This is a genomic window from Vogesella indigofera, assembly GCF_003633895.1.
In the GTDB taxonomy this organism is placed as follows: domain Bacteria; phylum Pseudomonadota; class Gammaproteobacteria; order Burkholderiales; family Chromobacteriaceae; genus Vogesella; species Vogesella indigofera.
The window spans coordinates 1-106,023 of the sequence record NZ_RBID01000002.1 but is presented as its reverse complement, the minus strand read 5'-3'; the positions used below and the strand labels follow the sequence as shown (position 1 = coordinate 106,023).

Sequence of the window (106,023 nt, the reverse complement as noted above, 5' to 3'; positions counted from 1 at the left end):
TCAATTCCCCATCTCGCCCCGCCGCTGATCCAACGGGGTCGCCCGCGAGGTGCGTGGCCGCGGCCTGCACAACGCCGCTGCGGCCAACCTTGTGGCCCGCAGCTTCTATCCGATTGCCATTCCCCGTGATGCGCTTTATCTGGCTGCCAAGCCCTGCACGGCTTCCGCTTGGGGTGGTAGTTATTCGTCTGCACGGTGATCACCTGCTGTTAACGGGGTGTCACACCGCCGCGGCCGGCAGGGAGCCAGGCCGCGCTTGTCGGCCGCTATGGTTGCGGCTTGGTGAGCAGCAGCCTGTCCATCTCGTTCTCATTGAATACGCTAATGCCGTGCCCTTGCAGCAGGGCAGCCGTCACGCCGCTGCCGGGCTGTAACTGTTGGTCGAAGCGGCCGCTATGGATCTGCCGGTTGCCGCAGGACGGGCTATTGGCCTTGAGCAGTGCCTGCCGGCAGCCGTGGCGGATGGCGCTGTCGAGAGCCTGTCGCGCGCCGTCGATGAAGGCGCGGCTGACATCCTGCCCTGTCTGTGTGATAACGCGGGCGCGGCCGTCGAGTACGTCACCACCGTCACCACCGTCACCGCCACTGATTTCGGCCGCTGGACGTGGCGTCGGCAAGCCGCCCTGGCACTCCGGGCAGATGCTGAGCAGCTGATAGCGACGGGCCAATTCGAATAGCAGCGGTGATGGCATGGCCTTGCCGTGGCCGTCATACCGTACCGGTTGTCCCAGCAGGCAGGCGCTGACCAGAAGTGGCGGCTTGTTCATCATTTTTTCCCTTGTTCCTGAAGCAGGCTGGCCAGTACCTGTGTGCCATGCCGGATCGCCTGCTGGTCGACGCCGGCGTAGCCCAGTACCAGGCCTTGCTGCTGCGGCGTCGCCAGATAGTGGTGCGCCAGTGGCCGCAGCCAGACGCCCTGTGTCGCGGCAGCCTGACTCAGTGCCTGCTCCTGCACGCCGGCTGGCAGGCTGGCCACCAGGTGCATGCCGGCTTCGCCGGGCGACAAAGCCAGCCGCTCGGCAGCGGAGTCGGCCAGTGCCTGGCGCAGTAGCTGTTGCCTCTCACGATACAGTTCGCGCATGCGGCGCACGTGGCGGGCGAAGTGTCCGGCGGCGATAAAGTCGGCCAGCGCCGCCTGCACCGGATACTGCCCTTCCCGGTACAGGCGGGCATTGGCGCTGCGAAAGGCGTCGATCAACGCATCCGGCACCACCAGATAGCCAATGCGCAGGCTGGGGTACATTACCTTGCTGAAGGTGCCGACGTAGATCACCCGCTCGTCCGGTGCCATGCCCTGCAGCGCCGGCAGCGGTTGCGAGCGGTAGCGGAATTCGCTGTCGTAGTCGTCCTCTATGATCCAGGCCTGTGCCTGTTCGGCGTGCTGCAGCAGGGTCAGTCGCCGCGACAGGCTCATCACCACCCCGGACGGATACTGGTGCGACGGTGTGGTGTAGATCAGGCGTGGCGGGCGCGGATCGGCGACTAGCTGCGGCGCCAGACCTTCGGCGTCGACCGGTGCCGGCAGCAGCGTCAGGCCGGCGCCGCGGAACGCGGCATGGGCGCCAGCATAGCCGGGCTCTTCCACCCAGGCGATGTCGCCAGGGTCGGCCAGCATCCGGGCTGTCAGTTCCAGCCCTTGCTGCGCGCCGTGGGTGATCAGGATCTGTTCCGGCCGGCAGCGCACCGAACGCGACAGCTGCAGGTACTCCGCCAGTACCTCGCGCAGTGCCGGCAGGCCGCCGTCGGCGGTGTAGTTGAGCATGGCCGGATGAGCTTGCCGCTGGTGGCGCGACAGCAGCTGCTGCCAGCAGTGATGCGGGAACTGGCGGATCTCCGGCACCCCCGGGGCGAAGGCACCGCTCAGCCCCTGTGGCAGGCGGCAGCTGGCGAACAGGCTGGCGCCGCGCGCCGACAGTCCCAGGGGCAGGCGTCGTGCCGGCAGTGGCGTCTGCTGCCGCTGGCAGAACAGGTCGGTGACATAGGTGCCGGCCCCGTGGCGCGTGCTCAGGTAGCCTTCTGCCTGCAGCTGTTCATAGGCGTTCAGCACCGTGTTGCGGCCAACCTTGAGGCTGGCCGCCAGCTCGCGACTGGCCGGTAGCAGCGTGTCGCCGGCCAGGCGCCCGTCGCTGATCCACTGTCGCAGCAGCCGCATCAGCTGTCGTGACAGCCCTTCCTTGCTGTGCCGCTCCAGGCTGGCGGCCAGCGCCTCGCTGATCCATGCTGCTTGCAAAGTGGTTCCCCTTCGCCGTCATAAACTGGCCCTTGGACGGGGCCGTGAATGTTTTTACCATGAAGTGGTCGGGATACCAACGGAGCGGAAACAGAATGGATCAAATCGCGTTTTACCAGGCCAAACTGGCGTACGAGATCGACAGCTGGGATGTGGCGGAGCGGCAGAAGCAGGGCAAGGCGCTGCTGCTGGTGGATGGCCGCTCGCCGGCGGCCTATGCCGCCGAAACCCTGCCCGGCGCCATCAACCTGCCGCATCGCGGCATCACGGCAGAAAGCACCGCGCAGCTGCCGCGTGATGTGCTGCTGGTGACCTTCTGCGACGGCATCGGCTGCAATGCCTCCACCAAGACCGCGCTGAAGCTGGCCGAGCTGGGCTTTACGGTGAAGGAGTTGCAGGGCGGGCTGGACTGGTGGAAGCGTGACGGCTACCCCACGGTGGCTGGCGGTGCCAGCTGCGATATCAACACGGCCGCCGATTGCGGCTGCGGAGGTTGAACATGGACATGCAATACGATCAGTACGGCCGCGCGCTGGGCGTGACGGTGGACAACTGGCAGGGTGCCACCCCGCCGCAGCGCGTCACCCTGCAGGGGCGCAGTTGCCGCGTGGAGCCGTTCAGCCACCAGCAGCACGGTGCCGGGCTGCGCGCGGCGCTGGAGTTGGATGTGGACGGCCGCGACTGGGCCTACCTGATGCCGCGCCCGCAAAGCGATGCCGACTGGGGCAGCTGGTTCGGCATGATGGAAGACAGCCGCGACCCGCTGTTCTTCGCCATCGTCGATCAGGCCAGCGGCCAGGCGATCGGCAGCTGCAGCTACCTGCGCATCGACGCGGCGGGCGGGGTGATCGAAATCGGCTGGCTGCGTTACTCGCCGCTGCTGCAGCGTAGCGTGGCGGCCACCGAGGCGATGTACCTGCTGATGCGGCAGGCGTTCGACTGGGGCTACCGTCGCTACGAATGGAAGTGCAATACGCTGAACGCGCCGTCGATGCGCGCCGCGCCGCGGCTGGGCTTTACCTTCGAGGGCATCTTCCGTCAGGCGCGGGTGAACTGGGGGCTGAACCGCGACACCGCCTGGTTCAGCCTGCTGGACAGCGAGTGGCCGGCCAATCGTGCCGTGCTGGAAGCGTGGCTGGATGCGGCCAACTTCGACGCCGACGGCCGCCAGCGCCGCAGCCTGGACGAGTGCCGCCGCAGCCTGGCCGCGCAGACGCAGCAGGACGGCGTGCGGCTGGCCACGCTGGCCGATCTGCCGCAGCTGGCGGTGCTGTTCGACGGCTATCGCCAGTTCTACGGCCGTCACGACGATGCCGCCACCTCGCATGACTTCATCCGCCAGCGGCTGCTGCAGGGCGATACCACCATTCTGGTGTACCAGCGCGCCGGTGAATTGCTGGGCTTCACCCAGCTTTGTCCGCTGTTCAGTTCGGTTTCGGCGGCGCCGGTGTGGTTGCTGAACGACCTGTATGTGGCCGAGCACGCACGGCGCAGCGGCGCGGGGCGGGCGCTGTTGCAGGCGGCGGCCAGCGTGGCCGCGACGCAGGGCGTGGTCAGGCTGGATCTGGTGACCGCCGTCGACAATGCCGCGGCGCAGGCGCTGTACGCCAGCATGGGCTGGCAGCGCGATGTGGTGTTCCAGCGTTACCAGCTGGCACTAAATTAGCCTAACTGTTAGCTATGCTTCTGGCGTCGGAGTAAAATCGGCGGTTTTACAAGGCAGTATCGACGCCAGACGCATGAAATCCCATCCGCGCAATGTCCCGATCAAGGGCGATCCATTCATTCCCAGCCGTTTCATCTTTGGTGATGCCGTCGAAGAGAAGGGGCTGGAGCCTTACGAATACGTGATTCATACCCAGGAACCGGTGTTCGTCTGTCGTCTGGTGGGCATGGACCTGACGCCGTTTGACGGTCGCGACCAGGACGGCTTTCGCAGCGTGGTGCTGTACGACGAAAGCCATCACCTGACGCACTACGTCACCAACTCCGGTTTCCGCCTGTTCGATTTCAACTTCTGGGGCGAGATCCCGACCGCCGCGCAATTGCAGAAGATCTGCGACGAGGCGATGCAGGTCTACCAGCGACTGCAGAAAGCCTATATCGACCGCGAGGTGGCACCGAAGGAGCGTGATTTCCGCCTGGTGCCGACCGAGCCGCTGCCGCCGGCGGAGCGGCAGGCACGTATTGCCGAGCTGGTCGCTCTCAGCCGCGACGCGGTGCAGAACCCGGTGAAGCGCATCCAGCTGGCGGCGCTGGTACAGCAGGCGCTGTCCGGTGGCGACCAGGCGGTGTTTACCGAGTCGCAGCTGGCGCTGCAGACCGAGCCGCCGGCGCGCAAGCTGCTGCTGGATTGCGCCCACGACACCATCGCCTTTCCCGAGGTGATGCGGCCGGACGGCAATGTCGCCTCCTACGAGCTGTGGGCGTTCCCGGTGGTGTTCTCGCGGGCGCAGGGCGGGGTGTGGTGGCACTTCCCGTTGCTGGAGCAGGTGGAGCCGCAGCTGGCCGAGGCGCTGACGCTGGCGCCGGAAACCATCCTGTGGATGTCGCCGACCATCTTCACCGTCGACAGCCTGGCCGAGCGCAGCTGCCAGTCGCTGGTGCATCTGGCGCCGACCATGGACGCCGGTTGCGACCTGGCGCTGCACGACGTCGCCGCCTCGCGCGCCAGTTTCGAGGCCGCCTCCACCGTCAACGAGCCGCAGCTGGTGCTGGCGTGGCTGCCTTTCATCGTCGAGCGTGGCAAGTTGCCGCTGGCGCAGGTGCGTCGCCACGCGCGCGAGGCGCTGGACGCCACCATGCCGCTGGTGCAGCAGGCGCTATCGGCGGAAATGGTGTACGGCGAGGCCGAGCTGTTCATGCCGCTGCCGTGGTGGGAGGCGCTGGCCGCCGGTACCGCCGCCTACAACCGCAAGCGTTTCGCGCTGACCATGGCGGTGCTCTCCGGCAGTGAACTGCCTGACGGGCTGCACGCCGAGGCGGAATACCAGCCGGAACACCAGGCCTACGATGTGCGCCTGCTGGGCGGCTCGCAGCAGCTGCTGGCCCATACGCCGTGGCTGCTGACGCCGGACCTGAGCCCGGATCGCAGTCTGGTGTGGCAGGACCTGCAGTCCTGCCTGCAGCAGGCCGGGATTCCGGTCACCGAGCACGCGCCGAAGCTGCATTGAGCGGCACCGCCGCCTGTCATCGCCAACCGTTGCCGAGGGGTATCGAGCCGGGTCATGTTCAAGAGTGTGCTGTTGTCGACGCTGCGCCTGCGCCTGCTGGTGCTGGGCGGCCTGTTCCTGGCGCTGCTGCTGCTGCTGGCCGGCGGCAGCGCCTATGTGCAGAGCCGCAGCGCGCTACGCGAGGTGCAGGCGCGCAGCCTGGAAGCCTTGGCCGCAAGGTTGGCCGCCGATGTCGACGACCGCGTGCGCACGCGGCAGGTGCTGCTGGAGCAGGCTGCGGCCAACCTGCAGCTGGCGCCAGAGCAGTTCGAGCAGCAGGGCGCAGAGCTGATTGCCCGCTTCCGCTATCTGAAGGGCATGTTCAGCAGCGTGCTGCTGTACGACCGCAAGGGCAATGTCATCGCCGACTACCCGGGGTTGCCGGGACGGCTCGGTCTCAATGTCGCCGATCAGGACTACTTCCGCGCCACCCGCGACTCCCTGCGGCCGCAGGTATCGGAGCCGGTGCCGATGAGTGGCGGGCTGAAGCGCACCGTGATCGTGTTCACCGCGCCGGTGTTCAGCGCCGAGGGCCAGCTTGCCGGGGTGCTCGGCGGCAGCCTGGAATTGTATTCGCCGGAGTTCTTCGGCGAACTGAAAAACATCGCTATCGGGCAGGGCGGTTTCCTGACCATCCATAGTGTACGCAGCCAGCTCGCCATCCTGCACGCCGATGCCGGCGACAGCATGCCGGTGGCGACGGCCGACCCGTTGCTGCAGCGTGCCCTCGGCGGCGCCGCTGGCCAGGCCGCGGTGGGCGACAGCCATGGCGTGCCGGCGCTGCAGGTCTACCAGCGGCTGCGCAATGTGCCGTGGCTGCTCGGGGTGGTGCTGCCGCTGCACGAGGTAATGCAGCCGGCGCGCGTGCTGGGTGGCCACTACCTGTTGCTGCTGCTGGTCGCGCTGCTGCTGTCGTTGCCGCTGGCGTGGTGGGGCATGCGCCGCCTGCTGCGGCCGCTGGGCCGGTTGCAGAACCAGCTCACGGTGCTGCAGCGTGACCCCTACGCCACGACAGCGGCGCTGGGCTGCCGCGAGCTGCAGCGCATCGCGCACGAGGTCGCGGCCGCCTGCCGTCGCCGCGCCGACTGCGAGCAGCAGCTCGCCGCGCGCGACGCGCTGTTCAGCACCCTGAACGAGGTGTCGCCGATGGGGGTGCTGGTGGTGGATGCGCAGGCGCGCCTGCAATCGCTCAATCCGGCCAGCATGCGTGTCGCCGGCTTGCCGGCGGCGGAGATCGGCAACTGGCTCGGCCGTCACTGGCTGGACGAGATCCACCCCGACAGCCTGCCGCAGGTGGCCGGACAGTGGCAGCAATTGCTGGCCACCGGCAGCGGCTTCGAGTTGCTGTGCCGGCTGCGGCATCGCGACGGCTGCCGGGTGATGGTGGAGCTGCGCTTCAGCGAGCTGGCCGCCAGCGGCGGTGAACGCCGCTTCCTCGGCCTGGTCAGCGATGTCAGCGCCCGCGAGGAGGCGCGCGGCCACCTGCAGGCCGAGCGTGAGCGCAGCCTGCTGCTGCTGGGCTCGATCAGCGACGCGGTGGTGCTGACCAACCGCATGGACGAGGTGGAATACGCCAACCCGCCGGCGCTGGCGCTGTTCGGGGTGCCGGCCTCGGACGTGCTTGGCCGCCTGCTGGGCGTGTTCATGAATCTGGTCAGCCCGGAGACCGGACTGGCGGTGCCGCTGCGCGACATCGAGCGCGATGCCGCCGGCAAGACGCTGGCGCTGGATCTGCTCAGCCGCGACATGCGGGTGCAGCCGGTGCTGCTGACGCTGTCGGTGATGGCCGGCAGCGGCGCGCTGCAGGGCTACAAGGTGGTGGTGCTGCGCGACGACGGCGAACGGCAGCAGCGCATGCAGCAGCAGCGCTGGGAGGCCAGCCACGACGTGCTGACCGGATTGCGCAACCGTCGCGGTTTCCTTGCCGCGCTGGGCGAGGTGCTCGACGACAACCGCGTGCACTACCAGCCGCACGTGCTGGCGATGATCGATCTCGATCATTTCAAGGCGGTCAACGACAGCGCCGGCCAGCAGGGCGGCGACCTGCTGTTGCAGGATGTGGCGCGCATCATGCAGCAGCAGGTGCGCAGCAGCGACATCGTCGCCCGCCTCGGCGGCGACGAGTTCGCCATCCTGCTGTGCCACTGCGAGCTGGAAGTCGCCGAGCGCATGCTGCGCGAGCTGCTGCAGGCGATCGACGCCCACATCGTCTATCTGGGCGAGCGCGCGTTCCGCATCAGCGCCAGCATCGGCGTGACCATGATCCAGCCGCAGGACGAGCGGGCGCAGCCGGTACTGTCCCGTGCCGACGACGCCTGCTACCAGGCCAAGCAGCGTGGCCGCAACTGTCTGGTACTGCACGCCGGCAAGCTCTGACACCGGCGCCGCGGGTTTGCGGCGCACCAATGACAAAGCCGGTGTCATGGACACCGGCTTTGTTATGCACAAGGTTGGCCACAAGCGGCCAGCCCGTTTGCGTCTTACTGGTCGATACCGCCCAGCAGCACGTACTTGATCTCGAGGTAGTCTTCGATGCCGTACTTGGAGCCTTCGCGGCCGAGGCCGGACTGCTTCACACCGCCGAACGGTGCCGCCTCGTTGGACAGGATGCCGCTGTTGACGGCAACCATGCCGTATTCCAGGCCTTCGGACACGCGGAAGATGCGGCCGATGTCGCGGGCGTAGAAGTAGGACGCCAGGCCGAACTCGGTGTCGTTGGCCATCTGGATCGCCTCGGCTTCGGTCTTGAAGCGGAACACCGGTGCCAGCGGGCCGAAGGTCTCTTCCCTGGCGACCTTCATCGCCGGTGTCACGCCGGTGATCACTGTCGGTTCGAAGAAGCTGTGACCCAGCGCATGGCGCTTGCCGCCGGTCACCAGCGTGCCGCCCTTGGCCAGCGCGTCGGCGATGTGCTCTTCCACCTTGGTCACCGCGTTCTGGTCGATCATCGGGCCCTGGGTGATGCCGGCCTCCAGGCCGTTACCGACGTTGAGTTTGGCCACTGCGGCGGCGAATTTCTCGGCGAAGGCATCGTAGACACCGTCCTGGACCAGAATGCGGTTGGCGCAGACGCAGGTCTGGCCGGCATTGCGGTACTTGGAGATCATCGCGCCCTCGACGGCGGCGTCGAGATCGGCATCGTCAAACACGATGAACGGCGCGTTGCCGCCCAGTTCCATCGACACCTTTTTCACGGTCTCGGCACACTGGCTGATCAGCTTGCGGCCAACCTCGGTGGAGCCGGTGAAGGAGAATTTCTTCACCGTGTCGCTGCCGGTGAGCACGCCGCCGATTTCGGTGGAGCCGCCGGTCAGTACCGAGAACACGCCAGCCGGAATGCCGGCACGCTCGGCCAGCACGGCGATGGCCAGTGCCGACAGCGGGGTCTGGCTGGCCGGGCGTACCACCATCGGGCAGCCGGCGGCCAGTGCCGGGGCGGCCTTGCGGGTGATCATCGCATTGGGGAAGTTCCACGGGGTGATCGCGGCGGTAACGCCGATCGGCTCCTTGGTTACCAGGATGCGCTTGTCGGCGCCGGTGGACGGAATGGTGTCGCCGTAGATGCGCTTGGCTTCTTCGGCATACCACTCGATGTAGCTGGCGCCGTAGGCGATTTCGCCCTTGGCTTCCGCCAGCGGCTTGCCCTGTTCCGAGGTCAGGATCACCGCCAGGTCGTCCTGGTTGGCCATCATCAGGTCGAACCACTTGCGCAGGATGGTGGCGCGTTCCTTGGCCGATTTCTTCTTCCAGCTCTTGAAGGCTTCGGCGGCGCCGGCGACGGCACGTTCGGCTTCGGCACGGCCCATTTTCGGCACGTGGGCGATGGTCTCGCCGGTGGCCGGGTTGCTTACCGCGATGGTCTGGCCGTTGTCGGCATCCAGCCACTCGCCGTTGATGTAGCACTGCTGGCGCAGCAGCGATGGGTCTTTCAGGTTCAGCATGGTGTGGTGTCCTTGTAGGCGATGCGGCCAACGTTGCGTGTCGCAAGGTTGGCCGCAGGCTATTTCAACGAGTGCGATCAGGCCTTGATGGCGGCAACCAGTTTCTGCAGCGCTTCATCGAAGATAGCGTCTTCGATGGTCAGCGGGAACAGGAAGCGCACCACGTTACCGTATACGCCGCAAGTCAGCAGGATCAGGCCGGCTTCCAGTGCCTTGGTCTGTACCTTCTTGGTGAAGTCAGCATCCGGCTCGTGACTGCCAGCCTTGTTGAATTCCACCGCGATCATCGCGCCGAGGCCGCGTACATCGGCGATCTGCGGGATGTCGGCCTTCAGTCCGTTCAGCACTTCCTTCAGCTGGCTGCCCAGCTTGTTGGCGCGTTCCAGCAGTTTTTCTTCCTGGATGGCGTCGATCACCGCCTTGGCCGCGGCCAGGGCCAGCGGGCTGCCGGCGTAGGTGCCGCCGAGGCCGCCCGGTGCCGGTGCGTCCATGATCTCGGCCTTGCCGACCACGGCGGACAGCGGGAAGCCGCCAGCCAGCGATTTCGCCAGCGTGGTCAGATCCGGGGCGACGTCGTAGTGGTCCATGGCGAAAAACTTGCCGGTACGGGCAAAGCCGGCCTGCACTTCGTCGGCGATCATCAGGATGCCGTGCTGGTCACAGATGCGGCGGATTTCACGCACCCACTCGGCCGGCGCGGAATAGAAGCCGCCTTCGCCCTGTACCGGTTCGAAGATGATGGCCGCCACGCGGCTGGCTTCGATGTCGTACTTGAACAGTTTCTCGATGCTGGCGATGGAGTCGGCTACCGACACGCCGTGCAGTTCATTCGGGAACACGCCGTGGTACACGTCGGACGGGAACGGGCCGAAACCGATCTTGTACGGCGCGACCTTGCCGGTCAGTGCCATGCCCATCAGCGTACGGCCGTGGAAGCCGCCGCCGAAGGCGATGATGCCAGGACGGCCGGTGGCGGCGCGGGCAATCTTCACCGCGTTTTCCACTGCTTCGGCACCGGTGGTGTAGAACGCGGTTTTCTTGGCGTGGCTGCCAGGGGTCATCGCATTCAGTTTTTCTGCCAGCTCGATATACAGCTCGTAAGGCACCACCTGGTAGCAGGTGTGGCTGAACTTGTTCAGCTGTTCGGCAACGGCCGCTTGCACCTTGTCATGCAGGTGGCCGGTATTGAGTACGCCGATGCCGCCGGCGAAGTCGATGTAGCGCTTGCCTTCGGTGTCCCAGATCTCGGCGTTCTTCGCGCGCTCGGCAAAGAAGGAACACATTACCCCCACGCCGCGCGGGGTGGCATTGGCTTTACGCTGCATCAGTTCTTGCGGACTCATGAATTTCTCCTTTAGACGGCCCTGCCTTATCTGCTGGAGATGAGCTCGCCCAGCACTGGCTAGAGTATTGACTCATTCTAAGCTGGTGTTTAGTAAAAAGCTACGGGTGATCGATAAGTTAAACATGTGTCGTCGCAAAATTACCAATCGCGCCTGGCGGAAGGCGGAGTGACGCCGCGCGCCACATTGCGGCCAACTTGTTGCAATACCTCCTCCTGATTTTTAATGCCAATTAAAAATCATATGGCATTATTTGTTGAGGATTAGCCGAGGAGGGAACAGACATGTCGCGGGTTGATGGCTTTTCACTGTTGCAACTGTTGATGACGCTGCTGCTCGGCGGCATTGTGCTGTCGTTTGCCATCCCGGCGTGGAGCGGCATGGTGCGGGACCGGGTGCTGCAGGCTTATATCAGCCGCCTGAACGTGCTGCTGTTGCGCGCCAGGAACGATGCCCTGCTGCGGCAGCGGCCGGTGTATGTCTGTGCCGTCAACATGAAGCTGAATCAGGATCCGCAGGGCTGTTTTGCCAATCCGCCGCTTAGTGCCGGTGAGCGACACTGGAGTGAGGGCGTGCTGTTGTTCCAGGATCGGGCGGGTGGCCGGCTGGCGCTCTACGACTCCAAGGAGGCGTTGCAGGTGCTGCCGCTGAAAGCTACGCCGGTGGCGCCGCAGCTGCTGGTATCGGTGCCGATGCGCATCCGCGCGCTGCCATGCTAGCGCGGCGCGGCTTCACCCTGCTTGAGCTGCTGTTGGTGCTGGCATTGCTCGGCATCCTGTCGGCGGCAGCCTTGCCGGCGTATCAGGGCTATGTGCAGCGCAGCCAGCGGGCGCAGGCGATCGCCCTGCTGCAGGAAAATGCGATCTTTCTGGAAGAGTTTTACCATCGCCACGGCAGCTACAAGCTGACGCCGACACGCTGGCCGGCGTTGCCGGTCTCGCTTTCGCCACCCGGCGGGGTGGCGCAGTACCAGCTGGCATTCGGCTCCTTGCCACGCAACACCGACGACGGTTACTACGTGCTGCGTGCCACGCGCTTGCAAGTGGCGGACGAAACGGAGGTGATTTCCCTGACGCAAACCGGGATCATCAAGCGTTGCATTCGGCGGGACGGCGTGGAGCAGTGCGAGCTGGTGCACTAGGTCGCAACAAGTGGCTGTGGCTCGCTACCGGGTGGGGAGACGTGATGGTGAATCGGCGATGGGCGCCTGGCCACAGCTTGCGGCCATCGCGCGGCGGACAGGCTGGGACTGGATTGGCGGGATGTATAGGTGTTTGCCACCTGCTCTGTGCGTGCTACAGCAAGGCGGCTCAGTGGGTGTGCTGCTGGAACAGCGGATAGTCCGGCGCCAGGCTGCGGCCAACGTGGCAGATGTGCGCCCACTCCGGGCGATGCGCCAGTTTGGCCTGCAGTGTTGCGGCCAGCTGGCAGTAGTCGTGGCTGCTTTCCAGCAGGAAGTAGGTGTGCAGCAGCAGGATGTGCGCCGGCAGGTTGTCCGGCTCGGTCCGGATGGTGTGACGCAGCACTTGTCGTGCCCGTTTGTAGCGCTGGTAGGTGAGATACACCTCGGCTTCGCCGACCGGGTCGATGCCGCGCTGCCGTGGCGGCACGAAGCGCAACTGGTGCATCAGCTCGCCCGGATGGGCAATGTCGGCAACGGTATCAAAGGCTTTGGCGACATCGGCAAGTAGGCGCAGCATGGTGATCTCTCCTCATTGGAGCAACCATTTTGCAGTGCGCTACCGGCCGCGGCAATTCGTAGAAATGCGTAGTGGTATTTACGGGGCGCTGCCGACAAAACGGCTGTTCAGGGTCTGCTCCAGGATTGCGGCAGGCAGCTTTGCGACAACAGCATGGCCCAGCGACTGCAGTAGCACGAAACGGATCTCGCCGCCTTCCACTTTTTTGTCATGGCCCATCAGTTCGATCCAGCGCGCGGTGCCCAGTGCCGGTGCGATGGTCGGCAAGCCGGCCTGCTGCAGTACCGCCTCCACCCGCGAGACCTGCGCTTGATCCAGCCAGCCCAGTTGCCGTGACGCTTCAGCCGCCAGCAGCATGCCGGCACCGACGGCTTCACCGTGCAGCCAGGTACCGAAGCCAAGGCCGGCCTCGATGGCGTGGCCAAAGGTGTGGCCAAGGTTGAGCAGGGCGCGCATGCCCTGTTCTTTCTCGTCTTGCGCCACGATATCGGCCTTCATCTTGCAGGAGTGTTCCACCGCATAGGCCAGCGCCTGCTTGTTGCGCTTGCGTAGTGAGGACATGTTCTGTTCCAGCCAGCCCAGAAACTGCTCGTCGCCCAACAGACCGTATTTGATGATCTCGGCCAGGCCTGCCGACAGTTCGCGTTCCGGCAGCGTGTCCAGCAAGTCCATGTCGGCAATCACCGCTTGCGGTTGGTAGAACGCACCAATCATGTTCTTGCCTTGCGGATGATTGATCGCGGTCTTGCCGCCGACGGAAGAGTCGACCTGTGCCAGCAGGGTGGTCGGAATCTGGATGAAGGGTACGCCGCGCTGGTAACAGGCGGCAGCAAAACCGGTCATGTCGCCAATGACGCCGCCACCCAGTGCGATCAGCGTGGTGCTGCGCTCGCAGCGGTGCGACAGCAGTGCGTCAAAAATCTGGTTCAGGGTGTCCCAGGTCTTGAAGTCCTCCCCGTCCGGCAGCACCACCGGCAGGCAGCTGATGCCGGCCTGCTCCAGGCTGCGCAGCAGTGGCTCAAGATACAGCGCCGCCACTGTGGTGTTGGTGACGATGGCCACGCGTGCTTGCTTGAGGTGGGGGGTAATCAGCTCGACCTTGCCGAGTAGCTGCTGACCGATGTGAATGGGGTAACGGGTATCGGGAAGAACAAGATCGAGCGTTTTCATGGTCAGTTGGACTTTTGGCAGGTCAGAATCTCGGCCAACTGCTGTTCCAGGCGGGCAATCAGCACGTTAACGTTTTGATGGGAGGTGTCGATGGTCAGGTCGGCCACTTCTCGATACAGCGGGTCGCGCTGGGCAAACAGCTCTTCCAGCTTGGCGCGCGGATTGCCGGTCTGCAGTAGCGGGCGGCTCTTGTCGTGCAGGGTGCGGGCCAGAATGTCGTCGATCTGGGCGCGCAGATAGATCACGGTGCCGTGACTGCGCAGCGCCAGCCGGTTTTCCGGTGCCAGAATGGCGCCGCCACCGGTGGCCAGCACGATGTTGTCCATCGCGCACAGCTCGGCAATGGTGTCGCGTTCCCGTTCGCGAAAGCGCTGCTCACCCTCGATGTCGAAGATGGTGGTGATGCGAACACCGGTGCGTTTTTCGATTTCGTGATCCGAGTCGAAAAATTGTTTGCCGGTGTGGCGGGCAAGGGTGCGGCCAACCGTGGTTTTGCCGGCACCCATCAAGCCGACCAGAAAGATATTGCCTGCCAGTTTCATGCCCAGCATTGTAAAGGAAGTGTTGGCACGCTGTCGCCTGCCCTTAGCGGGCAATCAGTTCGTTTTCGACAATCCGCGGCGTGATGAAAATCAGTAGTTCGCGGCGGTTGTTGGTGACGGACTTATTGCGGAACAGAACGCCAAGCAACGGGATGTCGGCCAGTAACGGCACTTTGTTTTCGACATTGTTTTCTTCCTGTACATAAATGCCGCCAATCACGACGGTACCGCCATTTTCGACGCGCACCTGGGTGTCGACAGTCTTGTTGTCGATGGCCGGGCCGGCATCGAGCGACAGTTTGGTATTCGGTGTGTCCTTGGTGATGTTGAGTTCCATGATGATGTCGTCTTCCGGCGTGACCTGGGGCGTCACCGACAAGCTCAGGTTGGCTTTCTTGAAGGTAGTGGTCGACTTGCCATTGTCGTCGATGGACTGGTAGGGAATTTCGGTACCTTCGGTGATGGTCGCCTTGGTGCGGTCCGCGGTCAGGATGCGCGGGCTGGACACCACCTTGCCCTTGTCCTCGGCCTGCATTGCGGACAGTTCGAGGCCAATCAGGGTGCTGGCGTTCTTGAAAATGGCGCCGATGCTTGCGCCAGCAAGGCCGGCAGGCAGGTCAATGTTGGGGTTCCATACCGAGGGTGCTCCAAGCACACTGCCGGTGCCTGGAATGGGCATGCCTGAGCCTTCTTCTCCATTCCAGTTGCCGATGGCAGTGTCGCCACCGACTTTAGTGACGCCAAGGCGTACGCCCAGATCGCGCTGGAAGTTGTCCTTGGCCTCGACAATGCGCGCCTCGATCAATACCTGGCGTAGCGGCACGTCCAGAATCTCGATGACCTTGCGCACTTCCTCGATCATTGACACGCCGGCGCGGGCAATCAGGCGGTTGGAGCGGCTGTCTGCCATCAGCGTCAGGGCGTTGTTGACAGTGGTGGCGGAGCGGGAGTTGGCGCTAGTCTCGTTGTTGTTGCTTTCCCTTTCTGTTTCCGCCACTTGGCTAAACCGACCCAGATCCTTGATCGCTTCCTTGATTTCTTCGGCGGCACGATAGCGGATGGTGAAGGTCTCGGTGATGAACGGTTCCGATGTCTTCTTGATGCGGTTGGCTTCGGCGATCTGGCGTTCGATGCTGACCAGCTCGCTGCGCGGCGCGATGCGGATGACGTTGCCGACCTGGCGTTTTTCCAGGTTTTTCTGGGTCAGGATCAGGTCCAGTGCCTGGTCCCAGGGGACGTCATTGAGGCGCAGGCTGAGGCTGCCGGTCACGCTGTCGCTGGTGATGATGTTCAGGCCGGTGAACTCGGCGATGACCTGCAGCAGCGAGCGCACGTCGACGGTCTGGAAGTTGAGCGACAGGCGTTGCCCTTTGTAATTGGTCTTGCCCTGTGCCAGCAGGTTGGCCTCGGCCTCTTCCTGCGATACGGCACGAATCTCGACCACCAGCTGGCGTTCGGTCTGGTAGGAGGAGTATTCCCAGTTGCCGCCGGACTGGATGGCAATGCGGCTGCCGCTGTTCTGGTTGACGGCATCGACGCGGCTGCTCGGGGTGGCAAAGTCGGTGACATCCAGACGCCGCTCGAGGTGGCGCGGCAGCTTGATGCCGGCCAGGTCCACGATCAGGTTGTTGCCTTCGCGCTTGATGTCCACCGGGCTGTTGCTGGTCGGCAGGTCGACGATGATGCGCGCCTCGCCTTTGCTGCCGCGGCGGAAGTCGACATTGGCCACCTGGCGGGCCATGCCAAGGTTGGCCGCAGCGGGACTGGCAAGCGGGCTGCTGTCGGCGGCGAGCGGCTTGTCGGCGGCGTTGAAGCTCACCAGCAACTGCTTGCCGTCAATGCGGGTGCTGTGTGCGCTGCTCTTGTTGAGATTGAGCACCAGCCGCGTGCGGTCGCTGCTTTCGACGATGGTGGCGGCATTGAGCAGCTCGCTGTTGAAGGGCAGCAGGTTCTTGCCGGTCTGGTTCCTGGTGTCCTTGAAGTCGAAGGCGATGCGCGGCGGGTTGATGATGGAAAAGCTGGCCGGCGTGGTTGGCGCCGCGGCAAAACTGATGGCCAGCACCGGTTCGTTCTGGCTGTTGTTGACGAGGTCGATGGCGGTGATGGCATTGGCGGCGAGCAGGGCCGGGGAGAGGCCGGCCAGGAGCAGGCTGCTGGCCAGTGTTTTCAGGTAATGCTTGTTCATGGTTTTGCCCCTTGTTCCTGCTGTAGCAGGTACAACGTGTTTTCTTGTTGTACCCACTCCCCATTGATGTTTTCCACGGTTTCTTCCAGTACCACTTCGGTCTCGCTGACTTTGCGTACGATGCCAAAGTTGGGGCCGACAAAACTGCCGGGCCGCACGCGGTATATGCCGTTGTCGGGCGTCTGGATCAGGCCGAAATACTGTTTGTTGATGCGTAGGGTGCCGGTCAGCTTGAGCTGGCTCAGCTCGTAGTTTTCCAGTACCTCGCGTGGCCGGTTGTTGTTGAACAGCCCCTTGACCTTGTTGCGCGCCAGCTGCAGCCGTGCCGGATCAAACGGCGAGCCCAGCTGGGCGCTTTGAAACTGGTAAGGCTCATAGGGCTGCAGCGGTGGCAAGGGCTCGACCTTGCCATGCAGATCCTTGCCGGCGTGTTGCATCCATTGATCGATGCTTTCCGGCTCGGCGCCGCAGGCGCTCAGTAGCAGCAGGCAGGGCAGGATGATGACGAGACGTTGGCGGGCTGTTTTCATCATGGTTTACCGGCCTTGGCCGTCTGTTCGCTGGCCTCCAGGGCACGATAGGTTTTGGCGGTGGCCTGCAGCTGCAGGCGGTCTTCCTTGGCGCCGCCGTTCGGACTCAGGGTAATGTCGCCGATGGTCACGATGCGTGACAGCTGCGCCACGTCATTGACGAAGGTCGCCAGCTCGCCATAGCTGCCGCTGAGGCGAATCTGGATCGGCAGGGTGGCGATTTGTGCCGCCTTGGTTTCGCTGCCAGGGCGGAACAGCTCGAACAGCAGGCCGCGGCCAACCCCGGCCTGGTTGATTTCGGTGAGCAGGGCAGGCATTTCCGCCTTGGTTGGCAGCTGCTTGAGTAGGGCACCAAAAGACGATTCGATCTCCTTCAGCTGGTTTTCCAGTGCGGCCAAATTGGCAACCTGGCGCTTCTTGTCGAGGAAGCTTTCCTTCAGCTGGACTTCTTTGGCTTGCTGGCGCTCGATCTGGTCCTGCAGGTCGGCAAACACAAAGTAGTAGGCCAGCCCCAGGATGGCGGCAATCATGACGACCAGACTGCTGATCTGCGGTCCGAGTGGCAAATCCGGCAGGTTTTTGAGGTCGAGTTGACGGAATTCATCCATTGTCATGGCGTTGCCCCTGGTACGGCCTGCACGGGTTGGCTGGCACTGGTCGCCGGTGTCCGGAGAGAGAGACTGAGGCTGAAGTCATTGGCGCGCACATTGTCGACCAGCGTGGAACTGACCTCGATCAGGATCGGCGCGCTAAACACCTCGGACTGCTCCAGGTTGCGCATCAGGGCCGAAACGCGGGCGCTGGACAAGGAAGTGCCGCTCAGTGCGATGGTGGTGCCGGTCTGTTTGAAACTCTTGATGAATACCCCTTCCGGCAGGGTTTTGATCAAGTGGTCAAAAATCCGGGTGGCTTCGGTGCGGCTATTCTGCAGCTGTTCAACCAGTTCCTTGCGCGATAGCAGGGCCATGCGCTGCTGTCGCAGGTTTTCGATATTGCTCAACTGCTGGTCAAGCTGGGCAATGGCCTGCTCCAGCTGCTGGTTGCGGCGCTGCTGTTCGCTGAGGGTGCTGTCCAGCCAGCTGTAGCCGGCATAGGACAGCCCCAGCCCGGTGAGGAGCGCCGCGGCCAGCATGTTCTGGAAGCGCTTGCGGTGGGCCGCCTTTTTCAGTTCGCGGTGGGGGAGCAGGTTGATCCGGATCATGGTTCAGTCGAATCTCCGCAGGGCCAGTCCGCACGCGACCAGTAACGATGGCGCATCCAGCAGCAGGTTTTTCAGCTCGACATGCGAGGAATGCGTCATGGTGGTAAACGGGTTGGCGATCATGGTGCTGATCTGGGTACGGCCAAGCACGGCATCGTCCAGTCCGGCCAGCATGCTGGAGCCGCCGGCGAGCAGGATGTAGTCGACCCGCAGGTACTGGGAGACGCTGACGCTGGTGTAGAAAAACTGCAGTGCGCGCTGGATCTCCTGTGCCAGCGAGTCGACGAACGGTCGCAGCAGCTCGTTTTCGTAGCCTTCCGGCAGCATCATGGTGCGCTTGCCGTGTTCCGACTCTTCGTGGCTGTAGCCGTAGCGGCGCTGGATGTCGCGGGTGAGCTGGCTGCCGCCGAAGGCCTGTTCGCGGTAGTACAGCTGCTGGCCGTTGCGGATCACCGAGCAGTGGATGGCGGTGGCGCCGATGTCGAACAGGGCGAAGGTCTGGTTGATGCCCTGGTCCGGCAGCTGCTGCTGCAGCTGCTCGAAGGCGGTTAGCATGGCGAAGGCATCAATGTCGACCACATCGACCTTCAGTCCCGCCATTTCGGCCACCGCCACGCGTTCCTCGACTTTTTCCTTGCGCGCGGCGCAGATCATCACGTCGAGGTCATTGCCGCTGTTGGCGGACGGGCCGAGCACCTGGTAGTCGAGGTTGACCTCGTCCAGCGGGAACGGGATGTACTGGTTGGATTCGGTTTCCACCAGCATGGCCAGGTCGTCGGGGTTCTGCGCCGCCGGCACCAGGATTTTCTTGTAGATCGCCATCGCGGTGGGCAGGGCGATGGCCACCCGCTTGCAGGACGAGCCGAGATGGCGGCGGGCGTGGCGGATGGCCTCGGCGACGGCTTCCATGTTCTGGATATTGCCTTCCACCACCGCGTCCTTGGGCAGGTGCTCGACGACGTAGCGCTCCAGCTGCGGGCCGCGGCCTGCGCTACTGAGCTCGACCAGCTTGATGGCGCTGGAGCTGATGTCCATGCCGAGCAGACCGTGCTCGGTGGTGCTCAGCAGCGGCGCCAAGGCTTTTTTCAGTCTGGAAACATCCAGTGAGGGTTTCTTGTCAAACATCGTTTTCAAGCCGCGCCTGTCGTGACTGCTGACTGGGCGCGGCCAACCTCCGGTCTTGTGGCCATTGATCGGCTGGTGGTCATCCGCGGCGCGGCTGCGATGACCGGCTGAGGCGCCGTTACGTATCGTCGCTATCTGAAAAAGGTATAATGCGCCATCCTTCTGAAAGGCAAGAGCTTCACTACCCACTTATGTTGCCACGCATTCTTTCCGTGACCGCCGGCATTATTGCCGGCCTGACCATCCTGGTGCTGGGCCTGGCCGTGATCGCCATTCTGGTGACCTATCCGCGCCTGCCGAGCCTGGATGTCCTGACCGATTACCGTCCGAAAATCCCGTTGCGCGTCTATACCCAGGACAAGGTATTAATCGGTGAATTTGGCGAGGAACGGCGTTCTTTTACCAAAATCGGCGATGTGCCACAGTTGATGAAACAGGCGGTTTTGTCGGCGGAAGATGAGCGTTTCTACCAGCATGGCGGCATTGATTACATTGGCGTAATGCGTGCCGCAGTCGGCAACATAGTATCCGGTCGCACGCATTCCGGTGCAAGCACGATCACCATGCAGGTGGCCAAAAACTTCTTCCTGTCCAGCGAGAAAACCTTTACCCGCAAATTCAATGAAGCGCTGCTCGCGTTCAAGATTGAGCACACTTTATCGAAAGACCAGATTCTCGAGCTCTATTTCAATCAAATCTATCTGGGGCAGCGTGCCTATGGCTTCTCCGCCGCGGCGCAAACCTATTTCGGGCGCCCGCTGCAAAGCCTGAGCGTGGCGGAGATGGCGATGCTGGCCGGTCTGCCGAAGGCGCCGTCCAGCTACAATCCCGTTGTCAATCCAGAGCGGGCAAAATTACGCCAAGCCTATGTTTTACGTCGTATGCATGAGCTGCGCTACATCACCGCCGAGCAGTACGAGGCGGCCAGAAGCGAGCCGTTGCGCCTTGCCATTGCCAATCCGGACACCTCGCTGCCGGCACAGTACGTGGCGGAAATGGTGCGCCAGGCGATGTACGAGCGTTACAAGGACGGTGCCTACACCGAAGGGTTTCGCGTTTTTACCACAATCGACAGTCGCCACCAGCAGTGGGCATTTGACGCGCTGCGTGCCGGCCTGATGGACTACGACAGCCGCCAGCCGTACCGCGGCCCGGAGTCGTTTGTCGACCTCAGCAAGGTGGAAGACGCCGATGTTGAGGAAACGCTGGATGAAACGCTGGCCGCGGTGCGCGACAGCGGCAATATGCAGCCGGGCGTGGTGCTGTCGGCCTCGCCGTCGGCGGTGACCGCTTATCTGCGTGGCGGCCGCAAGCTGCAGATCCGCGGCCGTGGCCTGACCTTCGCCCGTAGTGCGCTGTCGGAACGGGTGACCCCGGTGCAGCGTATTCGCCGTGGCGCGGTGATCCGCATCGTGGAGCAGGGCAATAACGTCAGCATCGTGCAGATGCCGACGGTGGAGGGCGCCTTCGTGGCGATGGATCCGGCCAATGGCGCGATCCGCTCGCTGGTCGGTGGCTTCGATTTCAACCGCAGCAGCTTCAACCACGTGACCCAGGCCATGCGCCAGCCGGGCTCCACCTTCAAGCCCTTCGTCTACTCCGCCGCGCTCGACCGCGGTTTCACGCCGTCGACCATGATCAACGACGCGCCGATCACGGTCGATCCGCAGACCATCGGCGGCCAAAGCTGGGACCCGAAGAACGATGACGGCAAATATGCCGGCATGATCACGATGCGCCGTGCACTGGCGCTGTCGAAAAACCTGGTGTCGATCCGCATCCTGATGTCGATCGGCACCGACTTCGGCCAGCAGTACGTGCAGCGCTTCGGCTTCGAGTCGAAGAATATCCCGGCCTACCTGACCATGGCGCTGGGCGCCGGCCAGGCCTCGCCGCTGCAGATGGCGGAAGGCTACGCCGTGTTCGCCAACGGCGGCTACCGCACCCGCGCCTACTTCATCGACCGCATCGAGGATGCCGGCGGCCGCCTGCTGGCGCGCACCGAGCCGGCGGTGGCGGGGCGCAACGCGGCACAGGCGATCGATCCGCGCAATGCCTACATCGTCAGCAACATGCTGAAGGACGTGGTGCGCTACGGCACCGCCAACCGCGCCACCGCGCTGGGGCGCGGCGACATCTCCGGCAAGACCGGCACCACCAACAACTTCCGCGATGCCTGGTTTGCCGGTTTCACCCCGTCGCTGGTGGCGGTGACCTGGGTCGGCTTCGACCAGCCGCGCAGCCTGGGCCGTTACGGCTACGGCGGCACCGCGGCGCTGCCGATCTGGATCAACTACATGAACAATGCGCTGAAGGGCGTGCCGGACATCGAGCTGCCGCCGCCACCGGGCATCGTGGTGCGGCCGGGCGCCGCGCTGCGTGGCAACGACGAGTACTATATGGAAGAGTTCCAGCGTACCAATCCGCAGCTGAGCATCAACAACCGCGGCACGGTGCCGGGTAGCGGCAATGTGACGCCGGACGAGACGGCGCCGGCCGAGGAAGCGGCGCCGGCGGGCGACGCGGTGGAAAACGTGAAGGAACTGCTGTTCTGAACGTTGGCCGCAGCAGCAAGACAACAAGGCCAGCGTCTGCTGGCCTTGTCGTTTTGCGGGGCGGTGCCGTTACAGCAGCGACAGCACCTGTTCCGGCGGCCGGCCGATCACGGCGCGGTCGCCGAGCAGCGCGATCGGGCGCTCCAGCAGCTGCGGATGGGTGTGGATCGCCTGCAGCAGGTGCTTGTCTTCCAGTGACACGTCGTCCAGGTGCAGGCGGACGTAATCGTCCTCCTTGCTGCGCATCATCTGGCGTGGGCTGACGCCCAGCGCCTGGCACAGCTGCTGCAGCTCCTCGATGCCGGGCGGGGTCTTCAGGTATTCCACGATCTCGAGCGGGGCGGAGCGCTCCTGTAACAGTTTTAATGCTTCTCTGGATTTCGAGCAGCGCGGGTTGTGATAAAAACGGATCATGAGTCGCTACTTTCTGCTATGTCTTGGGAGTTCTTGAACACACTGTTGTTCGTCAGTGCCGCCGTGGCGTGCTACGGTGCCGATTATATTTCCTAGCCCGTTCTTTGCCGACTATGCCCGAATCCTCCCGCCAGCGCCACGCGGTGCTGGCCCTGCTGCTTGCCGCACTGGCCACCCTCGGCCCGTTCTCCATCGACACCTTCCTGCCGGCGATGGCCGACATCGGCGTGGCGCTGTCCGCCTCGCCGCTGCAGATGCAGCAGGCGCTGTCGGTGTACCTGTTCTGCTACGCGCTGATGATGCTGTGGCATGGCGCCATTTCCGACAGCGTCGGGCGGCGGCCGGTGATCCTGGTGTCGTGCCTGTGCTTTGCCATCGCCTCGGTCGGCTGCGCGATGGCCAGCGACCTGTCGACGCTGCTGCTGTTCCGCGGCATGCAGGGGCTGTGCGGCGGTGCCGGCTTGGTGGTCGGCCGCGCCATCATCCGCGACCGTTTCCACGGCCACGACGCGCAACGCATGATGTCGCAGGTGACGATGCTGTTCTCGGTGTCGCCGGCGATTGCGCCGGTGGTCGGCGGCCTGCTGTTCGGCAGTTTCGGCTGGCGCTCGATTTTCGTGTTCATGGCGCTGCTGGGGCTGCTGCTGTTTGCCGCCTGCTGGCGCAGCCTGCCGGAGACGCTGGCGCGCGAGGTGCGCCCGCCGTTCGCCTGGCGGCAGCTGGCACGCAACTATCTGGAGGTTGGCCGCAAGCGCGAATTCCAGCTGCTGGCGCTGGCGGTGTCGTTCAACTTCGCCGGCTTCTTCCTCTATATCCCGTCGGCGCCGGTGTTCGTGATGCAGCATCTGGGGCTGGGCCACGACCAGTTCATCTGGATGTTCGGCCCGGCGGTGGGGGGCATCATGCTCGGCGCCTTCCTGTCCGGGCGGCTGGCCGGGCGGCGCAATGCGCGGCAGCTGGTGTCGCTGGGCTACGGCCTGATGTTCGGCGCCGCGGCGCTCAACGTGCTGTCGGCGTGGCTGCTGCCGCCGTCGGTGTGGAGCAGTGTGCCGCCGCTGGCGCTGTATTCGACCGGGATGTCGCTGTCGGCGCCGTCGATCACCATCGTGCTGATGGACCAGTTCCCGCACCTGCGCGGCACGGTGTCGTCGATGCAGGGCTTCACCCAGACCATGTTCTCCAGCCTGATCGCCGGGGTGATCGCGCCGCTGGTGTGGACGTCGACGCTGTCGCTGGCGCTGACCATGAGCGGCCTGCTGCTGGTCGGCTTCCTGCTGCGCAGCGCCTACCGCCGTCGCGTCAGCTGCGCGGCGTAAGCAGCGCACCGCGAGCCGCTGCGCCGGCGTGATCCGGCGTGGGCATCGGTCAAAACGGGCGCATTGATATCAATAGCCACGGCGCGTTGTTGGCCAATGCCGGCTGCTCTGACGCTGGCGCGCGAGAGCGGGAGCCGCTCGCTCAGCTGGCGGCGGCCTGCACCAGCACCGGCTGCAGCACGCGGATCACCTCCTGTGGCGACAGGCCGAGCAGGAAGCCGCGCTTGCCGCCGTTGATGTAGATCTTGTCCAGCGCGGCGATGCTGGCTTCCATGTACACCGGCATGCTGGCGCGAGTGCCGAACGGGCTGGTGCCGCCGACCTGGTAGCCGCTGTGCTTGTCGGCGGTCTTGGCGTCGCAGGGGCTGATCTTCTTGACGCCGGCCTGCTTGGCCAGCATGCCGGTGCCGACCTCGCGGTCGCCGTGCATCAGCACGATCAGCGGCTTCTTGTGCTCGTCTTCCATGATCAGGGTCTTGATCACGCAGTGCTCGTCGACACCCAGCTCGCGCGCCGAGACGCGGGTGCCGCCTTTTTCCTCGTACTTGTACAGGTGTTCGCTGTAGCTGACCTGATGCTGGCGCAGCAGGCGGATGGCCTGGGTGACCGGGGCTTTCTCTTTCGACATGATGCGGAGTCCAGTGCAAGACGCCGGCTATTTTACCCGTGCGGCCAACGTTGGCCGCAAGTATCGCCATACTCGCCACAGCAGCAGCACGGCGAGAATGGCGGCATAGATCAGCGGCGACTGGAGGTCGCGCTTCACCAGCCACAGGTAGTGCAGCACCCCCAGCGGCGCGATGACGTAGACCAGGCGGTGCAGCTTGCCCCAGTTGCGCTTCAGGCGGCGGATCCAGCCGTCGCTGGAGGTGATCGCCAGCGGCAGCAGCAGCCCGAAGGCGAGCATGCCGACGGTGATGAACGGCCGCTTGACGATGTCGCGCACGATGGCGGCCCAGTCGAAGAACTGGTCCAGCCACAGATAGGTCAGCAGGTGCAGGCAGGCGTAGAAGAACGCGTACAGCCCCAGCATGCGGCGCAGGCGCAGCAGCCAGCCAGGGGCGCCCAGCGCGCGCAAGGGCGATACGCACAGCGTGAGCAGCAAGAAGCGCAGCGTCCAGGTGCCGAGGCCACGGGTCAGGTCCTCGATCGGGTTGACCGCCTGGCCTGCCAGCGTGTGCCACAGCAGCTGCGCCAGCGGCAGCAGGCAGACCAGGAACAGCAGCCCCTTGATGGCGGAGAACAGGCGCGGGCCGGGCTGTTGCCAGTGCAGGGCCAGCGGCTTGGCGAGGATGGTGCTGTCGGCCATGTCAGAAGTTCCGTCGCAGGTCCATGCCGCGGTACAGGCCGGCGACCTGCTCGCCGTAGCCGTTGAACGGCAGCGTCTTGCGCTTGAAGAATTCGCCGATGCGGCGCTCGGTCGCCTGGCTCCAGCGCGGGTGGTCCACCGCCGGATTGACGTTGGAGTAGAAGCCGTACTCGTTCGGCGCCGCCATGTTCCAGCTGGTCGGCGGCTGCTTTTCCAGCAGGTGGATGCGGCTGATCGACTTGATGCTCTTGAAGCCGTACTTCCACGGCACCACCAGCCGCACCGGCGCACCGTTCTGGTTCGGCAGCAGCTCGCCGTAGAGGCCGACGGCGAGGATGGTCAGCGGGTGCATCGCCTCGTCGATGCGCAGCCCCTCGCGGTACGGCCAGTCCAGCACCCGTCGCGCCACGCCCGGCATCTCGCCGGGGCGCAGTGCGGTTTCGAACGCCACGTACTTGGCGCGCGAGGTCGGCTGTACCTGTTTCAGCAAGTCGGCCAGCGGGAAGCCGATCCACGGGATCACCATGCTCCAGCCCTCGACGCAGCGCAGGCGGTAGATGCGCTCCTGCAGCTTCATCTTCAGCAGGCTGTCGATGTCAAACGTGCGCGGCTTGGTCACCTCGCCGTCCACCGTCACCGTCCACGGCCGTGTCTTCAGCCGCCGGGCGTACAGCGCCGGCTCGTCCTTGCCGGTGCCGAATTCGTAGTAGTTGTTGTAGCTGGTGATGTCGTCGCGGCTGTTCGGCTTCTCGCTGGTCGACAGCGGGCTTTTCGTCGCCGGCAACGCGGCGATGGCCGACACCGGCAGCAGCAGCCCGGCGCTGCCGGCCATGAACTGGCGGCGGTTGAGGTAGACCTCCTGCGGGGTGATGTCGGTGGAGGACAGGCGGTCGGTCAGGGTCTTGATGAGCATAGTGGTGATCTCGTGGGGGAACATGCCTTAGAACCTGTTCACGATCTGCTGCGCTTCGGCGATACCGCGTTAAAAACGGCTTCGGAATGCTCATTTACTACTTGTAAACTCCGCTTCCTCAGCCGTTTTCGCCTTGTCTCGCTCTAGCTCGCGAGATCGTAAACACGTTCCTTAGTCGTGGCATTCCGCCTGATCTGACAGCCGCCGGCAAAAACAGTTGCGCGCGGCGGTTTACCCCGCCATCCACGGGCGGCCGAGCGCGCTGCCCTGCGGCCCGCCGGCGGCCAGCGCGGCGGCAATCGCCTGCAGCGCCGGCCAGCGCGGGCCGCACCAGTCCGGGGCGATCAGCGTCGGCGCCTGCGCGGTGGCGGACACGCGGTGGTAGACCACCTCGGGCGGGGTGTGGCGGATCAGCTCGGCCGCCAGCGCGGCGTAGTGCGCTTGCGTCAGCGGGGCGATCTCGCCGCGGCGGTACTGTGCCGCCATGCGGCTACCGTGCACGATCATCAGCGGGTGCAGCTTGAGGCCTTCCACGCCGATGTCCAGCACCGTGGCCAGCGTCTGGCGTACCTGCTCGTCGCCCTCGCCGGGCAGGCCGGCGATCAGGTGGGTGCAGACCTTCAGCCCGCGCTGGTGTGCGCGCTGCACCGCGTCGCGGTAGTCGGCGAGGCCGTGGCCGCGCCGGATCAGCGCCTGGGTGGCGTCGTGGGCGGTCTGCAGACCCAGCTCCAGCCAGACTTCGTAGCCGCGCTGCTGGTAGCCGGCAAGCAGGTCGAGCGCGGCATCCGGCACGCAGTCGGGGCGGGTGCCGACGCACAGGCCGACCACATCGGTCTGTGCCGCCGCCTCGTCGTACAGCGTCTTGAGCGTGGCCACCTCGGCGTAGGTGCTGGTATAGGCCTGGAAGTAGGCCAGATAACGGCGGGCGCGGTCGGTCTTGTGCTTCTCGCGGACGATCTGCTCGGCGATGGACAGCGTACCGCCTTCGCGGCCGAAGCTTTTCACGTTGCAGAAGGTGCAGCCGCCGCGGTCCAGCGTGCCGTCGCGGTTGGGACAGGTGAAGTCGCCGGCCAGCGACAGCTTGTGCACCTTTTCCCCGAAACGGGTCTTCAGGTAGTGGCCGAAGGTATGAAGGTGGCGGGTCAGGTCCATGCGCAGCCAGGGCTCGTCGGCAGAAAAGCCGGCAGTCTAGCGCCTTGGCCGCCGAGGCGGAGTGAGCGGGATCAAGGCTGTCGACTACAGCCGCACGCCGGCCAGATTCAGCAGCAGGAACAGCAGCGAGCTGCCCAGCAGCGCGATGGCGAGGGTGCGGATGAACTCGCGGACGGTCTGGCGCTGTTCGCGGCTGAACAGCCAGCGGATCAGCAGGAAAGCGGCGACAAACAGCAGGGCAAGCCGGAACAGGCGACCGATCATGGCGAAAAACCGCGAAAATTTGCAGGGAATGATTATTGGCGGCGTTGGCAGGCCTGTGCAAGCGTGCGTCGGCAAGCTAAGCTCTGTCCTTGCTCAGGAGCAGCCTTGAACGGGGGCGGGCAGAGCCGAAAAGGCCGCCATTCCTGCCCCCGCCGCCGATTACAAGAGGCAGTTATGTCCAATCTTTCGTCATCCGTCGGCATCGTCACGCCGCAGCACGCGGATTTTGCCACGCCGCTGCCGCTCAACAGCGGCCATGTGCTGGCGTCGTATCGCCTGACTTTTGAAACCTACGGCACGCTGAATGCCGCGCGCAGCAATGGCATTCTGATCTGCCACGCGCTGTCCGGCCATCACCACGTTGCCGGCCGCTACAGCGCCGACGACAAGGCCGCCGGCTGGTGGGACAACATGGTCGGCCCCGGCAAGCCCATCGACACCAACCGCTTCTTCGTGGTCGGGGTCAACAACCTTGGCGGCTGCCACGGCAGCAGCGGCCCGTCCAGCATCGATCCTGATTGCGGCCAACCCTGGGGCTCGCGCTTTCCGGTGGTGACGGTGCCGGACTGGGTCACCGCGCAGGCGCGCCTCGCCGACCGCCTCGGCATCGACCGCTGGGCGGCGGTGATCGGCGGCAGCCTCGGCGGCATGCAGGCGCTGCAGTGGAGCATCGACTACCCGGAACGCATTGCCCACGCGCTGGTGATCGCCTCGGCGCCGAAGCTGTCGGCGCAGAACATCGCCTTCAACGACGTGGCGCGGCAGGCGATCATTACCGATCCCGATTTCCTCGGCGGCGATTTCTACGCCCACGGCACCATCCCGCGCCGCGGCCTGCGCCTGGCGCGCATGCTGGGCCACATCACTTACCTGTCCGATGACGGCATGGGCGAGAAATTCGGCCGCATGCTGCGCTCCGGCGAATACCAGTTCGGCTACGACGTCGAGTTCGAGATCGAGAGCTACCTGCGCTACCAGGGCGACAAGTTCTCCGACTACTTCGACGCCAACACCTATCTGCTGATGACCAAGGCGCTGGACTACTTCGACCCGGCCAAGGACTACGGCGGCGACCTGGTGGCGGCGCTGAAAAAGGCGACGGCCAGCTTCCTGGTGGCCAGCTTCACCAGCGACTGGCGCTTCTCGCCGGAACGCTCGCGCGAGACGGTGAAGGCGCTGATCGCCGCCGGCAAGCGCGTCTGCTACGGCGAGATCGAATCGGTGCACGGCCACGACGCCTTCCTGATGACCGACCAACCCTATGTCGACCTGATGCAGGCTTATCTGGATCGGGTAGCGGCGGAGGTGAACGCATGACGACACTGACAACATTGCGCCCAGACCTGCAGCTGATCGCCGACTGGGTGGCCCCGGCCAGCCGCGTACTGGACCTCGGTTGCGGCGAGGGCGAACTGCTGGCCTGGCTGCAGCAGCACAAGCAGGTCAACGGCTACGGCGTCGATTTCGACGTCAATAACGTGGTCAGCTGCGTCAAGGCCGGCGTCAACGCCATCCAGGGCGACCTCGAGGCCGGCCTCGCCGAATTCGAGGACCAGCGTTTCGAGCACGTGGTGCTGTCGCAGACCATCCAGGCGATGCAGCACACCGAAGAGATCCTGCTGGAGATGCTCAGGGTTGGCCGCGAGGCGATCGTCACCTTCCCCAACTTCGGCTACTGGCAGAACCGCTGGCAGATCATGCAGGGCCACATGCCGGTGTCCGACGACATGCCCTACCAGTGGTACAACACCCCCAACATCCACTGGTGCATGCTGGGCGACTTCGAGAACCTGTGCGCCAAGAACCACATCCGCGTGCTGGAGCGGGTGGTGATGGCGCACGGCCGGCGGGTGAGCTTCCTGCCCAATCTGCGCGGCAGCCTGGCGTTTTACCGGGTCGGCCGCGGCTGACGCAGTGCTGGCCGGGGCCCGGCCCCGGCGGCTTCAGGGCGCGTGATCCGCGCTCTTTTTATTTTGCAGGGACAGGAACGAGTAGATGGCTGATTTTCGCAAGAGCGGCGCGTGGCGCATGGTCATGATCGGGGTGCTGGGTTTTGCCAGTGGCCTGCCGCTGGCGCTGTCCGGCACCGCGATGCAGGCGTGGCTGACTGTGGACGGCCTCGACATCGCCACCATCGGCTTTCTGAGCCTGGTCGGGCTGCCGTACACCTTCAAGTTCCTGTGGGCACCGCTGATGGATCGCTTCGAGCCGCCGCTGCTGGGGCGCCGCCGCGGCTGGCTGGTGTTGTCGCAGCTGGGCATCGCCGCCACGCTGGCGCTGATGTCCCGGACCTCGCCGGCGCACGGCATCCAGGCGTTTGCGCTGCTGGCAGTGCTGCTGTCCTTTTTGTCGGCGTCGCAGGACGTGGTGATCGACGCCTACCGCACCGACGTGCTGGCGCCGCAGGAACGCGGCCTCGGCTCCTCGCTGGGGGTGTTCGGCTACCGGCTGGCGATGATCCTGTCCGGCGGCATCGCGATGGTGTGGGCCGATCCGGTCAGCGGCAGCGGCCTGAACTGGAACGGCATCTACCTGCTGATGGCGGGGCTGATGCTGGCGGCGGCGCTGGTGTCGCTCTTGCTGGTGCCGCCGGTGCCGGCCGGCAATGTCGCGCCGCACAGCAACGCGCGCAACGACCTGAAAGGCTTTGTCGCGGTGCTGCTGGCGGTGGTGGTCGGCTACCAGTTCACCACCCGCGTCGGCGCGCCGCTGGCCGACGCCGTGCTGTCGCCGCTGTTCGGCAACGCGGCGCCGGCTGCGGCCAACCTTGTGCCGCCGGTCAATCCGGAGCAGAAAAAATGGGTCGACCTGCTGACGCTGCTGATCGGCATGGCGGTGACCATTCCGCTGGCGTGGTGGGCGGCGCGGCGCGCGCGCTTCGAGACGCTGAACCGCTCGCTGGGCAACTATTTCAGCATGGAGGCGGCCGGCGCCTTCCTGGCGCTGATCATCCTCTACAAGCTGGGCGACGCCTTTGCCGGTGCGCTGACCACCACCTTTTTGCTCAAGGGCGTCGGCTTTGCCCAGGCCGAGATCGGCGTGGTCAACAAGGTGATCGGCATCTGGCTGACCATCGTCGGCGCGCTGGCCGGCGGCGCCCTGATGATGAAGCTGGGGCTGTTCCGCTCGCTGCTGCTGTTCGGCGTGCTGCAGCTGTTGTCCAACCTTGGCTTCTGGCTGGTGGCGGTGTCGGGCAAGGGCGCCTGGGGCGGCTTCTGGCTGCCGCCGTTCGACTGGGGGCTGGTGGCGCTGCACGAGGCCACCGCCGTCGACAATCTGCTGCTGTTCGCGGTCAGCATCGAGAACCTGACCGCCGGCATGGGCACCGCCGCCTTCGTCGCCTTCCTGATGGCGCTGTGCAACCAGAAATTCACCGCCACCCAGTTCGCGCTGCTGTCGGCGTTTTCCGCCATCGGCCGCGTCTGGGTCGGACCGATGTCCGGGGTGCTGGCCGAAAGCGTCGGCTGGCCGGTGTTCTTCCTGTTCTCGACGGTGATGGCGCTGCCGGGACTGATGATGCTGTGCTATCTGCGCGAGCGCATCCAGGCGCTGGACGTGCCGCGCGGCGCGCTGCCGGCGGACGATTGAGCCACACCGCAAACCGATTCAAGGAGTCCGAAACATGAAAGGCAAGACCATGGCACTGGCGCTGCTGCTGGCGGCGGCAACGCTGCAGGCGCAGACGGTGGATCAGCAACTGCTGGCGGCGCAGATGGCGTACCAGAGCGCCGACAGCCGCCTCGATGGCGCACGGCGGCAGAAACAGCAGGCGGAGGCGGAGCAAAGGTTGGCCGCACAGCGGCTGGAGCAGGCGCAGCAGCAGCTGGCGCAGGCCAATCTGCAGCTGCAGCACGCCGACAGCCAGTTGCTGGCGGCGGAGAGCGGCCTGCAGCAGGCGCAGCAGGTATTGAAGGACGCCTGGCAGCAGAAGGAAGCGGCGCAGCAGTAAGCGCCGCGCACGACACCGCTGATCCGGCATTGCGCCGCCTTGCCGTACGCCCGGTCCGGCCTGTGTCTATACGCCAGGGTTCGGCTACGCGGTGCGATGTGCTTGGCCGCGCCGGGCCGGTTTAGGGCGCGCTGGCGCCGAGCAGCTGGCGCAGGCGCTGGCTGTCCTGTTCCGCCTTCAGACGCAGCGCCTCGATCTCGCCGCTGCGCAATTGCAGCTGGGCGCTGGTGCCATCGAGCAGACGCTGCTGCACCGCGATCTGGCTGGGCAGCCCCTGCAGCGGCTTGCCGACCTGCTGCAGCCTGTTCGCCTCGGCCTGCAGGCTGGCCAGATGCTGGCGCTCGTGCTGTTGCTGGCGTTGCAGTTGCAGCAGACCCGGCTGCAGCCGTTGCAGCTCGGCGTCACGTTGCCGCTCGATGTCGCGCATGCTGTCGTAGCGCTCGCGCAGCAGCCGGTCTTGGCGCTGCTGCTCGCGGCGCAGCGCCTGCTGCTGTTTCTGTTGGGCGGCGGCGGCGAGGCGGGCCGCCTGCTGTGCCGCCGATTCGCCCGCTTCCAGCAGCACGCCCTGCGGATTCAGGCGGCTGACGCCGGCGGCCTGTTCCTGCGTTGGCCGCTGGTCACTGTAGTGCACCGCGCCGTGCTGGTCCTGCCACTTGTATAGCCCGCCGGCCGTGGCCGGCACGGTGACGAGACAGCAGAGCAGGACGGCGCGGCGGGCCATGTCAGGCGCTGACGCCGTACTGGGCGCGGTAGGCGCGTACCGCTTCAAGATTGTCGGCCAGCTCCGGGCTGCCTTCGAGGAAGCCGAGCAGGTCGTGCAGGTTGGCGATGGCCACCACCGGCAGGTTGAAGTCGCGGGCCACCTCCTGCACCGCCGACAGCTCGCCAGTGCCGCGTTCCATGCGGTCCAGCGCGATGGCGACACCGGCCGGTTCGGCGCCGGCGGCACGGATCAGCTGCACCGATTCGCGCACCGAGGTGCCGGCGGAGATCACGTCGTCGATGATCAGTACCTTACCCTTGAGCGGCGCGCCGACCAGGCTGCCGCCTTCGCCGTGGTCCTTGGCTTCCTTGCGGTTGTAGGCGAACGGCACGTTGCGGCCCTGTTCCGCCAGCGCCATCGACGCGGCGGCGGCGAGGATGATGCCCTTGTAGGCCGGCCCGAAAATCATGTCAAACTGCATACCGCTGCTGCTGATGGATTTTGCATAAAAACGCGACAGCTGCAGTACGCTGTCGCCATCATTGAACAGGCCGGCGTTGAAGAAGTACGGCGAGGTGCGTCCGGCTTTGGTGACGAATGCGCCAAAACGCAATACCTGCTTGCTCAGCGCAAAACGAATAAAATCCTGACGAAAATCGCTCATTCCCATATACCTCTTTATGATTAACACTTTGACGTGGCTGAAAAATTGCCGGCAAGGATACCACGGGAGACCCCATGCTTCGAATCGTTTCCGCCAACCTCAACGGCATCCGTTCTGCCGACAAGAAGGGTTTTTTTGACTGGCTGGCCGGGCATCACGCCGATTTTGTCTGCGTGCAGGAGCTGAAGGCGCAGGCCGGCGATCTGTCGCCGCGGATGCAGAATCCGGACGGCATGACCGGCTACTTTCATTACGCCGACAAGAAGGGCTACAGCGGCGTCGGCATCTACACCCGCCATCAGCCGGACGCGGTTACCATCGGCCTCGGCGTGGACTGGATCGACGCCGAAGGCCGCTATCTGCAGGTCGATGCCGGCAACCTGTCGGTGATCTCGCTGTACCTGCCGTCCGGCTCCAGCAGCGACGAGCGCCAGGATGTGAAATTCCGCTTCCTCGAGGTGTTCAAGCCGCACCTCGACCAGCTGCGCGCGCAGGGCCGCGACGTGGTGATCTGCGGCGACTGGAACATCGCCCACCAGGAGATCGACCTCAAGAACTGGAAGGGCAACGTCAAGAACTCCGGCTTCCTGCCGGAAGAGCGCGCGTGGATGACGCAGCTGCTCGGCGACGGCTGGTGCGACGTGTGGCGCCGCCTGTATCCGGAGGCGCCGGGCTATAGTTGGTGGAGCAACCGCGGCCAGGCCTACGCCAAGGATGTCGGCTGGCGCATCGATTACCACATCGTGACGCCGTCGCTGATGGCACAGGCGCGCACGGCCAGCGTCTATAAAGACGAGAAGTTCTCCGACCACGCACCGTTGACGGTGGACTACGACAGGAGTGAGTGATGCTGGACGATGACGACGTGTTCCTGATTACCGTCCCCGGCTGGGGCAACTCCGGCGCCAGTCACTGGCAGAGCTACTGGGAAGTGCTGTATCCGCTCGCGCGGCGGGTGGAGCAGGACGACTGGCTGTACCCGACGCGCGATGCCTGGGTGCAAAGGTTGGCCGCCACAGTGGCGGACTGCGAAGGCAAGGTGGTAATCGCCGCGCACAGTCTCGGCTGTCACGCCACGGTGGAGTGGCTGGGCCAGGCCAGCCTGCTGGAGCAGAAAAAGGTGAAGGGCGTGCTGCTGGTGGCACCGCCGGCGCTGCCGATCACGCCGCAGCGCGCCGCCGCCAGTGGCGAGCTGCCGCCGGGGGCGCCGCTGCCCGATTTTGCCGGCTTTGCCGCGCCGCGCGAACTGCGCTTGCCGGTGCCGGCGCGGCTGGTGGCCAGCCGCGACGACCTGTTCTGCGACTGGACGGAGGCGGAAGCGCTGGCGGCGTGCTGGCAGGTGCCGCTGCTCAGCGCCGGCAACAGCGGCCACATGGGCAGCAACAGCCGCCTTGGCGACTGGAAGGCCGGTCAGCGCCTGATCCAGCAGCTGATCCTCGACTGAGCACGGTCGCGCCTTGCGGCCAACCTCGCAATGAAAATCCCCGCCGCAGCGGGGATTTTTGTTGCCGTGCTCAGAATCTGTTCAAGGTCTCGCACGCTCACGCGAGACAAGGCGAAAACGGCTGGGGAAGCGGCGGTTAGCTGGATTTAAACCAGCATGCCAAAGCCGTTTTCAACGCGGCATCGCCCCATTTGCGATCAAGTCGCAGCAGACATGGAACAGGTGCTCAGGCGCCGGTAGCCACCGGCCGTGTCGGATCGCTGCACCATTCGCTCCACGAGCCGGCGTACAGCCGCGCACCGCTGAGGCCGGCGTATTCCAGCGCCAGCTTGTTGTGGCAGGCGGTGACGCCGCTGCCGCAGGACAGGATCACCTGTCCGGCCGGGGTGCCGTCCAGCAGCGCCAGCCATTCGCTGCGCAGCTGCGCGGCCGGCTTGAAGCGGCCGTCGCTGCCGAGGTTGTGCATGAAGAAGCGGTTCTTGGCGCCGGGGATGTGGCCGCCGACCGGGTCCAGCGTCTCGTTCTCGCCGGCAAAGCGGTCCGGCGCGCGGGCGTCGACCAGCTGGTACTGCGGCGTGCACAGGTTGGCCGCAATCTCGTCCAGCGTCACCGCGCTTTCCTGCGGCGTGCCCATGCTGAAGCGGGTGGCGTCGCGTTCCGGCGTGCCGGTGTCCAGCTCGCCGCCGGCCTGCTGCCACGCCTGGATGCCGCCATCGAGCACTGCCACCGCCTGGTGGCCCAGCCAGCGCAGCAGCCACCAGGCGCGGGCGGCATACATGCCGCCGGCGTCGTCGTAGGCCACCACCTGGGTGTCCGGGCTGATGCCCAGTGCGCCGAGGCTGACCGCCAGGCGCTGGCCGTCCGGCAGCGGGTGGCGGCCGTTGCTGCCGTTCTTGGGGCCGGACAGGTGGTAGTCCAGGTGCAGGTAGTGCGCGCCGGGCAGGTGGCCCTCGTCGTAGGCGGCGCGACCGAAATCGGGGTCATCAAGGCGGAAACGGCAGTCGAGCAGCACGGTGTGGCGGTTGCCCAGCTGTTGCAGTTCGCTGGCGGAAATCAGGGTAGTAAACATCAAACGCTCCTCGGTCAGTGGCTGACGGAGCCGCTTCAGAGCCGGTCTGGGCGGCGGGCAAGACCGGCTGGGAAGTGGTTCCTGTTTGAAATCTTAAACGCGGTTCACCTTACCACCCGCCTGCCATGGTGGCAATGCCGCCGCGGTATTCAGCCGGCCTGCAGCGCATGGCGCAGCTGTGCGGCCAACGTTGGCGAGCCGTGCGCCACGCCGTCGCGCATCACCACACCCCATAGCGGATTGGGAAAGTGCTTGTCGTCGGCAAAGCGCGGGATCACGTGCCAGTGCAGGTGCGGCACCATATTGCCAAAGCTGGCGAGGTTGATCTTGTCCGGATTCAGCACCTCGCGCAGCGCCTGCTCGGTACGTAGCACCCAGTCCAGCACGTGGGCGCGGTCGACGCGGTCCAGATCGGTCATTTCCTTGACGTGGGCGTGCCAGATCACGCGGCAGAACGCCGGGTAGTCGGCGTCGGCGACCAGGATCACCCGCAGCTTGTCGTCGCGGTACAGGATGTCGCCACCGTCCTGGTGGCACAGTTCGCATTGCATGTGTTGTTCCTTTGCTGGCCTAGCGTTTGCCGCGGCCTTCCCAGTTTTCGTAGTCGAAGCCGGCCAGGTTGATCAGGCCAAAATCGCGTGGCGGGCGATAACGACGTGACTTGCCATTGTCCGGATCGCTGGTATGAAAGCTCTCGGTATCCACTTCCACCAGTTGCCAGGTTTGATCCCGGCGTGACCAGGCAAAGCGGATGTCCAGGCGCCAGCGCCAGTTGCTGCCGCCGTAGTGCAGTAGGGTGAAGCCGCCTGCCTGAAAATTCATCCCCTCATACGGATCACCGAAAATGCCGCCGCATCTGCGACACAGGATGGCCTTGTCGTTGCGGCTGGCAAGTGTCAGTTTGCCTGCCGGTGTACGGCTGAACAGGAGCAGGCTGCGTGGACCTTCGTCGTTTGTCGTGTCGTCGGCCTCGACTACCAGAACGGTCTCTTTTCGACCATCCCGGTTGAGGTCTACCTCATCAAGGCTGAGTACGCTGTAACCTTTCTGGACAAAAGGGCGCAGTTCTGCTGGCAGTGTCTCAGCGGCGTAACTGCCTGTTGCCAACAGTAAGGCCAGCAGCGCCGCCATGCGGGACAAGGTTGGCCGCAACAGGCTCATACCCACTCCCGTACCGGCAGGAAGTCGCTGTACAGCGCCGCTTCCGGGCTGCCGGCTTCCGGCTGGTAGCCGTACTCCCAGCGCACCAGCGGCGGCATCGACATCAGGATCGATTCGGTGCGGCCGCCGGTCTGTAGCCCGAACAGCGTGCCACGGTCCCACACCAGGTTAAATTCGACGTAACGGCCACGGCGGTAGAGCTGGAACTGGCGCTCGCGCTCGCCCCACGGTGTGTCCTTGCGCCGCGCCAAGATCGGCAGGTAGGCATCAAGGAAGCCGTTGCCGACCGCCTGCATGAAGGCGAAGCTGGTGGCGAAATCCGGCTGGTTGAGGTCGTCGAAGAACAGGCCGCCGACGCCGCGTGCCTCGTCGCGGTGTTTAAGATAGAAGTACTCGTCGCACCATTTTTTGTACTTCGGGTAGCTGTCCTCGCCGAACGGCGCGCACAAGTCGCGTGCCACCGTGTGCCAGTGCACCACGTCGTCGACATTGCCGTAATAGGGGGTGAGGTCGAAGCCGCCGCCGAACCACCATACCGGCGCCTCGCCGTCTTTCTCTGCGATGAAGAAGCGCACATTGGCGTGGCTGGTCGGCACGTAGGGGTTTTCCGGGTGGATCACCAGCGACACGCCCATCGCCTCGAAGCGGCGGCCGGCCAGCTCCGGGCGGTGCGCGGTGGCGGAGGCCGGCAGCGCCGGGCCGGTGACGTGCGAGAAATTGACGCCGGCCTGCTCGAACACCGCGCCGCCGCTCAGCACGCGGCTGATGCCGCCCCCGCCGAGACCGGTGTCGCCGCGCTGCCAGCTGTCGGCGACGAAGCGGGCGCCACCGTCGGCGCCTTCCAGCCCGGCGCAGATGCGGTCTTGCAGCTCAAGCAGGAAAGCCTTCACTTGATTGGCGTGGGGGTGGCTCATCGCAGTATCCTGAATTCATCAACAAGCGCTGATTGTAGCAAAACCGCCTGACGGGGCTGGCAATGATCGATCTCAACAGCTGGGGTACGGCAAGCGGGTCGCCATCGCGCGGTATCCGTGGCGGCGCGCCACGAGTGGCATCCTGCCGACCTCGCGCTGTTGTCGCAGGTGCCGCGCTGGCTTGCCGAGGTCGGCGTACGCTTGTCCCATCGCACACGATAGCCGGCGGGCTGCCTTTTTGTGGCCGCTGCCGGCGCGTGGCAGCCGGTTGAGGCATGAATTTAATTCATGAAACGACCGGATAATTCATTTGCCGGCCACGGCGGCAGTTCTTAAGCTGAACTCACCATAACAAGCGCCGTGCCGTGTTTTCTGGCGGCCAACCCTGCTTGCCCCCTTACCGATGAGTGTCCGCCGATCATGAAAAAAATACTTGCCCTGAGCTGTCTGTTTGCCGCCTTTCATCTCCAGGCGCAGCCGCTGCGCATCGCCACCGATGTCAGCTACCCGCCGTTTTCCAAGCAGAACCCGGATGGCAGCATTGTCGGCTTCGATGCCGACATCGCCCGCGCACTGTGCGACAAGATGAAGGCGGAGTGCGAGCTGAGCGCGCACGACTTTGACGGCATTATCCCTGGCCTGCAGGCGAAGAAGTACGAGTTGGCAATTGCCTCGATGAACATCTCGCCGGACCGCGCCAAGGTGGTCAGCTTCAGCGACATGTACTTCAACATTCCGGGGCGGCTGATCGCCAAGGAAGGCACGCCGGTGAGCGGTGAGTGGTTCAAGGGCAAGCGCATCGGCGTGCTGCGCGGCGCGATCCAGATGAAGGAATCGTCGGAGAAGTGGGGCCGCAACGGCGCGCAGATCAAGGGCTACGGCAAGATCACCGACGCCTTCCTCGACCTGAAGGGTGGCCGCCTGGATTACGTCTACGTCGATGCCACCATCGGCGAGGCCGACTTCCTGAAGACGCCGTTCGGCAAGGGCTTCGCCTTCGTCGGCCCGGTGTTCAACGATCCGAAGTACTACATGGGCTCCGGCATCGCCATCCAGAAGGGCAACAAGGAGTTGCTGGCCAAGGTCAACGCCGCGCTGAAGGCGATCCTGGCCGACGGCACCTACCGCAGCATCGAGCGCCGCTACTTCAGCTACGACATCTACCCGCACAAGCACTGAGCCAGGATTACGGTTACGACCGGCCCCGCCGTGAGCGCGCGGGGTCGGTGGTCGTGTCGTGATTCCCCGTGTGTGCCAGGGTTGGCCGCGGCGCGCCACGGCTTGACTGGTGCGGCTGGCTGCCAGGCTGGGCTCCCTTGTCGCCGCTAGCGATGCTGGCGGCGACATAAAAAAACCCGCCATGAAGGCGGGCAAATGCACACGAGGACTATACAGAACAGCAGGAAATCAGAAGCGGTAACCCAGGCCGACTTTCAGCGCGCCGACCGGCGCGGTATCGGTGATGTCTTTGTGGCCGATATTGCCGATGCCTTCATATTCGACACGGGCGGACAGGTTCTTGTCGAGGTGGTAGGCGGCGCCCACGCCCAGCCCCATGCCGAAGCTGCTGTCCTTGCTGCTGGCCAGCGCGGCCGAGCCGCTGTTGAACTTGCTGCGGATGTGGTTGGCGGACACCTTGCCGTAGACTTCAAACTGCTGGGTTACCGGGATGATGCCAAGTGCAGCGACACGAAAAGTGTCGTAGTCCAGGCTGCCGGCACCGTTCAGGCCGGTGGCGTCGCCGTGGCGCAGATAGCTGCCCTCGACTGCGAAGTTGTCATTGATACGCTGGCCGACACCGATCTCGACCATGCCGGAGGTGGCATCGTCGTCGTTGACCTTGCGGTCGCTGACGCCGGCGCGGTTGGCGGCGCCGTCTTTCAGTGTCCACTGGTTGGCGGAGATGCCGACATTACCGAACACGTAGTTGCCGGTTTCTGCGGCGAAGGCGGTGCTGGCGGTAGCGGCAAACAGGGTAGCGACAAGCAGTTTCTTCATGATGGACTCCGTTTCACGGTGAGTGAGGTTGATGAGTCCATTCTGCGTGCCGCCGCCGCGCAACACTATGGCGCTTGCGTACGCCGACTGTGTGGCTGCTGTGCGTTTATGTGACGCTTTGTGACGGCGCGCCGCCGGCCGGGTGTAGTGGCAGCGTCAACCCGAAGCGGGCGCCGCCTTGCGGCGACTGGGCGATCCACGCCTTGCCGCCGTGGTGGTGGGCGATCAGGCGCACGAAGGACAGGCCGAGGCCGTAGCCGCCGGTGGCGCGGTCACGCGAGCGGTCGAGGCGCTGGAACGGATCGAAGATGCGCTCGCGCTCCTTTTCCGGGATGCCCGGCCCGTCGTCGTCGACGGTGATGACCAGCTGGCCGTGTTCGACCGCCACCGTCATGCACACCTGCTGCCGCGCGTACTTGAAGGCGTTCAGCAGCAGGTTGCGGGTGGCGACATACACCAGGCGGCGGTCGAAGGTGGCTTCGCCGCGTGCGCAGTCCAGCGTCAGCTGCAGCAAGGTTGGCCGCAACGGCTGCACCAGCTCGATCAGGTCCTCGAACCACTCTTCCAGGTCGATGGTGTCGTACTCCAGCGGCACTTCGCCGCGGTCGAGCTTGGAGTAGCTGAGGCTGACGTTGATCAGCTCGTCCAGCTCCTGCATGTCGCGCTCCATGCCGTCACGGTAGCCGCGGCGTTCGTCGTCGGATTCCGCCTCGTCCATCATGGTCAGCCCGAAGCGCAGCCGTGCCACCGGCGTGCGCAGCTCGTGGGCAATCGCGTGCGCCAGCGCCTGCCGCGTCTCCATCTGCGTTTCCAGCTTTTCCGCCATGCTGTTGAGCTGGCGCTGCAGCGGCGAGAACAGCGGGCTGCGCGCCGCCGGCGCCCGTGCGCCGAGATCGCCCTCCGCCAGCCGCAGCGAGGTGTCGCGCAGCGCGGCCAGATCGTGCCAGTGCGGGCGCAGGTTGAGGTAGATCAGCAGCGCCAGCGGCACGCCGAAGAAGGCGAACCACAGCACGAACAGGCCCAGCTCGCTGTGCAGCCAGCCGCCGCCGCTGCCCTGGCTGTCCAGCGGGCCGATCACCAGCAGCTGGCTGGTGCCGGGCAGCGGTGCGTACAGGTTCTGCTGGCTGCTGTCGAGCCAGCTCTGGCCGCTGGCCAGTCGCGCACGCGCCTCTTCGTCGAGGCTGGCTGGCGGCAGCCTGACCAGCGCCAGCGGATAGGCGAACAGCGGCTGCAGCTCGCGCAGGCTGGCGTCGCGCCGTGCCGGAGGCTGGCGCAGCAGCTCGCGCTGGATCAGGCGCACGGTGCCGTCCATCTGCTTCTGCAGCCGTTCGCGCTCGCTGTTGGCGGACAGCACGATCAGCAGCAGCACGAAGCCGAGCAGCAGCACGAACTGCAGCAGCATGGTCTGCGCGAAGTAGCGCGCGAACATGCGCGCCATGCTCAGCGGCGCTCTCACTCCCAGTCGCTCCGCGAGAACAGGTAGCCCTTGCCGCGCACGGTCTTGATGCGGGTCGGTGTTTCCGGGTTGTCGTCCAGCTTCTTGCGCAGGCGCGAGATGCGGGCGTCGATGGAGCGGTCGAGGCCATCGAAGCCGATGCCACGCAGCTGGTTCATGATGTCGTCGCGCGACAGGATTTCGCCGGCGTGGCTGGCCAGCAGCCACAGCAGGTCGAATTCGGCGGTGGTCAGCTCCAGCGACTGCGCGTTGAGCACCGCCTCGCGCGTGCTCTGACAGATGCTGAAACGGCCGAAGCCGAGCTTGTCCTGGTCGCCGTTGTCGTCACCGCCGCTGTCGCTGCGGCGCAGCAGGGCGCGGATGCGCGCCAGCAGGCGGCGCGGCTCTACCGGCTTGGCCAGATAGTCGTCGGCACCCAGCTCCAGGCCGAGGATCTCGTCGATCTCCTCGTCGCGGGCGGTCATCATCAGGATGCGTCCCGGGTAGCGGTGGCGCACCGCGCGGCAGACTTCAAAGCCGTCCTTGCCCGGCAGCATCACGTCGAGAATCACCAGGTCGGGCATGATCTCGATGATGCGTTCGGCAGCGCCGTCGCCGTGGGCATGGTGCTGGATGTCGTAGCCGTTCTTGCGCAGGTAGCTGCTGACGAGGTCGGCCAGGCGCTGATCGTCCTCGATCAGCAACAGACGTTGGTTCATGGCAGATCCTTGTGGGGTGACTGGCCGGTTATACCGCAATTCCGCCAGTAGGCAAAACAGCCCGCGGTGGGCGGGCTGTGCGGTGGCAGATGGCCGGCGCGGGCAGGGACGGCTGCCGGCACCGGCCTGGCGCGGCGCGCGTTACAGCCAGAAGTCCTGGCGGGTGCGGTGTGCTTCCAGCAGGCGCTGGAACACGCCGGGATCCTTGGTGTAGGTCATTTCGCCGCTGGCCGGACGGTAGAAGTCGAGCAGGCGCGACACCCAGAAACGCAGTGCCGCGGCGCGCAGCATCACCGGCCATGCCTTGCGTTCCTCTGCGGTCAGCGGCCGGATGCTCTGGTAGCCGGCAATGATGGCGCGCGCCAGCCCGGCATCGATCTCGCCCTGTGCATCGCGCGCCCAGTCGTTGAGCGCGATGGCGAGGTCGTACAGCAGGATGTCGTTGCAGGCGTAGTAGAAGTCGATGAAGCCGGCGATTTTGTCGCCATCCATCAGCACGTTGTCCTTGAACAGGTCGGCGTGGATCACCCCCTGCGGCAGGAAATCAAAGCGGTGGCTGTCCTGGAACGCGACTTCGCTGCGCAGGCTGGCGGCGTCCGCGGCCGGCAGCTGCGGATACAGCGAGGTGGCGGTGCGGCTCCACCATTCCGGGCCGCGCGGGTTGTGCATGCGGCGCGGGAAGGTGCTGCTGGCCTTGTGCATCTGCGCCAGCATCTCGCCGATGGCGTGGCACTGCGCCGCGTTCGGCTGCTCGATGTCGTGGCCGTCGAGGCAGCTGACCAGGCACGCCGGCTTGCCGGCCAGCAGCGAGGCAAACTGGTCGTTGTGGTCGGCAATCGGCGCCGGACAGGCAACACCGTGTCGCGCCAGGTGGCTCTTCAGCTCCAGGAAGTAGGGCAGCTCGTCCAGCTGCAGCACCTCGAACAGCGTCAGTACATAGCGGCCGTGGGTGGTGGTGACAAAGTAGTTGGTGTTGGTGACACCGGCCACAATGCCTTTCAGCTCGACCAGCTCGCCCAGCGCATAGCGCTGCAGCCACTGTGCCAGCTCTGCGGTCGAGACCGAGGTATAAACCGACATGCCCGCTCCTCAGAAGGTCAGCAGGACCCACTGCGGCACCACCAGGCGCTGCGACGGGTCGATGCGTTTCATCTGGCCGTTACCCTCGTCGTCACGCAGGTAGTACGGTGGCGCGTTTTTCGGCGTCACTTTCAGCAGGTAGAGGCGACCGTTGAGACGGTATTCCTCGATGCTGTTGTCGCCGTCCTGGATGATGCGGACTTCCGGCTCTGCCATGGCATCGGCGGCAATGGTCGGCGGTGGCGGCAGCACCGCGGCGGGGGTATCGGCCAGCGCCGGCAGGGCGATGGCGGCCAGCACGGCCAGAATCAGGCGGGACATGGTGTTTCCTTGGTTGTCGGCGCTGGCGGGCAGCGCCGGTCGGCAAATATTACAGATTGAGCAGCTGTTCGCGTTCTTCCGGCAGGGCCTCGAAGCCGCGGGTTTCGTAAAAGGTGAAGATGGTTTCCACGATCTGCTGCGGGTCGTCGATCAGCTGCAGCAGGTCGAGGTCATCGGCGTTGATCAGGCCGTCGCCGATCAGGCGCTGGCGCACCCAGTCGAGCAGGCCGCTCCAGAACTCGCCGCCACACAGGATGATCGGCATCTTGCGCGTCTTGCCGGTCTGGATCAGCGTCAGCGCCTCGAACATTTCGTCCAGTGTACCAAAGCCGCCGGGCATCACCACATAGGCCAGTGCATGTTTGACGAACATCACCTTGCGGCTGAAGAAGTGGTCGAACTTCAGGCTCAGGTCCTGGTACTCGTTGGGGCGCTGCTCGTGCGGCAGCACGATGTTGAGGCCGACCGACGGGCTGTTGCCGTAATAGGCGCCCTTGTTGGCCGCCTCCATGATGCCGGGGCCACCACCGGAAATCACCGCAAAGCCGGCGTCGGATAACAGGCGGGCAATGTCCTCGGTCAGCTTATAATAGCGATGATCGCGCGGCGTCCGTGCGCTGCCAAAAATACTTACAGCTGGACTGATCTGTTGCAGTTCTTCTGCCGATTCAACAAATTCCGACAGAATTTTCATCACATGCCAGGCTTCGCGCGAGCGGAAACGCTGCATCATCGCGTAGCGGTCGCTGGTTTGCGGTAATTTATCGGACAAGCTCATATCTGCCCCTTTTCTTATGAAAACCTTGTTATTGATTGACGGCTCTTCTTATTTGTACCGAGCCTTCCATGCGATGCCCGACTTGCGCTCACCCACCGGCGATCCGACCGGTGCCATCTACGGCATGGTCAACATGCTGCGCCGGCTGGAGAAGGAAGTGCAGTTCGATTATAGCGCCTGCATTTTCGATGCTAAAGGTAAGACTTTCCGCGACGAGCTGTACCCGGAGTACAAGGCCAACCGTCCGTCGATGCCGAGTGACCTCGCCGCGCAGGTCGTCACCGTGCACGAGGTGGTGCGTGCCAGCGGCTGGCCGCTGCTGATGGTGGACGGGGTGGAGGCCGACGACGTGATCGGCACCCTGGCCCGTACCGCGGAGGCCGCCGGCATGCGGGTGATCGTGTCCACCGGCGACAAGGACATGGCGCAGCTGGTGACGCCGGCGGTGACGCTGGTCAACACCATGACCAACGAGCTGCTGGACGAGGCCGGGGTGAAGGAGAAATTCGGCGTGCCGCCGAGCCTGATCATCGACTACCTGACGCTGATCGGCGACAAGGTCGACAACGTGCCCGGCGTCGACAAGTGCGGCCCGAAGACGGCGGTGAAATGGCTGGAAGAGTACGGCACGCTGGCCGGGGTCATCGCACAGGCGGACAAGGTCGGCGGCAAGGTCGGCGACAACCTGCGCGCGGCGCTGGCGTGGCTGCCCAAGGGGCGCGAGCTGATCACCATCAAGTGCGACGTGCCGCTGGCGGACGAGATGCCGCAGGGCATGGCCAGCCTGCTGCATGGCAGCAAGGACAATGCGCGGCTGGCGGAGCTGTTTGCCGCCTGCGGCTTCCGTACCTTCCTGCGCGAAGTCAGCGAGCCGGCGGCCGATACCGCCACGCCGGTAGCAACGCGGGCGCAGCCGGCGCTGCATACCAGCGGCGACCTGTTCGGCGACGACAGCGCGGCGGTGCCGGATGCCGTTGCCGCGAGCGAATCCGCTGCCGCCGCCATCGCACGCCACTACGACACCATTCTCAGTAGCGAGCAGCTGGACGAGTGGCTGCAAAGGTTGGCCGCGGCCGAGGTGGTGTCGCTGGATACCGAGACCACCAGTCTCGACCAGATGCAGGCGCGGCTGGTCGGCATCAGCTTCTCGGTGGCAGCGGGGCAGGCCGCCTACCTGCCGCTGGCGCACCGCGGCCCGGACGCGCCGCAGCAGCTGGACTTCGACGCCACGCTGGCCAAACTCAAGCCGTGGCTGGAGGACGCTAGCAAGAAAAAGCTGGGGCAGAACCTGAAGTACGACCGCCACGTGTTTGCCAACCACGGCATCACCCTGCGCGGCGTGGCCGACGACACGCTGCTGGCCTCCTACGTGATCGAGAGCCACGAACGCCACGGCATGGACGAGCTGGCGCGCCGTCACCTGAACGAAACCACGGTCAGCTACGAGGAAATCTGTGGCAAGGGCGCCAAGCAGATCGGCTTTGCCGAGGTGGCGGTGGAGGTTGCGGCCAACTACGCGGCCGAGGACGCCGACATCACCCTGCGCCTGGCGCAGCACTTCGCGCCGCTGCTGAGCGGCAAGCTGGCCGAGGTCTACCGCGACATCGAGCTGCCGGTGGCGGAGGTGTTGTTCGCGATGGAGCGCAACGGCGTGCTGATCGACCGCGAGCAGCTGGCGGCGCAGAGCCACCAGCTGGGCAGCGAGATGCTGCGCCTGGAGCAGGCCGCCTACGCGCAGGCCGGCCAGCCGTTCAACCTCAATTCGCCGAAGCAGCTGCAGGAAATCCTGTTCGGCAAGCTCGGCATCGCCACCAAGGGCGTGCGCAAGACGCCGAGCGGCGGCTTTTCCACCGACGAAGAAGTGCTGGAAAAACTGGCACTGGATCACCCGCTGCCGAAGCTGATCCTGCAGTACCGTGGCCTCGCCAAGCTGAAGTCCACCTACACCGACAAACTGCCGACGCTGATCAATCCACAGACCGGCCGCGTGCACACCACTTATGCACAGGCGGTGGCGATTACCGGGCGCCTCGCCAGCTCCGACCCCAACCTGCAGAACATCCCGGTGCGCACCGCCGAGGGCCGCCGCGTGCGCGAGGCCTTCATCGCCGCGCCCGGCCACGTGATCGTTTCAGCCGACTATTCGCAGATCGAGCTGCGCATCATGGCGCACCTGTCCGGCGACGCCGGCATGCTGGCGGCGTTTGCCAGCGGCGAGGACATCCACAAGGCCACCGCCGCCGAGGTGTTCAGCACCCCGCTGGCGGAGGTCAGCACTGAGCAGCGCCGCGCCGCCAAGGCCATCAACTTCGGCCTGATCTACGGCATGGGTGAATTCGGCCTTGCCTCGCAGCTGGACATCAGCCGCGACGCCGCCAAGCTGTATATCGACAGCTACTTCCGCAAATACCCCGGCGTCGCCGAGTACATGCAGCAGACGCGCGATGCGGCGCGCGAGCAGGGCTATGTCGAGACCGTGTTCGGCCGCCGCCTGTACCTGCCGGAGATCCGCGCCGCCAACCAGGCACGTCGCGCCGGTGCCGAGCGTGCCGCGATCAACGCGCCGATGCAGGGCACCGCCGCCGACCTGATCAAGCTGGCGATGATCGCGGTGCAGGACTGGCTGCTGGCCAAGCGGCTGCAGAGCAAACTGATCATGCAGGTGCACGATGAACTGGTGCTGGAAGTGGCGGAAAGCGAACTGGCGCTGGTGCGGGAAAAACTGCCGCAGCTGATGGCCGGCGTCGCCGCGCTGAAGGTGCCGCTGCTGGCGGAAGTCGGCGTCGGCAGCAGCTGGGAGAGCGCACACTAGACGCGCGCAGGTCTTCCCCGTATGGCAAAAGGTTGGCTGCAACAGCGCACGCTGTTGCGGCCAACCTTTTTTGCAATCGCGCCGCTTAGCGCGTGCTCACGAGCTCGCGCGAGACAAGGCGAAAACGGCTGGGGAAGCGGCGTTTATCCAGATATAAACAAGCATGCCGAAGCCGTTTTTAAGCCAGTATCGCCCCCGTAGAGATCAGTTGCAGCCGATCGTGAACAGGCGCTTACAGCGACTCGGCGACGCAGACGCGGTTGCGGCCCTTGGCCTTGGCCTGGTACAGCGCCTGGTCGGCGTGGCGGATCAGCTCGCTCAGCTCGCGGCAGGCCGGCGACAGCGAGGCGACGCCGATGCTGACCGTGATCGGGATGGTGTGGTCCTGATGCGCGATCGGCAGCGCGGCGATGGCGTTGCGCAGCCGTTTCGCCACCACCAGCGCCTCGCTGGCCGGGGTATCGGGCAGGATGGCGGCAAACTCCTCGCCGCCCATGCGGCACACCAGGTCGCTGGCGCGCAGCGTGCTCTTCACGCACTGGGCGAAGGCCTGTAGCACCACGTCGCCGCCCTCGTGGCCGTGGCCGTCGTTGACGCGCTTGAAGTGGTCGATGTCCATCATCAGCAGGCTGAACGGCTTGCCGAGGTAGCGCGCCTCCTTGAAACGCTGCGAGGCGAGGTCGAGGAAGTGGCGGCGGTTGGCAAGGCCGGTCAGACCGTCCTGCGTCGCCAGCCGGTACAGCGCGGTGGCGCGCTGCTCCTGCTGGATGGCAATCGCCATCAGGTGCGAGGTGCGGCGCACGATGTCCAGTGCTTGCGAATCCGGCGCGCAGGGGCGGTCGTGGTAGAGGCCGAAGGTGCCGAGCACCTTGCCGTCCTGCGCCAGGATGGGCAGCGACCAGCAGGCGTGCAGCCGGTGAGCGGCGGCCAGCTCGCGGTAGTCCTGCCACAGCGGATCGCTGGCGATGTCGCTGACGATCACCATCTCGCCGCGCTGCGCGGCGGTGCCGCAGGAGCCGATGCCTTCACCAATGCGCAGGCCGTCGATCGCCTCCTTGTATTCGCTGGCCAGCGATGGCGCCGCCGCCAGGTATAGCCGTTCGCCGGCTTCGTCCAGCAGCATGATGCTGCACATCGCGCCACTGAGCTGGTTCTCGATCATCTGGCAGGTCCAGCCCATCACTTCCTGCAGCGGCCGGTCGTTGGCAATCATCTCCAGCAGCCGGTTCTCGTCGGCTTCCCACAGCCGGGTGGCGTGCTGCTCGCTGATGTCGCGGTCGATGCTGAGCAGCGACTGCAGCTGGCCGGCGTCGTCGAACTCCGGCAGCAGCCTCGACTCGAACACGTAGAGCCGCTGCGGCAGGCTCAGCTCGCTGATGAAACGCTGCGGCTTGCCGCTGGCGATCACCTGCTGCGCATTGTGGCGGATGGCATCCTTCAGCTGCGCGGGCAGGCGCCGTTCTTCCAGCGTGCGGCCGATGTGTTCCGCTGCCGGTGTCGGCGAGAAGTTGCTCAGCGTGTTGTTGATGAAGCGGCAGCGCAGCTCGAGGTCGTAGCGGGTGATGATGTCCGGTGAATTGTCGACCAGAGTGCGGAAGGCATGACGGTCCTCGCGCACGCTGATCAGCCAGCCGTCGCGCAGCGGCGTGACCAGCCACTCCAGCAGCAGGCCGTGCGCCGGCAGCGTCAGTCCCTTGTTGTCGGGCTGATCAAGGCGCTGCTGCACCGCTTGCGGCAGCAGCGTGGCCGGCAGCGGGCTGCCGACGGTGGGCAGCGGGTTGCCGTGGCAGGCGATGCTGAAACGCTCGCTGACGAAGACGACCTGTCGCGACAGGTCAAGCAGCAGGTAACCGGCCGGCAGCGCGCTGAGGACGGTTTCGAGAGTGGCTTGGGCGAACACGTTGTGCTCCTGCGAGCCATGGCCGCGCGGCGGGCAATGGCAAATCCGGAATAATGTTTGAAGCATAGTACCTGAATGCCATGGCCGGTGATATCCGCTGCAGGGCGTAGTGCCGAGGGCGGGCATCGCCAACCGGCGCCGGCTGGAGTATTCTGCCATGGTCAGCTACAGGAGCATTCCGTGGAGTATTTTCCGATTTTCATGCGCCTTGCCGGCGAGCCGTGCCTGCTGGTCGGCGGCGGCGAGGTGGCGGTGCGCAAGGCGCGCCTGCTGCAATCGGCCGGCGCCCGGCTGACGGTGGTGGCGCCGCAGCTGGTGCCGGAGCTGGCCGCGATGGCGGCCGCCGGCGAGGTGTGCCATATCGACGCCTGTTTCCAGCCGGCACAGGTCTGCGGCCAGCGGCTGGTGGTGGCCGCCACCAACGAGCGCGAGGTCAACCGCCTGGTGTCGCAGACGGCGCAGGCGCTGGGCATTCCGGTCAATGTGGTGGATGACCCCGAGCTGTCCAGCTACATCACGCCGGCGATCGTCGACCGCTCGCCGCTGGTGATCGCGGTATCGACCGGCGGCGGCGTGCCGGTGCTGGCGCGGCTGATCCGCGCGCGACTGGAAAGCCTGATCCCGGCCGGTTTCGGCCGTCTGGCGCAGTTTGCCGCGCGTTTCCGCGACCAGGTCAAGGCGCGCTTCGGCAATGTCGAGGAGCGGCGGGCGTTCTGGGAGGCGGTGCTGGAAGGGCCGCTGGCGGAGCAGGTGATGAACGGCGACGAGCGCGCCGCCGAGGCCGACCTGCTGCAAAGGTTGGCCGCAGGCGATAGCACGCCGTCCGGCGCGGTGTACCTGGTCGGTGCCGGCCCCGGCAACCCCGACCTGCTCACCTTCCGCGCCCTGCGCCTGATGCAGCAGGCCGACGTGGTGCTGTACGACAATCTGGTGGCGCCGGAGCTGATGGAGCTGGTACGCCGCGATGCGGAACGCATCTTCGTCGGCAAGCAGCGCGCCAACCACACCATGCCGCAGGAAGAGATCAACACCCTGCTGGTGCGCCTAGCGCAAGAGGGCAAGCGCGTGCTGCGGCTGAAGGGCGGCGATCCGTTCACCTTCGGCCGTGGCGGCGAGGAAATCGAGCTGCTGGCCGAGCACCGCATCCCGTTCGAGGTGGTGCCCGGCATCACCTCGGCCAGTGGTGCCGCCGCCTACGCCGGCATCCCGCTGACCCACCGCGATCACGCGCAGGCGGTGGTGTTTGTTACAGGTCATAAAAAAGACGGTAGCATTCAGCTAGACTGGCCGGCACTGACGCGCCCGGATCAGACGGTGGTGGTATATATGGGGCTGGCGATGGCGGCCGAGATCTGCGACACCTTCATCGCGCACGGCAAGGCGGCGACCACGCCGGCGGCGGTGGTGCACCGTGCCACCACCGCGCAGCAGCGTACCGTGGTCGGCACGCTGGCCAGCCTGCCGGCCAAGATCGCGCAGAGCGGCATCGCCTCGCCGGCGCTGATCATCGTCGGCGACGTGGTGGCGCTGTCGTCGCGGCTGGGCTGGTTTCGTAGCGTCGAGGAAGTGGCGGTAACTCCCGACGCGCAGCAGTGAATCCAGGGCGGTGACGGCGCGGTACCGTCACCACGTCATAACGAGGACAATACCGGCTCGTCCGGAGCAAGACAATCATGGTAGGTGTACTGATCATTTCGCATGGCGAGCTGGGCTTGTGCCTGGCCGACTGTGCACGGCACGTGCTGGGGCGCGTGCCGGACAATCTGGCCATCCTCGGCGTCGAGAAACAAGACAATCCCGACGCACGGCTGCTGGACGCGCAGGCATTGATCGACAAGATCAATGACGGCAGTGGCGTGCTGGTGTTAAGCGACATGCTCGGCGGGACGCCTTGCAATATTGCCAGCCGCTTGCGTCAGCGCGGCGTGGTGGAGGTCGTTGCCGGCGTCAACCTGCCGATGCTGGTGCGCGCGCTGAGCTACAGCGCGCAGCCGCTGGAGGTGGTGGTCAGCAAGGCGATTACAGGGGGACTGGAAGGCGTGTACTACGTCATTCCCGAGGGAAAAGAATGAAAACACAGCAAATCGAGATCATCAACAAGCTGGGCCTGCACGCGCGCGCCTCCAGCAAGTTCACCCAGACCGCCAGCCGTTTCAAGGCCGAAGTCTGGATCGCGCGCAACGGCCGCCGCGTCAACGGTAAGAGCATCATGGGGGTGATGATGCTGGCGGCAGCGAAAGGCTCGCAAATCGAGCTGGAAACCAATGGCGAGGACGAGGATCTCGCGATGGCGGCCTTGGTCGAACTGATCAACAACCGCTTTGACGAGGCGGAATAACCGCCCGCAACAAGAACAGGTACCGGACAGGGGAGAGGGCGCAACATGAGCATCGTTTTGCACGGGGTACCGATCGGTGGCGGCATTGCCATCGGCCGTGCCCACTTGCTGTCGCAAAGCATGGATGACGTGGTGCATTACAGTATCGATGACCACGAAATCGCGGCAGAACAGCAGCGTTTCGACCAGGCGGTGCGGGCTACGCGCAAACAGCTGGAAATGCTGTGGGGCAGCATCCCGGAGAACGCCCCGGCCGAGCTGGGGGCGTTCCTGTCGCTGCACATCATGCTGCTGTCGGACGTGACCCTGACGCGCGACCCGCGCGAACTGATTGCCAGCCTGCGCTGCAACGCGGAGTGGGCGCTGAAACAGCAGTGCGACACCCTGATCGAGCAGTTCGACGCCATCGAGGAAGACTACCTGCGCGAACGCAAGCACGACGTGCTGCAGGTGGTGGAGCGGGTGTTCAAGAACCTCGGCGGTCACACCACCGAGCTGCAGCTGTCGGAAGGGCTGGACGGCGACGCCATCCTGGTGGCGCACGACCTGTCGCCGGCCGACATGGTCTACTTCAAGGATTCCAACGTCGCCGCCTTCGTTACCGATGTCGGCGGCGCCACCAGTCATACCGCCATTCTCGGCCGCAGCCTCGACCTGCCGTCGGTGATCGCGCTGCACCACGCGCGCGAGCTGGTGCGCGAGGACGAGCTGATCATCGTCGACGGCCAGCAGGGTGTGCTGCTGATCAACCCGGAACCGACGGTGCTGGCCGAGTACCGCCGCCGGCAGCGGGCCTGCGTCGAGGCGCGGCGCAAGCTGTCCAGCATCCGCAATACCGATGCCATCACCGAGGACGGCACCCCGATCGAGCTGCTGGCCAATATCGAGCTGCCGCAGGATGCGGCCAACGTGCTGCAAGCCGGCGCCGTCGGCGTCGGCCTGTTCCGCAGCGAATTCCTGTTCCTCGGCCGCGACAACCTGCCGTCGGAGGACGAGCAGTTCGACGCCTACCGCATGGTGGCGGAGCTGACCGGCGGCGCGCCGGTGACGGTGCGCACCATGGACCTCGGTGCCGACAAGAGTCCGCGCTGGCTCAATCACCAGCTGGCGGAAAACCCGGCGCTGGGGCTGACCGGCATCCGCCTGTGCCTGGCCGAGCCGCTGATGTTCCGCGCCCAGCTGCGCGCACTGCTGCGCGCCTCGGCCTTCGGCAAGATCCGCATCCTATTCCCGATGATCAACAGCCTGGGCGAGCTGAAGCAGTCGCTGACTCAGCTGGAGTACGCCAAGGCCGAGCTGCGCGCCGAAGGCATCGCCTTTGCCGAGGCGGTGGAAGTCGGCGCCATGATCGAGATCCCGTCGGCGGCGCTGGTGGTGGGCAGCTTCATCAAGCATGTCGACTTCCTCTCCATCGGCACCAACGACCTGATCCAGTACACGCTGGCGATCGACCGCAACGACGACACCGTCAGCCACCTGTACGATCCGATCCATCCGGCGGTGCTGAAGCTGATCTCCTACACCATCAAGACCGCCAGCAAGGCCGGGGTGCCGGTATCGGTGTGCGGCGAGATGGCCGGCGACGCGCGCCTGACCCGGTTGCTGCTGGGCATGGGCTTGCGCCGCTTCTCGATGCACCCGGCCAACCTGCTGGACGTGAAGCAGCAGGTACTGTCCAGCCACCTCGATGAAGTGGGACCGCACGTCGCGCGCATGCTTCGCAGCGAAGACCCTGATAGAATCGCCGATCTTCTGCAACAACTGAATGCCGGGCCGGACGCCTGATCCGGCTTTTTTCTTTTCTATGCTCAAAGACGCTATCGATCTGTCCGCCGTGCGCCGCGTGCTTGTCATCAAGCTGCGCCACCACGGCGACGTGCTGTTGTCGTCACCGGTGCTGTCGGTGCTGAAGACGCACGCGCCGCATGCCGAGATCGACGCGCTGGTGTATCACGACACCCGCGACATGCTGTCCGGCCATCCGGCGCTGTCGCAGCTGTTCACCATCGACCGGCAGTGGAAAAAGCTCGGTCTGCGTGGGCAGCTGGCCGCCGAGTGGCAGTTGCTAGCCGGGCTGAAAGCCCGCCACTACGATCTGGTGATCCAGCTGACCGAACACAAGCGTGGTGCCTGGCTGAGCCGCGTGCTGCGGCCGCGCTGGGCGGTGGCGCCGGGCGGCAATTTCGGCAAGTTCTTTGCCAACAGTTTCAGCCATCGTTACCCGGTGATCAGCGGCAATCGCCGCCATACCGTCGAAATCCACCTCGATGCCTTGCGCCGCCTCGGCATCTATCCGGCAGCCGACGAGCGCCGGCTGCGGCTGGTGGCGGGCGAAGCGGCCCAGCAGAGCGTGCGCCAGAAACTGGCGGCGCAGGGTGTCAGCGGCCGTTATCTGGTCATCCATCCGACCTCGCGCTGGCTGTTCAAAACCTGGCCTGCCGCGCGCATGGCGGCATTGATCGAGCAGTTGCGCGCGCAGGGCGAAACGGTGGTGCTGTCGGCGGCACCGGATCCGGCGGAGCTGGCACTGCTGGCCGATATCACCGGCCGGCTGTCGCAACCGGTGGCTTCGCTGGCCGGCCAGCTGAGCCTGAAGGAGCTGGCGGCGCTGATCGACGGCGCGCAGGCTTTCATCGGCATGGATTCGGTGCCGATGCACATCGCCGCGGCGATGCAGACGCCGTGCGTGGCGCTGTTCGGCCCCTCCGGCGACATCGAGTGGGGGCCGTGGCAGGTGGCGCACCGCCTGCTGCGCACCGAGCTGCCCTGCCGCCCGTGTGGCAAGGACGGTTGTGGCGGCGGCAAGCGTAGCGAATGCCTGGAGCTGATCACCGAAACACAGGTACTGGCAGCCTTCAACAGCCTGATGGCCGAGGTCGGCGCATGACGCGACTGGTGATCGTGCGGCAGAAATACAATCCGGCCGGCGGCGCCGAGCGTTTTGTCAGCCGTGCGCTGTCGGCGCTGTCGGCGCAGGGTGGACTGGAAGTGAACCTGATCGCGCGCAAGTGGGAATCGCTTTCCGGTGTGCGCGCCATTGCGGCCAACCCTTTCTATCTCGGCAGCGTCTGGCGCGACTGGGGCTTTGCCTGCGCCGCGCGCCGGATCTGGCAGCGCGAAGGCTTCGAGCTGGTGCAGTCGCACGAGCGCATCGCCGGCTGCGACATCTACCGCGCCGGCGACGGCGTGCACCGCCACTGGCTGCAACTGCGTCGCCGGGTGCTGTCGCGCTGGGGCCGCATTGCCTTGCAACTGAATCCCTACCACCACTACGTGCAGTGGATGGAGCGGCGCATGTTCCTGCATCCGCGCCTGAAAACGGTGATCTGCAATTCGCAGATGGTGAAGCGCGAGATCCAGCACTACTTCGGCTTGCCGGACGCGCGTTTTGCCGTGATTTACAATGGCGTCGATACCGCGGCTTTCCATCCGTCGCTGCGCGAACACCGTGCCACGATGCGTGCACAGTGGCAGATTCCGCCAGCGGCACCGTTGCTGCTGTACGTTGGCTCCGGTTTCGAGCGCAAGGGCGTGGCGCGTGCGCTGCAGGCCATCGTGCCGCACCCCGAGGTGCAGCTGCTGATTGTCGGCAAGGACAAGCACGCCGCGCAGTACCAAAGGTTGGCCGCAACGCTGGGCATCGCGTCGCGTGTACGTTTTGCCGGCGCGCAAAACGACGTCAAGCCGTTTTACGGTATGGCCGACGCCTTCATCCTGCCGACCTTGTATGACCCGTTTCCCAATGTCTGTGTCGAAGCGCTGGCCTGCGGTTTGCCGGTGTTCACCACGCAGCAGTGCGGTGCCGCCGAGCTGATCCGCGACGGCGACAACGGCTGGGTGGCCGATGCGCTGGACGGCGCCACCCTGCGCCAGCAGCTCGGCCAATGGCTGGCCAGCCGTGCCGAGTGGCCAAGCTTGGCCGCGGCGGCGCGGGCCAGTACCGCCGACCTCACGCTGGAGCAGATGGCCGGCCGTTTGCTGGCTTGCTACCGGCGCTTGCTGTGACAGGGCCCGGCTGGCGCCGGGCTGGTTTATAATCGTCTGTTTTATCGTTGGTTTTTCGCATGACAACTCCTTCTGCGGTCAGCAGTTTTGCGCTTTACAAGCGGGTGCTCGGCTACCTGAAGCCTTACTGGAAGGTGTTCATGGTGTCGCTGCTGTCGATGAGTATCGCCGCTGCCACCGAGCCGGCGTTTGCCCGGCTGATGAAACCGCTGATCGACGGCGGCTTCGTCAACAAGGACGGCTCGTCGCTGATCTGGGCACCGCTCGCCATTGTCGGCCTGTTCCTGGTGCGTGGGCTGACCAGCTACATCAACGAATACTCCACCAGCTGGCTGACCGGCCATCTGGTGCAGACGCTGCGCGAAGAGATGTTTGCCAAGCTGGTGCGCCTGCCGGTGAACTACTACGACGACCATCCGTCCGGACGGCTGCTGTCGCGCATCGCCTTTGACGTCAATCTGGTGACCGAAGCCGGTTTCAACGTGATCACAGTCACCGTCAAGGACGGCATCACCATCATCGGCCTGCTCGGCCTGCTGTTCTATACCGACTGGCAGCTGACGCTGATCTGCCTCGCGGTACTGCCGGTGGTGTCGCTGTGCGTGCGCCTGGTCAGCAAGCGCCTGCGCGGCCTGTCGCGGCAGAACCAGCAGAACATCGCGCAGCTGACCCAGGTGCTGGGCGAAACCATCGATTGCCACCGCGTGGTCAAGGTTTATGGCGGCGAAGGTTACGAGGCGCAGCGCTTCCAGCGCACGGCCGAAGCCATCCGTCACAACGGCGTCAAGCAAAGCGCCACCTCGTCGGCCAATACCGGCGTCACCCAGCTGTTCATCGCCTGCGCGCTGGCGGCGATCCTGTATTTCGCCGCGCTGCGTGCCCACAGCGGCAGTTTCACCGCCGGTGACTTCATGTCCTTCCTCACCGCGATGCTGATGCTGTTCGCACCGGTCAAGCGCATCACCAGTATTTCGCAGTCGCTGCAGAAAGGTCTTGCCGCCGCCGAAAGCGTGTTCGGCTTCCTCGACGAGCAGGGCGAACCGGACAACGGCACCCGCCGTCTGCAGGGCACGCGTGGCGAGCTGGCATTTGACAATGTGCAGTTCAGCTACCCCAATGCCGAGCGTCCGGCACTGCAGGACATCCGCTTTGCCATCAAGCCGGGTGAAACGGTGGCACTGGTCGGCTCCAGTGGTAGCGGCAAGACCACGCTGGTTAGCCTGATCCCGCGCTTTTACGAGCCGTCGGCAGGACAGATTACGCTGGACGGCATCCCTCTGACCGACATCGCCCTCGGCAGCCTGCGCCAGCACATCGCGCTGGTTAGCCAGGACGTGGTGCTGTTCAACGACAGCGTGGCGGCCAACATCGCCTATGGCCGCATCGGCGAAGTCAGCCGCGAACAGGTTGTCGACGCCGCCCGCGCCGCCAACGCGCTGGAATTCATCGAGGCGATGCCGCAGGGCTTTGACACCATCATCGGCGAAAACGGTGTGCGCCTGTCCGGCGGCCAGCGCCAGCGGCTGGCGATTGCCCGCGCATTGCTGAAAAACGCGCCGATCCTGATCCTGGACGAGGCAACCAGCGCGCTGGATACCCAGTCCGAGCGTCTGGTACAGGCGGCGTTGGAGAACCTGATGCAGAACCGCACCACACTGGTGATCGCCCACCGCCTGTCCACCATCGAGCACGCCGACCGCATCGTGGTGATGCACCAGGGGCGCATTGCCGAAGTCGGCAACCATGCCGCACTGATCGCGCAGGATGGCCTGTACGCCAACCTGCACCGCCTGCAGTTCAAGGAGCCCGCGCATGACTAAGCCGGTGCTGACCATCGTCCATACCGAATCATCGCTGGGCTGGGGCGGGCAGGAACACCGTACCTTCAAGGAGATGGTCGGCCTGCGCAAGCTGGGCCACCGCATGATCCTGCTGTGCCAGCCCAAGGCCAAGTTCGGCGCCCGTGCGTGCGAGGCCGGCTTCGAGGTATTTGAAGTCCGCATGCGCAACGGCATCGATCTGCCGGCGGCGTGGCGTATGGCGGCCATCATCCGTCGCGTGCAGGCCGATGTGGTCAACACTCACAGCGGCCGCGACAGCATTCTCGGCGGTCTGGCCGGTCTGCTGGCCGGCCGTCTGGTGGTGCGCACCCGCCATCTGGCGCTGCCGATCACCTCGCGTTTCACCTACACCACGCTGCCGCACCATGTCGTCAGTGTCAGCGAGCATGTGCGCCGCTACCTGATGAGCGAGGGCGTGCTGGAGTCGCGCGTGTCTACCGTGTATACCGGCATCGACCCACAGGTGATGCAACTGGATGGGCCGTCCACGCTGCGCGCCGAACTGGGGATTGCCGACAACGCCCGCGTGATCGGCACCGTGGCCATCCTGCGCATGAAAAAGGGGCACCGTTTCATTGTGGAGGCGGCCGACCGCATTCTGGCCGCGCATCCGGACACCCATTTCGTGTTTGCCGGCGACGGCGCGCAGATGGACAACCTCAAGACGCTGATTGCGGCCAAAGGCTTGGCCGCACGCATTCACCTGCTCGGCCTGCGCCGCGACATTGCCAACGTGCTGGCCGGCTGCGATCTGTTCCTGCTGCCGACCGAGCAGGAAGCGCTGGGCACCTCCTATATCGAGGCGATGGCGATGGGCCTGCCGGTGGTGGGCACCAATGTCGACGGCGTGCCGGAAGTGGTCCGCGACGGTCACAACGGCCTGCTGATCGCACCGGGTGATGCCGCCAGTCTGGCCGAAGCGGTCAACCGCCTGCTGGGCGACGACACGCTGCGCCAGCGCATGGCGGGGCGCAGCCGCGAGCTGGTGTCGTCGGTGTTCCACGTCGATACCATGTGCCAGTCGATGCTGGACCTGTATCGTCGCCTGCTGGCACAACGGGGGCAGGGATGAAACAGGCCAAAGCCATTCCGGTACTGATGTACCACCACGTCAGCCCCAGCCCCGGCCTGGTGACGGTCTCGCCGCAGACCTTCGAACACAATATGCGCTGGCTGGCGGAAAATGGCTGGACCACCATCCGTTGCGACGACCTTGCCGGTTTTCTGGCCGGCCGGCCGCTGCCCGACAAAAGTGTGCTGGTCACCTTTGACGACGGTTATCTCGACAACTGGGTCTACGCCCATCCCGTGCTGCAGCGCTACGGCCAGCAGGCCACGCTGTTCACCATTACCGGCTGGATCGGTGACGGTGCGGTGCGTCCGCACGACGGCTGTGGCCAACCCTTGCCGGCCACGCCTGATCACAATGGCTGCAAGCAGGCGGTGGCCGACGGCCGCCACGATGCGGTGATGATGCGCTGGAGCGAGATCGAGGCGGCGCGTGCCGCCGGCACCTTCGAGTTTCACAGTCATACCCACAGCCATGCCCGCTGGGACAAGCTGTGTGCCAGTCGCGAAGACAAGCGCGAACGGCTGGCCGCCGATCTGGCACAGTCGCGTGCCACGCTGCAGGCGCGGCTGGGTTCGGTCAACGATCACCTGTGCTGGCCGCAGGGCTATTTTGACGACGACTACCTGGCCGTGGCCGACGCCGCCGGTTTCCGTCACCTGTACACGGTGGACAAGACGCTCAACACCCGCACCACCTCGCCACGGCACATCGGCCGCATCGTGACCAAGGACCGCCGCGACAGCTGGTTTGGCCGCCGCCTCGGCCTGTATCGCAGCCCGCTACTGGGCCGCGCCTATCTGGCGTTGCGGGGCAAATAATGGGCACCCGCATCCGTGAAAACCTGCTGGCGTGGGGGCTGGGCTTGGCCCGCCGTTTCGACCGCCGCGCGCCGGACCCGGCCGAGCTGGGTACCGTGGCCATCCGCCGCATCCTGGTGATGTCCTGCACCGCCATCGGCGACACGCTGTTATCCACACCGGCCATCCGCAGCCTGCGCCAGCGCTACCCGCAGGCGCGCATCGTGCTGCTGGTCAACGCGCCGTATCACGGTCTGTTTGCCGATAATCCCGACATCGACGACCTGATCGACTACCACGGCGGCTATCGCCGTTTTGTGCGTCTGGCGCTGGCACTGCGCCGCGAGCGTTTCGATCTGGTGGCCATTCTGCATGCCAACGAGCCGCAGGCCACGCCGCTGGCGTATCTGAGCGGTGCCCGCTGGCGCTTCAAGCTGCCCAACAACAGCCGTTTCCGTTTTTTGCTCAGCAATCACCAGCAGGTCAGCAACTGGCGCGATTTCACCCACGGCATTGACCAGCGCCTGGCCGTGGCCGCGCTGGCCGGTGCAGACGGCAGCGACAAGCACATGATCCTGCCGGTATCGGCACAGAACCGCGATGCGGTGGCTGGCTGGCTGCAACAGCAATACGGCATCACCCCGCAGCAGCCGGTGATCGGTTTCCAGGTAGGCGCCTCGACCGCCAGCCGGCGCTGGCGGCCGGAGCGCTATGCCGAGCTGGCGCAGCGCCTGCTTGCGGCCAACCCAAGCTTACGCATCGTGGTGACCGGCTCGCCACAGGAGCGGGCGCTGGCCGATGCCGTTGCCGGCGCGGTCAACGACGCGCGGCTGGTGGTGACGGCAGGGCAGTTGCCGCTGACGCGGATGCCGGCGCTGGTACAGCGTTTTGCCTGTCTGGTGACGCCGGACACCGGCATCATGCACATGGCGATTGCGGTGGGCACGCCGATCGTCGGCCTGTTTGCCGCCGCGCACTGGCACGGCTCCGGCCCGACCACCGAGCTGCAACGCCATATCGTGATCCAGAAACACCGCACCTGCGAACCCTGCCTCGGCAAACGCTGCCGATATGCGGCGCCGCCGTGCATGGACAACATTACGGTTGACGAAGTGCTGGCCGCCTGTGAGCACCAGTTGTCGTTGCAACCGGAGAATTCTCAATGACAACCCGAACCAGAATCCTGTTGCTGGATACCGGCAATGAATGGGGCGGCGGGACCAATAGCCTGTTCGAGCTGCTCAAGCGCATCGATCGCGAGCGTTTTGACATCACCTGCCTGTTTTACCGCGATTACAGCAAGGGCCAGAGCACGCTGTCGCGCGAGCTGGCCGCTATCGGCATGCCGCTGCGGCTGTTACCGCAGCGCAAGCAGCCGCTGTGGGCCAAGCTGGCCAAGGAACTGGCGCGTGGCCTGCTAGCCTGGCATAAGCCCTGGCGCCAGGCCCTGGTCAAGCGCATCGAGCACGCCTGGCGCATTGCGCCCAATGCCGCCGCGATTGCGCGCCAGCTGCGTGACGAGCGCTTTGACCTGCTGTACATGAACAACCAGCCGCGTTCCAACCTGGAAGGCTATCTGGCGGCCGAACAGAGCGGCGTGCCGGTAGTGCAGCATTGCCGCATCGAGCCGCTGATGGATGCCGCCGATGCCGCCATCGTCAACCGGGTGGCCAGCAAGGTGATCGGTGTCTCCAACGGCGTGGTCGGGGCACTGGTTCGTCACGGCGTGCAGCCGGACAAGTGCGTGGCGGTGCTCAACGGCATCGACCCGGCGCAGACCTTGCCGGATGGCGCTGCAGTGCGGGGGACGTTGCTGGTAGGTCGCGAGCACGAAATCGTGCTGGGTGCGGTCGGGCAACTGGTGGAACGCAAGGGGCTGCGCTTCTTGCTGCAGGCGACGGCCGAACTGGTGCGGCGCCAGCTGCCGGTGCGCCTGCTGTTGGTCGGCGACGGCCCGCAGCGCGCCGAACTGGAAAGGTTGGCCGCAAGCCTCGGCATTGCCGGGCAGGTGGTGTTTGCCGGCTTCCAGCCGCAGCCGCTGGCCTATACCGCGGCGATGGACGTCTGCGTGCTGGTGTCGCAAAGCGAGGGCCTGCCGCGGGTGCTGCTGGAGGCGATGCTGCTGGCCAAGCCGGTAGTGGCCTCACGCGTGGTTGGCTCGCAGGAGCTGGTCGCCGATGGCGACAGCGGCCTGCTGGTACCGTATGGCGACAGCGCGGCGCTGGCCGAGGCGCTGGCTAAACTGGTGGCCGATGCCGGCCTGCGTCAGCGCATGGGGCAGGCCGGGGAGGTGCGGGTCAAGGCGCAGTACACCATCGCCCGCTACGTGGCCGGTACCGAGGCCATTCTGGCGGAGGCGGCGCGCAAACCATGATCTACGTGCTGCTGACCTATCTGCTGGCGCCGTGGTGGTGGCTGGCCAAGCGCTTGCAGCGCCGGGGCAAGATCGAGCGCATCCTGCTGGTGCAGACTGCCAAGATCGGCGACATGCTGTGTGCCACGCCGGTGATCCTGGCGCTGCGGCAGCACTATCCCGACGCGCAACTCACCGTGCTGCACGCGCCGGTCACCGGCAAGATCATTGCCGGCCTGAGCGAGGTCGACCACTGCATCGCCATCCGCTCCGACTCCTGGCGCGGCTGGGCGGGGAAATGGCGGCTGGCGCAGCTGATTGCTGGCGGGCGCTACGACCTGGCGGTCAACCTGTCACCGTCGCTACCGATACTGTGCGGGCTGATCTGGTCCGGTGTGCCGCGCACGCTGTCCATCATGCCGACCAAGGTTGGCCGCACGCTGGCCGCGCTGCGCCACTGTATCGACCTGACCGAACAGCATCGCCCGGGCGAACTGGTACTGGCTACCAAGCAGCGCCTGTTGCAGCAGCAGGGCATCGCCATGGGCCTGCGCAAGAAAATGGCCATCGCCGTCAGCGGCGAAACCGTGTGTGACCGGCTGGGTGTTACCCCTGACCATTCCGCCATCGGACTGGCGATCTCCAGCGCCAACAAACTGAAGGAGCTGGGCGAGGACTTGCTGGCGGCGCTGGTGACGCGGCTGTTGCAGGATTATCCGGGACAGGTGGTGCTGATCGGCGGCCCGGAAGACGGCCCCTGTGCTGCTGCCGTGGTGGGTCGCGTGAAGGGCGCCGAACGCGTGATCAATGCCGCCGGCGCCTTCCAGCTGGACGAGCTGCCGGCGCTGATGCAGCGCTTGAAGCTGTTCATCGGCGTCGACTCCGGTCTGACCTATCTGGCGGATACCTTCGACGTGCCTATGGTCGTGATCGTCGGGCCGGTGGATTTTCGCGAGCAGCGACCGCTGGGGCCGCAAGTACGTTTCGTGTCGAAACAGCCACCCTGCTATCCGTGTGCCTTTGTATTCAACGCCCCTTATACCTGCAAGACGGGTGATCGAGCCTGTATCCGCACTGTTGCGGTTGGGGACATCCTGGCGGCAGCGAAAGAAGCCCTGAATGACTGATACTCGCCCTTCTTCCTCTCTGGCGCGCTACGGGGCGCTGCTGGAGAAACCGCTGTTCTTCCTGATTGCTCTGTTCTGTTTTGCCTCGGCCTCGACTGCGCTGACCGGCCTCATGAATGTCTCTTTTTTCATGGCTGTCATCCTTTGGACTGGCTGGCTGCTGTGCGTGCGGCCAACTCTGCCGTGGCGTAGTGGGATATTCCGCCTGTTTATGCTGCTGGTACTGGTGTTTGTCGTCTCGCTGCTGCTCAATGGCGACTGGCTGGCCAACAACCTCAACGAGTTCAAGAAGGACCACCTGAAGCCGTTGCTGGTATTTCTGGTGGCGTGCAGCTTTATCCGTCGCGAGCAGCAGGTTCGCATCATTCTGCTGGGCTTTGTGCTGGGCTTTGCCCTGCGCTCGTTATTGGTGCTGGCTTATTACGGCCTTGATCTGGCTTGGCTGGCACCGTACCGGCGCGGCTATGCGATGGATGCGGTGTTCTATCTGTCATTGACTTCGGTGTTGTTGCTATATGGGCAGGACTGGCTGTCGCGCCGTTGGCGCGTGCTGCTGGTGGTGATGTGGGGTGTGGAAATGCTGAACCTGGTGTTGCACCAGAGCCGGACACCACTGTTGGTCATCGTCGCCAGCCTGCTGTTGTTGCTGCTGCTTAACGGCTCGTGGCGTAAGAGCCTGCTATTGCTGCTCGGGTGCGTGATCTCAGCGGCAGGGCTATTTGCTGCCAAGCCTGAACTGTGGCAGCGCTATGCTTCCACATTCCGTAGTGACACTTACCAACAGGATCCGGCTCTGCTGGAACGCCAGGGTATCTGGGTTGCGACCGACTTTCTGATCCGCCAGCAGCCGGTACTTGGTTATGGGCCCGGCTGGCGCAAGCTGGCACTGCTGGCACGGCATGAGCAGTTACTGAAGTATCTGCAGGCTGGAACTCACCCACGAAATCGTTCTGCCTATTTATATTTCACTGGACGAGCATATCCGTATGGCAAAGCCAACCCTCACAGTCTGTACTTTCAGGTGGCGCTGGAAACCGGCTTGTTGGGTTTGCTGGTGTACCTGTCATTCCTGTTGGCGATACTGTGGCTGGCATTTCGTCAAGTTTGGCGGCAGACGGTACGCCATCCGGTTGCCAGCAGTCTGTTGGTCATCATCCCGGCCTTCTTGCTGGTGGGGTTTGCCAATGGCATGTGGGCAAATGCGGTGTTACTGATGATGCTGGCAGGCATGCTGCTGTCGCAGGTGGTGCTCCGTTCCGGCTCTTCTTCGGGAAAACTGGCATGAAGATTTTGGTGATACGCCGTGACAATATTGGCGATCTGGTTTGTACCACGCCATTGATAGCAGCTCTGCGTGAAAAATATCCGCAAGCAGCAATCTATGCACTGGTCAATGACTACAACAAGGACGTGCTGGATGGGCACCCGCTGCTGGATGGCGTGTACTTCTATACCAAACTGAAGCACCGCGGAGCGGGGGATTCGGTTGTGCGGGTAATCTGGCGCAAGCTGATGACCTACCTTGCGTTGCGGCGCGAGCATTTTGATTACGCGATTGTGGCCGGCTCGGGTTATCCCAAGAATGCCGTACGTCTGGCAAAGGCCGCCAGACCGAAACATGTGATCAGTTTTGTGTCGGAGGGGACAGACTATGATGGCATCGTGGACTACCCGATCCCCTTCACGCGGGATCATGTATTCCGTCATGAAGTAGAGTGTCTTGCCGAACTTTTGTTACCGCTTGGTGTGACTCAAGCTCCTGGCAGGCTGAATTTGCCTGCTGTTGTGGTGCCTGATGTCTTGGCCCGACGTTTTTCCACCAGGCAGCGCCCGGTTATCGCCTTGCACATCAGTGCCCGCGAGAACAGCCGGGTCTGGGCAGTCGAGCATTTTTGCGAGGTGATCCGTACCTGCTTGTCGCGGGACGTGGATTTCCTGTTGTTGTGGGCGCCAGGCGCCGCCGATGATCCTCGTCATCCGGGGGATGATGAGAAAGCGGATTACATTCGCAGCCAGTTCCCGGAGCACGAGCGTTTGGTGTTTTATCCCACCCGGACGGTCAAGGAGTTGATGGCAGCATTTTCTTGTGCCGATCTGGCGGTGTGTTCGGATGGCGGCGGTCTGCATCTCGCGGCAGGGAGCGGGGCCAGCGTGGTTGGCTTGTTCGAGCATCTCGATAAAAAGACCAAGCATTGGTATCCGTGGCAGGTGCCGCACCGGGTGCTGACCTCCGGTTCCGAACAGGACTGGCAGGTTGCCCATATTCCTGTGCCGGCTGTTGTGGATGCAATCGATGACTTGCTGCCACAGGCGGCTGGGGAAGAGTAGCGACCGAGTCGTTTCTGAAAACGTTGAGTTGTTGTGATTGCGGCCAACCTTGTCCAAGGTTGGCCGCAATGTTTTTGATGCCTTGTCCGCTGCAAGCTGGGATCAGAAGAAACGGTTGACCTCGGCCACCACCTCGTCGTCCAGCGTGCCGGCGGCCTGTGCCAGCGCCAGTCGCGCCTGCAGGAAGTTGTAGCGTGCCTGCGCCAGCGCGCGGATGGCGTCCTGGTAGTCCTTTTCCGCGTTGAGCAGGTCGAGGTTGGTGCGCACGCCGACGTCCTTGCCGAGGCGGGTGGCGTCGAGCTTGCTCTTGGCGGAGACCAGCAGCTGTTCCTGCGCCTTGACCAGCGCCGCGCCGTTGCTGACGCCCAGCCAGCTGCGGCGCACGTTCTGTGCGTTCTGGCGGCGGGTGACTTCCAGGTCCTCGCGTGCCTTGTCGCGGTTGGCCGCGGCTTCAGTCACTTGCGAGTCGATGGCACCGCCGGCGTACAGCGGCAGTGTCAGGCTGAGGCCGAGGCTGCTGCCGCGCGTGGTGTCGCGGCCGCTGGCGACGCTGCTGGCGTCGGTGCTGCGGTTGTGGCTGTAGCCGGCGTTGAGGCTGACCGTGGGCAGGTGCTTGCCGCGCGCTTCGTCCAGGTTCTTTTCGGCCAGTGCCAGCTGCTGCTGTTGCAGCTGCAGCGCCAGGCTGTTCTGCTGCGCGCGTTGCGTCCATGTCTCCAGCGTGCCGAGGTCGGCGGCGCTCAGTTGTGGCTTGTCGCGCAGGCGGCGGATGCTTTCCGGGTTGAGGCCGGTCAGCTGCGCCAGCGCGTTGCGCTTGAGGTCGAGGTCGCTGAGGGCGGCGATTTCCTGGGCGGTGGCGGCGTCGTAGCCGGCCTGTGCCTCGTGGGTGTCGGTGATGGTGGCGGTGCCGACCTCGAACGCCTTGCGCGCCTGTGCCAGCTGACGCTCGTAGGCGCTCTTGGTGGCGCGGGTGACGTTGAGCACGTCCTCGGCCAGCAGCGCGTCGAAGTAGGCTTTTGCGACGTCGATCACCAGTTGCTGGCCGCTGGCGTCGAACTGCAGCTGCGCCACGGTGCTGGCGATCTTGCCCTTCTGGTAGCCGCTGTAGCTGGCGGTGTCGAACAGCGGTTGCGTCAGCTGCACGCCGAGGCTGTCGCTGCGGTAATTGCCGGCCGCCGGTTGCAGCGGCTTGGTCTGGGTGCTGGCGGCGCTCAGCCCGATGCTGGGCAGCAGCAGCGCGCGACCCTGGACCGCCTTTTCGGCACCGGCACGGTTGGCGGCGCTGGCGCTGGCGTAGCCGGCATCGTATTGGCGCGCGGCCTGCAGCGCCTGCAGCAGGTCGAAGGCGTGGGCCGGGGCGGCGAGGGCGCTGCCGAGCAGGGCGCCAAGGCCTAGGGTGCGGATGAGCTTCATAGTGGGCATTCCGGTTGCATCATGAAAGCGGTGAAGCCTCTACCTTACCCAATTCCGGTAGCGGCTTCACTCGGGATTGATTAATTTGTTTGCGGGCGCTTGACGCCGAACCACTGCGCGTACAGCGCCGGCAGGAACAGCAGCGTCAGCACGGTGGCCACCAGCAGGCCGCCCATGATCGCCACCGCCATCGGCCCCCAGAAGGTGCTGCGCGACAGCGGGATCATCGCCAGGATCGCCGCCAGCGCGGTGAGCATGATCGGGCGGAAGCGGCGCACGGTGGAGCCGACGATGGCCTCGAAGCGGTCGATGCCCTCGCCGATGTCGGTCTCGATCTGGTCGACCAGGATCACCGAGTTGCGCATGATCATGCCGAACAGCGCGATCACCCCCAGCATCGCGACAAAGCCGAACGGCGCGCCGAACAGGATCAGCGTCAGCGTGACGCCGATCAGTCCCAGCGGCGCGGTCAGCACCACCAGCAGCGTGCGCTGGAAGCTGCCGAGCTGGATCATCAGCAGCGTCAGCACCACCACCAGCATCAGCGGCGTCACCTTGGCGATCGCGCCCTGCGAGTTCTGGCTCGCTTCCAGCGAGCCGCCCAGCTCGATGTGGTAGCCCAGCGGCAGCGTCTTCTCCAGCTGCTGCAGCTTGGGCCACAGCGCCTTGGAGATGTCGGCGGCCTGCACGCCGTCGGCGGCATCGGCGCGCACCGTCACCGTCGGCAGCCGGTTGCGGCGCCAGATGATGCTTTCCTCCGGCTGGTAGCTGATGCTGCCCAGCTGCGCCACCGGCACGTACTTGCCGCTGGCGGTCTGCACCATCAGGCTGCCCAGCGCGTCCACCTGCTCGCGGCCGGCGTTGTCCAGCCGCGCCACGATGCCGATGCTGCGGTCGCCTTCACGCCATTCACTGACGGTGCTGCCGCTGATCAGCAACTGCAGCTGGCGGCTGAGCGACTGGCTGGAGACGCCCAGCACCCGCGCCTTGTCCTGGTCGATCTCCACCCGCAGCGCCTTCACCTGCTCGCCCCAGTCGATGTTGACGTGGCGGGCACCGGGATGGGCGCGCAACAGCGTTTCAACGTTGGCCGCAATGCTGCGCACCTTGGCGTGGTCCTCGCCCATCACGCGGAACTGCACCGCGTAGCCGACCGGCGGGCCGTTCTCCAGCCGCGTGACGCGGCCGCGCACCATCGGGAAGTCGCGCTCGAACAGCGTTTCCAGCTTGTGCTTGACGTCTTCGCGCACCTTTTCGTCGCGCGTCATCACCATCAGCTGCGCATAGTTCAGGTGCTGCTGCTGCTGGTCCAGCGGCAGGTAGAAGCGCGGGCTGCCGCCGCCGACGTAGGCGGTGGTGCTGACCACGTGCGGGTCGTCCTTGATCAGCGCCTCCAGCTTGCGTACTTCGGCCTCGGTGGCCTGGTAGCTGGCGCCCTGCGGCAGCCACATGTCCACCATCAGCTCGACGCGGTTGGAGGAGGGAAAGAACTGCTGCTGCACGAACAGCTTGAACGCCACCAGTGACAGCAGGAACGCGGCCGCGGTCAGCGCGATCACCGTCTTGCGGTGGTCGAGGCACCACTCCACCGTGGCGCGGAAGCGCAGGTAGAACGGCTTGTGGTAGACGTCCTCGTGCGCACTGCCGGCGTGGTGTTCCGGCAGCAGCTTGTAGCCGAGGTAGGGCACGAACACCACCGCCACGATCCACGACAGCAGCAGCGCGATGCTGACCACCGAGAACAGGCTGAACACGTACTCGCCGGCGTTGGAGCGGGCCATGCCCACCGGCAGGAAGGTGGCCGCGGTGAGCAGGGTGCCGGTCAGCATCGGGAAGGCGGTGCTGGTGTAGGCAAAGGTGGCGGCCTGGAACTTGTTCCAGCCCTGTTCCAGCTTCAGCGCCATCATTTCCACCGCGATGATGGCGTCGTCGACCAGCAGGCCCAGCGCGATGATCAGCGAGCCGAGCGAGATGCGCTGCAGGTCGATGCCGAGCAGGTACATGGCGAGGAAGGTCATCGCCAGCACCAGCGGGATGGACAGCGCCACCACGATGCCGTTGCGCACGCCCAGGCTGAGGAAGCACACCGCCAGCACGATCACCACCGCCTCGATCAGCACCTTCATGAATTCGCCGACCGCGTTCTTCACCACCTGCGGCTGGTCGGACACCGAGTGGATCTGCATGCCGACCGGCAGCTTGTTCTGTACTTCCTGCATCAGCAGCTGCAGGTTGTTACCCAGTTTCAGCACGTCGCCGCCCTGTTTCATGCTGATGGCGAGACCAAGCGCCGGCTTGCCGTCAAAACGCATGCCGAACGACGGCGGGGTGACGAACTGGCGCTCGACCGTGGCGATATCGCCCAGACGGAAACTCTTGCCACCGGCACTGAGCGGGGTGTCGGCAATGGCCGCCACCGAGCCGTAGCTGCCGGAGACGCGCACCCAGATGCGGTCGCTGGCGGTGTCGTAATTGCCGGCCGGCGTCATCGCGTTCTGCTCCGCCAGCGCGCTCCAGATGGTGCGCGCGTCCAGCTGCAGCGCCGCCAGCTTGGCGTTGGACAGCGTCACGTAGATGCGCTCTTCCTGTTCGCCGATCAGGTCCACCTTGCCGACGTCGGGCAGGCGCAGGATCTCCTGGCGCACACCGTCGACGTAGCGGCGCACCTCTTCGTAGCTGAAGCCGTCGCCGGTAAAGGCGTAGATGTTGCCGAAGGTGTCGCCGAACTCGTCGTTGAAGAACGGGCCGCGGATGTCGGTGGGCAGGGTGTGGCGGATGTCGCCGAGTTTCTTGCGCACCGTGTACCACAGTTGCTGCACGTTCTTGGGCGGCACATCCTCGCGGATCGACAGGATCAGCAGCGCTTCACCCGGCTTGGTGTAGCTCTTCACGTACTCCAGCTCGCCCATTTCCTGCAGCTTCTTCTCGATCTTGTCGGTGACCTGCTGCTCGGTCTCCAGCGCGGTGGCGCCGGGCCACAGCACGCGCACCATCATCGCCTTGAAGGTGAATTCCGGGTCTTCCTTCTGTCCCAGCTGGGTGTAGGCGAACAGTCCGGCCACCATCAGCACCACCATCAGGTACTGCACCAGCGAGCCGTTGCGCAGCGCCCATTCCGACAGGTTGATTTTTTTCATCATCGCCGTCCCTTATTGCTGCAGCAGGCTGACGCGCTGGCCGTCGCGCAGCAGGTGGACACCGGCGGTGACCACTTTCTCGCCGCCGGCAAGGCCGGACTGCAGTGTCACGCCCTGGCTGTCGAGGCGGGCGACCTGCACCGCCTTGCGGCCAACCTTGTTGCTGCCGTCGATCAGCCACACGTAGTGCTTGCCGTTCTCGTCGAGAATGGCGCTGTGCGGCAGGCGGATGGCGCGTTGGCCGCCGGCGGCCAGCGCGCTGATGCGCGCGGTCATGCCCAGCCGCACGCTGTCGTCGCTGGCCGCCAGCTGCAGCCGCGCGGCGTAGGTGCGGGTGGCCGGGTCGGCGTCGGCGGCCAGCTCGCGCAGGCTGGCATCCAGCTCGCGACCGTCGGCCCACAGCGCCACCTTGAAGCCGCTGGCGCGACGCACCCGTTCCAGCGCGTTTTCCGGCACCTGGAACAGCACCTCGCGTGCACCGTCGGCGGCGAGGCGGGCGACCACCTGGCCGGCGGCGACCACCATGCCCGGCTCGGCGCTGATCTCGCTGACCACGCCGTCACTGTCGGCCAGCAGCGAGGTGTAGCTGCCCTGGTTGCGGCTGGCGGCCAGTGCCGCCTGCGCCTGCTGCAGGCTGGCGCGCGCGCTGCTGACCGCCGCCTGCTGGCGGTCGACCTGCGACTGGCTGATGAAGGACTGGCCCAGCAACTCGCGGAAGCGCTGCAGGTCGGCCTGCTGCTGCTGCAGATTGGCCTGTGCCGCCGCCAGCTGTGCCGCCTTGGCCTGACTGTCGAGCTGGTAATCGCTGGCATCCAGTACCGCCAGCACCTGGCCGCGCCGCACGCGCTCGCCGCTGTTGACGCGCTTTGCCACCACCTTGCCGGCGACGCGGAAGGCGAGGCGGCTTTCCTGGCGGGCACGGACTTCGCCGCTGAATTGCTGGCTGCTGGCAGCGTCGCTGCTGCTGGCGGTGGTGTAGCGGACCGGGCGGATCTCCTCGACCGGTTTGACCTCGTCCTGGCAGGCGGACAGGGTCAGCAGCAGTGCGCTGGCCAGGGCCAGCCGGTGGTAGTGCGGTGCCATCGTGATTTCCTCGTTGCGTTTTATTGTTGTGGCTGACGGCCGGACATCAGGCCGTTAAGCATCAGGTCCAGCGACAGTTCCAGATACTGCAGTGGCGGCATGGAACGGTGCTGGCTGTCGGTGATCACCTTGCCGAAGGAGCAGCGCCAGGTCATGGTCAGCATCATCGGCGCCACCAGGGTGTCGACCACCGCGTGTGGGTTGATGTCGCGGAATTCGCCGCGGGCGACGCCGCGCTGCAGGATGCGCAGCAGCATGTTGTGGCTGGGCTCGATCACCTCGTGGTGGTAGAAGCGCGCCAGCTCCGGGAAGTTGGTGGCCTCGGCGAACATCAGCTTGCAGATGCCGGCCAGCGGCGATTCGCCGACTTCCATCCACCAGCGCCGCATCATCAGCCGCAGCAGCTCGGCGCTGCTGCCGTCGAATTGCTGCTCCAGCTCGGCAAAGCTGGCCAGCCGCGTCACCAGGTTCTCGCGCAGCACCGCCTTGAAGATGTCTTCCTTGTTCTCGAAGTACAAATAGGGCGTGCCCTTGGTGACGCCGGCGGCCTTGGCGATGTCTTCCATCTTGGTGGACTTGAAGCCGCGCTCGACAAACAGCGCCAGTGCCGCATCCAGGATCTCCGCCGGGCGGACTTCCTTGCGGCGGTGCCAGCGGGTGATCGGACAGCAGGATGGTTTGCTCATGGCGGTGTTCTCTGAATACTTGTTCATTAATCTGATGGCCGGACTTTAGTGCAAGAGCTCGGTATCGGCAATTAATAAATCGAAATTTATTTGCAAATGGCGTATTGGCGATGGCGGCCTGTTGCAGCGTTGCCAACAGCCGCTTAATCGCGGCCGGATGTGCACAAACGCCAGCCGAATCGGCCGTGCTTGGGTAGAATGCGGCGCAGCAATAGCTGTTTCTGATTCCGACTACCGTGGAGATGCCCCGTGAGCGTAGCCCCCATCGACAAGGCCGCGATTCTGGCCGAAGCGCTGCCATATATCCGCAGCTTCAACAACAAGACCATCGTGGTGAAATACGGTGGCAACGCGATGACCGACGACAAGCTGAAGGAAGACTTCGCCAAGGACATCGTGCTGCTGAAACTGGTCGGCCTCAACCCGGTGGTGGTGCACGGCGGCGGCCCGCAGATCAATGAGCTGCTGGAGCGCGTCGGCAAGGAAGGCCAGTTCATCCAGGGCATGCGCGTCACCGACAGCGAAACCATGGACGTGGTGGAAATGGTGCTCGGCGGTCTGGTGAACAAGGAAATCGTGTCGCTGCTGAACAAGCACGGCGGCAAGGCGGTCGGCATCACCGGCAAGGACGGCCACTTCATCCGCGCCAGCAAGCTGTACCTGAAATCGGAATCCGATGAAAACATCGACATCGGCCAGGTCGGCGACATCGAGCACATCGACCCGAGCCTGGTGGCGCTGCTGGACAGCCACGACTTCATCCCGGTGATCGCGCCGATCGGTGTCGGCAAGGACGGCGAGGCCTACAACATCAACGCCGACGTGGTCGCCGGCAAGCTGGCGGAAACGCTGAAGGCGGAAAAGCTGGTGCTGATGACCAACACCCCCGGCGTGCTGGACAAGCAGGGCAAGCTGCTGACCGGCCTGACCGCGGCCAAGGTCGACGAACTGTTTGCCGACGGCACCATCAGCGGCGGCATGCTGCCGAAGATCAGCTCGGCGCTTGACGCGGCCAAGAGCGGTGTCAACTCGGTGCACATCATCGACGGCCGCGTACCGCACGCGCTGCTGCTGGAAATCCTCACCGACGAAGGCGTCGGCACCATGATCAAGGCCGGCTGATTCCGCGCCTGTTCCCTGCCAAAGGCCGCTGTTGCGGCCTTTTTCTTTTGGTCCTGGCTGGCGGCTGTCTATATTGAACGCAATACGGTTCTACTCCGGCATATGCCGGGCGGTCATCAAGGGGGAGGGCGGCATGCAAACAGTGCGACAACTGCTGGAAAACAAGGCAATCAAGGAGCTGATCAGCGTCGGGCCGGAAATGACGGTGTTCCAGGCGCTGCAGGTGATGGCGGAACGCGACGTCGGTGCCATCCTGGTGATGGAGATGGGCGACGTGGTCGGCATTTTCTCCGAGCGCGACTATGCGCGGCGCATCGTGCTGCTGGGGCGCACCTCGGCCGGCACCAAGGTGCGCGACATCATGACCAGCAAGGTGATCTTCGTGAGTCCGGAGCAGAGCATCGGCGAGTGCATGGCACTGATGACCGAGCGCCGTATCCGCCACCTGCCGGTGATGGAGGACAATCGCGTGATCGGCCTGCTGTCGATCGGCGACCTGGTGCACGCCACCATCGCCGAGCAGCAGTTCGTGATCGAGCAGCTGGTGAAGTACATCCGTACCTGATACAGGCGGTGCCAGCCGCGCTGCAGCCGGGGCTGCAAAAACCACAAAAGGTTGGCCGCATACGTTGCGGCCAACCTTTTGTGTTTGTCGGGACGGTTGCCGGCTCAGGGCACGATCTGGCGCGCCAGCTGCATCAGCGCCGGCGCGATCTGGCGGCGCATGGTGTCGGCGTTGAAGGCGAAGGCCGGGCCGCTGGCATTGAGGCACACCACCGGCATGCCCGGTACCGGTGACGGCAGCGCGACGCCGACCGCCATCACGTCGCGCTCGAACTCGCCGAACGATTCGCTGTAGCCGTATTGCGCGTAGTGCTCGCCGCTGGCCTGCAGCCGCGCCGCGACGGCCGGCCAGTCGCCGCTGTAGCGCTGCGCCAGCTCCGGCGCCAGCGCGGCGCGCTCCGCCGGCGACAGGATGGCGTAACAGGCGCGGCCGATGGCGGTGCTGGCCAGCGGCACGCGCGAGCCGACGGTGAGCTGCACCGACACCCGCGCCTGGCTGCGGCAGGTTTCCAGATAGACGATGTCGGTGCCGTCGCGCATGCCGAGGCTGACCGAGATGGTGTGCTGCATCGCAAAGTCGCGCATCAGCGGCGAGGCGACGCGGCGGATGTCGTAGCTGCCGAGCACGGTGGAGCCCAGCGCCAGCACCGCCAGCCCCAGCCGGTAGTAACCGGTGTCGTGATCCTGGGACAGATAGCCGAGCTTGGTCAGGGTGTAGGTCAGCCGCGACACGGTGGATTTAGGCAGATCGGTCCGTTGCGCCAGTACCTGGTTGGACAGCGCGCCCTCGCCGGGCTGGAACGCCGCCAGCACGCGCAGGCCACGGGCCAGCGCTCCGACGAACAGGCGGTCTTTTTCCTCGTCTGCAACAGGGTTTGACGACATCGGCAATCGGCTCTCTTTCTGGATGAGTGGCAAGAATAGTGCACCGCCTTATATCGACCAAGAAAAAACTTTACAGCGTCTGGCCGAGTTGTTAGTCTATTTTGCATTGTAGAACGTAATTCCGCAATGCGGAATTACTTAAGGAGAGTCCACATGGCTGCAGCATCCAATCGCGCCCCTTTTCAGTGGGATGACGCACTGTTACTGAACGATCAGCTGACTGACGAAGAACGCATGGTGCGCGACAGCGCCTACGCCTACTGCCAGGAGCGCCTGCTACCGCGGGTGCTGACGGCCAACCGCGAAGAGCGCTTCGACCGCGAGATCATGAGCGAGATGGGCGAGCTGGGCCTGCTCGGCTGCACCATCGACACCCACGGCTGTGCCGGCCTGTCGCACGTGGCCTACGGCCTGGTGGCGCGTGAAGTGGAACGCGTGGACTCCGGCTACCGCTCGGCGATGTCGGTCCAGTCCAGCCTGGTGATGCACCCGATCTGGGCCTACGGCACCGACGCGCAAAAAGACAAGTACCTGCCGAAACTGGCGACCGGCGAATGGGTCGGCTGCTTCGGCCTGACCGAGCCGGATGCCGGCTCCGACCCGGCCGGCATGAAGACCCGCGCCCGCAAGGTGGACGGCGGCTACGTGCTCAACGGCAGCAAGATGTGGATCACCAACAGCCCGATCGCCGATGTGTTCATCGTGTGGGCCAAGGACGACGACGGCGAGATCCGCGGCTTCGTGCTGGAAAAAGGCATGAAAGGCCTGTCGGCGCCGAAGATCGAGGGCAAGTTCTCGCTGCGCGCGTCCATCACCGGCGAGATCGTGATGGACAACGTGGCAGTGGGCGAAGACGCGCTGCTGCCGCACGTGAAAGGCCTGAAAGGCCCGTTCGGCTGCCTGAACAAGGCGCGCTACGGCATCGCCTGGGGCGCGATGGGCGCCGCCGAGTTCTGCTGGCACGGTGCCCGCCAGTACACGCTGGACCGCAAGCAGTTCGGCCGTCCGCTGGCGGCCACCCAGCTGGTGCAGTTGAAGCTGGCCAATATGCAGACCGAAATCAGCCTGGCGCTGCAGGCCGCGCTGCGTGTCGGCCGCCTGATGGACGAAGGCCGTGCCGCGCCGGAAATGATCAGCCTGATCAAGCGCAACAACTGCGGCAAGGCGCTGGACATCGCCCGCGTTGCCCGCGACATGCACGGCGGTAACGGCATTTCCGACGAATTCCACATCATCCGTCACGTGATGAACCTGGAAGCCGTCAACACCTACGAGGGCACGCACGACGTGCACGCCCTGATTCTGGGCCGCGCCCAGACCGGTATTCAGGCGTTTGCCTGATCGCTTGCGGGTGCACCGGGCAAGGGTGTCCCGTGCGCCTGGAGTGTGATGTACCGCCGCCGGCCTCCACCAGCGGCGCGAGTTGGTTCCTGTCTGTCCTTAGGGCTCGGTGCAACCGAGCCATTTTTTTCGCGGCCAAGGTTGGCCGCAAAGGAGAAGCATCATGGCTGGCGCATTGTCGGGTATCAAGGTTCTGGATCTGAGTCGTGTCCTCGCCGGGCCGTGGACTGGGCAGCTGCTGGCCGATCTCGGCGCGAAAGTGATCAAGGTGGAGCGTCCCGGCAGCGGCGACGATACCCGCCACTGGTCGCCGCCCAGCCTGCCGGACGGTACCGCCGCCTATTATCTCGCCGCCAACCGCGGCAAGCAGTCGCTCACCGTCGACATCACCCAGCCGGCCGGGCAGCAGATCGTGCGCCAGCTGGCAGCCGAATGCGACGTGCTGCTGGAAAACTACAAGGTCGGCGGCCTGAAGAAGTACGGTCTCGACTACGACAGCCTGCAACAGCTGAACCCGCGGCTGGTGTACTGCTCGATCACCGGCTTTGGCCAGGATGGCCCCTACGCCGAGCTGCCCGGTTACGACTACATCGTGCAGGGCATGTCCGGGCTGATGAGCATCACCGGCCCCGCCGACGGCGAGCCGCACAAGGTCGGCGTCGCGGTCACCGACCTGTTCACCGGCCTGTACGCCGCCAATGCGGTACAGGCGGCACTGCTGTCGCGCCACCACACCGGCGTCGGCCAGTACATCGACATGGCGCTGTTCGACTGCGCGCTGGCGATGCTGTCCAACGTCAACATGAACTGGCTGGTCGGCGGCGAAGTGCCACCGCGGCTGGGCAATGCCCATCCCAATATCGTGCCCTACCAGGTCTTCAAGACCGGCGGCGACGGCCATTTCATCCTCGCCTGCGGCAACGACAAGCAGTTCCGCGCGGTGTGCGAGGTACTGCAACTGCCGCAACTGGCCGACGATGCGCGCTTTGCCAGCAACCCGAAGCGGGTGCAGCACCGTGCCACGCTGGTGCCGCTGCTGGCCGAGGCCTTCATGGCGCGCGGTCGCGACGAATGGCTGAAACTGCTCGATGCCGCCGGCGTGCCGTGCGGCCCGATCAATACCGTCGCCGAGGCATTTGCCGACCCGCAGATCCGTCATCGCGACATGGCGTTGCAGATGACCGACAGTAAAGGGCAGAACGTGCCCCAGGTGGCCTGCCCGATCAAGATGTCGGCCACCCCGCCGCAGTACCTGACGCCGCCACCGGCGCTGGGCGAACACACCGACGCGCTGCTGCAGCATCTGGGCTACGACGCGGTGGCAATTGCACAACTGCGCGCCGCCGGAACCGTTTAAACGCTTGTTTGATTTTGACGCGCAGCCACTTTCATTGGCATCATTGCGCTTATTGTCCCCTGCCAGCGCAAAGGAGAAGCGGTGGAACGCGAATACATGGAATACGACGTGGTGGTAGTCGGCGGCGGGCCTTCCGGCCTGTCTGCCGCCATCCGTCTCAAGCAGCTGGCTGCCGAAAAAGGTCAGGAACTCAGTGTCTGCCTGCTGGAAAAGGGCTCCGAAATCGGCGCACACATCCTGTCCGGCGCAGTGCTGGAACCACGCACGCTGAACGAGCTGATCCCGGACTGGCAGGCAAAGGGTGCACCGCTCAACACCCCGGCCAAGCAGGACAGCTTCCTGCTGCTGACCGAAACCGAGTCGATCAAGCTGCCGACCCCGCCGCAGATGAACAATCACGGCAACTACATCATCAGCCTCGGCAACTTCTGTCGCTGGCTGGGGCAGCAGGCGGAAGAGCTGGGCGTGGAGATCTATCCCGGCTTTGCCGCCGCCGAAGTGCTGTACCACGCCGACGGCTCGGTCAAGGGCGTGGCCACCGGCAACGTCGGCACCGGCAAGAACGGTGACGAGGAGGGCGAACCGGGTATCGAGCTGTGGGCGAAGCAGACCGTGTTCGCCGAAGGCTGTCGCGGCTCGCTGACCAAGGGCCTGTTCGAGCGCTTCCAGCTGCGCACCGGCGCCGATCCGCAAACCTACGGCATCGGCATCAAGGAATTGTGGGAAGTGAAGCCGGAGCTGCACGAAGCCGGCAAAATCACCCACACCGCCGGCTGGCCGATGGACCAGAAAACCTACGGTGGCTCCTTCCTCTACCATCTGGAAAACAACCAGGTGGTGGTCGGCTTCGTGGTCGGCCTCGATTACGAGAACCCGTACCTGTCGCCGTACGAGGAATTCCAGCGCTTCAAGACCCACCCGGCGATCAAGGGCGTGTTCGAAGGCGGCCGCCGCCTGTCCTACGGCGCGCGCGCGATTTCCGAGGGCGGCCTGCAGAGCATCCCGAAACTGACCTTCGCCGGTGGCGTGCTGGTCGGCGATACCGCTGGCTTCCTCAACGTGCCGAAGATCAAGGGTACCCACACCGCGATGAAGTCCGGCATGCTGGCGGCGGAAGCGGTGTTCGCGCTGTTTGCGGCCAACCCCGAGGCGCAGGGCGCGGAAGCGGTCGGCTATACCGCCGCCTTCAAGCAGAGCTGGCTGCACGACGAGCTGCACAGTGTGCGCAACATCCGTCCGGCGTTCCGCTGGGGGCTGTGGCCGGCGATGATCTACTCGGCGATCGACACCTATCTGTTCCGCGGCAAGGCGCCGTGGACGCTGCGCCACAAGCACGCCGACCACGAGTGCCTGAAGCCCAAGGACGAGTGCACGCCGATCAGCTATCCGAAGCCGGACGGGGTGCTGACCTTCGACCGCCTGTCGTCGGTGTTCATCTCCAACACCAACCACAGCGAAGAGCAGCCGCCGCACCTGCAGCTGAAGGACGCGTCGGTGCCGATCCGCATCAACCTGGAAAAGTACGACGCGCCGGAACAGCGCTACTGCCCGGCCGGGGTGTACGAGATCGTCGGTCGCGAAGAGGGCGAGCCACGGCTGCAGATCAACGCGCAGAACTGCGTGCACTGCAAGACCTGTGACATCAAGGACCCGACCCAGAACATCAACTGGGTGACACCGGAAGGTGGCGGCGGGCCGAATTACCCGAACATGTAAACGCCGCTATCGACAACGCCGCCAGCAGACCGCTGGCGGCGTTTTTCATTGCCGGTGCGGCGGTTGGGATGACGCACCGGCCGCGCCGCCATCTGCTCGCGATCAGGCGTTGGCGTGCCTGCTTTCGCCACCAGCGGATCACCGTGGTCCGGATTGCTGCCTGGCTTGCGGCCAACGTTGGCCGCAAGCTTCAGCCGCCGCTGCGTTTTACCGTCCAGCCCTGCTTTTGCAGCTCGGCCATCAGCAGCGCCACGTGTTCGCCCTGGATTTCGATCTGGCCATCCTTGACCGTGCCGCCGGTGCCGCAGCGCGCCTTCAGCTGCTTGCCCAGCGCCAGCAGTTCGCTGCCGGCCAGCGGCACGCCGCTGATCACCGTCACGCCCTTGCCCTTGCGGCCCTTGGTCTCGTGGCGCACGCGCACGATGCCGTCGCCGGCCGGTGTTGGCGCACGCTGGCAGACGCAGGCGTCCAGTGGCGCGCGGCAGGCGGGGCACATGCGGCCGTGTTCGGTGGAGTACACCAGTCCGCCGCTGGCATGCTTGTTCATGTTGCGTCCTTGTCCTGTTTGCGAAAAAACTGCATCGGCAGGCCTGCCGATGCAGGAATGACGCATTGTATTGCGCCATCGCGCGCAGCTCAAATGGCGACGCGGCTTGACAGCCGGCGCCGCGCGGGCGCATCATCGTCCGCTATGGCTACTGTTATCCGTTTCGTGTCCCACGCTTATTATTATGGTTACCGCACTTCTCCGGCGGCACCAGGACGCGTCACGGGCTGAATAAGCCTTACCCCCGAATCCCTGAATCAATGCCGCCGCACTCTGGCGGCATTGGTGTTTCTGGGCAGTTCCAATGTTTCCGGTTTGCGGCACCAAACGGAGTCCGAACATGGAAAACAATCGATGCTGGCAGCTGCCAGCGACAAACCACGGTATCAGCAGCGCGTTGTGCATCGTCAGCGATGTCGAGCACTGCTCGCATCAGCCCGGCAACCCGGTCGCCCGCCTGCAAGCCCTGCTTGCCGGGCAGTCGCAGCCGGCGGTGCTGGAGTCGCTGTTCCCCGAAGTGCGCAGCTTGGCCTACCTGTCGGCCGGCGGCCGCTCGCCGCAACGCGCCGACTGGCTGGCGGCGCGGGTGCTGGTGTTCGCGCTGAAGCATCTGGAGCTGGCCAGCCAAGAACTGGCGCTGATGGACGCGGTAAACCTGCGTTTGCAGCAGCTATCGCGTAAACTGGCACTGGATTGCCCGCTATTGCGCTCGTTTGCGCTGTTTTGTGGCGCACGGCCGTGGCGCACCCACGGTCATGGCGAGCAGCTGCTGAGCTTGGCCACATCGCCGGTGGTGCAATCGCTGGCACTGCGCCGCCAGTTGGCCGCACATCTGGCGCGTTTGCAACAGGCACTGGCGCAGCTGGCGTGATGCCGGCGCACACAAACAGCATGGCTAACAAAGCCTGGCGTGACGGCAGTGCCGCCGCGTAACGGTTTTGTTAGCCATGCTCGAACGGGAGAAGACATGGACGACGGTTATCTGCAACGCGTACCCCGCGCCGACGACACACTGAAAACCCTGACCCTGGTGGTGTATGCGCTGCAGGCGCTGAGCCTGTTTGTCGGGGTCACCGCCATCGTCGGCATCATCATCAACTACCTCAAGCGTGATGAAGCCGCCGGTACCGAGTGGCAAAGCCACTTTGCCTGGCAAATCCGCACCTTCTGGTGGGCGGTGATCGGCTTTGCCGTTTCCTGGCCGCTGATCCTGCTGCTGGGGCTGGGCTTCGTCACTGGTTTTGCGGTGTGGGTGTGGTACGTGTACCGCATCGTGCGCGGTTTTCTGGCGTTTAACGAGCGCCGCCCGCTGCCGCAGTGAATGCTTGCTGCGCATTGGCCACAGCTTTGGCACAATGCGCGGCTGATTTTTGAATGAACGCGATGAATCCCGAACATCTGCAACTGCTCGTCACCCGCGTGATGCCCTACGGCAAGTACAAGGGCCGCGTGATCGCGGACCTGCCCGGGCACTACCTGAACTGGTTTGCCCGCGAGGGCTTTCCGCCGGGCGAGATCGGCCGCCTGCTGGCGCTGATGCAGGAGCTGGATCACAACGGGCTGTCATCGCTGCTCGACCCACTACGAAAGCGATAATACATGGCCATCCAATGGTTCCCCGGACACATGAACAAAGCCAAGAAAGAGCTGCAAGAGCGTCTTGGCGGAATCGATGTGGTCATTGAAATGCTGGACGCGCGCCTGCCGGCCTCCAGCGCCAACCCGATGATCGCGCAGCTGGCCAAGCGCAAGCCGTCGATCAAGGTACTCAACAAGCAGGATCTGGCCGATCCGGCCGTCACCCAGCAGTGGCTGAACTGGTACCGCAAGCCGGGCACCATCGCCATCGGTCTCGACGCCTCGGAAAAATCGCCGGCGCAAAAGCTGATCGAGGCCTGCATGGACGTGGCGCCCAATCGCGGCACCATCGACAAGCCGCTGCGGGTGGTGATCTGCGGCATTCCCAACGTCGGCAAGTCGACGCTGATCAACAGCATCACCGGCCGCCGCATCGCCAAGACCGGCAATGAACCGGGCATCACCAAGGGCCAGCAGCGCATCATGCTGTGCGACGAGATCGAGCTGTTCGATACCCCCGGCATGCTGTGGCCGAAGATCGTGGTGCCGCAGGGCGGCTACAACCTCGCCGCCAGCGGCGCGGTGGGCCGCAACGCGATGGACGAGGAGGAAGTGGCGCTGGAGCTGCTAGCCTACCTGATCCGCTACTACGGCAAGGAGCTGGACGCGCGCTACAACATCGGCGACATCGCCGGCATGCAGGACTGGCAGGTGCTGGAGCAGATCGGCCGCAAGCGTGGCGGCATGCTGCCCGGCGGTCGCGTCAACATCCAGAAGGCATCGGAAATCGTGCTGTCCGACTTCCGCAGCGGCGCCATCGGGCGCATGACGCTGGAGCGGCCGGACGAATGGCGCGCGTGGGAAAAGGCGGCGAAGGAGGCCGCGGTACTGCGCGCCGCGGAGAAGGAAGTCGCGCGTTTGGAGCGCGAGGCCCGCGTCGCCAAGGCCGCCAAGCGCCGCTAAAGCATTGCGGCCAACGTTGGCCGCAAGCGCAAACAAAAAGCCCGCCTGCACATGCAGCGGGCTTTTTTTGCGCGAGGGGCAGTGCTCAGCCGAGGAGTTCGCCCGGCTCCTCGAACCACGCCATCACGATCGCCTGCGCCGCCACCTGGTCCAGCACCGGCTTCTGCTTGCGGCCGCGCACGCCGGCTTCCTCCAGCAGGCTCTCGGCGATCACCGAGGTCAGCCGCTCGTCCACCAGCCACACCGGCAGCCGGTAGCGGCCGTGCAGGCGCTGTGCGAACTTGCGGCACAGCGCGGTCAGCGCGTGGGCGTTGCCGTCCATGTGTGTCGGCAGGCCGACGACAAAACCGGTCGGCTGCCACTCCTCGATCAGCTTGCCGATGGCGGCAAAGCGCACCTCGTTGCTGTCGCTGCTGATGGTGGCCAGCGGCGTGGCGATGCCCAGCTCCGGCTCGCCCAGCGCCACGCCGATGCGCTGCTCGCCGAAGTCGAAGCCCAGCAGCGTGCCCTTATGCATGACCGGCATCCGTGCACAACAGTGCCGGGTCGAAGCCCAGTAGTTTGATGGCGCTGTCGAAGCGTGCCTCGCTCGGGGTGTCGAAGATCACCCAGTCGGCGGCGGCGACGGTCAGCCACTGGTTGGCGGCGATTTCTTCTTCCAGTTGGCCTTTTTCCCAGCCGGAATAGCCGAGGCTGACCAGCAGCTTGTCCGGGCCCTGCGCCTCCGATACCGCCTGCAGGATGTCCTTGGAGGTGGTCAGCGCCATGTCGTCGGTGATGGTCAGCGTCGATTGCCAGTTGCCGATCGGCGTGTGCAGCACGAAGCCGCGATCCGGCTGCACCGGGCCGCCGAAGTGCACCGGCACGGTATTGGCCTCGTCGTTGGCCAGCGGCAGGTCGATCTGCTCCAGCAGCTGTGCCAGCACCAGGCCGGAGGGCTTGTTGATGATCATGCCCATCGCCCCCTGTTCGCCGTGCTCGCAAATGTAGACGATGCTTTTGGCAAACAGCGGGTCGGTCATGCTGGGCATGGCGATCAGAAAATGATGTGCAAGGGTCAGCGTATCCATGCCTGCATTATGGCAACCATTGTCATGGCCGGCAAAGGACATCGCGCAAAAGCGCCACCGCGGCCGCGCGGCACGGCGGCCGGCCGACAAAGGTTGGCCGCAGCGGCGCGGTTGCTTGCTAAAATGGCAGACTGATTTCTCCTGAGCTGGATACCCCTTGCGCCTCACTCACATCAAACTGGCGGGCTTCAAGTCCTTCGTCGACCCTACCAGCATCGCCGTGCCCGGCCAGCTGGTGGCGGTGATCGGCCCCAACGGTTGCGGCAAGTCCAACGTCATCGACGCCGTGCGCTGGGTGCTGGGCGAATCGTCGGCCAAGCAGCTGCGCGGCGAGTCGATGCAGGACGTGATCTTCAACGGCTCCAGCACGCGCAAGCCGGTGTCGCGCGCCTCGGTGGAGCTGGTGTTCGACAACGGCGACGGCCAGCTCACCGGCCCGTGGGGCCAGTACGCCGAGGTATCGATCAAGCGCGTGCTGACGCGGCAGGGTGAATCCAGCTACTACATCAACAACCAGCAGGTGCGCCGCCGCGACATCACCGACCTGTTCCTCGGTACCGGCGTCGGCGCCCGCGGCTATGCCGTGATCGAGCAGGGCATGATCTCGCGCATCATCGAAGCGCGCCCGGAAGAACTGCGCGCCTATCTGGAAGAGGCCGCCGGCGTGTCGCGCTACAAGGAGCGCCGCCGCGAAACCGAAAGCCGCCTCGCCGACACCCGCGACAACCTTACTCGCATCGACGACCTCAAGCTGGAGCTGGAGCGCCAGGTCGAGCGCCTCACCGAGCAGGCGGAAGTGGCGGCCAACTATCAGGACATGCGCGGCGCGCTGACCTTCAAGCAGAACCTGCTGGCGCTGGCGCGGCGCGAGGAAGCGGCGTGCAGCGAGGCCGCCGCGCGCAGCGAACTGGCGCGCATCGAAACCGAAGAAACCGCGCTGGAAGCGGCGCACACACATCTGGAAACTGAACTGGAAACGGTGCGCGAGACGCACTACGCCGCCAGCGATGCGGTGCACGAGGCGCAGCAGGCGCTGTTCGAGGCCAATGCCACGCTGGCGCGGCTGGAAGAGCAGCAGCGCCACCGCCTGCAAAGCCGCGAGCGGCTGGAGCGCGATCTGGCCAGCGCCCGCAACGAACGCCAGCAGCTGGCGGAGCAGAAGACCCAGGTCGAGTACGAACTGGACGACTGGCTGCCGCGGCGCGAAGAGGCGCAAATGCGCATGGAAGAGGCGCAGATGGGGCTGGAAGACGGCGCCGACGGCCTGCCCGGCGCCGAGGCCGCGTTCCGCGTCGCCGACCAGCGCCTGGCGCAGATGACGGCGCAGATCGCCAACCTCACCCGTGAACGCGATCTGGCACGGCAGCAGGGCGAGCACCTGCGCCGCAGCATCGAGCAGTTGGCCGGGCGCGAAGACGCGCTGCGCCGCGAGTTGCACGATCTCAACCTGCCCGACAGCGGCGTGCTGGAAGCGGCCCATGCCGAGGTCGCGCGCGCGCAGGCGGCGCTGGACGCGGTGCGCGCAAGGTTGGCCGCAGACGAGGCCAAGCAGGCGGATCTCACCAGCGAACGCGAACAGCTGGACAAGACGCTGCACGAATTCAATAGCGACGCCGCCCGCGCCGAGGCCGAAGTCGCCGCGCTGGACGCGGTGCTGGCACGCGAAGCTGCCGGCGAGCAGCTGGCCGGCTGGCTGGCGGCGCAGCAGCTGGACGGTGCGCCGGCGCTGTGGCAAAGCCTGCAGGTGGACGAACAGTGGCGCAGCGCGGTGGAAGTGGTGCTGGGCGACAGCCTCGCCGCCCGTGCCGCCGCCTTGCCCGGCGCTCTGCCGCCGGCGCCGCTGGCACTGGTCGACTGCGCACCGGCGCCGGCCGTTGCGGCCAACCCTGGCCGCCAGCCGCTGCTGGCTGTGGTCAGCGCCGACGCGCCGTTTGCCGCCGCGCTGGCCGACTGGCTGGCCGGCGTCTACTGCGCCGATATGCTGGACGATGCCATCGCCCGCCGTGGCGAACTGGCCGCCGGCGAATGCTGGATCACGCCGGACGGCCACCGCGTCAGCGCGGTCAGCGTGCGCTTCAACGCCGCCCATAGCGGCGACGGCATGATGGCGCGCAAGGCGGCGCGCGACGCGGCGGCGGCAAGGTTGGCCGCGGTGCAGCCGCAGATCGACAGCGCCCAGCGCCGTCGCGACAGCGTGGCGTCGATGCTGGGCATGCTGGCCGAGGCGGTGCGTGCACAGAAGGGTGCGGTGTCGCGGCTGGAGGCGGAGCTGAACGCGGTGACGCTGGAACACGTGAAGCTGGATCAGGCGGCGCGACAGGGCGCCGCACGGCTGGCGGCGATCCACGCCGAACAGCAGCGTCTGCGCGAGGAGCGCGACACGGCGCAGGAAACCATTCTTGAAGCCGAACTGCTGGCCGAAGAAAACGCGATGCAGCTGGAAGAACTGGCCGAACAGCTGGAAGACGCGCGTCTGGCGCGGTTGAACGCCGAAACCGGGCTGGAGCTGGCGCGCAACAAGACGCGCGACGCCGAGCGCATGCTGCACGAGATCAAGCTGGCGCAGCACACCGCCGAGCAGAAGGTGGCGGAGCTGGCGCGCCGCACGCGCGAACTGGAAGACCGTGATCTGCAGCTGGCCGAGCGCCTGGAAACGCTGGCGATGGAAGCGGAAACGGTGGAAGAGGCAGCGCCGGACGAGGTGCTGCAGCAGGCACTGCTGCTGCGCGAAACGCGCGAGCAAACGTTGGCCGCAACGCGCGACCAGCTCAATGCGCTGACCGAGACCCTGCGCCAGTCCACGCAGCGGCAGCAGGAAATCAGCGCCGCGCTGCCGGCGCTGCGCGAGGCGCGTTCCGACTGGCTGTTGAAGCATCAGGAAGCGCGACTGAACGTGGAGCGCTTCGACGAGGAGCTGAAAACCGCCGAGGCGGACGAGGCGGCGCTGCTGCCGCACCTGTCCGAGGCGGTGAAGCCCAACGCGCTGGCGGCGGAAATCGCGCGCCTGGCGCGCGCCATCGACGGCCTTGGCGCGGTCAACCTCGCCGCGCTGCAGGAGCTGGAAGAGGCGCAGAAGCGCGGCGCTTACCTCGCCAGCCAGACCGACGACCTGCTGCAGGCGATGGCGACGCTGGAAGAGGCGATCGCCAGGATCGACGGCGAAACCCGCGACATGCTGCAGACCACCTACGACGCGGTCAACACCAAGATGAGCGAGTTTTTCCCGACGCTGTTCGGTGGTGGCCGCGCCGAACTGGTGCTGACCGGCGACGACCTGCTGTCGGCCGGTATCCAGATCATCGCCCAGCCGCCGGGCAAGAAGAACAGCACCATCCACCTGCTGTCCGGCGGCGAAAAGGCGCTGACCGCGATGAGCCTGGTGTTCTCGCTGTTTTCGCTCAACCCGGCACCGTTCTGCCTGCTGGACGAGGTCGATGCGCCGCTGGACGACGCCAATACCAGCCGCTTCTGCGATCTGGTGAAGCAGATGGCGGCGCACACGCAGTTCCTGTACATCAGCCACAACCGCCTGACCATGGAAATGGCCGAGCAGCTGGTGGGGGTGACCATGCAGGAGCAGGGTTGCAGCCGCATCGTGGCGGTGGACATCGTCGAAGCGCTGAAAATGCGCGAAACGGCCTGAACGATGCGCGCGGCGCTGTTATTGTCGCTGGCGCTGCACGCGCTGCTGCTGGCTGTGTTTGCCTGGCAGTTCCGCCCGCTGCCGGCGCTGACGCCGCCCTTGCAGGTACTGTTGCTGTCTGCACCCGCGCCCGCGGCGCTGACGGCACCGCGTGGTGACAGCCGTGCCGTTGCCGCGGCTGCCGCCCGGCTACCGGCCGTGACCAAGTCGCCGACACCGGCACCGGTCGCCCGCCACGCCACGCCGGCGGCATCCGCGCCAGCGCGGACTAGTGCCACGCCGCCCGCGACTGTCTTGGCAGCCGGCAAGGCCGCAGCGGCAACAGGTAGCGCGCCCGCCAGCACCAGTAGCACGGGCAGCAACGCTGCGGCCAACCTTGCCCCTGCCGCCGTCGGTGCGGCCTCGCCGCCGGCCGTTGCCAATGGCAGTACCGCCGCCGGCAGCGAAAAGACGGGCGAAAGCCGCGCGGTGCGGGTACGCTTTGCGCCGAAGCCACCCTATCCGGCGCTGTCGCGCGAGCTGGGCGAGGAAGGCGTGGTGTTGCTGCGCATCTCGGTCAGTGCCGGCGGAGAGTTCGAGCAGGTGCAGCTGTTGCGCTCCAGCGGCTTCATCCGCCTCGACCGCGCCGCGCGTGACGGCGTGCGCAGCTGGCGCTTTGACGCCGCGTGGCAGGGCGGACAGCCGGTGGCGGACAGTATCGACATCCCGGTGCGCTTCCGCCTCGACGAGTTGTAGCCGGCCGCGGCCTCCGCGCGCGGCGATGTCGTGCTGCCGCTGGCGGTTTTTTCGTGAAAATTACGCTTTTGGCTGGCAAAACCAAAAAATTGAGCCCGTTTTCGATAGAGAATGACCGATGACGCGAGGGTGGCCACCGTTTGCGTTGCGACGTTTGTTATAATACTGTCCTGAATAATGGCCACAGCAGTGGATAAGGCTCGATGAGCGACATACAAATAGGCTTGCTGATGCTGGGGGGGATCGTCATCGCCCTGGTGTTCGCCTTCAATACATACCAGGAATGGCGCTTTCGCAAGCGGACCCGCCAGGCCTTTTCACGTCATCACGCCGATGTGCTGCTGGACGTGCCCAAGAATCATGTTCGCGACGGCAAGCAGGAGCGGCTGGAGCCGGTGTTGCTGCAGGACGAGGACGATACCCCCGCCTACCTGAACGACACCCCGCCGCAGCACGCCTTTACGCCGCCGCCCGCCGTCAGCGAGCCGCTGCCGGAAGAGGAAGACGAAGTGGTGGCGATGGATGCCGCCGACCACCAGGCGCTGGTGGTGGCGCTGCTGGATCCGTCGCTGGATTTCATCGCCGAGGTGGTGTTCAGCCGGCCGCTGACGCTGTCGTCGCTGCCGCGCTTCAATGTCGCCAAGCGGGTGCAGGCCATCCTGCGCAGCGAGCGCGGGCTGTGGACGCCGGCCGAGCTGCTGCCGGGCACCCGTTACAAGCAGGTCAACTTCGGCTTGCAGCTGGTCGATCGCAGCGGCGCGGTCACCGAGCAGGAGCTGGCCAGCTTCTGCCAGCAGATCAACCATTACGCCGAGCAGTTCGATGCCCAGGTCAGCTTCCCGCAGCGCCAGCAGAAGCTGGTCGCCGCGCGCGAGCTGGACCGTTTCTGCGCCGATGTCGACGTGCTGATCGGCATCAATATCGTGCCGGTGGCGCCAATCTCCGGTGCGCGCCTGCGCAGCGTGGCCGAAGCCGCCGGCTTGCAGCTGGAGCCGGACGGCCAGTTCCACTATCTGGCCGATTCCGGCAACTCGCTGTATTCGCTGGCCTCGGCCGACCAGACGCCGTTCACGCTGCACAACCTGCTCGACAAGTCGTTCCCGGCGCTGACGCTGCTGTTCGACGTGCCGCGCGTGGCCGGCGGTGCCGCGGTGTTCGACCGCGCCATTGCCTTCGCGCTGCAGCTGACGCAGGAATTCGACGCGCGGCTGGTCGACGACAACCGCCGCGAGCTGAGCGAAGCCGGACTGCTGAAGATCCGCGAGCAGCTGGTGCGCATCTACGGCAATATGGACGACCGCGGCATCGCACCGGGCAGTGTCGCCGCCTTGCGCCTGTTTGCCTGATTCTTGCCGTTTCATTGTTTCCGCACGCCGGCCCTTGCCGGCGTGCTGCATTTGGGGCCTTCCATGACCAAACCTACTCCCGAGATCGAAGCCCGCGCCCGCGAGTTGGCCGCACTGCTGGAACGCTACAACCACGAGTACTACCTGCTGGATGCGCCGACGGTGCCAGATGCCGAGTACGACCGCCTGTTCCGCGAGCTGCAGCAGCTGGAAGCCGACTGCCCGGCGCTGGCCAGCGACAGCTCGCCGACGCGGCGCGTCGGTGGCGCGCCGCTGCCGGCCTTCGACAGCGTGGTGCACAGCGTGCCGATGCTGTCGCTGTCCAATGCCTTTTCCGACTTGCAGCAGGATGACTTCGCCAGCCGCCACGCCGAGCTGATCGCCTTCGACGAGCGGGTGGGCAAGGACCTGGCCGCGGCCAACGTCGAGTACGCCACCGAGCCCAAGTTCGACGGCCTGGCGGTGAGCCTGCTGTACCGCGACGGCGTGCTGGTGCAGGCCGCCACCCGTGGCGACGGCGCCAGTGGCGAGAATGTCACCGCCAATATCCGCACCGTGCGCTCGGTGCCGCTGCGGCTGCGTGCGGCCAACGTGCCCTCGCTGCTGGAAGTGCGCGGTGAGGTGCTGATGCTCAAGCGCGATTTCGAGCGCCTGAACGACGCGCAGCGCGCGCGCGGCGACAAGACCTTCGCCAACCCGCGCAACGCTGCCGCCGGCAGCCTGCGGCAGCTGGATTCGCGCATCACCGCGCAGCGGCGCTTGTCGTTCTTTGCCTACGCCATCGCCCAGGTGGAAGGCGACGACTGGCCGGACAGCCACGCCGGCGAGATGGACTGGCTGGCGGCACTGGGCTTCCCGGTGGTGGCCGCCGAGCTGCGGCCGGTGGTGCAAGGGGCGAAAGGTCTCGCCGCCTACTACGAAGGCGTGCTGGCGCAGCGCGCCACGCTGCCATTCGAGATCGACGGCGTGGTGTACAAGGTGAACAGCCGCGCACTGCAGCAGCGGCTGGGCTTCGTGTCGCGCGCGCCGCGCTGGGCGATTGCGCACAAGTTTCCGGCCGAAGAGGCGCTGACCCGGGTGGAGGCGATCGAGGAGCAGGTTGGCCGCACCGGCGCCATCACCCCGGTGGCGCGGCTGCAGCCGGTGTTCGTCGGCGGCGTCACCGTCACCAACGCCACGCTGCACAACGAGGACGAAGTGCGGCGCAAGGATGTGCGCGTCGGCGACACCGTGATCGTGCGCCGCGCTGGCGACGTGATTCCCGAAGTGGTGGCGGTAGTGCTGGACCAGCGCCCGCTGCGGCCAACCTTGGGTGGCGATCTGTTCAGCCAGGGCGAGGAGCCGATGTATCCGGCTTACCGCCTGCCGACCGTCTGTCCGGTATGCGGCAGTCACGTGGTGCGCGAGGAGGGCGAGGCCATCGCGCGCTGCTCCGGCGGGCTGGTGTGCAAGGCACAGCGCACACAGGCGATCCAGCATTTTGCCGGCCGCCGCATGATGGACATCGACGGCCTCGGCGAGCGTTACATCGACAAGCTGGTGGAGTTCGACTACGTGAAGAGCGTGGCCGACCTGTACCGGCTGACGCTGGATGACCTGCTGGAAATGAAGCGGAGCGCCGACGAGCAGGAGGGGATCACGCCGGAAACCGTCAAGGCGGGAAAAGTGGCCACCAAGTGGGCCGACAACCTGATCGAGGCGATCAGCGCCAGCAAGCGCCCGCCATTGGCGCGGCTGCTGTTCGCGCTGGGCATCCGCCACGTCGGCGAATCCACCGCCAAGACCCTGGCCGACTGGCTGGGTACGCTGGACAAGGTGCGCCGCGCGCCCCGCGCAGTGCTGGCGGCACTGCCGGACATCGGCGGCGTGGTGGCTGATGCCATTGCCGAATTCTTTGCCGAGGCGCAGAACGAACAGGTGATCGATGCCTTGCTGGCCGCCGGCGTGGCACCGGCCGACGAGCATGCGCCCAAGGCACAGCTGCGCGACAAACTGGCTGCGGCCAACCTTTACGCCCGGCTGAACGTGCCGCGGCTGACCGAGGTGCGCGCGCAGCAGCTGGCGACGCAGCAAGGCGAGTTGGCAACGTTGGCCGCAATGCCGCGGGTGGACATCATCAAACTCGACCTGCCGGCGGAGGTGGTCAATGCGTTGGCCGACTGGCTGGACGACGCGGCCAACCGCATGCAGCTGCAGGCCATCGCCGACTATTGCCGCGCGCTGCTGGTCGGGCTGCCGCAGACCGAAGCCGCACCACAGAACGAGGCGGTGGCCGGCAAGACCTTCGTGCTGACCGGTACGCTGCCGACCATGGGCCGCGATCAGGCCAAAGCCTTAATAGAGGAGGCCGGCGGCAAGGTGTCCGGCAGCGTGTCGAAGAAGACCCACTACGTGGTGGCTGGCGCCGAGGCCGGCAGCAAGCTGGACAAGGCGCTGGAGCTGGGGGTGACGGTGCTGGACGAGGCCGGCCTGCTGGCCTTGCTGGCGTCGTGACGGCAGGCAAAACTAGAGCGGTGGCGATAAAACGCCTACAATTGCCCGCTACTTAACATGTTGTCCGGATAAAAAGACTCATCATGCAAAAAGTTACCAAAGCGGTATTCCCGGTGGCCGGCATGGGCACCCGCTTCCTGCCCGCCACCAAGGCCAGCCCGAAAGAGATGCTGCCCATCGTCGACAAGCCGCTGATCCAGTACGCGGTGGAGGAGGCGGTAGCCGCCGGCATCACCGAGCTGATCTTCATCACCGGTCGCAACAAGCGCAGCATCGAGGACCATTTCGACAAGGCCTACGAGCTGGAAACCGAGCTGGAAAACCGCAACAAGAAAAAACTGCTGGAGACGGTGCAGCAGATCTTGCCGGCCAACGTCAGCTGCATCTACATCCGCCAGGCGGAGGCGCTGGGGCTGGGCCACGCGGTGCTGTGCGCCAAGCCGGTGGTCGGCAACGAGCCGTTCGCGGTGATCCTGGCCGACGACCTGATCGACGGCGAGCCGGGGGCGATGGAGCAGATGGTGCGCGTGTTCAACGAGACGCACAGCTCGGTACTGGGCGTGGAAACGGTGGCGCGCGAGGAGACCGGTTCCTACGGCATCGTCGAGGTCGCCACCGATGGCAACGGCCGGCAGCAGGTGTCCAGCATCGTGGAGAAACCGCATCCCGACGTGGCACCATCCAACTTGGCGGTGGTCGGCCGTTACATCCTGACGCCGCGCATCTTCGACAAGCTGCTCAATACCGTGCCTGGCGCCGGTGGCGAAATCCAGCTCACCGACGGCATCGCCGCGTTGCTGAAGGACGAACCGGTACTGGCCTATCCGTTTACCGGCAAGCGCTACGATTGCGGCTCGAAACTGGGCTATCTTAAAGCCACGGTGGAATACGGCCTCAAGCATCACGAAGTCGGCAGCGAGTTTGCCGCCTTCCTGGCCAGCCTGCCGCGCGCCTGAGCGCAAAACTATCCATCACGCCGCCTGCCGCGTCAGGCGGCGTGTCGTTTTCTTGAATAAGGACTCATCATCATGGCTAATGTTGCCGAAGCCCGTGGCATTCTGAATAGCTCGGACATCCTGTTTTCTGCCGAAGAGGTCAATGCCGCGGTCGACCGCATGGCCGCCGACATCACCGCCGAGCTGGGGGAAAGCTACCCGCTGGTGTTGTCGGTGATGGGCGGTGCGGTGGTGTTCACCGGCCAGCTGCTGCCACGCCTGATCTTCCCGCTCGATTTCGACTACGTGCACGTGTCCCGCTACGGCGACAAGACCCAGGGCGGCGAGCTGGTGTGGAAAACCGCACCGAAGGAAGACGTGCGCGACCGCGTGGTGCTGGTGCTGGACGACATCCTGGACGAAGGCCACACCATGGCGGCGATCCGCGACAAGGTGCTGGCGATGGGTGCCAAGGCCTTCTACAGCGGCGTGTTCGCCAACAAGCTGATCAGCAAGGACAAGCCGATCAAGGCCGACTTCGTCGGCATCGACGTGCCGGATCGTTACGTGTTCGGCTACGGCATGGACGTGCGCGGCGCCTGGCGCAACCTGCCGGCCATCCACGCGCTGAAGTAAGCCTGGCGATACACCCCGGCCAGCCCGCAACCGTAAATGTTGCGGGCTTTTTTCATGCCTGCGGATTAGAATTCGGCACAGAGCAGCCATAACAAGGAGAACGTCATGCTCGCCATCATCGGAGGCAGTAGCCTCGCCAAATTGCCCATTCTCGAAGTAACCCATCGCCAGGTTGTGCGTACCCCGTATGGCGACCCGTCCTGCGCGCTGACCTTCGGCCGCATCGGCATGCAGAACGTGGTGTTCATTGCCCGCCACGGCTACGGCAACTCCATCGCCCCGCACGAGATCAACTACCGCGCCAATATCTGGGCCTTGCACAGTGTCGGCGTTAAGGGCGTGATTGCCATCGGCAGCGTCGGCGGCATTCGCCCGGACATGGTGCCGGGCAGCCTGGTGATTCCCGACAATATTGTCGACTACAGCTGGGGCCGCAAGCACACCTTCTTCGAGGGACCGGAAAAGCCGGTAGTGCACGTCGACTTCACCTGGCCGTTTGACCGCGAGCTACGCGCCCGTCTGGTGCAGACCGGTCGCGAGGCCGGCTTGAGTGTGATCGACGGCGCGGTCTATGCCTGCACCCAGGGGCCGAGGCTGGAAAGCGCGGCGGAAATCCGCCGTGTCGAGCAGGACGGCGCCGACATGGTCGGCATGACCGGTATGCCGGAGGCGGCATTGGCGCGCGAACTGGCGCTGCCTTACGCCAATCTCAGCCTGGTGGTGAACTGGGCGGCCGGCAAGGGCAACAGTAGCGAGACGGTTGCCCTGCCGGAGACGGTGTTCGAGCACGGGGTTAGCAAGATCCTGGCCGTGCTGACGCAACTGGCAAAATGAGCAACCACCGGCATTCAGGAAAGAGACGATGGCCGAAACCCAATTGAAAAGCATGATCGCCCCTGCGTATCTGGCGCAGTTTTCCTGTCTTGGTCCGGCGTGCCCCGACACCTGCTGTTATGGCTGGCGAGTACCTGTCGAGCATGAGGCATACCTTCGACTGAAGAACCTTCCCGATAAAGAGCTAAAACCGCTGCTAAAGAAAGCGTTGCATCGCGGTTCCGGCAAGAGCGGCAGCAGGGATTTCGGTTTTCTATCGATTAGTCACGCGGAGCATGCGCGTTGTGAGTTGTTGGGGGAGGATGGCCTGTGTCAGCTTCACAAAAAGTGTGGCGAACAGATATTGCCCGATGTCTGTGCTACCTATCCCCGTGCCACCAAGTCGGTTGCTGGCGTGCTGGAGCAGTTTGCATCGCCGTCCTGCCCGGAAATCGCGCGTCTGATCATTGAAAACGAGCACGCCTTGCAGCTGCAGCAGCTGCAACTGCCTGTCCGTGCCAGCACGATTGCCAGTATCCCGGCGGCGATTGCCAGCCCGGAAATGGAGCAGGTGCGGGCATTCTTCCTGGCCATTCTGGCGGCTGCGGAAGTGCCGTTATGGCAAAGGCTGGCCTTGCAACTGCTGATCGCGGAGTCATTGCAGCAGACGGTGGACCAGTTCGATGCCACTTCCGGGGCGGTATTGCTGGATGACATCACGGCGCTGCTACTCGACTGGCAACAACAGCTTCAGAACGGGCAGGCGCTTGCCGCACTGCAAGGCTGGCAGCGCCACGAACAGTTGCACATCAAAACGTTGGCCGCAGCCAGCCGGGTGCGGGCCGATCTGCACTTCAATCGTCCGCGTTACCTGGAGCTGATTACCGAGGCCTTGCAAGCGCTGGGGGCGGGGCAGCCGGAGGCAGAGGTAGATGAGGCGGTACTGTGCCGCACCTTCGCCGCGACGGCGCTGTCTGCCGAGGTGGAGCAATGGCTGGGCCGTATCCTGCTCAATCATGCCCATACCGGCTACTTTCCGCTGCAAGGGCAGGTCGTGCAGGATGTGCAGCAGCTGTGCATGGAGTACCTGCTATTGCGTTTCTGGCTGGTGGGCCTGACCGCAGCAAGGCAGCGTCAGCTTGCGGCCAAGGAGGTCATTGAGCTGGTGTACCTGTTTTATAGAACCAGCATTCATCAGGAAAACTACCTGCCTTCCTGCATGGCTGGCTTCCAGCAGGCGGGTCTGGTGAAACCGGAGCACTGGCTGCTATTGCTGCCTGATTAAAAATTTTCACCGGATGGCTAAAGCTTTCCGGTGAGGATCCGATAAAGCTAGGGAAGGCGGTAGCAGCGGCACGGGGCCGGCTGGTACAACGCCCAGATTGATGATTCCAAGGAGCAACCATGCTGACCATCAACACTAACGTGGCTTCGCTGAACTCGCAGCGTAATATGTCCGGTTCCCAAAGCGCCTTGTCCACCTCGCTGCAGCGCCTGTCGTCCGGTCTGCGCATCAACAGCGCCAAAGACGATGCCGCCGGTCTGGCCATCTCCGAGCGCATGGGCGGTCAGGTTCGCGGTATGGATCAGGCTCGTCGCAACGCCAACGATGGCGTGTCGATGGCGCAGACTGCTGAAGGCGCACTGTCTTCCGCTGGTAACATCCTGCAGCGTGTTCGTGAACTGGCGGTACAGTCGTCCAACTCCAGCAACTCGGCTTCCGACCGTCAGGCTTTGCAGTCCGAAGTGACCCAGCTGACCTCCGAACTGGACCGTATTTCCCAGACTACCGAATTCAACGGCCAGAAGCTGCTGGATGGTTCGTCCGGCACCCTGACCTTCCAGGTCGGCGCCAACGCCAACCAGACCATCCAGGCAACCGGTTCCAACTTCCGCACCAGCAACTACGGCAACAACAACGTCACTGTGGCGGGTACTGCTAGTAAGAACGCGACCAACGTGGTTGCAGCTAAAGACATTACCGTTGCCGGTTCGTTGGGCTCGGCCAAGTACACTACTGTGGCAACCGACAGCGCCAAGACCATTGCGGCCAACGTTAACAAGCTGACCTCGCAGACTGGTGTTACTGCCTCCGCCAAAACCGAGTCGAACCTGACCTTGGCCGCCAGCGGCACGTTTGCGGTGAACATTACTTCCGACAACGCTACTGCGGTGACCGTTTCGTTCCGTACCGGCGCATCGGTGAGTAGCGCCGATGACTACTCCGAAGCGATCAATGCCATCAACGCCGCCAGCGGCAAAACCGGTGTGACTGCAGAGTTTGATTCGTCGCTGGGCGGTATCAAACTGACCAACGCTACCGGTTCGGATATCCAGCTTGCCAACCAGGCAGGTTCTGGCAACATCACAATGGCGACTTACAACAACACTGGCACTACACCGGCGCTGGTTGCTGCTCCGGGTGCTACTGCTGCTGGTGCCACCACCATCGCCAACGGTACCGTGGTGTTCGACTCTGACAAGAGCTTCTCGGTGACTGACGCTGGTTCCGGCCTGGTGCTGGGTGGTTCGTCGACCCTGAAGACCGTGGCTTCGTTGGACGTGACTTCGTTCGCCAACTCGCAGAATGCGATCAAGATCGTTGACTCCGCATTGCAAGCGATCAACGGCCAGCGTGCCCAGTTCGGTGCCTTGCAGTCCCGCTTCGAGAACACCATCTCCAACCTGCAGTCTTCGTCGGAGAACCTGAGTGCCTCGCGTAGCCGTATTCAGGATACCGACTTTGCCGCAGAAACAGCTAAACTGAGCCGTAATCAGGTGCTGCAACAGGCTGGTACCGCCATGCTGGCGCAGGCCAACCAGTTGCCACAGCAAGTACTGTCGCTGCTGCGTTAATCAAGGTGGGTGAGGGCATGGCCCTCCTGTAACCCAGCGTGCCTGGCGTGGCCCCCACGCCAGGCTTTTCGTCTTGGAGGTGTACTATGTCGTCATTATCACCACTGTTGCCGGTTGCCACACCTGTTACCACCGCCTTGTCTGACAGTGGAGGTCGCTCTGCGCCGTTGCCAGCTCAGCAAGCCAGCGCCCCGACGGTGCCGGTTTCTGCTGGTGCGGTGCAAGCGCTGTCCAGTGCCGCTGCCGGTGGTCAGGGCAAGAACGTGCTGGACAAGGAAGAGCTGGCGCAGGCTACGGAAAAGATCAGCAAGCTGGTCGCCACCTTTGCCAGCGAGCTGAACTTCTCCATCGATGAAGATCTGGGCGTGCCGATTGTGAAGGTGATCGACAAGCAGACCGACAAGGTGATCCGCCAGATCCCGACCGAAGAAGTGCTGGAACTGTCCAAGAACCTGGACAAGTTGGTCGGTGTTTTGTATCAGAGCAAGGCGTAATTTTGGTAGCAGCAAGCGTAGTGCCGACAGGCCCTACGACTGAATAATGGCGGGAGAAATATCATGGCATTGAGTTCGAGCGGTCTTGGTTCCGGGATGGATATTGACAGCCTGGTTTCCAAGCTGATGAATATTGAAACCCGCCCATTATTGAAGCTGCAGCAGAAGCAGCAGGTTTTTGAAAGCAAGATCTCGGCGGTCGGCCAGGTCAAGAATGGCCTGGCGTCGTTCCAGGCCGCGCTGAAGGCACTGCAGGATCCGGCAAAATACCAGACGCTGTCGTCGACTTCCTCTGACAAGGATGTGGCCGAGATCAGTGCCGGCGCCAAGGCACCAGTGGGTGGTTTCAGCCTGAAGGTGGAAACGCTGGCCGCAGCACAGAAGCTGTCGTCGAGTATTTTCACCAGCAGCAAGACCGCCATCAATGGCGCGGCCGAGGAAACTCTCAGTTTTTCCTTTGGCACCACCTCCGGCGCCACCTTCACCCCGCTGTCCGGTTCGACCCAGAAGGATGTCAAGATCCCGGCCAATGCCACTCTTGAGCAGGTACGGGATGCGGTCAACAAGGCCAATATCGGTGTCAGCGCCAGTATCGTCAATGACGGTAGCGGTTACCGGCTGATCTACTCCTCCGGCAAGACCGGTACCGAGAGCACGCTGAAAGTAACGGCTGCTGGTGGCGCCACTTCGCCGCTGGCGAACCTGACTCATGATCCGGCGGGCACGACCATGACGGTGTTGCAGCCGGCCAAGGATGCCGTTTTTTACGTCGATGGCCTGAAAATCACCAAGCAGTCCAACACCGTCACCGACGCCATCGATGGCGTGACACTGACGCTGAAGAAAGAGCAGGAAGCGGGTGATGCAGCGCTGAAGATGAATGTCAGCCGCGATACTGCTGGCATCAAGAAAACACTGGAAGACTTTGTAAAGTCGTACAACGACTTTACCAAGGTGTTGAAGGAGACGACGGCGGCGACGCCCGGTACCGCGCCCGGCGAGGCCGGCTCCTCGTCACCGTTGAGCGGTGTGACGGCGATTCGCGGTATTGAAACGCAATTGCGTGCCGCTTTTGGCGCCGCCACCAAGAATAGCGGTAGCTACCAGGTTGCCAGCCAGCTGGGGCTGGCTTTTGCCAAGGATGGCAGCCTGAGCCTGGATTCGAGCAAGCTGAGCAAGGCGATCGAAGCCTCGCCTGATGATGTGGCCAAGTTTTTTGCCACCGGTGCCCAGATCGATGGCAAGGGCATGTCCTATGTGTCGAGTACCGCCAAGACCGTGGCTGGTAGCTACGAAGTCTCCGTCAGTGCCTTGACCAACGGTTACAATCAGGCTGGTAGCGTGCCGACGCTGCCGGTCTCCGGCACCAACGCGTTTTCGGTCATGATCGACAATACCACTGTCAACGCCCAGGTTACCGGTACCTATAACAGTGCCACCGAATTAGCCAAGGCGCTGGAAACCGCCATCAATGGAGATGCCGGCCTGACTGCCGCCAAAGGAAAGGTTTCAGTCAGTGTCGATGAAGATAGCGGCAAATTGCTGATTTCTTCGGTCAAGACCGGGGCTGACTCCAAGGTCAACGTGCTGAGTGGTCTGGATTTTGCCGGTTTTGCCGCCGCTAGCGGTGTCGCCGGCTCTGCGAGTGTGGCCGGTACCATCGGTGGTTACGCGGCACGTGGTGACGGTAGCAAGCTGATCGGGGCGATCGGCACCCCGGTGGAAGGCCTGACCATCGACATCAGCGGTGGTACCATCGGTGACCGAGGCTCGCTGACCTACACGCAGGGTTTCTCCTTCAATCTGGACAAGACGCTGGAGGGGATGCTCAGTACCAATGGCACACTGGACTCGTTTAACAAGGGCCTGAACGCGTCGCTGAAAGACTTGCAGAAACAGCAGGACACCATGGCCAAGCGCCTGGAGACAACCGAGGCCCGCTACAAGGCCCAGTTCAATGCGATGGACCGCCTGCTGGCGCAACTGAACGCCAGCAGCTCGTTCCTGACCCAGCAAATCAGCAGCATGCAAAAGAGTTCCTGAACTGGATAACATCGATTAAGGCTTCATCATGGCACTTTCTAGGCATATGCAGGCCGCTTACGGTCGCTCCGCACTTGAGACCGAGGTATTGGTAGCGACCCCTCATAAACTGGTGCTCATGTTGCTGGATGGTGCACTGCAGGCGATCCGGCGCGCAAAGATCGCGATGGAAGCCGGGCAGGTTGCGGACAAGGGTATGCTGATCGGCAAGGCGATCTCGATCGTGGACGAGGGGCTGCGCCTGGCGCTCGATCACGAAAAAGGCGGCGACATTGCCAGCAACCTTGACCAGCTCTACGAATACTGCACCCGCCAGTTGTTTCAGGCCAACATCAGCAACGATCCCGCGTTGCTGGACCAGGTGTGTGCACTGTTGAATGAAATCCGCGATGCCTGGGTACAGATCGGGGTGCCGGCCAACGCGCAGGGCAGTGCGCCGGGTGACGCAGGAAAAGTCTATGGCGCAGCCTGAGCTGGCGGAAGACTGGCGCGCCTGGCTGTCACTGGCGCAAGAGCTGTCAGCTGCGGTCGAGGCCCTGGACTGGGAGCGGGCGGTCGTGCTGGCCGAGCAACTGGTGGCGGCACAGGCGACGCTGTCGCCATTGTCGGCGCTTTCTGCCGCCGCTCGTGACGGGGTATTGGCCGAGCTGCTCGGCGCGCAGCGTTTGCTGCAAGCCCTGACTCAGCAGGTCACTGCCAGCAAAGGCCAGTTACAGCCGGAACTGGCGCTGCTGAAGACGCGGCAAAACCTGCTTTCTACCTATAAAGACAGCCTCTAGCCGGCACTGTTTTTCGGTGTGGAGCGGGGCTTTTGCCATTGCGGCCAACCTGCAAACGACGCTGTTATCCTGCCGATTGCGTGCCATAGTAAAAGCAGTGTTGCCGTGCCGCACCGTGTTGTCGGGATGGCCCGCGGCGAGTCGGCATCGCTGCCGCTCGTTGCTCTGCCTGCGTCAAAGCGCATCAGGACGGCCACCTTCGCCTGAGCCGAGGTGGTGTCCGTGTTACCGGAGTCGTGATCATGACCATTTATCTGGTGTTGCTGATTGGCCTGATGATCGCGCAGGCCGTCGCAGTCTTCTATCTGTGGCAACGGCTGTTGCGCATTGAGTCCGAGCGCGCGGTCGAGGCGGTCAGCCATGAGCAGCTGCAGAAGCAGCTGGCGGCCGCACAGCGCAATATCCAGGACATTGCGCTGATGGCACAGCAGAAAGTGGTCGAACACGAGCCGCGCCAGCAGTTGCCGGCCGCCAGCAGCGAGGGCATCAGCCCCTACAATCAGGCGGTGGAAATGTTCAAGCGCGGCCTGGGCAGTGCCGATGTTGCCGAGCGCTGCGGCATTTCCCGTAGCGAGGCCGAGCTGATCCTGTCGCTGTACCGCAATAGTCCCACTCCATGATTTCCCTGCCCCCGATTCTTGCGCCGGGCAAACAGTCGACCGGCGCGGCCGAAGCGTCGACGATTGTTGCCAATCGTCCCGGTCGCGAGACGTCGCGCAGCCCGGTCGAGGTTGCCTCGTCGCCCGCGCGCTTGCCGGCATTGCAGTCCGGCGAGACCGTCACCGCCCACATCACCGAACGCCTGCCAGATGGCAAGCTGGCCGCCTCCATCAAGGGCGAGGCCTTCGTGCTAAGCCTGCCCAAGGGCATGACCGCCGATGGCAATGCGCTGTCGCTGCGCGTGACCGCCGGGCCGCCGCTGTCGTTCAATCTGCTGGACGTGCTGCAGGACCCGGCGACGGCGCTGCGCAGCAGCGAGCTGGCGCGGGCGGTTTCGGCGGCACTGCAGGACGACAACAGCACCGCGTTGCAGACCCTGTCCCAGCCGGGGCGGCTGCCCGATCTCGCCCGTGGCGAGGTGGTCACCGGCCGGCTGGCAGAGCGCCTGGCGGACGGCAGTGCGATGGTGCTGATCAAGAATGCGGTATTCAACCTGAAGGCGCCGGCGGACGGTCTGCTGACCAAGGAGCCGATGCTGTTGCGGGTGGGGGCGAGCTCGCCACTGTTGCAGTTCGACCTGCTGCGTCTGAATGCGCTGCCGGACGAAAAATCGGTGCCGGTGGCCTTTACCTCGGGCGGGCGCTACCTGAACGGCTTGCTGGATGCGGCAACGCAGTCGGCGGCGCGCGGCAGCCTGACCCTGCTGTCCGATCCGGCGGCGCCGGGTGCCGGCGAGCAGCTGCGGCAGTCGGTGGAAAAAAGCGGCGTCTTTTACGAGTCGCACCAGCGGGCGTGGGTCGATGGCCGCCTTTCGCTGGAAGAGCTGAAGCTGGAGCCGCAGGCCAAGCTGCTGCACGAGGGTCGGGCCGGGCTGTCGCCGGAACTGGGGCAGCTGGTGCAGAAGCAGCTGGAGGTGCACGAGCAGAAAGTGCTGGTGTTCCAGGGGCAGGCATGGCCGGGACAGGCGGTGGACTGGGAAATCCAGCGCGAGGAAGTCGCCGAGCGCGAAGCGGATGGCGAGCTGGAGCTGCCGGTGTGGCAAACGCGGCTGAATCTGGAGCTGCCGGCACTGGGCGGCGTCGGGGCGCGGCTGCGCATGGTGGGCAAGCAGGTGCAGGTGGTGTTCGATGCCGATGATGGGCAGACCGCACAGCTGATCGAGCAGTATCGCAGCCGTCTTGGCTCGGCACTGGAAGGCGCCGGTCTGGCGCTGGCCAGCCTGCTGGTCAAGCACGAGGCCGGCGATGAAGCCTGAGCATCGCCGTTCGGCGGTCGCGCTGCGCTACAGCGAGGACAGCGCGGCGCCAAAAGTGGTGGCCAAGGGCTATGGCCGCATGGCCGAGCGCATCATCGAGCAGGCGAAGGAAGCCGGCGTCTTCGTGCACGACTCGCCGGAGCTGGTCAACCTGCTGATGCAGGTGGACATGGACAATCACATCCCGCCGGAGCTGTATCGTGCGGTCGCCGAGATCCTCGCCTTCCTGTATTTCCTCGAACACCAGGCTACCGGCAAGGACATGAATTTCGAACAGTGGCTGGCACAGCGCCAGCCGCCTCCATCCTGAGTCGGCGAGTGGCCGGCTTGCATTTTTCTGCTTAGGAACATGATGAAAGTTGCGTATATCGGTCTGGGGATCATGGGGCGCCCGTGCGTGGAAAACCTGCTCAAGGCCGGACATGAAGTCTGGGTCTGGGCTCGGCGGCGCGAGAGCGCCGAACCGCTGCTGGCGCAGGGCGCCCATTGGGCGGACTGCCCGCAGGCGCTGGCGGCCAACGTCGAGGTGCTGGTGACCAATGTCTCCGATACCGCCGACGTCGAGGCCGTGCTGCTGGGCGAGAACGGCGTGGTGCACGGTGCGCGGCCGGGGCTGGTGTGTGTCGACATGAGCACCATTTCCCCGATCGGCGCGCGCGAGATCGCCGCCAAACTGGCTGCCAGCGGCATCGACTTCCTCGATTGTCCGGTGTCCGGTGGTGAAGTCGGCGCCATCAACGGCACGCTGACCATCATGGTCGGCGGCAAGGCGACGGCGCTGGCCACCGCGCGGCCGGTACTGCAGGCGATGGGCAAGACCATCACCCATATCGGCGACAGCGGGGCCGGGCAGGTGGCCAAGGCCTGCAACCAGATCGCAGTCGGCGTCGGCGTGGCGGCGGTGGCGGAAGTGATGAAGCTGGCCAAGGCTTGCGGTGTAGACCCGGCGCCGGTGCGCGAGGCGCTGCTGGGCGGCTTTGCCAGCAGCCGGGTGCTGGACGTGCACGGTCAGCGCATGATCGACGACAACTACGCGCCGGGCTTCAAGGCCAAGCTGCACCAGAAGGACATGGGCATCGTGCTGGACACCGCGGCGTCGCTGGGCATCAAGCTGCCAGAGGCCGCGCGTGTTGCCGGCCTGATCGACCAGCTGGTGGCCAATGGCGAGGGCGAGCTGGATTCCTCCGCCATCGCACGGCTGATCTGGCAGGACAACGACTGAGCCGCGCTAAAAAATTGCGGCCAACCTTGCTGCAAGGTTGGCCGCAATGACGTCAGCGTTTCAGTGGTTAACGTTTACTCGACGTTCTGGATCTGCTCGCGCATCTGCTCGATCAGTACCTTCAGCTCCACCGAGGCCTGCGTGGTTTCAGTGGCGACCGACTTGGAGCCGAGGGTGTTGGCTTCGCGGTTGAGCTCCTGCATCAGGAAGTCCAGCCGCTTGCCGACCTGGCCGCCGGTCTTCAGGATGCGGCGGATCTCGCTGAGGTGGGTGCTCAGGCGCTCCAGCTCCTCGTCGACGTCGATCTTCTGCGCAAACAGCGCGAATTCCTGCTTGATGCGGTCGTCGTCGACATTGCCCAGCGCCTCCTGCAGCCGTGCCGACAGCTTGGCACGATAGGCGTCCAGGATCAGCGGCAGGCGCGGCTTGATGTCGCTGATGATCTGCGCCATCGACTCCAGCCGGTCGCGCAGCACCTGCGCCAGTTTTTCACCTTCGCGGCCGCGGGTGGCGCGGAAGTCTTCCAGCACCACCTTCAGGCCGTCGAGGCACAGCTGTTGCAGCACTTCCGGCGGCAGCGGATTGGATTTCAGCACCCCCGGCCAGCGCAACAGCTCGCCCATGCCCAGCTCGCGCATTTGCGGCGCGATGGCCTTGACCTGGTTGCTGATCGCCAGCAGGCGCTGCACCATGTCCGGGTTCAGTTCCAGCTGCTGGTTGTCGTTGTCGTTCTGGCTGATGCCGACGCGGCATTCCACCTTGCCGCGGGTGACGCGGCCGGCGATCAGCTCGCGCATTTGCGCCTCGATCACGCGCAGCTCTTCCGGCAGCCGCATCTGCACATCGAGGTAGCGGTGGTTCACCGCGCGCAGTTCAATGGATAATAGGCCGCCCGGGAAGTCGCGGGTGGCGGAGGCAAAGCCTGTCATACTCAGGATCATGGGAGCTCCGGCTGTCATGGTTTTCAGGAAGACATGCCCCGAATAGCTAGGGTTCCGATTCAGGGGCCGCTACACTATAACAATGCACATGACGCAATCCAAGCAAAGCGCACTGCCCGCCGGCTTCCGGCTGGATGACTACACCATCGTCCGCGAGCTCAGCTCCGGCGGTTTCAGTCAGGTCTACCTGGCGCTGGATCACTACGACCGCAAGTTCGCGATCAAGGAATACCTGCCGCTGGACATGACCAGCCGCCAGCCCGGCGGCGAGGTCACCATCATCGACGAGCTGGACCGCGAGGCGTTCCGCGTCGGCCTGAAGTGCTTCTTCGAGGAGGCGCGGGTGCTGGCCGGCATCCAGCATCCCAATATCGTGCGGGTGGTGAACTTCTTCCGGGCCAACAACACGGTGTACATGGTGATGGAGTACACCGAGGGCCGGCCACTGAGCAAGGAGCTGACGCTGGCCGCCGGCCGCCTGCCGGAGGCGCGGCTGCGCAAGCTGTTTGCCGAGCTGATCGGCGGCCTGCGCGAGGTGCACCAGCAGCAGTTGCTGCATCTCGACATCAAGCCGGCCAACATCTACCTGCGCCGCAACGGCTCGCCGGTGCTGCTCGATTTCGGTGCCGCGCGCCAGGCCTTGCGGCGGCCGGGGCAGGTGCTGACCGCGATGTTCACCCCCGGCTATGCCGCACCGGAACAGTACGACGCCAAGGCCAAGCTCGGGCCGAGGACCGATATCTACGGCCTTGGTGCCAGCCTGTACGCGATGTTGGGCGGTGGCCGCCTGCCGTCGGCGGACGAGCGCCTGCGCAGCGATACGCTGCAACCGGCCAGCAAGCTGTTCGCACGCCACTATTCGCCGCAGTTGCTGGCGCTGGTCGATGCCTGCCTGCAGCTGGAGCCGCAGCGGCGGCCGGATAGCCTGGCGCAGATGCAGCAGAGTCTGCTGGCCCATGACTATGTCACGCCGCAGCCGCCGCGCTCGCTGTGGCAGAAGGCCGGCGCCTGGCTGACGGGGAGCAAACGATGAAGTTTGCGCTGGCAGTCGATTCCCGCATCGGCGGACGCGGCAATAACGAAGACCGGCTGGCGGTGACCTGTTCCAGCGAGTGCGTGTTGCTGGTGGTGGCCGACGGCATGGGCGGCCATATCGACGGCGAAGTGGCGGCACGGATCGCCACCGAGGTGCTGGTGCAGCAGTTCCGCTGCCAGGCCACGCCGCGGTTGCTGCAGCCGGGCGACTTCCTGCGCTGGGCGCTGGGCGAGGCGCACCAAGCCATCATCGACCACGCCATCGCCCACCACCTGCGCGAGATCCCCAGCACCACGGTGGTGGTGGCCATCGTGCAGGACGACTCCGTGTATTGCGCCTACGCCGGCGATTCGCGGCTGTATCTGCTGGAGCAGGGCGCGGTGCGCTTTCGCAGCCGCGACCACTCCCACGTGCAGCGCCTGATCGACAGCGGCCAGCTGACCGAGGCCGAGGCCGCGGTGCACCCGGCGCGCAACCGCATCTACAACTGCCTGGGTGCGATGGGCGAGCCGGAAGTCAGCGTTCTCCATCCGCTGCCGCTGCAGGCCGGCAGCAGCGTGCTGCTGTGCAGTGACGGGCTGTGGAGCATGGTGCCGGACGCGGAGCTGGCGCGCGTGTTCCACGGGCGGGTGGCGCCGGCGGTGCTGCCGGCGCTGATGACGGTGGCGGAAAAACGCGGCGGCGAGCGCGGCGACAACCTGTCGGCGGTGGCGTTCACCCTGCTGCCGGCGGATGCGGCGCTGGACGGCCGCAGCGGCTACATCGACAGCGGCACGCTGACCGGCTTCCTGCCCGATGACGCGATCCCCGGCCTGCTGATGGAGCATGAACTGGCCGCCGAACTGCTGCCCCGGCAGCCGCACTGAGCGGCAAGCCGCCGCGCGCGGCAGGGCGATCGGGTAGAATCACGCTGTTATTCCTACCCGAGAGCCGCGCCATGCGTTCATCCCAACGACTTGCCGACGCGCTGCGCAGCGTCCGCATTACCCGCAATTACACCCGCCACGCCGAAGGATCGGTACTGATCGAGTTTGGCGACACCAAGGTGATCTGCACCGCCAGCGTCGACGAGACGGTGCCCGGCTTCCTGAAGGGCAAGGGCCAGGGCTGGGTCACCGCCGAATACGGCATGCTGCCGCGTTCGACCCACAGTCGCATGCGCCGCGAGGCCGCCAGCGGCAAGCAATCCGGCCGCACCCAGGAAATCCAGCGCCTGATCGGGCGCAGCCTGCGCGCGGTGGTGGACCTGACCAAGCTTGGCGAACGCCAGATCCAGATCGACTGCGACGTGATCCAGGCCGACGGTGGCACCCGCACCGCCAGCATCACCGGTGCCTACATCGCGCTGGCCGATGCCATCAACGGCCTGCTGGCCGCCGGCAAGCTCAGCGAGAACCCGCTGCGCCAGCACGTGGCGGCGATTTCGGTCGGCATCGTCGACGGCGTGCCGCTGCTGGATCTCGACTATGAGGAAGACTCCGGCTGCGAAACCGACATGAACGTGGTGATGACCGGCGACGGCCACTTTGTCGAGGTGCAGGGCACTGCGGAAGGGGTACCGTTCAGCCGCGCGGAAATGGATGCCTTGCTGCAACTGGCGGAAAAGGGCATCGCCGAGCTGGTTGCGCTGCAGCGCGAGGCGCTGGCGAAGTAACCGGCGCGAAAGCGATCGTGCCATCCGCTGCGATGGCGCCATAAACAAACAGGGTTGGCCGCATGCGGCCAACCCTGTTTGCCTTGATGCTGCCGTGTGTGTGGGCACGGCGGATAGGCTTTGTTGCACAAATCCGTGCTTGCCAAGGCTTGGTAAGCTAGCTGCATAACCAAGCCCGCTCCGAAACAATACCGAACGACCAACTGGAAAGCCTACAACCAAGCTCTGATCCTGCGTGGCTCTTTGTCCATCTGGCTGGACACAAACATGGCATGGCAGGCAAAACCGCGGGGGAAGCGTGGTCGAGCGCAGACCTACAGCGATGCGGCCATTCAATTCTGTTTGACCATCAAGAATGTGCTCGGGCTGGCGTTGCGGCAGACCATCGGTTTCATTCAAAGCCTGCTCAAGCTGGCGGGCCTGGGCTGGGGCGTCCCGGACTACAGCACCTTGTCTCGGCGTCAGCAAACACTGCAAGTCAGCATTCCCTATCAAAAGTGTTCAGGCGCGTTGCATCTGCTGGTCGATAACACGGGCATCAAAATGCTGGGCGAAGCTGAGTGGAAAACCAAGAAACACGGCGCGGAATATCGCCGGCAATGGCGCAAGGTGCATCTGAGCATCGACGCGGAAACCCTGCAAATCCATGCTATTGAGGTAACGGACAATCGCCAGAGCTATGCGCAAATGTTGCCTTCGCTATTGGCGCAAATCCCGTCCAATGAACCGATAGCCTGCGTGAGCGGCGATGGTGCTTTTGATACCAAGGCGTGTCATGAGGCGATTGCAGCGCGGGGGTGCAATGGGGTGAATCCCGACGCGCAAGAATGCTCGGCCGTGGAAAGGAAGCTCACTGGGCGTGCAGGCCTGGAACGAGATTCTCCGGGCCACTAAGCGACGAGGTAGGGCGATCTGGAAGCGCTGGAGTGGCTACCATCGCCGTAGCTTGGTCGAAACTAAGATGCATTGCTTCAAACTGCTGTGATCTGCCCCCGCCAGCCATACCAGCGATAAGGAAAGAAGTCCTAGGTTTGCATGGTAGTGGTACTGCTTGATAGTTCGGTGGCCCGCTGCTGGCGGTAGCGTGCCGCAAACACTGCTGGCGGTATCCGG

General features: G+C 64.9%; 99 protein-coding genes and 1 pseudogene. 60 read left to right on the top strand and 40 right to left on the bottom strand.

Annotation, left to right across the window (positions count from 1 at the left end; all coding sequences use genetic code 11):
• Nucleotides 1–266: 266 nt before the first annotated feature.
• Complete coding sequence (locus C8E02_RS01280; protein ID WP_245961030.1) at nucleotides 267–770, bottom strand: 2-thiouracil desulfurase family protein; 504 nt, start codon at nucleotides 768–770, stop codon at nucleotides 267–269.
• A complete protein-coding gene (gene pdxR, locus C8E02_RS01275) occupies nucleotides 767–2,230 on the bottom strand; it encodes a MocR-like pyridoxine biosynthesis transcription factor PdxR (RefSeq protein ID WP_120809356.1) in 1,464 nt (487 codons plus the stop codon). The genes C8E02_RS01280 and pdxR overlap by 4 nt, the downstream gene beginning before the upstream one ends.
• A 95-nt stretch (nucleotides 2,231–2,325) precedes the next feature.
• On the opposite strand from pdxR, the gene C8E02_RS01270 reads away from it, so the two are divergent.
• From C8E02_RS01270 to C8E02_RS01255, 4 genes are all read left to right on the top strand, one after another.
• Nucleotides 2,326–2,727 (top strand): rhodanese-like domain-containing protein, encoded by a 402-nt coding sequence (locus C8E02_RS01270; protein WP_120809355.1) that lies wholly within the window; start codon nucleotides 2,326–2,328, stop codon nucleotides 2,725–2,727.
• Nucleotides 2,728–2,729: 2 nt separating this feature from the next.
• Nucleotides 2,730–3,896: a GNAT family N-acetyltransferase gene (locus C8E02_RS17560; protein WP_120809354.1), complete on the top strand. Its 1,167-nt coding sequence runs from the start codon at nucleotides 2,730–2,732 to the stop codon at nucleotides 3,894–3,896.
• Between the two features lie 73 nt (nucleotides 3,897–3,969).
• The gene (locus C8E02_RS01260) at nucleotides 3,970–5,403 is read left to right on the top strand and encodes a hypothetical protein (RefSeq protein ID WP_120809353.1); all 1,434 of its coding nucleotides are present in this window, start codon (nucleotides 3,970–3,972) and stop codon (nucleotides 5,401–5,403) included.
• A 54-nt stretch (nucleotides 5,404–5,457) separates the two neighbouring features.
• Nucleotides 5,458–7,818 carry a diguanylate cyclase domain-containing protein gene (locus C8E02_RS01255; protein WP_120809352.1) on the top strand — a complete coding sequence of 787 codons (2,361 nt, stop codon included), beginning with the start codon at nucleotides 5,458–5,460 and terminating at the stop codon, nucleotides 7,816–7,818.
• Nucleotides 7,819–7,922: 104 nt separating this feature from the next.
• Here the strand turns inward: C8E02_RS01255 and gabD are convergent, their stop codons facing one another.
• The gene (gabD, locus tag C8E02_RS01250) at nucleotides 7,923–9,383 is read right to left on the bottom strand and encodes an NADP-dependent succinate-semialdehyde dehydrogenase (RefSeq protein ID WP_120809351.1); all 1,461 of its coding nucleotides are present in this window, start codon (nucleotides 9,381–9,383) and stop codon (nucleotides 7,923–7,925) included.
• A gap of 77 nt (nucleotides 9,384–9,460) precedes the next feature.
• Nucleotides 9,461–10,726, bottom strand: coding sequence for a 4-aminobutyrate--2-oxoglutarate transaminase (gabT, locus tag C8E02_RS01245; protein WP_120809350.1), 1,266 nt, complete (start codon nucleotides 10,724–10,726; stop codon nucleotides 9,461–9,463).
• Between the two features lie 284 nt (nucleotides 10,727–11,010).
• On the opposite strand from gabT, the gene C8E02_RS01240 reads away from it, so the two are divergent.
• A complete protein-coding gene (locus tag C8E02_RS01240; RefSeq protein ID WP_147424406.1) occupies nucleotides 11,011–11,445 on the top strand; it encodes a pilus assembly FimT family protein in 435 nt (144 codons plus the stop codon).
• Nucleotides 11,439–11,867: a type IV pilin protein gene (locus C8E02_RS01235; protein ID WP_120809348.1), complete on the top strand. Its 429-nt coding sequence runs from the start codon at nucleotides 11,439–11,441 to the stop codon at nucleotides 11,865–11,867. Before C8E02_RS01240 ends, C8E02_RS01235 begins: the two co-directional genes overlap by 7 nt.
• Nucleotides 11,868–12,036: 169 nt before the next feature.
• On the opposite strand, the gene C8E02_RS01230 is transcribed toward C8E02_RS01235, so the two are convergent.
• From C8E02_RS01230 to C8E02_RS01195, 8 genes are all read right to left on the bottom strand, one after another.
• The gene (locus tag C8E02_RS01230) at nucleotides 12,037–12,426 is read right to left on the bottom strand and encodes a type IV pilus assembly protein FimV (RefSeq protein ID WP_120809347.1); all 390 of its coding nucleotides are present in this window, start codon (nucleotides 12,424–12,426) and stop codon (nucleotides 12,037–12,039) included.
• Nucleotides 12,427–12,504: 78 nt separating this feature from the next.
• On the bottom strand, nucleotides 12,505–13,596 hold the full coding sequence (aroB, locus tag C8E02_RS01225) for a 3-dehydroquinate synthase (RefSeq protein ID WP_120809346.1): 1,092 nt from the start codon (nucleotides 13,594–13,596) through the stop codon (nucleotides 12,505–12,507).
• Nucleotides 13,597–13,598: 2 nt separating this feature from the next.
• Nucleotides 13,599–14,147, bottom strand: a complete 549-nt coding sequence (gene aroK / locus C8E02_RS01220; protein WP_082133827.1) for a shikimate kinase AroK — start codon at nucleotides 14,145–14,147, stop codon at nucleotides 13,599–13,601.
• Nucleotides 14,148–14,181: 34 nt separating this feature from the next.
• Nucleotides 14,182–16,323, bottom strand: a complete 2,142-nt coding sequence (locus tag C8E02_RS01215; RefSeq protein WP_120809345.1) for a type IV pilus secretin PilQ — start codon at nucleotides 16,321–16,323, stop codon at nucleotides 14,182–14,184.
• Nucleotides 16,320–16,856 carry a pilus assembly protein PilP gene (locus tag C8E02_RS01210; RefSeq protein WP_245961029.1) on the bottom strand — a complete coding sequence of 179 codons (537 nt, stop codon included), beginning with the start codon at nucleotides 16,854–16,856 and terminating at the stop codon, nucleotides 16,320–16,322. The genes C8E02_RS01215 and C8E02_RS01210 overlap by 4 nt, the downstream gene beginning before the upstream one ends.
• Nucleotides 16,853–17,467: a type IV pilus inner membrane component PilO gene (locus C8E02_RS01205; protein ID WP_120809344.1), complete on the bottom strand. Its 615-nt coding sequence runs from the start codon at nucleotides 17,465–17,467 to the stop codon at nucleotides 16,853–16,855. The genes C8E02_RS01210 and C8E02_RS01205 overlap by 4 nt, the downstream gene beginning before the upstream one ends.
• Nucleotides 17,464–18,054 (bottom strand): PilN domain-containing protein, encoded by a 591-nt coding sequence (locus C8E02_RS01200; RefSeq protein ID WP_120809343.1) that lies wholly within the window; start codon nucleotides 18,052–18,054, stop codon nucleotides 17,464–17,466. The genes C8E02_RS01205 and C8E02_RS01200 overlap by 4 nt, the downstream gene beginning before the upstream one ends.
• Nucleotides 18,055–18,057: 3 nt before the next feature.
• A complete protein-coding gene (locus C8E02_RS01195) occupies nucleotides 18,058–19,179 on the bottom strand; it encodes a pilus assembly protein PilM (RefSeq protein ID WP_120809342.1) in 1,122 nt (373 codons plus the stop codon).
• 212 nt (nucleotides 19,180–19,391) lie between these two features.
• On the opposite strand from C8E02_RS01195, the gene C8E02_RS01190 reads away from it, so the two are divergent.
• A complete protein-coding gene (locus C8E02_RS01190; protein ID WP_238377366.1) occupies nucleotides 19,392–21,734 on the top strand; it encodes a penicillin-binding protein 1A in 2,343 nt (780 codons plus the stop codon).
• A 69-nt stretch (nucleotides 21,735–21,803) separates the two neighbouring features.
• Here the strand turns inward: C8E02_RS01190 and arsC are convergent, their stop codons facing one another.
• Entirely contained in the window at nucleotides 21,804–22,148 is a 345-nt protein-coding gene (gene arsC / locus C8E02_RS01185; RefSeq protein ID WP_120809341.1) for an arsenate reductase (glutaredoxin), read from the bottom strand.
• Nucleotides 22,149–22,261: 113 nt separating this feature from the next.
• Between arsC and C8E02_RS01180 the strand changes: the two genes are divergently transcribed.
• Nucleotides 22,262–23,464, top strand: a complete 1,203-nt coding sequence (locus tag C8E02_RS01180; protein WP_120809340.1) for a multidrug effflux MFS transporter — start codon at nucleotides 22,262–22,264, stop codon at nucleotides 23,462–23,464.
• A gap of 142 nt (nucleotides 23,465–23,606) precedes the next feature.
• Here the strand turns inward: C8E02_RS01180 and ybaK are convergent, their stop codons facing one another.
• The 5 genes from ybaK to C8E02_RS01155 all read right to left on the bottom strand — a co-directional run bounded on the left by ybaK (nucleotide 23,607) and on the right by C8E02_RS01155 (nucleotide 27,102).
• Entirely contained in the window at nucleotides 23,607–24,092 is a 486-nt protein-coding gene (gene ybaK / locus C8E02_RS01175; RefSeq protein WP_120809339.1) for a Cys-tRNA(Pro) deacylase, read from the bottom strand.
• 27 nt (nucleotides 24,093–24,119) lie between these two features.
• Nucleotides 24,120–24,773 carry a protein-methionine-sulfoxide reductase heme-binding subunit MsrQ gene (locus tag C8E02_RS01170; RefSeq protein WP_120809338.1) on the bottom strand — a complete coding sequence of 218 codons (654 nt, stop codon included), beginning with the start codon at nucleotides 24,771–24,773 and terminating at the stop codon, nucleotides 24,120–24,122.
• Between the two features lies 1 nt (nucleotide 24,774).
• Nucleotides 24,775–25,686: a protein-methionine-sulfoxide reductase catalytic subunit MsrP gene (gene msrP / locus C8E02_RS01165; RefSeq protein ID WP_120809337.1), complete on the bottom strand. Its 912-nt coding sequence runs from the start codon at nucleotides 25,684–25,686 to the stop codon at nucleotides 24,775–24,777.
• A gap of 231 nt (nucleotides 25,687–25,917) precedes the next feature.
• Nucleotides 25,918–26,838: a tRNA modification radical SAM protein MnmL/YtqA gene (gene mnmL / locus C8E02_RS01160; protein WP_120809336.1), complete on the bottom strand. Its 921-nt coding sequence runs from the start codon at nucleotides 26,836–26,838 to the stop codon at nucleotides 25,918–25,920.
• A gap of 84 nt (nucleotides 26,839–26,922) precedes the next feature.
• The gene (locus C8E02_RS01155; protein ID WP_120809335.1) at nucleotides 26,923–27,102 is read right to left on the bottom strand and encodes a protein MIGRI; all 180 of its coding nucleotides are present in this window, start codon (nucleotides 27,100–27,102) and stop codon (nucleotides 26,923–26,925) included.
• A 174-nt stretch (nucleotides 27,103–27,276) separates the two neighbouring features.
• On the opposite strand from C8E02_RS01155, the gene metX reads away from it, so the two are divergent.
• The 4 genes from metX (at nucleotide 27,277) to C8E02_RS01135 (ending at nucleotide 31,051) form a co-directional block, all read left to right on the top strand.
• Nucleotides 27,277–28,419 carry a homoserine O-succinyltransferase MetX gene (gene metX / locus C8E02_RS01150; protein WP_120809334.1) on the top strand — a complete coding sequence of 381 codons (1,143 nt, stop codon included), beginning with the start codon at nucleotides 27,277–27,279 and terminating at the stop codon, nucleotides 28,417–28,419.
• Nucleotides 28,416–29,012 carry a methionine biosynthesis protein MetW gene (metW, locus tag C8E02_RS01145; protein ID WP_047967935.1) on the top strand — a complete coding sequence of 199 codons (597 nt, stop codon included), beginning with the start codon at nucleotides 28,416–28,418 and terminating at the stop codon, nucleotides 29,010–29,012. The genes metX and metW overlap by 4 nt, the downstream gene beginning before the upstream one ends.
• 85 nt (nucleotides 29,013–29,097) lie before the next feature.
• Nucleotides 29,098–30,690, top strand: a complete 1,593-nt coding sequence (locus C8E02_RS01140) for an AmpG family muropeptide MFS transporter (RefSeq protein WP_120809333.1) — start codon at nucleotides 29,098–29,100, stop codon at nucleotides 30,688–30,690.
• Between the two features lie 34 nt (nucleotides 30,691–30,724).
• Complete coding sequence (locus tag C8E02_RS01135; RefSeq protein WP_047967933.1) at nucleotides 30,725–31,051, top strand: hypothetical protein; 327 nt, start codon at nucleotides 30,725–30,727, stop codon at nucleotides 31,049–31,051.
• Nucleotides 31,052–31,172: 121 nt separating this feature from the next.
• Here the strand turns inward: C8E02_RS01135 and C8E02_RS01130 are convergent, their stop codons facing one another.
• Together C8E02_RS01130 and pyrE are read right to left on the bottom strand one after the other, a co-directional pair.
• A complete protein-coding gene (locus C8E02_RS01130; protein WP_120809332.1) occupies nucleotides 31,173–31,772 on the bottom strand; it encodes a DUF4124 domain-containing protein in 600 nt (199 codons plus the stop codon).
• Between the two features lies 1 nt (nucleotide 31,773).
• Nucleotides 31,774–32,418 (bottom strand): orotate phosphoribosyltransferase, encoded by a 645-nt coding sequence (gene pyrE / locus C8E02_RS01125; protein ID WP_120809360.1) that lies wholly within the window; start codon nucleotides 32,416–32,418, stop codon nucleotides 31,774–31,776.
• A 74-nt stretch (nucleotides 32,419–32,492) separates the two neighbouring features.
• On the opposite strand from pyrE, the gene C8E02_RS01120 reads away from it, so the two are divergent.
• Both C8E02_RS01120 and C8E02_RS01115 read left to right on the top strand, forming a co-directional pair.
• Nucleotides 32,493–33,266, top strand: coding sequence for an exodeoxyribonuclease III (locus tag C8E02_RS01120; protein WP_120809331.1), 774 nt, complete (start codon nucleotides 32,493–32,495; stop codon nucleotides 33,264–33,266).
• Nucleotides 33,266–33,862: an RBBP9/YdeN family alpha/beta hydrolase gene (locus C8E02_RS01115; protein ID WP_120809330.1), complete on the top strand. Its 597-nt coding sequence runs from the start codon at nucleotides 33,266–33,268 to the stop codon at nucleotides 33,860–33,862. The genes C8E02_RS01120 and C8E02_RS01115 overlap by 1 nt, the downstream gene beginning before the upstream one ends.
• Before the next feature lie 226 nt (nucleotides 33,863–34,088).
• On the opposite strand, the gene C8E02_RS01110 is transcribed toward C8E02_RS01115, so the two are convergent.
• From C8E02_RS01110 to hemF, 4 genes are all read right to left on the bottom strand, one after another.
• Nucleotides 34,089–34,931, bottom strand: coding sequence for a sulfurtransferase (locus C8E02_RS01110; protein ID WP_120809329.1), 843 nt, complete (start codon nucleotides 34,929–34,931; stop codon nucleotides 34,089–34,091).
• 149 nt (nucleotides 34,932–35,080) lie between these two features.
• Nucleotides 35,081–35,482 (bottom strand): HIT family protein, encoded by a 402-nt coding sequence (locus tag C8E02_RS01105; protein WP_120809328.1) that lies wholly within the window; start codon nucleotides 35,480–35,482, stop codon nucleotides 35,081–35,083.
• A gap of 19 nt (nucleotides 35,483–35,501) precedes the next feature.
• Nucleotides 35,502–36,092 carry a hypothetical protein gene (locus C8E02_RS01100; RefSeq protein ID WP_147424405.1) on the bottom strand — a complete coding sequence of 197 codons (591 nt, stop codon included), beginning with the start codon at nucleotides 36,090–36,092 and terminating at the stop codon, nucleotides 35,502–35,504.
• On the bottom strand, nucleotides 36,089–37,006 hold the full coding sequence (gene hemF / locus C8E02_RS01095) for an oxygen-dependent coproporphyrinogen oxidase (protein WP_120809326.1): 918 nt from the start codon (nucleotides 37,004–37,006) through the stop codon (nucleotides 36,089–36,091). The genes C8E02_RS01100 and hemF overlap by 4 nt, the downstream gene beginning before the upstream one ends.
• A 420-nt stretch (nucleotides 37,007–37,426) precedes the next feature.
• On the opposite strand from hemF, the gene C8E02_RS01090 reads away from it, so the two are divergent.
• A complete protein-coding gene (locus C8E02_RS01090; RefSeq protein WP_120809325.1) occupies nucleotides 37,427–38,185 on the top strand; it encodes a transporter substrate-binding domain-containing protein in 759 nt (252 codons plus the stop codon).
• Nucleotides 38,186–38,413: 228 nt separating this feature from the next.
• On the opposite strand, the gene C8E02_RS01085 is transcribed toward C8E02_RS01090, so the two are convergent.
• The 6 genes from C8E02_RS01085 to C8E02_RS01060 form a co-directional block, all read right to left on the bottom strand.
• Nucleotides 38,414–39,004: a porin family protein gene (locus C8E02_RS01085; protein WP_147424404.1), complete on the bottom strand. Its 591-nt coding sequence runs from the start codon at nucleotides 39,002–39,004 to the stop codon at nucleotides 38,414–38,416.
• 106 nt (nucleotides 39,005–39,110) lie between these two features.
• Nucleotides 39,111–40,460, bottom strand: coding sequence for an ATP-binding protein (locus C8E02_RS01080; protein WP_120809323.1), 1,350 nt, complete (start codon nucleotides 40,458–40,460; stop codon nucleotides 39,111–39,113).
• Nucleotides 40,457–41,158: a winged helix-turn-helix domain-containing protein gene (locus C8E02_RS01075; RefSeq protein ID WP_047967922.1), complete on the bottom strand. Its 702-nt coding sequence runs from the start codon at nucleotides 41,156–41,158 to the stop codon at nucleotides 40,457–40,459. Before C8E02_RS01075 ends, C8E02_RS01080 begins: the two co-directional genes overlap by 4 nt.
• 141 nt (nucleotides 41,159–41,299) lie before the next feature.
• The gene (gene thrB / locus C8E02_RS01070) at nucleotides 41,300–42,238 is read right to left on the bottom strand and encodes a homoserine kinase (protein ID WP_120809322.1); all 939 of its coding nucleotides are present in this window, start codon (nucleotides 42,236–42,238) and stop codon (nucleotides 41,300–41,302) included.
• Nucleotides 42,239–42,247: 9 nt separating this feature from the next.
• Nucleotides 42,248–42,559 (bottom strand): DUF2782 domain-containing protein, encoded by a 312-nt coding sequence (locus C8E02_RS01065; RefSeq protein WP_120809321.1) that lies wholly within the window; start codon nucleotides 42,557–42,559, stop codon nucleotides 42,248–42,250.
• A gap of 49 nt (nucleotides 42,560–42,608) precedes the next feature.
• Nucleotides 42,609–43,337: an LOG family protein gene (locus tag C8E02_RS01060; RefSeq protein ID WP_120809320.1), complete on the bottom strand. Its 729-nt coding sequence runs from the start codon at nucleotides 43,335–43,337 to the stop codon at nucleotides 42,609–42,611.
• Between the two features lie 16 nt (nucleotides 43,338–43,353).
• On the opposite strand from C8E02_RS01060, the gene polA reads away from it, so the two are divergent.
• Nucleotides 43,354–46,149, top strand: a complete 2,796-nt coding sequence (polA, locus tag C8E02_RS01055) for a DNA polymerase I (protein WP_120809319.1) — start codon at nucleotides 43,354–43,356, stop codon at nucleotides 46,147–46,149.
• 232 nt (nucleotides 46,150–46,381) lie between these two features.
• Here the strand turns inward: polA and C8E02_RS01050 are convergent, their stop codons facing one another.
• Nucleotides 46,382–48,049 carry a sensor domain-containing diguanylate cyclase gene (locus tag C8E02_RS01050; RefSeq protein ID WP_170152073.1) on the bottom strand — a complete coding sequence of 556 codons (1,668 nt, stop codon included), beginning with the start codon at nucleotides 48,047–48,049 and terminating at the stop codon, nucleotides 46,382–46,384.
• 180 nt (nucleotides 48,050–48,229) lie between these two features.
• Between C8E02_RS01050 and cysG the strand changes: the two genes are divergently transcribed.
• The 14 genes from cysG to C8E02_RS00980 all read left to right on the top strand — a co-directional run bounded on the left by cysG (nucleotide 48,230) and on the right by C8E02_RS00980 (nucleotide 63,910).
• Nucleotides 48,230–49,645, top strand: coding sequence for a siroheme synthase CysG (gene cysG, locus C8E02_RS01045; RefSeq protein ID WP_120809317.1), 1,416 nt, complete (start codon nucleotides 48,230–48,232; stop codon nucleotides 49,643–49,645).
• Nucleotides 49,646–49,722: 77 nt separating this feature from the next.
• The gene (locus C8E02_RS01040) at nucleotides 49,723–50,121 is read left to right on the top strand and encodes a PTS sugar transporter subunit IIA (RefSeq protein ID WP_047967916.1); all 399 of its coding nucleotides are present in this window, start codon (nucleotides 49,723–49,725) and stop codon (nucleotides 50,119–50,121) included.
• A complete protein-coding gene (locus C8E02_RS01035; protein ID WP_047967915.1) occupies nucleotides 50,118–50,387 on the top strand; it encodes an HPr family phosphocarrier protein in 270 nt (89 codons plus the stop codon). Before C8E02_RS01040 ends, C8E02_RS01035 begins: the two co-directional genes overlap by 4 nt.
• 45 nt (nucleotides 50,388–50,432) lie before the next feature.
• Nucleotides 50,433–52,172: a phosphoenolpyruvate--protein phosphotransferase gene (gene ptsP / locus C8E02_RS01030; RefSeq protein ID WP_047967914.1), complete on the top strand. Its 1,740-nt coding sequence runs from the start codon at nucleotides 50,433–50,435 to the stop codon at nucleotides 52,170–52,172.
• A 19-nt stretch (nucleotides 52,173–52,191) separates the two neighbouring features.
• Nucleotides 52,192–53,274 (top strand): putative lipopolysaccharide heptosyltransferase III, encoded by a 1,083-nt coding sequence (gene rfaQ / locus C8E02_RS01025; protein ID WP_120809316.1) that lies wholly within the window; start codon nucleotides 52,192–52,194, stop codon nucleotides 53,272–53,274.
• A complete protein-coding gene (locus C8E02_RS01020) occupies nucleotides 53,271–54,392 on the top strand; it encodes a glycosyltransferase family 4 protein (RefSeq protein ID WP_120809315.1) in 1,122 nt (373 codons plus the stop codon). Before rfaQ ends, C8E02_RS01020 begins: the two co-directional genes overlap by 4 nt.
• 59 nt (nucleotides 54,393–54,451) lie before the next feature.
• Nucleotides 54,452–56,212 carry a lipid A export permease/ATP-binding protein MsbA gene (gene msbA / locus C8E02_RS01015; RefSeq protein ID WP_047967911.1) on the top strand — a complete coding sequence of 587 codons (1,761 nt, stop codon included), beginning with the start codon at nucleotides 54,452–54,454 and terminating at the stop codon, nucleotides 56,210–56,212.
• Nucleotides 56,205–57,305 (top strand): glycosyltransferase family 4 protein, encoded by a 1,101-nt coding sequence (locus C8E02_RS01010; protein ID WP_120809314.1) that lies wholly within the window; start codon nucleotides 56,205–56,207, stop codon nucleotides 57,303–57,305. Before msbA ends, C8E02_RS01010 begins: the two co-directional genes overlap by 8 nt.
• Nucleotides 57,302–58,123 (top strand): polysaccharide deacetylase family protein, encoded by an 822-nt coding sequence (locus tag C8E02_RS01005; protein ID WP_120809313.1) that lies wholly within the window; start codon nucleotides 57,302–57,304, stop codon nucleotides 58,121–58,123. Before C8E02_RS01010 ends, C8E02_RS01005 begins: the two co-directional genes overlap by 4 nt.
• Complete coding sequence (locus C8E02_RS01000; protein ID WP_120809312.1) at nucleotides 58,123–59,268, top strand: glycosyltransferase family 9 protein; 1,146 nt, start codon at nucleotides 58,123–58,125, stop codon at nucleotides 59,266–59,268. Before C8E02_RS01005 ends, C8E02_RS01000 begins: the two co-directional genes overlap by 1 nt.
• Nucleotides 59,265–60,476, top strand: coding sequence for a glycosyltransferase (locus C8E02_RS00995; RefSeq protein ID WP_120809311.1), 1,212 nt, complete (start codon nucleotides 59,265–59,267; stop codon nucleotides 60,474–60,476). The genes C8E02_RS01000 and C8E02_RS00995 overlap by 4 nt, the downstream gene beginning before the upstream one ends.
• Complete coding sequence (locus tag C8E02_RS00990; protein WP_120809310.1) at nucleotides 60,473–61,582, top strand: glycosyltransferase family 9 protein; 1,110 nt, start codon at nucleotides 60,473–60,475, stop codon at nucleotides 61,580–61,582. The genes C8E02_RS00995 and C8E02_RS00990 overlap by 4 nt, the downstream gene beginning before the upstream one ends.
• Nucleotides 61,575–62,867: an O-antigen ligase family protein gene (locus tag C8E02_RS00985; RefSeq protein WP_120809309.1), complete on the top strand. Its 1,293-nt coding sequence runs from the start codon at nucleotides 61,575–61,577 to the stop codon at nucleotides 62,865–62,867. Before C8E02_RS00990 ends, C8E02_RS00985 begins: the two co-directional genes overlap by 8 nt.
• Nucleotides 62,864–63,910, top strand: coding sequence for a glycosyltransferase family 9 protein (locus C8E02_RS00980; protein WP_120809308.1), 1,047 nt, complete (start codon nucleotides 62,864–62,866; stop codon nucleotides 63,908–63,910). Before C8E02_RS00985 ends, C8E02_RS00980 begins: the two co-directional genes overlap by 4 nt.
• A 102-nt stretch (nucleotides 63,911–64,012) precedes the next feature.
• On the opposite strand, the gene C8E02_RS00975 is transcribed toward C8E02_RS00980, so the two are convergent.
• The 4 genes from C8E02_RS00975 to C8E02_RS00960 all read right to left on the bottom strand — a co-directional run bounded on the left by C8E02_RS00975 (nucleotide 64,013) and on the right by C8E02_RS00960 (nucleotide 70,226).
• The gene (locus C8E02_RS00975; RefSeq protein WP_120809307.1) at nucleotides 64,013–65,320 is read right to left on the bottom strand and encodes a TolC family outer membrane protein; all 1,308 of its coding nucleotides are present in this window, start codon (nucleotides 65,318–65,320) and stop codon (nucleotides 64,013–64,015) included.
• 80 nt (nucleotides 65,321–65,400) lie between these two features.
• Nucleotides 65,401–68,460, bottom strand: coding sequence for an efflux RND transporter permease subunit (locus tag C8E02_RS00970; RefSeq protein WP_120809306.1), 3,060 nt, complete (start codon nucleotides 68,458–68,460; stop codon nucleotides 65,401–65,403).
• Nucleotides 68,461–68,469: 9 nt separating this feature from the next.
• The gene (locus tag C8E02_RS00965; RefSeq protein WP_120809305.1) at nucleotides 68,470–69,540 is read right to left on the bottom strand and encodes an efflux RND transporter periplasmic adaptor subunit; all 1,071 of its coding nucleotides are present in this window, start codon (nucleotides 69,538–69,540) and stop codon (nucleotides 68,470–68,472) included.
• A gap of 20 nt (nucleotides 69,541–69,560) precedes the next feature.
• The gene (locus C8E02_RS00960) at nucleotides 69,561–70,226 is read right to left on the bottom strand and encodes a TetR/AcrR family transcriptional regulator (protein ID WP_047968425.1); all 666 of its coding nucleotides are present in this window, start codon (nucleotides 70,224–70,226) and stop codon (nucleotides 69,561–69,563) included.
• Between the two features lie 249 nt (nucleotides 70,227–70,475).
• Here C8E02_RS00960 and argB point away from each other — a divergent pair, with 249 nt between their 5' ends.
• Nucleotides 70,476–71,348 (top strand): acetylglutamate kinase, encoded by an 873-nt coding sequence (argB, locus tag C8E02_RS00955; protein ID WP_120809304.1) that lies wholly within the window; start codon nucleotides 70,476–70,478, stop codon nucleotides 71,346–71,348.
• 133 nt (nucleotides 71,349–71,481) lie between these two features.
• The gene (locus C8E02_RS00950) at nucleotides 71,482–71,913 is read left to right on the top strand and encodes a CBS domain-containing protein (protein ID WP_047968419.1); all 432 of its coding nucleotides are present in this window, start codon (nucleotides 71,482–71,484) and stop codon (nucleotides 71,911–71,913) included.
• Nucleotides 71,914–72,017: 104 nt separating this feature from the next.
• Here the strand turns inward: C8E02_RS00950 and C8E02_RS00945 are convergent, their stop codons facing one another.
• A complete protein-coding gene (locus C8E02_RS00945) occupies nucleotides 72,018–72,797 on the bottom strand; it encodes an IclR family transcriptional regulator (protein WP_120809303.1) in 780 nt (259 codons plus the stop codon).
• Nucleotides 72,798–72,950: 153 nt separating this feature from the next.
• Here C8E02_RS00945 and C8E02_RS00940 point away from each other — a divergent pair, with 153 nt between their 5' ends.
• The 3 genes from C8E02_RS00940 to C8E02_RS00930 all read left to right on the top strand — a co-directional run bounded on the left by C8E02_RS00940 (nucleotide 72,951) and on the right by C8E02_RS00930 (nucleotide 77,211).
• Nucleotides 72,951–74,138: an acyl-CoA dehydrogenase gene (locus C8E02_RS00940; RefSeq protein WP_120809302.1), complete on the top strand. Its 1,188-nt coding sequence runs from the start codon at nucleotides 72,951–72,953 to the stop codon at nucleotides 74,136–74,138.
• A 163-nt stretch (nucleotides 74,139–74,301) separates the two neighbouring features.
• Nucleotides 74,302–75,495 (top strand): CaiB/BaiF CoA transferase family protein, encoded by a 1,194-nt coding sequence (locus C8E02_RS00935; RefSeq protein WP_120809301.1) that lies wholly within the window; start codon nucleotides 74,302–74,304, stop codon nucleotides 75,493–75,495.
• Nucleotides 75,496–75,591: 96 nt separating this feature from the next.
• Nucleotides 75,592–77,211: an electron transfer flavoprotein-ubiquinone oxidoreductase gene (locus C8E02_RS00930; RefSeq protein WP_120809359.1), complete on the top strand. Its 1,620-nt coding sequence runs from the start codon at nucleotides 75,592–75,594 to the stop codon at nucleotides 77,209–77,211.
• A 190-nt stretch (nucleotides 77,212–77,401) separates the two neighbouring features.
• Here C8E02_RS00930 and C8E02_RS00925 read toward each other — a convergent pair whose 3' ends face one another.
• Nucleotides 77,402–77,758, bottom strand: a complete 357-nt coding sequence (locus tag C8E02_RS00925) for a translation initiation factor Sui1 (RefSeq protein WP_120809300.1) — start codon at nucleotides 77,756–77,758, stop codon at nucleotides 77,402–77,404.
• A 340-nt stretch (nucleotides 77,759–78,098) separates the two neighbouring features.
• Here C8E02_RS00925 and C8E02_RS00920 point away from each other — a divergent pair, with 340 nt between their 5' ends.
• The 4 genes from C8E02_RS00920 (at nucleotide 78,099) to ylqF (ending at nucleotide 80,299) form a co-directional block, all read left to right on the top strand.
• A complete protein-coding gene (locus C8E02_RS00920; protein ID WP_120809299.1) occupies nucleotides 78,099–78,629 on the top strand; it encodes a hypothetical protein in 531 nt (176 codons plus the stop codon).
• A gap of 96 nt (nucleotides 78,630–78,725) precedes the next feature.
• Entirely contained in the window at nucleotides 78,726–79,079 is a 354-nt protein-coding gene (locus C8E02_RS00915; protein WP_120809298.1) for a DUF4870 family protein, read from the top strand.
• Nucleotides 79,080–79,141: 62 nt separating this feature from the next.
• A complete protein-coding gene (locus C8E02_RS00910; RefSeq protein WP_047968423.1) occupies nucleotides 79,142–79,354 on the top strand; it encodes a DUF3820 family protein in 213 nt (70 codons plus the stop codon).
• 3 nt (nucleotides 79,355–79,357) lie between these two features.
• A complete protein-coding gene (gene ylqF / locus C8E02_RS00905; RefSeq protein ID WP_120809297.1) occupies nucleotides 79,358–80,299 on the top strand; it encodes a ribosome biogenesis GTPase YlqF in 942 nt (313 codons plus the stop codon).
• A gap of 85 nt (nucleotides 80,300–80,384) precedes the next feature.
• Here ylqF and ruvX read toward each other — a convergent pair whose 3' ends face one another.
• A complete protein-coding gene (gene ruvX / locus C8E02_RS00900) occupies nucleotides 80,385–80,825 on the bottom strand; it encodes a Holliday junction resolvase RuvX (RefSeq protein WP_120809296.1) in 441 nt (146 codons plus the stop codon).
• Nucleotides 80,809–81,369: a YqgE/AlgH family protein gene (locus C8E02_RS00895; protein ID WP_120809295.1), complete on the bottom strand. Its 561-nt coding sequence runs from the start codon at nucleotides 81,367–81,369 to the stop codon at nucleotides 80,809–80,811. The genes ruvX and C8E02_RS00895 overlap by 17 nt, the downstream gene beginning before the upstream one ends.
• Nucleotides 81,370–81,526: 157 nt before the next feature.
• Here C8E02_RS00895 and smc point away from each other — a divergent pair, with 157 nt between their 5' ends.
• The 17 genes from smc to C8E02_RS00810 all read left to right on the top strand — a co-directional run bounded on the left by smc (nucleotide 81,527) and on the right by C8E02_RS00810 (nucleotide 101,279).
• Nucleotides 81,527–85,012 (top strand): chromosome segregation protein SMC, encoded by a 3,486-nt coding sequence (gene smc, locus C8E02_RS00890; protein ID WP_120809294.1) that lies wholly within the window; start codon nucleotides 81,527–81,529, stop codon nucleotides 85,010–85,012.
• Between the two features lie 3 nt (nucleotides 85,013–85,015).
• Nucleotides 85,016–85,747: an energy transducer TonB gene (locus tag C8E02_RS00885; protein ID WP_120809293.1), complete on the top strand. Its 732-nt coding sequence runs from the start codon at nucleotides 85,016–85,018 to the stop codon at nucleotides 85,745–85,747.
• Between the two features lie 203 nt (nucleotides 85,748–85,950).
• Nucleotides 85,951–87,093 (top strand): cell division protein ZipA C-terminal FtsZ-binding domain-containing protein, encoded by a 1,143-nt coding sequence (locus tag C8E02_RS00880; protein ID WP_120809292.1) that lies wholly within the window; start codon nucleotides 85,951–85,953, stop codon nucleotides 87,091–87,093.
• A gap of 63 nt (nucleotides 87,094–87,156) precedes the next feature.
• Nucleotides 87,157–89,586, top strand: a complete 2,430-nt coding sequence (ligA, locus tag C8E02_RS00875; protein WP_120809291.1) for an NAD-dependent DNA ligase LigA — start codon at nucleotides 87,157–87,159, stop codon at nucleotides 89,584–89,586.
• Between the two features lie 83 nt (nucleotides 89,587–89,669).
• Complete coding sequence (galU, locus tag C8E02_RS00870; protein ID WP_047968309.1) at nucleotides 89,670–90,542, top strand: UTP--glucose-1-phosphate uridylyltransferase GalU; 873 nt, start codon at nucleotides 89,670–89,672, stop codon at nucleotides 90,540–90,542.
• Nucleotides 90,543–90,614: 72 nt separating this feature from the next.
• On the top strand, nucleotides 90,615–91,157 hold the full coding sequence (locus C8E02_RS00865; RefSeq protein ID WP_047968308.1) for a hypoxanthine-guanine phosphoribosyltransferase: 543 nt from the start codon (nucleotides 90,615–90,617) through the stop codon (nucleotides 91,155–91,157).
• A gap of 105 nt (nucleotides 91,158–91,262) precedes the next feature.
• On the top strand, nucleotides 91,263–91,991 hold the full coding sequence (locus C8E02_RS00860) for an S-methyl-5'-thioinosine phosphorylase (protein WP_047968307.1): 729 nt from the start codon (nucleotides 91,263–91,265) through the stop codon (nucleotides 91,989–91,991).
• A 28-nt stretch (nucleotides 91,992–92,019) separates the two neighbouring features.
• A complete protein-coding gene (gene fliB / locus C8E02_RS00855; protein ID WP_147424403.1) occupies nucleotides 92,020–93,255 on the top strand; it encodes a flagellin lysine-N-methylase in 1,236 nt (411 codons plus the stop codon).
• Between the two features lie 119 nt (nucleotides 93,256–93,374).
• Complete coding sequence (locus C8E02_RS17710) at nucleotides 93,375–94,826, top strand: flagellin N-terminal helical domain-containing protein (RefSeq protein WP_120809289.1); 1,452 nt, start codon at nucleotides 93,375–93,377, stop codon at nucleotides 94,824–94,826.
• 167 nt (nucleotides 94,827–94,993) lie between these two features.
• Entirely contained in the window at nucleotides 94,994–95,320 is a 327-nt protein-coding gene (locus C8E02_RS00845; RefSeq protein WP_170152072.1) for a flagellar protein FlaG, read from the top strand.
• A 63-nt stretch (nucleotides 95,321–95,383) separates the two neighbouring features.
• A complete protein-coding gene (gene fliD / locus C8E02_RS00840) occupies nucleotides 95,384–97,363 on the top strand; it encodes a flagellar filament capping protein FliD (RefSeq protein ID WP_120809287.1) in 1,980 nt (659 codons plus the stop codon).
• A gap of 28 nt (nucleotides 97,364–97,391) precedes the next feature.
• Complete coding sequence (fliS, locus tag C8E02_RS00835) at nucleotides 97,392–97,835, top strand: flagellar export chaperone FliS (RefSeq protein WP_120809286.1); 444 nt, start codon at nucleotides 97,392–97,394, stop codon at nucleotides 97,833–97,835.
• Entirely contained in the window at nucleotides 97,822–98,142 is a 321-nt protein-coding gene (locus C8E02_RS00830) for a hypothetical protein (protein WP_120809285.1), read from the top strand. The genes fliS and C8E02_RS00830 overlap by 14 nt, the downstream gene beginning before the upstream one ends.
• Before the next feature lie 242 nt (nucleotides 98,143–98,384).
• Complete coding sequence (locus C8E02_RS00825) at nucleotides 98,385–98,762, top strand: DUF2802 domain-containing protein (protein ID WP_120809284.1); 378 nt, start codon at nucleotides 98,385–98,387, stop codon at nucleotides 98,760–98,762.
• Complete coding sequence (fliK, locus tag C8E02_RS00820) at nucleotides 98,759–100,057, top strand: flagellar hook-length control protein FliK (protein WP_120809283.1); 1,299 nt, start codon at nucleotides 98,759–98,761, stop codon at nucleotides 100,055–100,057. The genes C8E02_RS00825 and fliK overlap by 4 nt, the downstream gene beginning before the upstream one ends.
• A complete protein-coding gene (locus C8E02_RS00815; protein WP_120809282.1) occupies nucleotides 100,047–100,367 on the top strand; it encodes an EscU/YscU/HrcU family type III secretion system export apparatus switch protein in 321 nt (106 codons plus the stop codon). Before fliK ends, C8E02_RS00815 begins: the two co-directional genes overlap by 11 nt.
• Nucleotides 100,368–100,406: 39 nt before the next feature.
• Nucleotides 100,407–101,279 carry an NAD(P)-dependent oxidoreductase gene (locus C8E02_RS00810; RefSeq protein ID WP_245961027.1) on the top strand — a complete coding sequence of 291 codons (873 nt, stop codon included), beginning with the start codon at nucleotides 100,407–100,409 and terminating at the stop codon, nucleotides 101,277–101,279.
• A 74-nt stretch (nucleotides 101,280–101,353) separates the two neighbouring features.
• On the opposite strand, the gene C8E02_RS00805 is transcribed toward C8E02_RS00810, so the two are convergent.
• On the bottom strand, nucleotides 101,354–102,220 hold the full coding sequence (locus C8E02_RS00805) for a YicC/YloC family endoribonuclease (RefSeq protein ID WP_120809281.1): 867 nt from the start codon (nucleotides 102,218–102,220) through the stop codon (nucleotides 101,354–101,356).
• Nucleotides 102,221–102,308: 88 nt separating this feature from the next.
• Between C8E02_RS00805 and C8E02_RS00800 the strand changes: the two genes are divergently transcribed.
• The 4 genes and pseudogenes from C8E02_RS00800 to C8E02_RS00785 form a co-directional block, all read left to right on the top strand.
• Entirely contained in the window at nucleotides 102,309–103,253 is a 945-nt protein-coding gene (locus C8E02_RS00800; RefSeq protein WP_211329128.1) for a serine/threonine-protein kinase, read from the top strand.
• Complete coding sequence (locus tag C8E02_RS00795; RefSeq protein WP_120809279.1) at nucleotides 103,250–104,122, top strand: PP2C family protein-serine/threonine phosphatase; 873 nt, start codon at nucleotides 103,250–103,252, stop codon at nucleotides 104,120–104,122. Before C8E02_RS00800 ends, C8E02_RS00795 begins: the two co-directional genes overlap by 4 nt.
• Before the next feature lie 71 nt (nucleotides 104,123–104,193).
• On the top strand, nucleotides 104,194–104,910 hold the full coding sequence (gene rph, locus C8E02_RS00790) for a ribonuclease PH (protein WP_120809278.1): 717 nt from the start codon (nucleotides 104,194–104,196) through the stop codon (nucleotides 104,908–104,910).
• Between the two features lie 165 nt (nucleotides 104,911–105,075).
• Nucleotides 105,076–105,892 (top strand): annotated as a pseudogene (locus tag C8E02_RS00785) (IS5 family transposase); the annotation flags it as partial.
• Between the last annotated feature and the right edge of the window lie 131 nt (nucleotides 105,893–106,023).

Bases quoted from the DNA above. Each gene is read 5' to 3' on its own strand.
- C8E02_RS01000 (WP_120809312.1), top strand. From the start codon at position 58,123: ATGGGCACCCGCATCCGTGAAAACCTGCTGGCGTGGGGGCTGGGCTTG.
- ligA (WP_120809291.1), top strand. From the start codon at position 87,157: ATGACCAAACCTACTCCCGAGATCGAAGCCCGCGCCCGCGAGTTGGCC.
- C8E02_RS01120 (WP_120809331.1), top strand. From the start codon at position 32,493: ATGCTTCGAATCGTTTCCGCCAACCTCAACGGCATCCGTTCTGCCGAC.
- C8E02_RS01010 (WP_120809314.1), top strand. From the start codon at position 56,205: ATGACTAAGCCGGTGCTGACCATCGTCCATACCGAATCATCGCTGGGC.
- galU (WP_047968309.1), top strand. From the start codon at position 89,670: ATGCAAAAAGTTACCAAAGCGGTATTCCCGGTGGCCGGCATGGGCACC.
- ybaK (WP_120809339.1), bottom strand. From the start codon at position 24,092: ATGTCGAAAGAGAAAGCCCCGGTCACCCAGGCCATCCGCCTGCTGCGC.
- C8E02_RS01115 (WP_120809330.1), top strand. From the start codon at position 33,266: ATGCTGGACGATGACGACGTGTTCCTGATTACCGTCCCCGGCTGGGGC.
- gabD (WP_120809351.1), bottom strand. From the start codon at position 9,383: ATGCTGAACCTGAAAGACCCATCGCTGCTGCGCCAGCAGTGCTACATC.
- C8E02_RS01195 (WP_120809342.1), bottom strand. From the start codon at position 19,179: ATGTTTGACAAGAAACCCTCACTGGATGTTTCCAGACTGAAAAAAGCC.
- hemF (WP_120809326.1), bottom strand. From the start codon at position 37,006: ATGAGCCACCCCCACGCCAATCAAGTGAAGGCTTTCCTGCTTGAGCTG.
- metW (WP_047967935.1), top strand. From the start codon at position 28,416: ATGACGACACTGACAACATTGCGCCCAGACCTGCAGCTGATCGCCGAC.
- C8E02_RS00995 (WP_120809311.1), top strand. From the start codon at position 59,265: ATGACAACCCGAACCAGAATCCTGTTGCTGGATACCGGCAATGAATGG.
- ylqF (WP_120809297.1), top strand. From the start codon at position 79,358: ATGGCCATCCAATGGTTCCCCGGACACATGAACAAAGCCAAGAAAGAG.
- C8E02_RS01235 (WP_120809348.1), top strand. From the start codon at position 11,439: ATGCTAGCGCGGCGCGGCTTCACCCTGCTTGAGCTGCTGTTGGTGCTG.
- pyrE (WP_120809360.1), bottom strand. From the start codon at position 32,418: ATGAGCGATTTTCGTCAGGATTTTATTCGTTTTGCGCTGAGCAAGCAG.
- C8E02_RS00940 (WP_120809302.1), top strand. From the start codon at position 72,951: ATGGCTGCAGCATCCAATCGCGCCCCTTTTCAGTGGGATGACGCACTG.
- C8E02_RS00990 (WP_120809310.1), top strand. From the start codon at position 60,473: ATGATCTACGTGCTGCTGACCTATCTGCTGGCGCCGTGGTGGTGGCTG.
- fliD (WP_120809287.1), top strand. From the start codon at position 95,384: ATGGCATTGAGTTCGAGCGGTCTTGGTTCCGGGATGGATATTGACAGC.
- C8E02_RS17560 (WP_120809354.1), top strand. From the start codon at position 2,730: ATGGACATGCAATACGATCAGTACGGCCGCGCGCTGGGCGTGACGGTG.
- C8E02_RS01075 (WP_047967922.1), bottom strand. From the start codon at position 41,158: ATGAACCAACGTCTGTTGCTGATCGAGGACGATCAGCGCCTGGCCGAC.
- C8E02_RS01130 (WP_120809332.1), bottom strand. From the start codon at position 31,772: ATGGCCCGCCGCGCCGTCCTGCTCTGCTGTCTCGTCACCGTGCCGGCC.
- C8E02_RS01180 (WP_120809340.1), top strand. From the start codon at position 22,262: ATGCCCGAATCCTCCCGCCAGCGCCACGCGGTGCTGGCCCTGCTGCTT.
- C8E02_RS01105 (WP_120809328.1), bottom strand. From the start codon at position 35,482: ATGCAATGCGAACTGTGCCACCAGGACGGTGGCGACATCCTGTACCGC.
- C8E02_RS00795 (WP_120809279.1), top strand. From the start codon at position 103,250: ATGAAGTTTGCGCTGGCAGTCGATTCCCGCATCGGCGGACGCGGCAAT.
- C8E02_RS01005 (WP_120809313.1), top strand. From the start codon at position 57,302: ATGAAACAGGCCAAAGCCATTCCGGTACTGATGTACCACCACGTCAGC.
- C8E02_RS00985 (WP_120809309.1), top strand. From the start codon at position 61,575: ATGACTGATACTCGCCCTTCTTCCTCTCTGGCGCGCTACGGGGCGCTG.
- C8E02_RS00970 (WP_120809306.1), bottom strand. From the start codon at position 68,460: ATGATGAAAAAAATCAACCTGTCGGAATGGGCGCTGCGCAACGGCTCG.
- C8E02_RS00815 (WP_120809282.1), top strand. From the start codon at position 100,047: ATGAAGCCTGAGCATCGCCGTTCGGCGGTCGCGCTGCGCTACAGCGAG.
- metX (WP_120809334.1), top strand. From the start codon at position 27,277: ATGTCCAATCTTTCGTCATCCGTCGGCATCGTCACGCCGCAGCACGCG.
- ruvX (WP_120809296.1), bottom strand. From the start codon at position 80,825: ATGCCGGTCATGCATAAGGGCACGCTGCTGGGCTTCGACTTCGGCGAG.
- C8E02_RS01035 (WP_047967915.1), top strand. From the start codon at position 50,118: ATGAAAACACAGCAAATCGAGATCATCAACAAGCTGGGCCTGCACGCG.
- gabT (WP_120809350.1), bottom strand. From the start codon at position 10,726: ATGAGTCCGCAAGAACTGATGCAGCGTAAAGCCAATGCCACCCCGCGC.
- C8E02_RS00945 (WP_120809303.1), bottom strand. From the start codon at position 72,797: ATGTCGTCAAACCCTGTTGCAGACGAGGAAAAAGACCGCCTGTTCGTC.
- C8E02_RS00805 (WP_120809281.1), bottom strand. From the start codon at position 102,220: ATGATCCTGAGTATGACAGGCTTTGCCTCCGCCACCCGCGACTTCCCG.
- C8E02_RS01270 (WP_120809355.1), top strand. From the start codon at position 2,326: ATGGATCAAATCGCGTTTTACCAGGCCAAACTGGCGTACGAGATCGAC.
- C8E02_RS01210 (WP_245961029.1), bottom strand. From the start codon at position 16,856: ATGATGAAAACAGCCCGCCAACGTCTCGTCATCATCCTGCCCTGCCTG.
- polA (WP_120809319.1), top strand. From the start codon at position 43,354: ATGAAAACCTTGTTATTGATTGACGGCTCTTCTTATTTGTACCGAGCC.
- aroB (WP_120809346.1), bottom strand. From the start codon at position 13,596: ATGAAAACGCTCGATCTTGTTCTTCCCGATACCCGTTACCCCATTCAC.
- msrP (WP_120809337.1), bottom strand. From the start codon at position 25,686: ATGCTCATCAAGACCCTGACCGACCGCCTGTCCTCCACCGACATCACC.
- C8E02_RS00825 (WP_120809284.1), top strand. From the start codon at position 98,385: ATGACCATTTATCTGGTGTTGCTGATTGGCCTGATGATCGCGCAGGCC.
- C8E02_RS01205 (WP_120809344.1), bottom strand. From the start codon at position 17,467: ATGACAATGGATGAATTCCGTCAACTCGACCTCAAAAACCTGCCGGAT.
- rfaQ (WP_120809316.1), top strand. From the start codon at position 52,192: ATGCTCAAAGACGCTATCGATCTGTCCGCCGTGCGCCGCGTGCTTGTC.
- C8E02_RS01085 (WP_147424404.1), bottom strand. From the start codon at position 39,004: ATGAAGAAACTGCTTGTCGCTACCCTGTTTGCCGCTACCGCCAGCACC.
- C8E02_RS01240 (WP_147424406.1), top strand. From the start codon at position 11,011: ATGTCGCGGGTTGATGGCTTTTCACTGTTGCAACTGTTGATGACGCTG.
- C8E02_RS01215 (WP_120809345.1), bottom strand. From the start codon at position 16,323: ATGAACAAGCATTACCTGAAAACACTGGCCAGCAGCCTGCTCCTGGCC.
- C8E02_RS00920 (WP_120809299.1), top strand. From the start codon at position 78,099: ATGGAAAACAATCGATGCTGGCAGCTGCCAGCGACAAACCACGGTATC.
- rph (WP_120809278.1), top strand. From the start codon at position 104,194: ATGCGTTCATCCCAACGACTTGCCGACGCGCTGCGCAGCGTCCGCATT.
- C8E02_RS01280 (WP_245961030.1), bottom strand. From the start codon at position 770: ATGATGAACAAGCCGCCACTTCTGGTCAGCGCCTGCCTGCTGGGACAA.
- mnmL (WP_120809336.1), bottom strand. From the start codon at position 26,838: ATGGACCTGACCCGCCACCTTCATACCTTCGGCCACTACCTGAAGACC.
- aroK (WP_082133827.1), bottom strand. From the start codon at position 14,147: ATGCTGGGCATGAAACTGGCAGGCAATATCTTTCTGGTCGGCTTGATG.
- C8E02_RS00965 (WP_120809305.1), bottom strand. From the start codon at position 69,540: ATGGCACCGCACTACCACCGGCTGGCCCTGGCCAGCGCACTGCTGCTG.
- C8E02_RS00915 (WP_120809298.1), top strand. From the start codon at position 78,726: ATGGACGACGGTTATCTGCAACGCGTACCCCGCGCCGACGACACACTG.
- C8E02_RS01170 (WP_120809338.1), bottom strand. From the start codon at position 24,773: ATGGCCGACAGCACCATCCTCGCCAAGCCGCTGGCCCTGCACTGGCAA.
- C8E02_RS01140 (WP_120809333.1), top strand. From the start codon at position 29,098: ATGGCTGATTTTCGCAAGAGCGGCGCGTGGCGCATGGTCATGATCGGG.
- C8E02_RS00800 (WP_211329128.1), top strand. From the start codon at position 102,309: ATGACGCAATCCAAGCAAAGCGCACTGCCCGCCGGCTTCCGGCTGGAT.
- C8E02_RS00895 (WP_120809295.1), bottom strand. From the start codon at position 81,369: ATGGATACGCTGACCCTTGCACATCATTTTCTGATCGCCATGCCCAGC.
- C8E02_RS00860 (WP_047968307.1), top strand. From the start codon at position 91,263: ATGCTCGCCATCATCGGAGGCAGTAGCCTCGCCAAATTGCCCATTCTC.
- C8E02_RS17710 (WP_120809289.1), top strand. From the start codon at position 93,375: ATGCTGACCATCAACACTAACGTGGCTTCGCTGAACTCGCAGCGTAAT.
- C8E02_RS01040 (WP_047967916.1), top strand. From the start codon at position 49,723: ATGGTAGGTGTACTGATCATTTCGCATGGCGAGCTGGGCTTGTGCCTG.
- C8E02_RS01135 (WP_047967933.1), top strand. From the start codon at position 30,725: ATGAAAGGCAAGACCATGGCACTGGCGCTGCTGCTGGCGGCGGCAACG.
- C8E02_RS00975 (WP_120809307.1), bottom strand. From the start codon at position 65,320: ATGAAGCTCATCCGCACCCTAGGCCTTGGCGCCCTGCTCGGCAGCGCC.
- C8E02_RS01065 (WP_120809321.1), bottom strand. From the start codon at position 42,559: ATGTCCCGCCTGATTCTGGCCGTGCTGGCCGCCATCGCCCTGCCGGCG.
- C8E02_RS00925 (WP_120809300.1), bottom strand. From the start codon at position 77,758: ATGAACAAGCATGCCAGCGGCGGACTGGTGTACTCCACCGAACACGGC.
- C8E02_RS00980 (WP_120809308.1), top strand. From the start codon at position 62,864: ATGAAGATTTTGGTGATACGCCGTGACAATATTGGCGATCTGGTTTGT.
- C8E02_RS01100 (WP_147424405.1), bottom strand. From the start codon at position 36,092: ATGAGCCTGTTGCGGCCAACCTTGTCCCGCATGGCGGCGCTGCTGGCC.
- fliB (WP_147424403.1), top strand. From the start codon at position 92,020: ATGGCCGAAACCCAATTGAAAAGCATGATCGCCCCTGCGTATCTGGCG.
- C8E02_RS00950 (WP_047968419.1), top strand. From the start codon at position 71,482: ATGCAAACAGTGCGACAACTGCTGGAAAACAAGGCAATCAAGGAGCTG.
- C8E02_RS01255 (WP_120809352.1), top strand. From the start codon at position 5,458: ATGTTCAAGAGTGTGCTGTTGTCGACGCTGCGCCTGCGCCTGCTGGTG.
- fliS (WP_120809286.1), top strand. From the start codon at position 97,392: ATGGCACTTTCTAGGCATATGCAGGCCGCTTACGGTCGCTCCGCACTT.
- C8E02_RS01200 (WP_120809343.1), bottom strand. From the start codon at position 18,054: ATGATCCGGATCAACCTGCTCCCCCACCGCGAACTGAAAAAGGCGGCC.
- C8E02_RS00810 (WP_245961027.1), top strand. From the start codon at position 100,407: ATGATGAAAGTTGCGTATATCGGTCTGGGGATCATGGGGCGCCCGTGC.
- C8E02_RS01090 (WP_120809325.1), top strand. From the start codon at position 37,427: ATGAAAAAAATACTTGCCCTGAGCTGTCTGTTTGCCGCCTTTCATCTC.
- C8E02_RS00930 (WP_120809359.1), top strand. From the start codon at position 75,592: ATGGAATACGACGTGGTGGTAGTCGGCGGCGGGCCTTCCGGCCTGTCT.
- msbA (WP_047967911.1), top strand. From the start codon at position 54,452: ATGACAACTCCTTCTGCGGTCAGCAGTTTTGCGCTTTACAAGCGGGTG.
- C8E02_RS00865 (WP_047968308.1), top strand. From the start codon at position 90,615: ATGGCTAATGTTGCCGAAGCCCGTGGCATTCTGAATAGCTCGGACATC.
- arsC (WP_120809341.1), bottom strand. From the start codon at position 22,148: ATGATCCGTTTTTATCACAACCCGCGCTGCTCGAAATCCAGAGAAGCA.
- C8E02_RS00910 (WP_047968423.1), top strand. From the start codon at position 79,142: ATGAATCCCGAACATCTGCAACTGCTCGTCACCCGCGTGATGCCCTAC.
- C8E02_RS01155 (WP_120809335.1), bottom strand. From the start codon at position 27,102: ATGATCGGTCGCCTGTTCCGGCTTGCCCTGCTGTTTGTCGCCGCTTTC.
- C8E02_RS00885 (WP_120809293.1), top strand. From the start codon at position 85,016: ATGCGCGCGGCGCTGTTATTGTCGCTGGCGCTGCACGCGCTGCTGCTG.
- C8E02_RS00960 (WP_047968425.1), bottom strand. From the start codon at position 70,226: ATGAGCAAACCATCCTGCTGTCCGATCACCCGCTGGCACCGCCGCAAG.
- ptsP (WP_047967914.1), top strand. From the start codon at position 50,433: ATGAGCATCGTTTTGCACGGGGTACCGATCGGTGGCGGCATTGCCATC.
- C8E02_RS00830 (WP_120809285.1), top strand. From the start codon at position 97,822: ATGGCGCAGCCTGAGCTGGCGGAAGACTGGCGCGCCTGGCTGTCACTG.
- thrB (WP_120809322.1), bottom strand. From the start codon at position 42,238: ATGTCGGTTTATACCTCGGTCTCGACCGCAGAGCTGGCACAGTGGCTG.
- C8E02_RS00880 (WP_120809292.1), top strand. From the start codon at position 85,951: ATGAGCGACATACAAATAGGCTTGCTGATGCTGGGGGGGATCGTCATC.
- C8E02_RS01260 (WP_120809353.1), top strand. From the start codon at position 3,970: ATGAAATCCCATCCGCGCAATGTCCCGATCAAGGGCGATCCATTCATT.
- C8E02_RS01020 (WP_120809315.1), top strand. From the start codon at position 53,271: ATGACGCGACTGGTGATCGTGCGGCAGAAATACAATCCGGCCGGCGGC.
- fliK (WP_120809283.1), top strand. From the start codon at position 98,759: ATGATTTCCCTGCCCCCGATTCTTGCGCCGGGCAAACAGTCGACCGGC.
- C8E02_RS00935 (WP_120809301.1), top strand. From the start codon at position 74,302: ATGGCTGGCGCATTGTCGGGTATCAAGGTTCTGGATCTGAGTCGTGTC.
- C8E02_RS01060 (WP_120809320.1), bottom strand. From the start codon at position 43,337: ATGAGCTTGTCCGATAAATTACCGCAAACCAGCGACCGCTACGCGATG.
- C8E02_RS01110 (WP_120809329.1), bottom strand. From the start codon at position 34,931: ATGTTTACTACCCTGATTTCCGCCAGCGAACTGCAACAGCTGGGCAAC.
- C8E02_RS01230 (WP_120809347.1), bottom strand. From the start codon at position 12,426: ATGCTGCGCCTACTTGCCGATGTCGCCAAAGCCTTTGATACCGTTGCC.